This is a genomic window from Imperialibacter sp. EC-SDR9 (assembly GCF_902498805.1).
Taxonomy (GTDB): domain Bacteria; phylum Bacteroidota; class Bacteroidia; order Cytophagales; family Cyclobacteriaceae; genus Imperialibacter.
In genome coordinates, this window is record NZ_LR701586.1 from 1 (window position 1) to 115,343 (window position 115,343).

Below are 115,343 nucleotides of genomic sequence, written 5' to 3' on the forward strand. Positions count from 1 at the left end.
CTAACTACCCCCATAGCACCCAGGAGCCCCGTTCAACGCTGTTTTAGAGCCAATTTGTCTTTACCGACCCAGCATTAAACCGATTGGTTTATCTTTGGACAAACTGGCTCTAAAACACTATATTGTTGTATGGCATTGCAGGAATGAAGAAAATCATAGTCATCGGACTACTAACAGCAGCTTTTGTTGTCCTTTATTATCTTGGCGGAGTCTTTTACGCTGGTTCAGAATTTCTTTTGCTACCAGTCATGTTGCTGGTTCTTCTTGCAGCGGTTGCTGGACCAATCACACTTTTACTTTCGAGTTACAAGTTCTTCAAGGGTCAACGACTCGGAAATCTGCTAATTTGGACAAACGGTCTAGCTATTGGGGCTTATGTAGGCTATTTCGCTACCAAGCCGATTCTGAAATGGGACACAGACCAGCGGGATACCAGTGGACAGATAATATCGAAACGACTTGAGGACTACAAAGTAGCGAACGGACATTATCCAGCCGACTTGGCTGACCTGGACGAAGCATCCTTGAATGAAGTTTTGCCAGCTGCATACCAAGTGAACCGGTTCAGCTACTTTCTGAACGATAAGGACTATCATCTAGATATCCCGATTCCCATTACAGATCGATGGCACTGGGACAAGAGTGAGAAAATTTGGAAGTACCAATAAAGCCATACAACACAAACCTAAGACATCATGGGGCCTCACCTGCAAGGAAATCGCAGAGGGGATTGCAGTCCCCGCCACTTTGTGTATTTTTATCATCGGCGTGGCTATTTGCGGACGGCAGCGGTATCTCTTACCAATCCCCACGCTGCTTAGCTAGTCGTTATACACAATTACTGCATGGCAAGATTTTCTGAGCGTATAAATAAAAGGGAACCAAAAACCACGATCCAACACGACTATGTTGATCAAGATTTAAGAAATGGTCTCTGGAATGTGCTGAACATTTGGTTTATTGATGAACTAGAGAACGCTCAATATATCTCATCTTCCCGCCACCAAACTCTTATAAGGTCTATATGGTTTTCTTTTTTTAAAGAACCTCTTGATACAATCCCATATGGCACTCAACGAATTGTGAAAATATTTCGAGAACGCTTTTATAACTGGGATTACTTGGACTTATATGATTTTATAGATTTCATAGCAAATGAGAACTGTGAATTCCCTATTGATGGATTCATTGATTCATGTAATTTAATTTTAAAGCGAGAACTTTCAGGCTACAGGTTTGTCAATAAACTTTTAACTCCTATTACTAATGAACATGAGATAAAAGCCATTGAATCAGCAATTGAAAATGCCACAAATCGAAAATTTAATGGTGTTACAATTCACTTGAACTCTGCTCTTGAAAAGCTAGGAGACAAAAAGAACCCTGATTATCGTAACTCAATAAAAGAGTCAATTTCCGCAGTAGAATCATTATGTCAAGTAATTTCTGGTGAACCTTCTACAGAACTTGGGAAGACATTGAAACTACTGAAGTCAAAAATGCCACTACATGGTGCATTAGAACAAGGATTTACAAAACTATATGGCTACACAAGTGATGGAGATGGAATCAGACATGCTATGATGGATGCTGACTCTCTTGACCAAGAAGATGCTCTTTACATGCTAGTGACTTGTAGCAGTTTCATTAATTATCTAACGGCAAAGGCGGAAAAAGCTGGATTGATTCAAAGTGTATAACAAATGCTATGAATGAATGGGGTTTCATCGGTCAGGATAGTTTCGTGGGGATTGGAAAGTCCGCCACAAGTTTTAAATTTAAACCAAGGCGTGGCTATGTACGAGACGAGAGGTTAGTGCTTTCTAATCCCCACTCATCATAGCTGGACGTTGGCGGTAATTTCCTGCGAATGAAAGTCTTTCTCAATATAACACTGTTGGCAATTACTTTGTCCGGCTTCTCACAGCCTGCATCAATCTATGGAATATATCAACTGGATACTGGTCCAACCTTAATTTACCTGGAACTTCGATGTGACTCGACATTTCATTTTATAACACACTTTGACTTCAATGCAGCCAAAGACTATTCTCCTGAACTAACGAACAGCGTACCTTGGAAGTTAGCAAATGACTCGACTCTCATACTGGACGATCGATTCACTCACAAAAAGGCGACATTTAAACTCGTATCCAGTAATCAAATAATTGAAACTCGTAAAAAGGACACGTATACTTGGGCTAAAGTCATCAACTACAACTCAGCCTGTCTAGGAACAGATTACTCAATCTCAGGCACCAACGGAAATAGAACGGTACACCATCTAGTGCCAGGAAAACAGCTCATTAGTACAGAGTACTTTCAAGGCAATTCATTGGTAAGGCGTGTTACTTATTTCGAACTATCTGAGGAAGAACTCAACACAATACTTGGTAAACGACCTATCATAACCGACGATCCCGTTAATCAGGTTCTATTTAGAATTTACACACTAGATTTTCGACTGCCTATTCTTATGGAAGAAGAGTGGAAAAATACCAAATACAAGGTTACACATTTCAACAAACAAGGCGAAAAGGTCAAAAGGAATTAACTGCTGCCCACGATCTGCAATGGCTCTAACTTCATTGGATGACAAATCAGAACTTAGAAACTGGAGAATCAACGCTCAGAATCTTAGTACCAGGCACATTGATAAAACTGGCTGGCAAACAACCCAACTTATGATACACACCTGGGCGGGCTTCGATGACAAAAAATACCGCCAACACAAAGTTATAGCGAATGGGGCCCTCACCGGTAACCTGACCGCTATTGGCTTGGTTTCTCCGCCACAAAAGTTAAATTTATCATTGGCGTGGCTAAGTGCAAGTGGGAAGCGAAGTGCATAAAACCATCCCACTCGCCATAGCCAGTCGTTGGCGGTAATTGAGCAATGCGGAAATTCATCAGAACTTTTATACTTTCCATTACACTAGGACTCGGTTTAACCGAAGTGAACGCCAGTCCACAAATGCCTGATTATTTAATTTTTGAAGGAGATACTATCGCATTTTATCGGTTGATTCTTGAAGAGTATTTTAACGCTCAAAATAGAGAGAATGAAGGCGATTTGTTTGGCCTTAAGTTTCGAGCAGGTTCATCAACGAGCTGTTGGAGAGGTTATCAGGCAATATATGAATTATCAAATGACAGCCTGTTTTTAAGACATATCACTTCTTGTGGTGAACTTCATAGTAAATCTGGAATAGATATAAATCAGTCCAACCTAAGAATTAAAAAAACCTTTGGTGATCAACTGATCAACGGCAAAGTTCATTTGAATTGGTTTACAGGTGATATAAGCTTACCCAGTGGAGACCTGCTAAGATGGGATGGGGTATTTTACCACAGCTTTGAAGAAGAAAAGATAGTTTCAATTGATAACGGACGTGTTACCAACACAACACGAGTAATGAACTATATAGATGAACCAAACCGGTTAAACAGAAGGTATGACGACACTCTGTCAACGTTACTATTCAACGAACTTCAAAAAGCAAATTGGAGTAATGTTAACGAATTTGATTGTTCGGAGAAATACTTGATAACTATTGATAAGAAAGGTGAAATTGCTGATGTCGTCATGGCAGAATATCAAACCAAGAAAGAAATAAAAGAATTTTGGGATATGCCTGAATATAACTATTGTATTCGAACCATAAAGTCCAGATTGGAACACCTCAAATTTGACATTCTAAAAAGAGCTGGCAAACCCATTGAGGAACAAGTTTATTTGGAGATTTGGGTAGAAGATAATGGCACTCTTGAGAACTGGACGAACTAAAGACATACCGCCAACAAATGCTAAAAATGAATATGCGAACTGAGCATTTTGAAAGATTTTTATTAAATAGAAACTTAACCGTATCTAGCAACTGGGGTGCATACTCATTTTAGCTAGGCGTTGTGAAGCATTCCCCCCTATTCCATCTTTCTATTACCCGTCAATTGCAAAAATGTATCCAAGTGAATACATTTACGTATGTATTCTGTAGAAAAGACAGATGAATTCGATAAGTGGCTTAAAAAGCTAAAAGATAGCCGTGCAAAAGCCAAAATACTTTTCAGAATTCAGCGCATAGAAGAACACGGTAACTTTGGGGACTGTGAACCAGTCGGACAGGGTTTAAGTGAATTACGAATTCACTACGGGAAAGGTTATCGTGTGTATTTAAAGGACGTCAACGGTCGGATTGTCCTCTTAATTAATGGTGGAGATAAGTCTTCTCAGCAAAAGGACATTGGTAAAGCCAAGCAATTATGGGAAGACTACAAAAATGCATTTGACTAACATGAACAACATGAAGACGACAAAATTTGATATAGCCGAATATTTAGATGACGACGTTATGATTGCAGAATATCTGAACAACGTGCTAGAAGAAGGCGAGACATCGGACATAATAGCCGCCCTTGGACATGTCGCAAAAGCTCAGGGAATGTCCAAAATTGCAGCTGAGACAGGGCTAAGTCGTCCAAGTTTATACAAAGCGCTTGCACATGGATCAAAACCACAATTTGAAACCATCCTAAAAGTTCTTAGAGCCGTGGGTGGACATCTAAATGTGAAAACTGCTCAGCCGTAGTGAAAAAGCCTCACAACACGCACCTAAGACAGCATGGGGCCTAAGCAGCAAGGAAATGGTCGTAGGGATTGCTGTCCCCGCCACTTTGTGTATTTTTATTCATCGGCGTGGCTATTTGCGGACGGCAGCGGTAACTCTTACCAATCCCCACGCTGCATAGCTAGTCGTTAGGCACAAAAGCATACATGACGAAAATATTCGTGCACATATCGATTCTTCTGCTAGTTGCAACTCAGGTGCTTGCTCAATCTGATCAAGAATTAGCAGTTAGCCAAGCATTAGCTGCCAAGACGATCAACGAAGTTGAGCAGATAGGTGGCAAGCAAAAATTTTATGTAGAGCACACTGATCAGCTAAATTCAGACATAACACAGACAAATTGGCGGCCGGCTAAAGGAAAAAAAATCGGACGAATTGCCCTCCTGACTCTTTCCATTAACGGGAAAATATTTTATTCCGAGATATACTCATGGGATATCAATGACGAATTTGACGGGTTTGATCATCAGATTCTTCAGAGCAAGCTAGATAGTACTTTTTCCTTTCCTTCATTTGATCCAGACCATTTAGAACGTCTGCCAAACAGGACGACATTCGGTTATGGCTGCGGGGCTGCCGGACAAATGCCCGAGGAGGGAAAGAAGATGCTTACACTTGTTCAGGCACCCAATACCGACGAACTTAAAAACTGGCTATTTAGTATCAACCCCGTCAGACAGGCCTACTCGTATTTGGGATTCTCCTTACTACAAGCCAACGGGACGGAATTGGACACTGACATCAAGACCAAAATGAGCCAAGTAAAGGAGTCTGGACTTCTTGTCTATTTCTGTGATGGATGCATCATAAGGGAACCAATGTCACTAAGTGAAGTATTGGACGACACTAGCATAAAACGCTTTACTGCCAGACAACAATAATAAATGTGCCTAACACAACAGTAAAGTGAATGTGGGCTTCACCCGATGTCATAGGGCAGTTGGCTTGGATTGCCCCGCCACAATTTATAATTTTAATATCGCCCTACCTTCGCTAAAGCTACGGTGGGCAAGGCGTGGCTAAGATGGATTGGAAGCGGAGCTGCATTAAACTCCCACACTCATTTTAGGCAGGCGATATCTATGTAATAGTCGAACCTTGAAAGCCCTCTTCAAACTCTCTCTGCATTTCATCGCAATCTTCACTTTAACGGCGATTACTCAGATCGGAGGTCTGATTTACATTCTGACCTTAACCCTCACTAAGGCCTATCGACTCAGCAAACTCTCTAGCCTAGGACTTTTCTTGGTCGGCTATCTAGTCTTCTCTCTTTTGATTCTACCAATTGTGGCGCCTGCCTTCGGACGGACTCCACTACCTCTGACTGGCAACTTGAGACCGCTGAACTACTTAACCTGCTTACTTAACAGGCACTATGTTAGACCCCAACTGAAAGAACAAATGGAGCAGATAGCAAATCGGATGGAAGCGAAATTTGACGGCACAAAAACTAACTATCTCGACGCTAACTTTCCTTTTTTTGACCGATTCCCACTACTTCCCCATTTGAGTCACAATGACGGAAAGAAGTTGGATCTGGCATTTTACTACCTTCAAAACAATACTCGAACTGACTCAGCTCCAAGCTTCATCGGATACGGAGTTTATGATGAGCCTGCAGATGGAGAGTTGGACTACCCAACGATGTGCCGGGAAAAAGGCTACTTTCAATATGGACTACTTTCCGCCTTTGTTCCGCAGTGGAATAAAGATGACTACAAATTGGATGTCGAAAGGACTGTTGAACTTATTAGTTTGCTTGTTGAACATCAAGCAACAGGCAAAGTTTTCATAGAGCCGCATCTTAAAGAGCGATGGCATCTAAATCAGTTAGATAAAATTAGATTTCACGGTTGTCAGGCTGTCCGACACGATGATCACATCCATACGCAGCTTCAGTGAAAACATATAACACAAAAAAATGAATGTGGGCTTCACTTGTTGTCAGCGTGAAGTTGGCTTGGATTGTCCGCCACAAAAGCTAATTTTATCATCGGTGTGCCTGCGTGTCGGGAGACAGGGCTAAGTGGTGATCGAGGCGTTACCGCTTAAAATTTCCACACCCATTTAGTTGATTGTTACGATTCTTCAATGAGCAGGGTATTTCTATTAATTTTCCTATTTTCTTCTTTATCCAAGGCTTATTGTCAAGGTTTACAGCTAACTGACATATTGGAAAACACAAGTGTCAAGCGAAGTGGAGAATTCTACTTTGGAACTCTTGACAATTTAAAATCCGAAGCCAAAATTCGAACGTTAAAGAGAGCCTACCCAAAGCGCAAAGTCAAGGGCCTTGATTCCGCTTATTTCCATATGTTCTCAATTCTTATTGATGAGTGGGAATGTGATGCTCCATTGGCAAAGCGTTTGGCGGACGAAGTACATGCTGAACTTCTAATTTTCATCGACGAAATTGGAAACATAGATGGTATATTTTATTCTATCAGAGAAAAGGAATTTAGCGAGCAATCCAAAGCATTTGTGGAAATGATTTTTAGCTGCATTAGCCAAGGTACTTATAGTCGTATAGACAGGTATGGAAAACACCATTACGATTTATCAATTGGAATATAATTTAACAGTTTGCGATAAACCCTCGTGTTAAATCTAGATGGTAAAACAAACCCACCTCCATCACGTCTTTACATTTCTCTTTGTTATCGAGTATGAACCATCTTTTGCTCTTGACACCCATCGTCATTGGAAGCTGCGGGACATATAAGGATGACGTTGTTACCAAAAATTGTACGCCAAGTTATTTGCCGGATTTCATTTCAATTGAAGTCGCCAAATTGCAAAAGCAATAAAATGAATATGGTGGCGAAAAGACGAGCAAAAAACTACACGCAACAAAACAGCATTAAAACCAGTTTAGCTAAACCGGTGACAGGAGTACCAAAAAAGCAACAGCCTAAAAAACAATGCAAGACATACTATTTGACTTTATAGCAAAATACATTACCCTGACCGAAGAGGAGAAGAACGCTATCAATTCTGTAGATATTTTTCGTTCGGTAAAAAAAGGCTCTGTTTTACTCAGCAAAGGACAACGATCGAAAAACAGCTACTTTGTCCTAAAAGGCTGTATCCGGACTTACTACATCATAGACGGAGAAGAAAGAACTACTGCTTTCTACACAGAAATGGACGCCCTAACACCTCATTGTGTGATCAACAAAGCGCCCTCTGACTATTACATCAGTTGTGTTGAAGACACTATTCTTACAGTTTCAAATTTAGATATGGAAGCAGAGATCAACGCTAAATTTCCAAAGTTTGAAATCATGTGCAGAAAAATGTCGGAAGAGTTGTTGGCCAAACACCAAATAGACTTCGACGGGTTTAAGACTTCTTCCCCTGAGCAGCGATACCTGAATTTGATGCGATCACGCCCAGACCTTCTTCAACGGGTTCCGCAGCACCAGCTGGCAAGCTATCTCGGCATAAAACCACAATCATTGAGTAGGCTACGGGCAAGGATTTTAGAGAAAGACAAAGGGTAGGAGTCGTTTCTTAACTTAAGTGAACGTTTTGAGCCTGCCTGCCCATCTACTTTTGCAGCATCATTTTCACCAAAAAAAGATATGCAAAAGAAAATTCTGGTCATTGGCCTCGCCTTATTGCTGACAAGCTTCTTACCACTCAAAGCTCAATCGGCCAAACAAGACAGTACTTATAAAAAATGGTTTGTTGGCAGTACGCTATTACTCTTAGGCAATTTGGATGGCACTAACAATCCTGGGTATATACAAGTAAACGCAGGATATAGGATTACACCCAAAGATGTTATTCAATTTAGGTTTAAAAAGTCTAAGTATGCGTGGCCACTAGGTATCCCTTTCGGGCCGGATTTTGATGGGCCAGGGCTCAACTATCCAGGCCATGCACGCATACTTGCTCCTCAAATTGGGTACCAGCGGTTTTGGTGGAAAGGAGCCTATACATCTCTTTATGTATTGAATGCTTTTGAGAAATACATGGATGAGGATAAAAAGAAGATTGGAAACGGATTTACGCTATATACCGACTTCTACCTAGGGTATCAATTTAAGTTTTTCAAAGATCGTTTCTTTTTTGAACCAGCTATCGGATGTAGTTATTGGCCTCTGAGAACCGGTGTTCCGGATTCTTTTATAGCTGTTGAACAAAAGTGGCCTAACTACTTTATTCAACCCGGGCTTGATTTAGGATTCAAGTTTTAGCATCCATGTCGAGCCATTACCCCAATACTTTTTCACCGGACCCGCCCTGACGGCATCGAACTCAAAGAGGCAGTTTCGCTGCTGAATGCAGGTGATCTAAAACAAAGGGAACGATTTGTCGTGTCCCGCCAATCCACTTTTTCCATATCGTTTAACACAAGCAAAGACTCAAATGAAAAAGAAAATTCTATTCGTTGTTCTTGTCATATTGATGATAAGCACGCCCCATCTAAAAGCACAGTACGCCAAACAAGACAGCACTTACAAGCGGTACTTCGTTGGTAGCACGATATTTCTGTTAGGTAATTTGGCCGGTGTGAACCCACCCAACTTTGCTCAACTCAACCTGGGCTATCGGATTACAGGAAAAGATGTTATCACAATAGAACCAAAAACCTGGAAATATGCATGGCCAAATGGTATTCACCCATTTCTAAACAAGGCATACGGAAAGGATGAAGAAAAATTCCCGGGATATGTGCGTGAATTTGGCTTATCGGTGGCCTACCAGCGATTTTTCTGGAAAGGCTTGTATGCCGAGCTTAATGTGATGCCTACGCTGCAAAATTTTGCGAATGAGGACGGCGATAAAATTGACAATGGCTTTCAGGTTTTCAATACGTACCGTGCTGGTTATCACATCAAACTTTTTAAGGATAAATTTTTTATTCAGCCATCTATTGCCATCACCCATCGTGCTTATCACACAACACTACCCGACGGGTTTAAACAGTTGGATGACAAATGGCCCAAGTTCATCTTCGGAGAACCGGGATTTCACTTTGGGTTTAATTTTTAGTTGATGACTTATGAGCACACAGGAAACACTGCATGACATCAAAGTCAGTTTGAAATTGAAGCTCGCTACGCTGTGGGCGAGCTTTATGTTTCTCTATATTTATGTTGATTATTTCGCTCTGTACATGCCTGGCAAGATAGAAGGTATGCTGGCGGGGAAGGTGTTTGTATTCGATATTACGCAAGGATTTCTTTTGCTTGCACTCGCCTCAGTGACAATTCCGGCACTGATGATTTTCCTTTCCGTTGCCTTGCCGCATAAAGCAAATCGTTGGGCAAACATCGTTATTGCCACGGTGTATATTCCTTATACGTTGTTTAACCTGGCTGGCGAGGCATGGATGCACATGGTGTTTGGCGCCGTTGTAGAAGTAGCTCTTCTTAGTCTGATTATCCGTTATGCTTGGACATGGCCTCGTATCGAAGCATGAGTGGTGAATAATTTTCATAATTATTGGAATGTTCAGGTTAGTTGAGTGTGGCTGGCTTGGATTCTCCGCCGCAACGCCTATTTTTAACAACCGATATCGGTTGAGTGGCTATTTGCCGATGAGCAATTAACTGCATTGTAAAATCCGGCGCACGGGTTGGGCATTGTCGCCAACCTTAAAATAACCGCTCATTTCTATTTGGGTACGGTCCATTTCGAAATGAAAGAGGCCACGAAGAGGATTATTTGACTACTGCTCCTAACATATCTGATAAAATCAGCATTGCGGTTCTTCCGTTCGTGAATATGAGTGCGAGCGAGGAAAACGAGTATTTCAGCGATGGTATTACTGAGGAGATTATCAATGCATTGGCACAGATCGACAGACTGAAAGTCAGTTCCAGAACATCTGCATTCTACTTCAAAGGGAAAAACATTCCGATTTCTGAGATTGGAAAAGCGCTTGGAGTTTCTACTATCCTTGAAGGGAGTGTTCGGCTTTCAGGTAATAACATCCGAATTACAGCGCAGCTGATTGATGCTGTCGAAGACTTTCATTTTTGGTCTAAAAGCTGGGATAGGCAATTGGACAACATATTTGAGGTTCAGGATGAGATCAGCTTGTTGGTGGCTGAACGGTTGCGAGAGCACTTAGGCCATTTTGAAATTCAGGAACACCTTGTCCTGCCCAATACCCGAAGCGTGGATGCTTACAAACTTTTCCTCAAAGGGCGACAAACTTTCAATAAATGGAACCCTGAAGATGTCAGGCAATCCATGGAGTTTTACAGGAAGGCTGTGGAAATAGATGCTAATCATGCTGAGTCAATGGTGGGGTTGGCTGGTGCCTATAGTTTTCTAGCTACGATCGGGATTATCCCTTATGCCGAAGGTTGGGACAAGTGTTCGGAGCTCATCCAGCACGCTTTAACTATTGATGATAAACTCCCCAGCGCCTACTATCAACTGGCCAATCTGGCTTTTTATACCAGGGGCAGTTACAGTGAAGCATTTGAGAACGCTTCCAAAGCGGTGAGAATAAATCCAAATTATGTGGAGTCCCGTCATTTAATGTCATTTCTCCACATTCTGGCAGGAAGGAAATCAGAAGCAAAAAAACACTTGTCGCATGCGCTGAGTATTGACCCACTTTCTCAGGAAACGCAGTTTTACAATGCCTATGTCGAGTACATGTCTGAAAATTATGCCTCCTCCATAAGCCAGTTAGATGCATGCCTGGAAGCGAACCCGATGAATGTCCCCGTACATTCTGTGAAAGCTTACTGTCTGCTCAAAACTGAAAGGTATGATGAGGTGATTGACTATTTTGACGCCTTGCCCACTCAGATCGTTGTAACTGCTGAAAAGATAGGTTTAAGCGCCCTTGCCTATGCGTTAAAAGGTGATTCAGTCAATGCCGGAAAATTCACCAAATTATTGGAACAGAGAGCGAACGGTATCGATGATTTTGTAGCGGACTCCTATCTGTTTTTACTGGCTGCCTCAACTGGTAATAGCAATAAAGCATTTGCCTTTGTAGAAAACACCTTGAAATCACCCTCCCCGCTTTTATTGATGAGGTATTCAGATCCACTGGTCAACCCAATAAAAGCGGATCCACGCTATTCGAACTTTCATCAGAAACTTTTTCCTGCGGAGTTATTCGAAGTAACGGGTGCCCCTGTGGACAAGAAACCCATACTTGATGCAACTGCTGCCGCTGCTCTCAAAACCAGGCTGGAGCTACTGATCGAAACAAGTAAACCTTACCTAAATCCGGAACTTACCTTGCGTTCGTTGGCGGATCAACTGGAAACGAAAGCAAACCAACTGTCGTGGCTGCTCAATGACACCATTGGCAAAAACTTCAACAGCTTTGTCAATCAATACCGCATCGAAGAGTTCAAAAAAATCGCCAAAGATCCCAGGAACGACAACTTTACCATTGAAGGATTAGCCTACAATTGTGGCTTCAATTCCAAAACAGTTTTCAATACCTATTTCAAACAGCAAACCGGCCTTACCCCAAGCGAGTTTCTGAAGGCCTAGTCTTTTTCACCTCCTTCTTCTCAAAAGTTGTTCGGAATCATGATTCCGAACACGGTCACCCCAATCCCGAACGTCCGCTACGGTCAGGCATCCGTTCTTTGAATCAAAACTCAAAGGGCTATGAAAATCACACGATTAACATTTTTGATTTTGCTGGTGTGCTCTTCTTCAGCTTTTGCTCAACAGAGAGAGGGCACTAAGGCAAAACTGAAAACAAGGTTTGGGGACAGGCTGGCGCTCAAAGCCGACTACTTCGGAGAGCTGGTGCTCCATCCTGGTCTGAGCGTAGGGGTGGACTACACCGTAGCTGAAAACGAGTGGGCTACGCTGCATTGGGACACTGACCTTGGCGGCTTCTGGCATCGCTGGAACAACTCATCGGTTTTTCTGAAAACAGCTTTTGGCTTCCGGTTGACCATCGGCTCCGTGTTCGCCGACATCAACCTGGGCGTTGGCTACATGCATACATGGGCTGCGGGTTCCTTGTACCAAAGAGCTGAAGAGGGTGGTGTGGAGACAGCTACCAATTGGGGGCGCTCACACTTTATGCCCAACACATCTTTCCTGATAGGCTGGGATGGAAGCAGAAGAAACAATCAGCGGTGGGCCGTTCACGCAGGGCCCGAAGTATACCTGCAATCTTCATTCAATCGCATTTTCCTGCCGCATGTAGCGGCCAAAATCGGTTTCACTTACAAACTCAATCAACAATGAAAAACCTAACCATACTCATTGCTATTCCGGTGCTCATGCTCCTTGCGGCTTGCCAAAAGGAATCATTTTATCAGGGCGACCACTTCTTTGTGAAAAACGCAGGCGCTGAGATGCCGGTGTTTGTAAAAGGCAATATTGCCTCGGGCACCTTCATTCTTTTCCTCCATGGAGGCCCTGGAGGCAGTGCTTCACTTCCCTCATTTATGCCTGTGTCGCATGAACTGGAAAAGGACTTCGCCTTTGCTTATTGGGACCAAAGAGGCTCTGGCCTATCCGGGGGCAATCCCGACCCTGCCACCTTCACGGTAGAGCAATTTGTGGACGACCTTGATCTTGTGGTTGATGTGATCAGGCAGCGTTTCGATAACCCCCGGATTGTTATTTACGGCATCAGTTGGGGAGGTGCATTGGGAAGTGCCTACCTGAGCACCGCCGACTACCAAAAGAAAATAGATGGATTTATCTGCATGAACAGCGGCCATAATTTAGTCGAAGGACTGCCCAAATCAGTAGTTTTTGTGAAAAACTATGCGCAGCAGCAAATTGAGCTAGGGGTTGATGTAGCCTACTGGACGGAGGCACGAGACTGGTGTGCTGCAGCACCGGACATGACCGTCGTCGACAATTATTTCAAATATGACTCATACCTGTCCAATACCAATGCCTACAGAAGAAATTCTGATCAGGAAGTGCAAGGGCCGGAAGTGGGTGCTTTGGGCACGATGAATTCTTACCTTTCCCTTGCCCTGTTTTTCAATGGCCGGTACCTGGCGAAGCGTTTCAATATTTTGGAGCTCAATCTCAGTAAAGACATGGAAAGAATTAAAATCCCCTCTCTGGTGATTTGGGGAAGGCATGACGGAGTCAATACCATTGAAATGGGGTACGACGCCTACAGCAGCATTGGAGGGCCAGATTTCACTGAAAAGGAACTGGTCATTCTCGAAAACAGTGCCCACGAGGGGTATATGGAAGAGCAGGAACTATTCATCAACACCTTCCAAAGATTTGTGAAAGGTCTCTGAAAAAATAAACCATGAAATAGCCATAAGGAAAGTCCATACCCAGCGGAATGAATAAAGTCGGAAAATAGTCGACTATCGCTTCCAAAAGGTTTTGGCTATTCCCGCTTCGGCGGACCGATCTGGCCGCTAAAAAGTAAATTTTATACAGATGAAATAGCCATAAGGAGAGCCATACCTAGCGGAAATGAATAAAGTCGGAGAACAGTCGACTATCACTTCCGAAATGCTATTGGCTATTCCATGTGGCCGCTGAAAAACAAATTTTATACACATGAAAGCAGTTAAATATACAAAATACGGCGCTCCCAGTGTTTTGAATCTGGTTGAAATAAAAAAGCCGCAGCCAAAGGACAACGAGGTCCTTGTTAAAATTTACGCCACTACTGTCACCTCAGGTGATACGAGGTTGCGAAGTTCAGATTTCCCACCGGTTGCCTGGCTCATTGCCAGGCTGCTGTTCGGCGTGTTGAAGCCGAAAAAGGAGATTCTGGGTCATGAATTTTCGGGAATTGTCGAAGCAGTTGGCAAGGATGTCACCAAATACAAGGTGGGTGATGAAGTGGTAGGGACGCCAACCATGCTGCCCACAGGCTCTTACACTGAGTATCTATGCATTCCCGAGGAGAGAAATAAAGGCATGCTGGCATTGAAGCCCAAAATCCTCAGTTTCAATGAAGCTGCAGCCCTTCCTGTTGGGGGAATGACGGCCTTGTTTCTACTGAAAAAGGCCCGGTTAAGCAAAGGACAACAAGTGCTGATTTACGGTGCTTCGGGCAGTGTAGGAAGCCATGCTATCCAAATTGCCAAAGCGCTGGGCGCTACCGTATCTGCTGTATGCAGCAGTGCCAATTTCGATATGGTAAAATCACTTGGAGCCGATAGCACTGTGGATTACAAGCTGCGGGACTATTCTTTGCTTGAGAAGAAGTTTGATATTGTTTTTGATGCCGTGGGAAAAACCTCGAAAGCAAAAGCCAGCAAAGTGCTGAAAAAGGGAGGCCGGTTTGCATCAGTAGCGGCTTTCACTTCACCGACTCAGCAGCATTTGGATGAATTGTGCCAGCTGGCTGAAGAAGGGAAAATCAAGCCATTTGTTGACAAAACGTTCTCCTTGTCTGATATAGTGGAAGCCCATGAATATGTAGACAGTGGGCGAAAAAGAGGTAATGTCGTTGTTGAGGTCGTTAAATCATCGAAAAAAGCACCGGTTCCTGTAAAGCACAAAAGTGGCCTGCGGCTCAGTCCTGCCCAGGCGCTGTAACCCCTTTGTTTTTACAGGCAAAAAAACGAATTTGTTCTCCCTCAGAGTCCCTTTGAGAAGACTCTGAGGGAGGGCGTTTGAAAATATGGCCTAAACACACAGTATCTGGCTCGAAAACTTACGAATAGGAAAACCAATAACAGGCACAAGTAATCCATAGGCTTATGCCCTAGTGGCAAAGGACATTTGAATCGGATAGTTTTAAAGAAACTAACAGCGGCCAGGCCGAGAGGTTTTGCCAGCCGTTAGCGGTAAACTGGTACGACAAGAGAGCACAAGAAAGGCGTTTTACATGCCAGAGATTAAGTTTTTCTCATGCAAAGCAAATTTGTAGACTATTTTTCAAGAATATCGCCGCTTTCAAAGGAAGAGTCAAAAGCTATTGCTGATAGCATGCAAACTAAGACGTATAAGAAGGGTGACTATTTATTGAAAGAAGGGCATCAATCAGCCAACACCTATTTCATACTTGAAGGCTGCATAAGAGAGTATTTTCTGGCTGATGGTGATGAAAAAACGACGAATTTTTTCACAGAAGAACAATGGGCCATTTCGTTAAACAGCTTTTCTCCACAAAATTCTGCAAAGCACAATTGGGTCTGCGTTGAGGACACCACTGTTGTTGTGGGCAACGAACAGCGGGCTCAGGCCCTTTTTAAATCCTTTCCCAGGTTTGAAACAATATCACGCACCATCATGGAAGCTGCTTTTGCAGAGCAAAGAGAAGCATTGGCCGCTTACTATACAGACTCACCTGAAAAACGCTATCTAAAGATTTTGAAATCAAGGCCCGATTTACTTCAGAGAGTACCTCAATATCATCTTGCCAGTTATATCGGGATAAAGCCAGAATCTTTAAGCCGAATTAGAAAACGGCTTTTGTCTGATAACGATTAGCTTGGAATATGTTCAATTTCCTTGAATCCTTTTGCGATCAGCCAAATACCTAGTGTAATCTCAAATAGGTCACCAAAAGTCCGTGCAATTGTATTTTGTGATCCCATAATTTCAAACCTTTTCAGTACGTCAAATTCCATTTATACCGTAATGACCACATTTCCTCTTTTATGCCCCATTTCCACATACTGATGCGCCTCGGCCATTTTGCTCAAAGGATAGATACGGTCTATCACCGGCTTAATTTTCTCTTGTTCCGTCAAAGTTTTCAGATTGGTAAAAGCGTCTTTGGGAGTCAAAGGAATTCCCTGATCGATGGAAATATATTTACCTTTAGGAGTAAGGGCTTTTTTGCTTTTCTCCTTTAGCTGTGAGGATTTGGAGTTTCCAACAGCGTCTATTACATATTTATATGTGCCCAATTGTGAATCAGCATTGTCTGCCGTATAGTCAATCACCTCGTCGCTACCCAAAGACTTAACTAATTCAAAGTTTCGGCTGCTGCATACACTGGTGACGTGAGCGCCTGCATGCTTCGCCAATTGTATGGCCATTGTGCCTATGCTTCCCGAAGCGCCATAAATTAAAACTTTGTCTCCCTTCTTTATCGAGGTCTTACCCAGCAGATGTGAAGCAAGCAATCCTCCATAAGGGATAGCGGCTGCTTCTTCGAAACTGCTGTTTTTTGGCTTGAGCGCAATATTCCAATCTTCAGGCAGGCAGATATATTCGGCATAGGAACCAAAATGACGCTTTGTTGCTGAAACTGAGCCGTAGGCAAAAACTTCATCGCCTATATTGAATGAACTTACATTTTTCCCTTTACCTTCTACAACTCCCGATGACACCATTCCTAAGATTGGGTTTCTTGGCTTCCCAAAGCCAAAAAAAAGTTGAACCATAAATCTGGCCACAGGCGACGCATTCAACCCACGTATAAGCACATCGCTGGTGGTGACTGAAGTCGCATGTATCTTAATCAGGACCTCATTGTCTTTTGGCGTGGGCTTGTCGACTTCTGTTAATACCAGGTTTTCTGAACCTCCGTACTTTAAACATTCAATTGCTTTCATAATTTATTCTTTTGATTACATAAGCAAAGTTGGCTAAGGTGCGCTTCGATTCCATTGACTTGGGTTAAGAAGTGAAATACATTGATGCTCACATATTCAGGAACAAAAAAGGTATTTCTGAAAAGCACCTAATCAAAACTGCAACGGCCAGTGAGCCAACAATCGTGAGTTACGATAGCTATTATGGGGAACTCATTTTCAGTCATTTGTTGGCTTGGAATGTCCGCCACAAAGTATAATTTTAGTGTCGCCCTACCTTCGCTAAAACCACGGTGGGCAAGGCGGGGCTAAGTGTCAGCGGAATCGGAACTGCATGAAACTCCCACATTTACTTTAGGAAGACCACCACTGCCAGCGACTTAGTATAGTCGACTCAACCGAAGACGCTATGGAGAACCTTATTAAATTCTTTAACAGTACAGTCCCGCTTTCTGAAAAAGTAATAAGCCTGATGGCAGGCATGTTTGTATACGATGAACTGAAGAAGGGGGCGTATTTTGTAAAGACGGGAGAATATGCAACGGAAATTGCCTTTCTGGAAACCGGCATTGTCAGGGCGTTTTACGTCAACAATGAGGGAAAAGAATATAACAAAACCTTTTTTTCAGCGCCTTCAATTATAGGTTCCTATGCGTCACTCATCAGCAAGCAAAAGAACAATGTTGCCCAGCAGGCGCTTACCGATTGCAAAATTTGGAAAGCTTCGTTTCATGAAATAGAAAAGGTATCGGAAGGGAATTTTGAGATCGAAAGATTGAGGCGAATGATAGCAGAAAATTACTTTTTGAGCAACGAGAAAAAAGAACTCGAGATGGCTATGCTGGACGCCGACAAGCGATATTTGATCATGCAGGAGGAGTATCCGGGAATTGAATTACGAATTCCACAATACCATATTGCCTCTTACCTTGGCATTAGCCCTACCCAATTGAGTAGAATCAGAAAAAACCGATCCCTCTGACCAGCATTTCTTTACATATGTAAATGCGCAGCTGTTTTTTGTGCTATTACTTTACAATTCAATTTTAACCAAAATCGATATTGTAATGGGAAGCAATGAACTCAGTTTTTTCAAAGGCTTATTTGTTGTTTCAGCACTATGGAACCTAATAGGAGCAATTTTTGGCTATTTCAATACCGCTTTCACGTTCAATGGTTTTTTTAACCGGGAGTTGGCCGACCCGCTTTACTATGCCATCTATCAAGGGGCATGGGGGACAACACTGGTCTATTTTATCGGCTATTCTATAGTAGCGTACAATCCATTGAAACATACAGGAATTGTCATCGTTGGCGGAATTGGTAAAGTTGGCTTTGCCATTTCGTTGTTTAAGTTTTACCTGTCGGGGCTTGCCGGGCCTGTTGTGTTCATAGTCATAGTCGGTGATTTCATTTTTTCGATCCTTTTCATGTATTACTTCTTCAGGCTGTATCAAACCAAAGAAAGTATCCTCTAATAGGCGGAAACCGTGAAAGTTAAAATATTGCTGATCAGCGCATTCGGTTTCTTGTCAATAGTATCTCACGCTCAACAGTCATGGGAAATTGACAGGAACAAGGACGGTATCATTGTTTATACGAAAGAAGAAGAAGGGTCTGCTTTCAAAGCTTTTAAGGCGGTTATGACCATTCATGCATCAACAGATGAGATAGTAGAAGTACTGAAAAATGCAGACGACTATACAAAATGGTACGGCTACACAAACACATCTGCACTTCTGAGGCGAGAAGGAGATACACAATACAATTATGTTGAGACCATATTTCCGTGGCCATACAGTAATAGAGACATGGTTTACCGGATGTCTGTTAAAGCGTCTGCCCAGGGGGTTGTAAAAATATTGCTGAAAGGGATCCCTGACTACGTGCCGGAAAAGCAAGGAATAGTGCGCATGAAAAAGGCAGAGGGATACATTTTGTTGCAGCTGATAGACGGCAAAACAGAAGTGACCTATGTATTTCACTCCGAACCAGGAGATAATATTCCGCCATGGCTGGCCAACAATTCAATAGGTGAGCTGCCTTTCCAAACACTGTCCGGATTAAGGAAACTCCTCAAAGAATAACACTCTCAGATAGCAGCCGCTGGCATCCATTTGAGTGCATTCAGTATTTCAAATACCAGCTGAAGTTATGGTCAAGTATGTGTTGTTTGTTCGATCTGATATAGTCAAGGAATGCCTGGCTAACAGGTGAAAGTCTTTTCCCCTTTAGCCAAATGAGGCGCCATTTTGTGATAATGGGGAGATCCACCATAGGTAAAATGTGGATTTCCTTGCTCATCAGTTCATGGCGCATGCCAATCAGCGGCATAACGGAGTGACCTATCCCTGCAATTACCGCCTGCTTTACTGCCTCGTTGGAGGTCAGCTCCGTCCGTTTTCTTTGCTTGCCTTCACGTGATTCAAAGTAGTGCTCCATCGCCATCCGGGTGGCTGACCCCTCCTCCCTGTAAATCAATGGTTTGCCTTCATTGCGTGCGGGCGTGTTGCCCATGAGGTAGAGCTTATTTTCTATCAGCAGCTCTTCCTCTACTTCTAGTCTTTCCGGCACCACAGACACGAGCGCAAAGTCGATTTCATTATTTTTCAAACTTTCGATTACCCGACTCTTATTGGTCACATCAAGGACGATGTCGATTCCTTTGTGCTCATCCAGAAAGCCGCTTAGGAAATATGGTATTACATATTTTCCGGTCGACGCCGAAGAAATGGACAGCTTGCCTGTAAGGATACCCTGAAAAGCCTGCGTTTTATAATTGATGTTTTCCAATTCCTGAATCACCCGCTCAGCAATTTTAGCGACTTCCTTTCCAAAATCGGTGACGTAGAGCTGCCGTCCAATAACCTCAGTAAGCGGTATTTCAAACTGGTCTTGAAGGTTTCTTAGCTGAATCGAAACGGCAGGTTGAGTCATAAAAAGCTCTTCCGATGCCTTTGTCACACTTCGTGTTTGCACCACTTTTAAAAATATCTGAAGCTGATGGATGGTATAGTTCATAAATATTTGTTATGCTTTACATAACAAATATAAATAAAAATATATGAAACGCTTTTTCAAACTTTGCCCATCAATCAAACAAAATTTACATGATAACACAACAGGAAGAGCCCATCAAAAAACAGAAACAAGAAAATTTTGAGCTGGTCAATGGTGAGTTTTCAGCTAGTGAGGCCATAGAAATCATTGAGGATTTGTACGCCAGGAATATCAATTTTCATGAGATCAAAAGTTTTAGTGAGCTCATACGCTACGACGCCAAAGACGAGGCGACTTTGGCTCGGTTAAATGCACTGAAGGAGACAAAGGAACAAGTAGGAAAACTACTTCAAACTGCCAGGGAAGATGGCCGGTCTTTGAGAGTTTCGTCGACCATTTCAATTGAAATTATCTAATCTAAGTCACTCAAACCAAATCGAGATATATTATGCCATATAACTTTCTTATTGCGTTTGCCTTGCTTCCCCCCGCTGCTTTTGTAGCGACGGCCCTGGCTTCATGGTTTCAACCTGGGATTCACCCCACGTTAACCCGACGACTTGGCACAGTCTCTACTATCATAAGCATCATGGCGGCTGCTTTGTGCGGCTACATCGTTTTCCAGGATGGCCTTTTTCAGACCGATTTAGTTGGTTGGTACGACTTAGGCTTTAGTCTTCGCCTTGATGCTGTGAGTGTGATCATGGTGGGTATGATTGCTTTGCTGGGGTTCGTTATCTTCAAATTCAGCATTAACTATCTGGATGGAGACCAGCGCCAGGGCGCCTTCCTTGGCAGGCTTGCAGCTACCATTGCATCGGTGCAGCTACTGGTAATGGCTGGCAACCTTGCTCTTTTATTTGTGGCTTGGGTTTTAACCAGCGTATCACTGCACAGGCTTTTGGTCTTTTACAACCACAGGGCTGGTGCCATTATCGCTGCAAGAAAGAAATTTATAGTAGCCAGACTGGCAGATGTTTGCCTTCTCATCGCATTTGTAATCTTGTACAATCAGTTCGGGTCGGGCAACCTTGAAACCATTTTTACTTCTATTAAAAGTGTCAGTGCCTCTGACCTGCCATGGGATGGGGTAGAAGTTGTTGCGATATTTTTAGCTATGGCGGCCATATTGAAATCTGCTCAGTTTCCAACTCACGGATGGTTGATTGAAGTGATGGAAACACCCACGCCGGTTTCAGCCTTGTTGCATGCCGGCCTCTTAAATGCCGGCCCTTTCTTGATCATCAGAATGGCCTACGTAATGGACGCCAGCACGGCGGCACCACTTCTTTTGATGGCTGTTGGGGGAATCACAGCGCTTTTTGCCTCTGTAGCCTACTTGACACAACCCTCTGTGAAAACAGCCTTAGGCTACTCAAGCGTTGCACACATGGGATTTAGTCTCATGGTATGTGGCATGGGAGTATACCCGGCAGCCTTGCTTCACCTTGTTGCTCATTCATTTTACAAAGCGCATTCTTTTCTTTCTTCCGGCAGTGCCGTTGACCTTCTGAAAATGTCAAAAATAGCTAAGCTAAGCGGCTCTGGAAACCCCTGGATCATTGCATTAGGACTTTGGTTGGCTTTAGCTCTTTATTCAGGCTTCGCCATTTTGTGGGGCATTAACCCTTCAAAAGACTTTTCGCTGCTGGCGATTGGGACTGTGATCACTATGGGGTTGTCGAAGATATTTGTATCAGCGATTGAAGCGAAAAGAAACCCTGCTCTGATGTTTCATGCCATATCGCTTGCCTTGCTCGTTACGCTTGCATTCTTCACACTTGAGTCAGCCATGCATTACCTTCTCCTGGGCCAGGTTCCGGAAGTTTCAACTCCTGGAATGGGTACAATGATCCTGACCGGCTTGTTACTTCTGGTCTTTGCATCCGCTGTAGTCATTCAAATGGTTTCTCCTAAAATCCCCCACAATACCTCTTATTATGCCTTTGCCATTCATTTCCGCAATGGATTCTATGCCAATGCCGTCTTCGATAGGTTGATCAGCTCATTGCGCATTTTGCCGCAGGACGATTCACAGCCTTTAACTCAGCGTCCACTCAATCGATTTGAAGCTTATGGGGCCAAAATTAACGAGCAGGAAGAAGAGTTGAACGTAGTATAAAAACTTCCTCATAGGTAAGAGAGATTTAACCATAAAACCTGATATAGATAGATATGACATACCAAAATCAAATGACTACAGTGAATATGAGTAGTAGTGAGCATCTCAAGGTGCTACGTGAGGCTTGCAAAAAGATTGCACCAGTTTGGCCTCTGGAAAACTTTGTAGCTGTAAATCCATACTTGGGTCACGCTGATCAAACATTTGAAAGCACCGCCCAAACCCTGGCGAAAATAGGCGGCATTCAAATGGCGCTGCCACTATCCTTCTACCTTCAGAAAATCAAAGAAGGAAGAATCACCCGAAGTGATCTGCAATCGGTTTTGTCCAAAAAATCAAAAGAGAAAACAAAAGTCGACGACTTTATTGCTCTCATTGAAAGTGCCACCGACGAGACAACGGGAGTTTCCACAGTAGCGACTCTGGCGGACGTGGCTACCCAGGTTACCGGAAAGGACTGGAATCGGTTTGCTACGTCAAGGATGTCCACCTGGGCGGCATCGTATTTTGACGACGGGCAGGCAAGCTGGGCCGCTGCTGACCAACAAGCAGCTCTTTTTTCGGCCTGGAAATTTGAAGCTGAAGTTGACAATACAACAGATATCATGGGACTGAAGGGCTTCAGAAAAGCAGCCAAATCATTGCCGGGCGACCCTGTTAAAGCCATGGATGCTGCACTTCAAATCCTGGAGATGCAGGCAAATATATTGCCCATTTATCTGCATCGCTTGCTCTTGAGCGTGGGTGGCTGGTCGGCCTTTGCCGCAAGATTGGATTGGGAAAGCGAACTAAATGGGGGTAAAGGCGGCAAGTTGATGGAGTTTCTCATCGTCCTGCTTTGTTGGGAAGCATGCCTTTTCCAAGCCCTCGACAGTCCAAAGCTTAGGGTAAAATGGTTGACAGCCAAAAAATCAATGCTGTTGACATCGACGCCATCAGAAATCAATCAGCAACTTACACAAAAACTAATTTTACAAGAAGCCTTTGATCAGGCAGCGCAGCGAGAGATCATTCAAAAATTCAAAGAACCAAAAGCAACAAAGAGCCTATCAGCTTCCCAGGTGAGGGCACAGGCCATATTCTGTATCGATGTCCGATCAGAAGTGTATCGCCGAAACCTGGAGCTGGTAGACCAGGGGATAGATACAATCGGCTTTGCCGGGTTCTTTGCTTTTCCTATCAATTATGTGCCCATAGCACACGGTCAGGGAGTAGCCCAATGCCCGGTTCTTATTACGACAGGTGCCACCATTTTGGAAGAAATTCCTGATAAGAAAACGCATGAGCAGGCACGAAAAAGCAGAACGCTGAAACACCAGGTGCAGCATATATGGAAGTCGTTCAGGTCAGGAGCCGTTACTTGTTTTAGTTTTGTCAGCCCACTGGGGTTGTACTATCTACCCAAGCTCTTCACTGACAGCTTTGGGCTTAGCCGTCCGGTTCCTCATCCTGATCATGTAGGATTAAAGGACAAATATATGAAGCTCAAAGGAGCTAGTCTGAATGTGGCGACACACGGCAATGTGGCAGCAGGTATACCATTGGAGCAGCGTGTTCAGACGGCAAAAAATGCCTTAAATGCGATGTCGCTCACGAGCGGTTTTGCCAGATTTGTGTTAATAGTTGGGCATGGATCCACAACTGTCAACAACCCGCATGCAAGTGGATTAGATTGTGGTGCCTGCGGCGGGCGGAGTGGAGAGCCCAATGCCAAAGTTGCTGCTGCGGTACTGAATGATAGACAGGTAAGGCAATTACTGAAGGCTGAAAACATTCACATACCGGACACTACTGTTTTTCTTTGCTGTCTGCACGACACCACTACCGATGAAGTAACGATTTTCAATGAGCAAGAAGTGTTAGCTAGTCGGGCGAATGAGTTGGAAGAACTGAAAACTTCGCTGGCAAAAGCTGGCCATGCTTCACGTACCGAACGAGCTCTTCGGATGACTACCAAAGGAAATGTGGATGATGCTATCATGAGAAGAGGCAAGGATTGGTCGCAGGTTCGCCCTGAATGGGGCCTGGCAGGATGTTCAGCTTTTGTCGTCGCCCCCAGGTTCAGAACAAAAGACCTTGACCTGCAAGGCAGGAGCTTCCTTCATTCTTATGACTGGAAGAAAGACGAGGGATTTAAGGTGCTCGAGCTGATCATGACTGCTCCCATGGTGGTCACCAGCTGGATCAACTTGCAGTATTTTGCTTCCACGGTGGACAATAAAAATTTTGGTTCCGGAAATAAGACACTCCATAACGTGACTGGCGGCGTGGGTGTGTTAGAAGGGTTCTCGGGAGACCTGAGGGTCGGTCTGCCGATCCAATCAGTGCACGATGGTAAAAACTTCCAGCATGAGCCAATCAGACTCAAAGTGATCATAGAGGCTCCCATAGACGCAATAAATGTAGTGCTGGAAAAACATACTTCAATAAGAAACCTATGTGATAACGAATGGATTCACCTGCTCTCTATGAACGATGAGGGTATGGTTGCTCGCCGCTACGCTGGAAATTTGCTCTGGGAAGAGATTGGGGCAGTTGGAGTGTAACGGTTGAAGGATTTTTTAAAAAAAGGCCCTGATTTTTTCAGGGCCTTTTTGGTGCTATCAACAGTATCAGTTTTTGTAAGCTTTGTCCAAAAACACATACCGGGCGTCTTCTTTTGCATCTACTGCTTTGGACTCTACATCGATGATCATAACCGGAGGCGTGGTGTCCTTCGCCTCAGCGGCTGGTCAGTTGGGCACGCCGTCACCATTGGGGTTCCCGGTTTTAATGAAGTTAGCAAAGAAGTTTTCCATGGTTTCTGACACTTTGAAGTCGTCAGGCGTCCAGGCGTAGTCGTCGACCAGGTAAAGGTTGCCCATGCAGTACTCAATTTCTGAGGCGTGGGATCTGATGAAGGTTTGGCTGTATTTCAGCTTTATGCTTCTGCTGGACCGATCTTTTGTTAATAGGTACCTATTTTTATATTTTTGGTACACGTATGAAAAACATGGGACACGCCGCACCATATTCGCCGCTTGCAAAGCTTCCTCCTCCATTGGCATTAGTTGAAACGATGGATGTGTTGAGGCAAACCAGCAAGGCCGCTGCGGCTTTGGCTGAGCTAAAGGGTATTGCTGATTCTATTCCTAATCAGTCTATGTTGGTGAATGCAATAGTTCTTCAGGAGGCAAAAGACAGCTCCGAGATAGAGAATATTATCACCTCTCAGGACGAGCTATACCGGGCACTCACAGCGAGTAGCTCTATTGTATCAGTGCAAACCAAGGAAGTTGTTAACTATAGAAAGGCCATACTCCACGGCTTTGATTTAGTGCAAAGGCAAGGGTTCTTGCGAGTCAATGATATTGTGTCCTTGCAACAGAAATTGGTGGAGAATATGGCTGGGATAAGAAGTACTCCCGGAACTGTGCTAAAAAACGACAAAACCGGCGAAGTTGTTTACACACCACCACAAGACAGGCAGGAGATTCTGGATCTTCTGGACAACTTTATCGAGCATTTCAATTTGTCCGGGCAAAAGCTTTCTCCATTAATTCAGCTTGCCATTCTTCATCACCAGTTTGAGAGTATTCACCCATTTTATGATGGAAACGGCAGGGCTGGGCGGATTCTAAACATCCTCTATCTCATTTTGAATGGGTTGATAGATACGCCTATTTTGTACCTAAGCTCTTATATTATTAAGCATAAAGTCGAGTATTATCGACTACTTAATCTGACTAATAAAACAGGGGAATGGGAGGAATGGATATTGTTTATGCTGAAGGCAGTTGAAGAAACCGCCAGACAAACAATTGCAAGAATAAAAGAAGTGAGGTTGCTTCTGGGCGAAACCATTGAAGAAGTGCAGAAAAAGGCACCTAAGATATATCGAAAAGAGCTCGTTGAACTGCTGTTTGAGCAGCCCTACTCCAAAATAGAATTTGTAGTGAAGGTGCTGAATGTTGAAAGGAAAGCGGCATCAAGATACCTCAGGGAGCTTGAGGCCGTTGGTATTCTTGAGTCACGTGTAATTGGACGTGAGACGATCTACGTGAACAAGGCGTTGCTGGAAGTTCTGAGTCAATAAAAAGGCTCCGATCTCCCGGAGCCCTTCAATTTATCTCTCCAAACCATTAAAGGGGTTACTATGTGTTGTATGGCAGAGTAACCCCCTTAATCACTTAGTTCTTATATGCCTTGTCTAAAAACACGTACCGGGCGTCGTCTTTTGCATCTACTGCTTTGGACTCTACATCGATGATCATGACTGGAGGCGTCGTGTCTTTGGCTTCGGCAGCTGGCCAGTTGGGCACGCCTTCACCATTCGGGTTGCCGGTTTTAATGAAATTGGCAAAGAAGTTTTCCATGGTTTCTGACACTTTGAAGTCGTCGGGCGTCCAGGCATAGTCGTCGACAAGGTAAAGGTTGCCCATGCAGTACTCAATTTCTGAGGCGTGGGAAGCGCCAACTGGTTCTGGCATTTTCGGTGCATTTTCATCTTTCTTCACAGTGCCGCCCGCCAAACCTGAAGCAAGCGTTTGGTCTCTTAGCGGGGGTCTCACTCTGCTGAACAGGTAGCGATACACCGGCTGGTTGCTATTTTTTCTGTGCAGGTCAAACCACTTCCAGGTACTGTAGGAAATGAATCTGTCAGATGCCAGGGCTGTGGCCGAAAGTTCGATCTCTTTTTCTGAGCCATGAGGATACAGCTTGAGTACTTCGCTGTGGGTGTCAGGATAGGCCTCTTTCACCTTTGCCACATAGCTTTCTTCGTTGTAGGGCTTACCTTGCATAAAGGCCATGCCAGGGATTTCTGCAGAATTCCAGCCCAGCAATAAAGGCACCATGGCCTGCTCCTTGGCATTGAAAATCTGAGGGATGGTTTTTGGATAGAAATATCCATCAATGACTGTCGGGAAGCCAAAACGTCGGGATGCCTGGTAAATCTCATATACTTCTTTGGTGCTAAGCGCCCTTAGCTCTTTCAGCGTTGGGTAACCAGCTTTTTGCGCAAACTCCAGTCCCGTTTTTTCAGCTTCAGCCAGGGGAACCGGAGAAAGAGTAGGGTTGATGCCCGCACCGCTTTCTCCGATAGCACCTGCTATCAGGTTTTTCGAAAGGGGAGAGGCCATTTGTGCACTTACCGAAATAGAACCTGCCGACTCGCCGGCGATGGTCACTTTCTTAGGGTCACCGCCAAATGCTGCTATGTTCTTTTGTACCCATTTGAGAGCAGCGTTTTGGTCGAGCAAGCCGTAGTTACCAGAGCCTTTGTAAGGTGACTCAGCACTCAGCTCCGGGTGAGCAAAGAAGCCGAAGATGGCCAGGCGGTAGTTAACGGTAACTACTACTATGCCCTTTTTAGCCATGCTGGCTCCATCGTAGCGTGGCTCAGAGCCATCGCCCGCCACAAAGCCGCCGCCGTAGAAATAAACAAGGACGGGGAGGCCGGTTTCTTTGGCTTTTGCAGGTGACCATACGTTCAGGTAAAGGCAGTCTTCACTGATGCCGTCGGAACGGAAGTTCATGTCGCCGAACACTGCTGCCTGCACGGCACGTGGGCCAAATTTCTTGGTTTGCCTTACACCACTCCAGTTGTCAACAGGCTGCGGAGCCTTCCACCTCAGGTCGCCAACAGGTGGTTTGGCGAAGGGAATGCCGAAGTACATTGATAAGCTGGTAGTCACATCGTAGTTGCCTTCGATGGTGCCATTTTCAGTTTTAGCTTGTACGGGAAAACTATTGTTTTTCTGTGCCATGGCTGTAGCGCTGATCAAACATAGCCACCCCATGAGTAAGGTGAGTTTTTTCATATGTTAGTAGGTGTTTTATTATTGTCTCAATTTGTAACAATAATAAAAGAAGTTTTGGATAACTCCTATTAATTGCCAATTATTGGGAGTGATGAATCAGTGTTGTGGCTATGTTGTGCCCACTGCGAGGTCAGCAGCCGGGCTGGTGGCACGACATTTTACACTCTCTATGCCCAAATGAACCCAAAGGAATTCCTTCCTCATATTGCGTACGATTCGGTGATCTTCGGTTTTTCCGGTGACAAGCTGAAAATCCTGATCATGGAGTATCACAATACGAAGCTGTTTGCTCTACCGGGTGGGTTTGTGCGAACTGATGAGGCACTTAACGATGCCGTGAGGAGGGGGCTGAAGGAGCGGACGGGACTCGACGACATTTTTCTGGAGCAGTTCTATACCTTTGGCGACATGGCCCGTTTCAAGCCAGAGGTGATGAAAACGATCATGCAAGGCCTCAACGACAAGGTGCCTGACGACCATTGGCTGCTCGACCGTTTCATTTCTGTGGCCTATTATGCACTCATCGACTACAAACAGGTGGTACCCCGGCCGGACGCCATTTCTGATTCGTGTACCTGGTACGACGTTGACAGTTTGCCAAAACTGATTTTAGATCATCAAAAAATTGTCGACAAAGCACTTCAAACCCTCAGGCAAAACCTCGACCACAAGCTGACCAACCTGCTACCTGAGAAGTTTACGATGAAAGAACTCCAGTCAGTGTATGAGGCCATTCTTGGTGAAAAGCTGCGTCGCACTACTTTCCAGCGGAAGTTACTGGCGTCGGATCTGCTGGTACGGCATGAGAAGCTGTACAATGGAGGAGCGCACAAAGCGCCGTTTCTTTATTCGTTTGCAAAATAAGCTGAGCTACGGCCACTTGGGCATCTGATGGGCTTTGCCCCATGACCATTCCCGATTTGCCGACGCCTTCTTCCTGCGATCTTCCGTCTTCCTGCGTTTCCGCTCTTAAAGCGTTTCCCCAACAAACTCCAAAAACCTTTCCACTTCCGCTTTCGAGTTGTAGATATGCGTCGATACCCGGATGGCATCGAGATGACTTTCCGGCACCACTCTCAATCGGAAACCGGCTTTGGCACCCAATGTGTTGAATTCCTTGTAGCCAATATTTTTCGGTTTAAATGTGATCATGCAAATACGGGAAGAGGCTTCGGCGGGGGTAAGCAGATCGAGCTTTTGCTTGAGTTGGCTAAGTCCTTCAAACAAAAGCGTTGAAAGCTCCCTTACTCTTGTTTCAATCTTTTCCTTTCCAACGGTAGTATGAAACTCTGCGGAGGCGGCCGCTCCCATGTACATGGGAGTGCTTTGTGAGCCATAGTCGTAGCGATGGGCAGTGGGCACATAGGCCGCCATACTGGGCGGGTTGGTGTACAGGTCCCAGCCTGTGTCGGAATAGGCACCTACCTGATATGCCTGCAAAGTGTCGAGTAGCTCCTCTCTCACATAAAGGAACCCCGTGCCATTCGGCCCAAGCATCCATTTGTGGCACGATGTAGCGTAGAAGTCGCAGCCGAGCTCCTTCAGGTTCAGGTTGAAGGTACCTGCACCATGGGCTCCGTCAATAGCCGTGAAAATGTTTTTGCTACGTGCCCAGGCAGCAATCTCTTTGATGGGCAGCACAAGGCCGGTGGTGCAAGTAATGTGGGGGACGGCAATCACCCTGGTTTTGGGTGTCACCAATGCTTTTATTTTACTCAAGTTTTCGTCTGCCGTGAGCCCCGGTTCGAATGGTTTCAGTACAATGCCGTGCAGTTTGGCCCGGTTGAGCCAGGGTAATGCATTGCCCACATGCTCGTGCAGGGTAACGATGACTTCATCTCCTGCTTTGAGCGGCAATCCCCAGGTAACGATATTGATGCCTTCGGTGGTGTTGTGCGTCAGGCTGAGCTCTTCCGTTTTTACGCCGACAAAGGCTGCCAGTACTTCTCTTGCTTCATCGGTATGGCCGTACTCGCCGGTACCATTGGTTTCATCGAGGTACTTTTTGATGGTGTCAAGCACAGGTGTCGGCGATGGGCCGAAAGTGCCATTGTTGAAGTAGACCCGCTTATCTTGAAGCGGAAAAGCTTTTCTTAATTCAGTCCAGTAGGCCTCGCCCTCGGCTGTTGGGAATTGGAAAGAAGCTGGTGCAGTTGATAGGTATGGTATGGCGGAGATACCGATGGCACTTTGGGAGGCTCGTCGTAGAAAGCTGCGTCTATTGCTCATAACCACTAATTTCTACTCCTTATTTATAACAGACAAGGCTTTATTTTTAAAAGGACTGATTGAAAAGGCGATACAATCGCCAGTTTCATTCCTGCCCGTTGCAAACGGGTAGGAATGAGTGCAAGTGGCCTACCCGGTTATTTATTCTCAAAAGACTTATCAGGATAAGCAGGCACCGGCGGCACTGGCCTCGGGTCTTCTTTGATTTTCTTTTGCAAAAACTCTATCGCTGCTTTCAGCTGAGCATCTTCGCCCTCGAAGGTCGCATGGGGCAGGTTGTCGACCACAATGTCGGGCTCAAAGCCATGGCCTTCCACCAGCCACTTGCCTTCCGGCCCATACACACCCATCATGGGCGCACGGGCAATGCCACCATCGCTCAAAGTGTTGACCCCACTCAGCCAAATTTCCCCACCCCAGGTGCGGGTACCAATGGCTGTGCCCAGCTCCAGTCTTTTGAAGCCATCGGCAAAGGATTCGCCATCCGACGCCGTGTTTTGGTCTACCAGAATCACGATATGCCCTCTGAAAGCGTACTGCATATTCCAGTACGGTTTGCCGGAGCGGCTTTTCCAGTACATCCACGCCTTTCTCAATAGCTTCTCCAGCACAAAGCTTTCGATATTGCCGCCCCGGTTGTGCCGAACATCTATGATCAGGCCCTGTCGGTCAAATACGGGATAAAACTCCCGGTACCATTGCTCAAGGTCGTTGCTGCCCATGGCTTGCAAATGCACATAGCCCACGCTTTTGGCTGTAGCTTTGTCTACTTCCAATCGCCTGGAATACTCCCAGTCCCGGTAGCGAAGGCTGTATGGATTGCTCATAGGTACCACGATCACATCCTTTTCGACCGTGCCACGCTTCACACTCATTCGCACCTGCTTACCGGCCTGGTTACGGATCAGCTCTCCAATGTCCACGGCACTCAAAGCAGCCTTACCATTTACGCTGGTAATGACGTCCCCCACTTTGATGTCGAGATAGGGGTCGTCCAGTGGCGACTTTTCATCAGGATAATCGGGGTCAGCTTTATAAATGTAGTCGATGCTGTAGCCGCCTTTACTATCGTCTCTCGAGAAGATAGCACCGAGGCTGGCCACGACTACATTGAGCTCGTCTTCTCTGGTATCTCCTCCTCTTACACTCGTGTGGAGAGCTGAAAGCTCACCAACAAAGCGGCCAATGAGATCCGAAAGCTCTTCTCTTGTCGTTACCCGATCCACCAAAGGCAGGTATTTGGCATGCATAGCATCCCAGTTGACACCGTGCATGTTTTTATCGTAGAAGTAGTCCCTTTCCATGCGCCAGGCATCAGTAAAGATCTGCTCCCAGTCTTCTTTAGGTGTAATGGCAAACTTCCAGCCGCTGAGGTCGATCTTCTTATCGTTCAAGTCAGCCACCTTACTGGTGCCCGCTTCAACCATGTAGTAATTCCTTTGTTTTACCACCAGCATTTTCTCGCCGTTTCCAGTCAGGTTGAAGCCGTTGATGTCTTCGATCATCGTGACTAGCTTGGGGTCATCGTTGGTGATCTTTACTACGCCAAGGTGCGTTTTGGCGCCAACCCCTGTTTCTCTACTCAGCATGTAAAGGCCTTTCTTTGTCACCTCAAGTCCCCTGTAATTTCCCGGGCTAACGGGCACTTCTTCAATTCTTTGCGTAATGCCGTCTTTGTCTATTTTTATGGCAACCGCAGGTTTGGCTTCTTCTTTCTTATCGCCCTCCTTACTATCAGGCTTGTCTGTTTTAACCGCTAATTCATCGTCAGGACGGAAGGGTGACCTTGTGCCTTTTTGAAGGGATATGTGGTAAATTTTTTCGCTGGCATCAAAATACGGCTCTGGCTGTCTTGCTCCCCAGGGTGAGCCCACCAACGTGGTAAAGCTGCGATCCGATAAGAAATAGATGAATTTACCATCGAGGCTCCAGGCAGGCCAAAGACTGTTGGCTCTGTCAGTAGTAATAGGAAAGGTATCGCCCGTATCAACATTGGATACAAAAATCTGATCCATCGTATTGTCGGCCGACTGTACAAAGGCTATCCATTTGCTGTCGGGAGACCACGAAAACATGCCGATGCCTTCTTCGCCGGTTGAGATTCTTTTGCTGACTCCCGTTGCCAGATTCAGGATAAACATATGCCTCTCCAGGTCGTCGTAAGCCAGCCATTTTCCGTCGGGCGATGGCGTCCCTTTGTATCTTAGCACGGTGCCGTCTTTCGTGATAGCTTTCTGGGCACCAATGCCATTGGCAGGCATACTGATAAATTCAAATTCACCACTTTCGTCGGAAAGGGTGTAAATATTCTTGCCGTCGGCGGAGAAAACGGCATCTCTGTACCGAACGTCTTTTTTGTCAGTGAACTCCACTGTTCTGCCCGATTTCACCGGAACAGCGAAGACCCGCCCTCTGGCCGTGATCACAATTTTGTCTCCTTCCTTGTCAGGTGAAACAGAACTGATGTACTGAGCTGGATTGTCTACCCATCTTTCCCTGAGCTGATCCAGGTCCGTGGGAATCCTGATGTCGATTTTGGTTTGCGTATCGTCAGGAATGCTATAGTGCCAGATGTCGGCGCCCCATTGGTAAACAATGTGCCCATTATGGAGGCCAGCATCCCGAACGTCAAAGTTTTCGTGTGTGGTGTGCTGAGTCAGGCCGCCACCGTTTTCGTCGATCGACCATATATTCATGGTGCCGTCTCTGTCCGTGATGAAATAAACACGTCCATCGTACCACATGGGGTGGTGGCTTTCGCCTGCATAGCCGAGCGTAAGCTGAACTGCCTCCGGGCTTCCTTCGGTATATTTCCAAATCTGGCGGGCGGTGCCCCCTTTGTACCTCTTGGTCACATTGCCGTGGTACGATGGTCTCACGAAGAATACCGTTTTGCCTGTGGTGTCGAAAGATGCTTCGCTAGCCTGCGCAAGTGGCACTCTCGACTTCTTTTTGGTGGCAGGGTCAATGGTTACCAGCTGACGATCAGGAAGGGTAGCGTAGGCCCGGGTGTCGTACACCACCTTTCCGTCGGGCGTCCAGCAGTTCATAGTGGAGGCATCGCCCTCATAAGTCCAGCGGGTGGGTAAGCCACCGGAGATGGGCATGGTGTAAATCTCCTGCGGTCCTTCGTAGCTGGCAGAAAAGGCGATGGTAGTGCCGTCGGGAGAAATGGCAGCGTCCGTTTCTTCTTCAGCATGAGTGGTGAGTCGTTGTGCCAGCCCTCCTGTCAGCGGCACCGTCCAGATGTCTCCCTCAGCAGTGAAAACGACTGTGTTGTTGTGGATATTGGGAAAGCGGTAGTAGCCTTCAACGCCCTGGGCAAAAAGAGCAGTTTGTAGGAGAAGTAGGGAAAGTGCTAAAAAAGAGAATAGCTGCTTATTCAATTGGGGCTTCATAGGAATGGTCTTTTTGGGTTGAATGTAACAAGAACTCTAATCTGGAAGATACAGGGCTTCCAGTATTTAAATGCCTTTTGGAGGCTGCGTTACGCATTATACAACGTGACAATTTAGTACTTTCAATCAGAAAGCATTCTCCATTTATGTATTTGAATGCCTCTTTGCAGTGCTTGCCCCGACTACTTCAAAACCTCCTTCAAAAACGCCACCATCTTTTCAGTAAACTCCGGCTTGTCATACTCCTGCGTGCCGTGGCCAGCGCCATACACCACTTCAAACTGCACCTTCACGTGATTTGCCTCGCAAGCACCCACCAGCTCCAGCGACTGGTTGATCGGTACCTGAATATCCTGTTCACCATGCGCAATGAATATCGCTGGGTCGGTAGGATCAACCTGATAAACAGGGCTGGCCAGCTTTGCCAGGTCTGGCACTTGTTCTACGGGCTTGCCCAGCAGGAGAGCCAGTGCTGGTGCCCGCACACTGATGCCGTGTGGGGTTGACTGGCTCAGGATAGTGGTAAAGTTGGTGGGGCCATATAGGTCAATGGTTGCCTGCACGTCGGAGCTTGTGGTCAGGAAGTCGCCAAGAGTACCTTCCAGCTCCTTGTTTCCATTAGTAGTGCCGATTAATGCAGCCAGGTGCCCACCTGCGGAGGAGCCCGCCACGATGATTTTGTCAGACCTGTACCCGTATTTTTTGGCGTTAGCCCTCAGGTAGCGAATGGCAGCCTTGACATCGTGCGCCATGGCCGGAAAGGGTGCCTCCACGCTCAGTCGGTAGTCGACACTTGCCAGGGCATAACCATTTTCGAGCAGCCCTTTGGGTGGGTTTTCTTTTGAACCCGAATGCCAGGCGCCTCCATGCACCCACACCACAAGGTAAGGGTTAGGTGAGTTTTCAGGCAGGTAAATATCGACCAGCAGGTTTCTGTCCCCCGCTGTTGCGTACACAAGGTCTTTGTACTGCCGTCCGACAACCAGCTGCGTGGATAGAAGTAGCAGCAGCGCTGTTACCAGGGTTGTTTGTGTGGTATACTTTCTCATCATGTTGCAGATTAGCAGTTCATTTCTATTTCTGGATGGGACTTATGGGAAAACAGCGGCTATAGCTTCTTCCGCTATTCTTTCATCTTCCGATTCGGTGAGTCCGCTGATGCCGATGCCACCAATTACTTTTTCATTTTGGACAATTGGGAGGCCACCACCAAAGCCGGTAATGCCAGTATCGGTCCAGTAGCCTTGTTCACGATTGACGGTGCGCATAAATTCTCCCATGGACCTGGTTGATTTCCAGTCCCTGGCGCTGGTGTAAGCCTTACTTTGGGCGATTTGGGCTGTGGCTGGATTGGCGCCGTCCATGCGAAGAAAGGAGATGAGCTCCCCTTCCGTACCGGTTATGGCCACAGCGATGTTTTTATCAATTTCTTTGGCCAGCTCTACGGCTTTTGCAACGAGCTTGAGGGCTTCTTCCGCACTTACTTTCTGAATCGTATGCATTTACACTTAGTGAGTTTAAGTTATTTGTGTCTTTTATGCGGTAAGCCCTGAAAATAGGCATAATATTAAACATTTGCCCGAGCCTTTGAGTCAAAGGTGTGTGGGACGTGCCACCGTCCTGCCATTGAGCCGACCGGATTTTCATTATCAGCCTGAAGTGGTTATTATTGTCTGAAACGATATTTTCCACAAGTCATCAATAACAATGACAAAGCAAAAAGTTAGATGGGGCATTATCAGCACCGCCAAAATTGGAATGACCAAGGTGGTCCCCGGCATCCAAAAAAGTGAGTTTTGCGACGTAGTGGCGATCAGCTCCAGAAACCAGTCTGCTGCTGATGAGGCGGCTAAGAAACTAGGCATACCGAGGGCCCATGGCTCCTACGAAGCGCTGCTGGCCGACCCTGAGGTAGATGCCGTTTACAACCCTTTGCCCAATCACTTGCATGTGGAATGGACGATCAAGGCCATAGAAGCTGGCAAACATGTGCTTTGCGAAAAGCCGGTGGGCATGAATGCCAAAGAAGCTGAGCGATTATTGGCGGTAAGCAAAAAGCATCCCCAGCTCAGGGTAATGGAGGCCTTTATGTATCGATTCCATCCTCAGTGGGTCAAAGCGAAGGAGCTGGTGAAGTCGGGCGCCATTGGGGAAGCCAAAGTGGTGCAATCTTTCTTTTCTTACTACAATGTTGATCCCAACAATGTCCGCAACCAGGCCGATATTGGTGGTGGAGGACTGATGGACATTGGCTGCTACTGCATTTCGTTTCCCAGGTTCCTTTTTAGTGAAGAACCAACAAGGGCTGTGGGGCTGTTGGATTTTGATCCGGTGATGAAAACGGACAGAATAGCTTCGGGGATACTCGATTTTTCAGGTGGAAAATCAGCCACCTTCACGTGCTCTACGCAACTCATGCCGTATCAGCGCTGTATAGTGTTTGGTACTGAGGGTTATGTGGAAATAGAAATACCAGCCAATGCACCGCCCGACACTCCCTGTCGCATCTGGCTGGTGACGAAGGAAAAAAAGGAAGAAATCATGCTCCCTGTTGCTGACCAGTATACCTGTCAGGCTGATGTTTTTGCGAAGGCCATACTCGACAACAAACCAGTACCGACACCCCTGGAAGATGCCGTTAACAACATGAAGGTGATTGATGCTATTTTCGAAAGTGGTAAAAGCAAAAGTTGGGTGACGATTTGATCACCCACTTTTCTGCTAAGCCTTCACTAACATTTTACCAGTATTGTGTCCTTTAAACAAGCCCAATAGCGCTGTTGGTAGCTGATCGAATCCATCAATAATCGTTTCAGTCGTTTTTAGCTTGCCTTCTTTTACCCACTGCGCCAGGTGTTTGAATCCTTCAGGGTATTTGTCTTGAAAATTGAAAACGATAAAGCCCTGCATAAGCACACTTCTTGTGAGTAACATGGGCTGGATACGGGGCCCCATGGCCATTTCGGTATTGTTGTACAGCGAAATCTGCCCGCACAGCGGAATGCGAGCGTGAAAGTTGATATTGCTGATGACTGCATCTGAGATAGGGCCTCCCACGTTGTCAAAATAGATATCGACCCCATTGGGACATGACTCTTTTATGGCCAATCGCATGTTGGGCGTGGTTTTGTAGTTGATCGCTTCGTCAAAGCCAAACTCTTTTTTGATCAGCGCCACCTTTTCGTCTGTGCCGGCGATGCCCACTACTCTACAGCCATGGATATTGGCCATTTGGCCAACGAGCACTCCCACTGCGCCTGCCGCACCCGACACCACCACCGTTTCTCCCGCCTTCGGCTTCCCAATATGCATAAGACCGAAATAGGCGGTGAGTCCGGGCATTCCCAAAATACCCAGGTAGTAGCTGGCTGGTGCAATCGTCGTGTCAACTTTCCTTAATTCCTTCTCAGTCGCAACGATCTGCTGTGCCCATGAAAGCATGCCCAGCACCACATCTCCTTCTTTGAAAAGGTCAGACTTGCTTGAAAGTACCTTGGCAACTACTCCACCGTAAAACGGCTTGCCTACCTCAAAGGGTGGGGCATACGACTTGGCATCACTCATACGGCCACGCATGTAGGGGTCGACCGAGTAGTACAATCCCTGCAGAAGTACCTGGCCTGCCTGAAGTGCGGGCACCTCTGTGGTTTCAAACCTGAAAGTGTCTTTGGTGGGGGTGCCAACGGGTCTGGCGGCCAGAACGATTTGTTGCGTAGTCATGCTTGAGTGTTTGAAGGTAAAGGTATAAGAAAAGCGGTGATTCGATGAACGCTCACCCACCTACTGAGACTTCAGTTCTTGAACAGTCTAGCGGGATTATGCTTTTTGGTGATCGTATTCACCAAAAAGCATAACTATTGGTGAATACGATCACCAAAAGTCATGTTTTGTACCCGAAACACACCCAACGATTAGCCTTCACTGAAAACGGCAGGATATTGTAGTCGCTTAAATCTTTTCAATCTTCTCCCTTGTAAGTTCACCGGGATTGTTTCCTGTGTTAACGGTTGCAGCAGGCTCAAACAGCATCACGGAAACTTCTTGTTCAGCCACTGGTCGGTGCTCCACTCCTCTGGGCACAATAAGGAATTCATTTTCGTGGATCATGATGGTTTTGTCCCTGAATTCCATTTTCAGCTCCCCTTTGATCACGTAAAACAATTCGTCTTCGTCGTCGTGCTTGTGCCACACAAACTCACCGAGGAGTTTAGCCAGTTTCACATGCTGGCCATTGAGCTCGCCCACAATGCGTGGATGCCAGTGGTCAGAGAATAGAGAGAGCTTTTGATTGATATTGACCAGGTTATTTTTCATCAGAAAAGTTGGAGACAGATTTCTTTGACAAATTTACCACTCTAGCTTCAACAGAGAAATGCCTTGCCTTGGCAGCTTCATGCTGATGGTAAGTTTTTTGTTTTTCACATCCACCCACTCAGGTGAGCCATATAGTTTAAGCTGTCCTGCTTCTTCAAGGGTTGCCATTTGTTCGCTTGTAGGGTTTTGCGGACTTCCCATCTCTTTCCACTCTGTGTAAGAGTTGCTATGCTCCTGATCAATTCGGTAGTGGGTAAACAAGATTCTTCCATCTGCTGGAAAACCCTCGATGTTTATTTTAACGGGAGAGTCTTCCACCTCCAGGTCATTGGTATCGTGATAGTTCCAAACCATTACTGTTGCTATGTCGTCCGATTTCGATGCCAACGCATTGACATCAGGAGCCAGACCTCTCACACTTTCGTCTCTTACCTTCAGGTAGTTGTAGCTCAGGTTGTCCTGACTTACTTCCACCCTGTTGCCTTCCATCATTCCGAACATGCGGAAGGTGTTTAGCACTGGCTTATCGACACCATTTGTAGCCATGTCTCTGAAACCGGCAAACCAGGGCTGCTCCTCAAATTCGAAACCCCACGTGATGGCACCAAGGAGGTTGACGCCGTGGTGTTTGGCAAGGTCGTATTTTCTGGCAAAAGCGGCCGCTGTATAGGCCGCATACATGGTGCCGTTGCGGTAAGCATTGTGAGGGTAGTCGGCTTCTGAGCAGGCTGCACACCCTTCGGGATCCGACTCGCCAATCAAAATCGGCAGGTGTTTGAGAGTCGGGTAGGAGGCCACAACTTCAAACCCTTTGTCGATATCACGCAGCTGGGTGCCAATGTTCATTTGCACCATGCCGTCCACTACTTTCGGGCTGCCTTTCGCATGGAACGAAATAAAGTCCAGAGGAGAGCCGGTTTTGCCAGTCACGTAGTTTTTACCGAACACTACATGATCGAGAAATGTCCGGAGAAACTCTTCGGCTTTGTCCCAGCCCGGGCCTGTGGTTTCCGGGCCACCTACTTTGGCTGTTGGCAGTGCTCGTTTTACGGCATCGGCACTGTAGTCATACAGCTTGATATACTCCTCGATGGTTCCCTGCCAGTAGCCGATATTGGGCTCATTCCAAAGCTCCCAGTACCAGCTTTCCACTTCTTCTTTTCCATACCGATCCACACAGTGAGTTACCCACTGGTAAACCAGCTCAGCCCACTTTTTATAGTCTTTAGGCGGATAAGCCCAGCCTGTGTAAATGTCGTTGTACTCTGCGCCGGGCTTCCAGTAATGCCGATAAGGCTCAGGTTTGCTCGAAAGTGCCTGTGGCATGAAACCAATTTGAGCAAAAGGCTTCATACCCCGTTCTATGTAGGTGTCAAATATCCTGTCGACGATGGTCCAGTCGTAGATAGGTCTCCCCTTTTTGTCTTCAGTATAGGCATTGGTAGAGCCCCATTTCAATCCGTAAGTGCCTTCGCCTGTTACCAGCAAACTATGTGCTCTTACATACACTGGTACCTTGCTCAGCTTCGCTATTTCCGAAAGCAGCTTTTGCCCATCTTTCATATACGTGTAATTGGGCTCGTCGTACCCCCACCACGCCCATATTGGATCCAGCACACCCATTTGTTTCGTTAAGTCGATCTGGATGGTTACAGGTTCAACGGTGTATTGGGCGAAGGAATGATAGGTGGAAATAGAGAAGAGGAGGAAGCATACTGGCTTCCACAAAACCAATGATTTTGATGTGGTCATTAGAAGAGGCGTTGGATGTAGCAGTCAGCCCAATGTAAACAAAAATACTGGCTTGCTGTAGCTACAACTGCACAAAGCTAAGATTGACTGAATTTTCAATCAGAAAAGAAGGAAGTAAAAAGCCAGGCTGATTGCGGTCACAGTTGCCACCAGCAGCATTCTTTTTTTACTAGTACGTTGCTTATCATCAACCGCCAGTTGTGCTCTCAGGGATGCGAGGTATTGAGCGCTTGCCTTTCTATAAACAGGAGCCTTTCTGGAAATGATGGTATCGGTGATATAAGCCGTGTCGAAGTTTTTGTAAGGCCCGGCACCTTTTCCTTTCAGGAGTGATCTATTGTTCCTGAGGGTTTTAATTGCATCGATGGCAAAACCTGCGCCGTGCATAGGGAGTGAGGTTGTTTCTTCTTTTAACGGCGCAAGATTGCTTCAGGTTGCCGGCTTGGCATGAAGGAAAATAGCCTCTGTTGCCATCTATTTTCCTCCCGGAAACCATTCCCCATCAAAAGCGCTTCTTAGCTCCTTTAATCTTTCATCATACTCCGGGTCAGTCGTAAAATGAGTCATTTCGTAGGGGTCTTTGTTAAGGTCGATCAGGTTTTCCTCGATCCCGACTACGTCGTAACGCAGGTATTTGAGACCGTCTTCAGACACCACCATCTTTCCTACCTGGCTCTCTACGCCAAGATGCTCCCGCCAGTCCACTTCTTTTCCTTCAAGCAAAGGCCGAAGGCTTCTTCCTCTGGGATCTGATTTCCCGACTATGCCTGCATAGTCGCACAGCGTTGGCAGCAGGTCGAGTCCATTGGATATCAGGTGGACTCTATCGACCTGTGCCGCCGGAATCTGGCCTTTCCACATAGCCAGAAAGGGGACGTTGGCCGACTCTTCATACAGCAGGCTTTTATGCTCCAGCCGGTGTGAAGCATCCATTTCGCCATGGTCGCTGGAGAGCATAACTAAGGTATTTTCTTCCTGTCCGCTTGCCTTCAGTGCATCCAAAATTGTTTGAATCTGCCTGTCAACCATCTCCGTTAGGCGGTGGTAGGCCCAGCGGTGCATACGCCATTGCTTTTCGGTATAGTGGTCACGGGCCTGCTTCTGAAAATTTCTTTGATCAACCCGCCAGCTAATGGCGGCCGGTTCGTCTTCCTGAGGTTCAAAATTAGGTGGGAGTGGAGGGCAATGCTTGCTAAAAAACTTTTCTTCACTTACACCCTCAGGCAGCTTTAGCGCCTCATCAAGTGTGGCTAATTCTGTTTCGCCAATTTCGAGGAGCCTCTTTTCCTGCTGTGTTTCGGCAAAATCCCGAATGGCCATGTAGCAAATGTCGTGCGGATTGATCAGCGACACCACCATAAAGTAAGGCTTTTCATGGGGCGTGGAAATGTACTTTGCTGCCTCCAGGGCCAGCTCGTCTCGCTCATCGTTTGTGATGTCGGTGAAGCCAAGGGCTTCAGGTGTAAGTGACTTTGGCAGGTGTTCCTTTCCGCCAAACACCAGGTCGTATCCGGCCGCTTTCAGATAAGCGGCTATGGTAGTGTTTTTCACGTCTACCGACACGTCAGGGATCCTCATGGCTCCAACATTCTCCCGAACCGGCTGACCATTGGCGTCATTGAAGTAGCCCGGAAATCTGCCAGTAATCATGCTTACTCGTGAAGGTGTGCAAACCGGGTTGGTCACATAGGCCCGGGTAAACCTAATGCCATTGTTGGCGATATAGTCCATGGCTGGCGTCTTCAGCCACTGGTTGCCGGCGCAGCTCATCATGCTGGCATTTTGCTGATCGGTGTAGATATAGATGATGTTCGGTTTTTGACTAACCTTTTCTGATTCGCTGCTGCACCCATAAAGGGCGATGGCAAGTATCCCTATGGCGAGCTTTCTTATTTTATCCATTTTGTCAAACTGTATGCGAGTGGTAAATTTTTTGTAAGAACCGCTTTGAGGAAGGTGCTGGCAACAAGAACAGTGACCTGGTTTTTCGATGTATTTTTCACTGTTTTTCGAGTCTTATTACTGACAAACCAATATAATCAATTGCATAAAGCAACCGGGTAGTTTTTCAAATTTTGTGCAAGCTTGCTGGTTAACTTTTTACAAATCCTCACTATTGGGTGCTGTTTTTTGCACGATTAACAACCTCCTGCAAGGCTTTTTTTAAATCTTCAGCAAAACTTCAGAATTACTCCCAAAATACTTCAGAATCAGTAGATGACTTTTGTCCAGTCAAAAGCGGCAACTGAAACAATTAATTTTTTGGAGAATCAAGAACGCAAAATTATTATGAATAAAACACTCATGTTCGTGGGTTTGTGTGTGCTGTTGTGTTACACAAGCTGTGAATCGCACAAAGAAAAAAAGGAGGAAGAAACTAAATTTTTAGTGACTAGTCCGTTGAGGATGGACACAACTGTTACAAAAGATTACGTGTGTCAAATTCGGTCAGTCCAGCACATTGAACTGAGGGCACTTGAAAAAGGCTATTTGCAAAAAATATACGTGGACGAAGGGCAGCGAGTAAAAAGGGGGCAGTTAATGTTCCAGATAATGCCCAAATTGTATGAAGCGGAGCTCCAAAAGGCACAAGCTGAGGCCAGTTTTGTCGAAATTGAGTATCAAAACACAAAGCGACTGGCAGAAAGTAATGTAGTAGCGCCAAATGAACTGGCGTTGGCCAAAGCCAAGTATGATAAGGCAATGGCTGAGGTATCGCTGGCTGAAGTTCACCTGGGGTTCACCCAAATCAGAGCACCATTTGATGGGCTTATGGATCGCTTTCATGTAAGGCAGGGCAGCCTTGTCGACGAGGGAGACCTATTGACAAACCTTTCGGACAATAGCAAAATGTGGGTCTACTTTAATGTTCCGGAAGCGGAGTACCTGGAATACGAATCCAGCGTTAAGTCTGACGAAAAAATGGAAGTGGGTCTTTTGATGGCTAATAACCGTCTGTTCAGCCACAGAGGCGTAGTGGAAACCATTGAGGCGGACTTTAACAACGAAACCGGCAATATTGCTTTCAGAGCAACCTTCCCGAACCCCAATGGATTACTCAGACATGGCGAGACAGGCAATATACAAGTGACGGTAGACCTTAAGGGTGCCCTCCTTATCCCTCAGAAGTCGACTTTCGAAATCCTTGACAAAAGATATGTTTATGTGATCGATGAGGAGCATAAGATCAGATCAAGGGCAATAACCATTTCAGCCGAAATGCCGCACATTTATGCCGTTCAGAGCGGGTTGGAAGTAAACGATAAAATCCTTCTGGAAGGACTGAGGTTGGTCAGAGAAAATCAGGAAATAAGTTTTGAGTTCAAGGATCCGGCAGAAGTACTGTCGCATTTAACGCTCTATGCGGAATAATCAGGCATCCTTAAAATCGAGAAGAAATGTTTAGTAATATAATTCATAGGCCCGTTTTTGCCATTGTAATTTCGGTCATTATCGTTTTTGTAGGTTCGCTGGCTATTAAGCAGCTACCTATCTCGCAATTTCCCCAAATTGCCCCAACAACCGTAAGTATTTTTATTGCTTACCCAGGTTCCAGTGCCGACGTGCTGGTTAAGTCGACGCTCATTACCCTGGAAAACTCCATCAACGGTGTTCAGGGCATGAGGTACATGACCACCGATGCCACCAGTGCTGGCGAAGCTACAGTCACCATCATCTTTGAACCAGGTACAGATCCCAACCAGGCGGTTATCCGGGTGAAGACAAGGGTGGATCAGGTGATGCCTCTTTTGCCCGCACTTGTGCAACGTGAAGGGGTTATCATCACACCCATCCAACCCAGTATGTTAATGTATGTGAACCTCTACAGTACTGAGGAAGGATTGGATGAAAAATTTCTGTACAACTACGCCAACGTTAAAATGATTCCTGAAATAAACAGGATCAATGGTGTGGCCAGAACGCAGATATTGGGTAGCCGCACCTATGCTATGCGGGTGTGGCTCAACCCTGACCGTATGAGGGCCTACAATATCTCCATTGAGGAAGTAATGGAGGCTCTTGCCGAGCAAAGCATTATTGGTCGTCCGGGAAGAATAGGACAGAGTTCAGGTATCGCTGCGCAGTCGTTAGAATACGTACTCACATACAAAGGCCGGTACAACAAGCCGGAAGAATATGAGCAAATCATTGTTCGGGCGAATGCTGAAGGTGAAAGCATACACCTGAAGGACATTGCCACAATTGAGCTGGGTAGCGAGTTTTTTGACATTTATTCTAACCTGGATGGGCACCCTTCTGCGGCTATTGTATTGAAGCAGAACTACGGCAGTAATGCCAGTGAAGTTATTGCTGAGGTGAAGGCGAAGCTTGAAGAGATGAGAGTCAGTTTCCCTCCCGGAGTGGACTACAAAATCAGTTATGACGTATCTAAATTTTTGGATGCCTCTATTGAGCAGGTAACACATACTTTGCGGGATGCCTTTATCCTGGTGGCCCTGGTAGTGTTTGTATTCCTTGGCGACTGGCGCTCCACGCTCATACCGATTCTGGCTGTTCCGGTATCCCTTATCGGCGCATTCTTTGTTATCCAGTTTTTTGGGCTGTCCATCAACCTGGTGACACTGTTTGCACTTGTGTTGGCCATTGGTATAGTGGTGGATGATGCCATTGTGGTGGTGGAGGCTGTGCACGCCAAAATGGAAGAGGAGCACCTTTCGCCTTACAATGCTGTGAAAAAAGTAATGGGGGAGATCAGTGGAGCGATTATCGCCATCACCATGGTAATGGTGTCGGTGTTTCTGCCTATTTCGTTTATGACGGGTCCGGTAGGTACGTTTTATCGGCAATTCTCCATTACGATGGCCAGCTCCATTGTGATTTCGGCGGTGATAGCACTTACACTTACACCGGTATTGTGCGCCATGCTGCTGAAGAATACGCACGGGCAACCCAGAAAGAGAACGCTGATGAACAGGGCACTCGATAGTTTCAACAGCGGCTTCGAAAAAGTGACAGGCAAATACACGGGCTTGCTAAGGCTGATAGTCAACAGAAGAGCCCTTACTTTCATCATTTTGGGAGTTTTCTGCGCAGGTATATTCTTTGAAAATGAAATTCTACCGGCTGGATTTATCCCCAGTGAGGACCAGGGTACTATTTACGCCATCATCCAAACACCTCCCGGTGCCACACTGGAAAGAACCAATCAGGTGTCTCAGCAGCTTCAGAAAATTTGCGAGGAAATTGATGGCGTGGAATCCGTTTCTTCGTTGGCTGGCTATGAGATCATGACAGAAGGCCGGGGTTCGAACGCCGGTACTTGTTTGATCAACCTAAAACCCTGGTCGGAGCGGGAACATTCGGTGAAAGAGATCATGGAAGAGCTGGAAGAGGAGTCGAAAGGCCTTGGAGCTATTGTCGAATTCTTCGAACCGCCTGCTATCCCCGGGTTTGGATCTTCAGGAGGCTTTTCCATGCGTTTGCTCGATAAAACTACAGACACCGACTACCAGGAGTTTGATAAAATAAACAAGGAGTTCATGGATAACCTGGACAAGCGTCCGGAGCTCACTGGTTTGTTTACCTTTTTCGCCGCTAACTATCCTCAGTACGAGCTGTTGATAGACAACGAACTGGCCATGCAAAAGGGCGTTTCTATCGGCAAAGCGATGGAAAACCTGAACATACTTATAGGAAGTACCTACGAGCAAGGGTTTATCAGGTTCGACAGGTTTTTCAAAGTGTATGTTCAATCTGCGCCTGAGTTTAGAAGACTTCCCTCCGATGTTTTGAACTTGTTTGTCAAGAATGACCGGGAGGAAATGGTGCCTTATTCATCGTTCATGACGCTTGAGAAGAAGCAGGGGCCTAACGAGATTACCCGCTACAACATGTACAACTCGGCTGCCATAAGAGGGCTGCCTGCTGAGGGGTATACAACCGCCGATGCTATCCAGGCCATTACTGAAGTGGCGGCCCAAACGTTGCCGAAAGGGTATGACATCGCCTGGGAAGGTCTTTCTTACGATGAATCAAAAAGAGGGAATGAAGCACTGTACGTCTTTATCATCGTAGTGTTGTTTGTCTACTTTGTGCTGGCAGCTCAGTACGAAAGCTTCCTTTTGCCTCTGGCAGTAATATTCTCCCTGCCTGTCGGGGTGTTTGGCTCCTTCCTGTTCCTTAAGGTAATGGGGTTGGACAACGATATTTATGCACAGATTGGTCTCATTATGCTGGTAGGCTTGCTGGGTAAAAATGCCGTGTTGATTGTGGAATTTGCTGTTCAGAAGCGCCGACATGGAGCAACTATTTTTGAAGCAGCCATTGAAGGTGCCAGGGTGCGTTTCCGGCCTATCCTGATGACATCATTTGCCTTCATTGCCGGTTTGATTCCTCTGGTGATTGCCACGGGTGCTGGTGCCATAGGTAACCGAACCATTGGCTCTTCGGCCCTCGGCGGTATGCTCTTTGGAACCATATTCGGTGTGATCATCATTCCGGGACTGTACTATATTTTCGGAAAACTGGCGGACGGCCGTCAGCTGATCAGGGATGAATACGACAGGCCTCTGAGTGAGGAGCCCCAACACAAACATTCGAAAGAAATAAATTGATTATCATGTTGAAACGAATCATATATAAATGGGTTGGAGTGGCCTGCCTTTCCTTGGCGGTTTGGGCCTGCAAAACGCCCGACTTGGTACAAAAAACAGAGAGCAAGGCAGTGCCTGCGAGCTACAACAGTTCGCAGGACACTACCAACACTGGCAAGATTCGGTGGCAGGACTATTTTACCGACCCGTACCTGATCTCCCTGATTGACACAGCTTTGCAGAACAATCAGGAGTTGAATATTGTGTTGCAGGAAATCCAAATTGCCAGAAACGAAGTGCAGGCCAGAAAAGGAGAGTATTTACCTTTCGTTGGCTATGGTGCAGGTGCCGGGGTCGATAAGCCAGGCCGGTACACGAGCAAGGGCTCCAGCGAGGCTACCACGGAAATTAAGCCAGGAATGGAAACGCCAGACCCGCTGCCCGATTTCATGGCGGGGCTGTATGCTTCATGGGAAGTGGACATTTGGCACAAGCTGCGCAAAGCAAAAAAGTCAGCCTTCAACAGGTATTTGGGAACAATGGAGGGCAAGAACTTTCTGGTGACTAACCTGATCGCCGAGATCGCCAACTCCTACTACGAATTGCTGGCGCTGGATAATCAGCTGAGAATAGTACAGCAGAACATTGAAATACAAAGCAATGCTCTGCAAATAGTAAGGCTACAGAAGCAATCCGCCCGGGTAACTGAGCTGGCGGTTCGCAGGTTTGAGGCACAGGTACTCAACACGAGAAGCCTTCAGTTCGGTATTCAGCAGCAGATCATCGAAACTGAGAACAAGCTCAATTTTCTGGTGGGCCGGTTTCCGCAACCTATTCAGCGCAACTCACAAAGCTTTATTGATTTGGTACCCAACGTGCTGAATGCTGGTATTCCCGCTCAGCTGCTCGAAAATCGTCCCGATGTAAGGCAGGCTGAGTTAGATCTGGTAGCAGCCAAACTGGACGTGCAGGTGGCCAAAGCCAGGTTCTATCCTTCGCTGGGGCTTTCTGCTGGGCTGGGCTTTCAGGCGTTTAACCCGATTGACCTGGTGAAAATGCCTGAGTCGCTGATATATGGGCTGGCGGCCGACTTAGCCGGGCCGCTGATCAACAAAAATGCCATCAAGGCGGCTTATTCAAGCGCCAATGCCATGCAGATACAGGCGGTGTATAATTACGAGCGAACCATTTTGACAGCTTACATTGAAGTGGCTAATCAGCTGTCCAATATCGGCAATCTGGCAAACACTTTCGAACTGAAATCGCTTCAGGTCGAAGCACTGACCGAGTCGGTCGATATTTCAAGCAATCTGTTTCGCTCAGCCCGGGCCGATTACATGGAAGTGCTGCTGACTCAACGAGATGCCCTGGAATCGAGGTTTGAGCTGATTGACACCAAAATGGCGCAAATGCACGCCGTGGTGAATGTGTATCTGGCGCTGGGTGGTGGATGGAGGTAAGCACCACCGCCTAATGTAAGAAATGGAGCTGTCTGGGTTAGGAAAAAAGGTTGATCGATTGTAGTAACAGTAGTAGAACAACTCCACAAAAGGCCTCCGAAGTCGAAAGATTTCAGGGGCTTTTTTTCTTTTGTATGGCTGGAGGTCTGGATTAAAAGCAGAGTGACACCCGGCCATGGAGTGTATTTCTTTACTCAGACTTCATTGCTTTCGTAAGATTTTAACAATCCTGCTATAGACCACCTCCGATAAATTCCAGTTGTAGCCATCAAAATTGGTTGTATTCGTGAACTGGATAACAACAGTGTCAATGTCCTTGTGGTATTTGGCGATGCTCTGATAGCCAACAAGTAGCCCTGTATGTTCATACTCGTAGACGGAGGAATAGATTTCCTGTTCCCCTTCATTGAACACCGACCCGTCGTTCAATGCTCTTATGAATGTGCCAACATCCTCGGCTGTAGCAATTATTAAGCCCGTATCTTCATATTTAAAGTCTTCATCAATACCTACATAATAGCCACTCATCACATCGTCCATGTCCACTTCACTGAGTGAGCCGAAAGTATTTTTGAGCCCAAGTGGGATCAAAACCTCCTCCTTTATATACTGCTGATGGCTATAACCCAGCACTTTGTCAATGAGGTCAGAAATCAACATATAATTGGTATTTGAATAGCCATAGTCTTCACCCGGTTCAAAGTCTGCTGGCAAATCCAAAGCATACCCAAGTGTTTCCTCTTTGTTTTTTGGAGGGTTTTTCCAATAGTCAGGGTGGTCAACAAAATTGGGAATACCACTCCGATGCTGTAGCATATGCCGCAGGGTTATTTTGTCTGAATTTTCAATTCTTCCTGCAAGCGCTGGAAAGTACTCGGCAAGTGTTTTATCCAGAGACAAACGTCCGTCTTTGACTAATTTTGTGGTAGCCACAGCCACATATAGCTTGGTAATGCTGGCAATCTTGAACAAGGCGTGTGGGTTGGCAGGTATTTTGGCTTTTCGATCATGCCAGCCTGCAGCGTAAAAGCCAGGTTCTTTACCAGCCTGATCTACATAAACAATGATTCCGTCAAATCCATGGTCAAGCGCTTCGTCTACTTGTGCCTGAACTGTATCAGGCAGGGGGAGTATCCAGGCCCATACTATAGGCCACGGCACAAAGTACAGGGAGCCGATGCTTGCAAGAATAAATATTATTCTGAGTACTCGTTTTATATTGTTCATATTTGACACTGTAAGGGTTTGTTTACTTTTCTACTATTAAATTCTCAGCATACCTGAGGGCTGAAGCTAGCAGATTGCTTCGATTCCTGGCTTTTTGCTTAAACTCATCAAGCATTTCTTGTTTGATCATCCGTCCCCGTACCATCACCATTTGGGGGTTCCTAAGCACTTCCAGGCGATCCAGAGGATTGTCTTTTGTCAGAATGAAATTGGCTAGCTTTCCAATTTCAATACTTCCCTGGTTACTTAAGAAATCATGGGTTTCTGAGGGATTAATTGTGGCCGTTTGAAGTGCCTGATAGTTGCTCATGCCCGCTTGTGTGTAGAAATTCAGCTCCTCGTGCAAGGAATAACCCGGCGGTGTTACGCCAATGCCAGCATCGGTGCCGGCAACGATCTTCACCTGCCGTTCGTGCAATTTCCTGATGGCAAGCAAATGGAAATCGTGTTGGTCTTTGATCCTGCTCACTATGGTTGAATCACTGCTTTTTGTGCCTGCCCAGCGATCAAACTGTGCCTGGCTGTCTACGGCACGTATGAGTGGATTCATGTTTTTCAGTGCTTCGGACTGCAGGATATTGTCCTCTGTCAGCAGTCTGTAAATATTATGATAGACCACCAGTGTGGGGCAGAGTTTGGTATTTGGATGTGAGGCATAAAGATCGACTACCTCATCTAGCCTGGCACTGTCAAGGCGATATTCCAGCGGTAGCTGCACAATGTCTTCTGCATGTTCAATCGTCACAATTTCTGGTTTGAAATGGTAGCTATAGGGTACCTTGGGCGTTGGATGAGCAACAATGTCGAATTTTAATTCCCCAGACTTTTCTATCACCGCATCGAACAGTTCACCTGTCAGGCCATAATAGGTCTTGATGAAATCATAGCCCCGCTCTTTGTACTCAGCCACCTTTGCATAGGCCTCTTCCGGAGTAAATAGTTGCAGATTATCGTCTCCAATAAATTCAGGGCCAGTCAGCTTAGGCCCTGAGGTGAAGAACACAGGCCCAATGATCTCTTCGTTATTGATAGCTTCCTTCATTCGGAGGTGCATAGGCTGTCCCCAAAGGTTTCTCACCGTAGTCACGCCATTGGCCAGGTACAAACCAAGCTCAAATTCGTCCCACACATGAACATGCATGTCGATCAAACCGGGGGAAAGAAAACTTCCGCCTGCGTCGATGATGGCTGCTTTTGACTCTGCGACTTGCTCGGCTATTTCGGTTATCACGCCCTCCTGAATGAGCACCATTTGGTTAAAAAGTACTGTATCATCAGTCATGGGGACAACATTGACATTTTTGATCAGGTAAGAATTTGTTGCAAATGCAGGGTTGTCCTCAATTTCCAGGTAGGCGGTATTTTTTTCATCCAGTAATATGGCGACCCCCGCTACTAAAATCAGTATCAAGATGATAACTCCAATGCCTGCGATAATTCCTTTGAAGATTTTCATTTTGTTCAATTTTTAGGATGTGTATCCTTATTAATTCTACTAGTGTTATTTGAAATTACAAATCTCAATGCGATCATCAATTTTGAATTTAGATTTTTGTCATTTTTACAAGTGTAGGCATTCATTTCATTCACCAAATGCTGCCATTCTTGTACTTTTTTTATTCTAACTTCCAATCCTGATTACTTTGCCATTGTCTTTCCGAAGATCGCTTCTCTCAATCAGTGCGATGATGTCTCCGCCGGGAAGTTGTTTGACTGTCCTGACTCTGCCCTTTATCGACAAGCCAAAAGTTTCGCCCGTTTTGTGGTTGTATTTCATCAGCCTTCTATAGGCCAGCGAACCAAAAATAAAATAATCGTTCCAGCCCGAAATATTGCTTTCCCTCACCTTTAATAAACAGGCAGGCGCAACAGCCTGGCCACCGTCTCGGGTTGGCACTGTCCAGTAGTGTTCTGGAAATACGGTAAACTTAGCCGCAGAATCTTCGGAAATAGTAGATACCCACGCACCGTCGTAGTTGATGCCATAAGTAAAAAGTGGCCAACCATAGTTCTTTCCCTTCTCTATTATGTTGAACTCATCCCCACCTTTGGGGCCGTGCTCAATCCCAAAAAGGGTATGGCTGGATGCTTCAAAAAACAAACCCTGCACGTCCCGGTGCCCGTAGCTCCAAATGGTGGTAGGGGAAGCATACCCATCGAAGACGGGATTATCCGCAGGGATGCTTCCATCATCCATCAGCCGGTGAATCTTTCCTGCGTCGTGGTTGAGGTCTTGTGCATGTAATACTGGATACTCACTCGTTGAGAAATCGGAATTGCCGATGTTGAGAAAAAAGTGTGTTTTGTCTTCCCACACTATCCGCATGCCGTTGCCGGTGTAGTTTTGGTGCCGGGTGGTGAAAATAGTTTCCAACTGAGAGACAGTATTGTCCTGTACTTTAAGCCGGGATACTTTAGCAAAGCCGTCCGATGCCAGATAGGAAATGTATATCCAGGAATTGGTTGAGTAGTCAGGATGAAGGCTTATATCCATTAACCCCCCATGCATAATGGCAGCTAAACCAGGGGTGCCAAATGTAACAACCTCCGGCACTCCGCTTATCTCTGTCAGCGTGCTGTCTTCAAAGTGGAACATTTTCCCGACCCTGTCTGTAATGAAGTATTCATTTTCACCAACTATAGCTATTCCGTAGGGTATGGTGAAACCGCTTGCAATGGTTTTAGTAGTAAAGGAATCATCGCTTACCCTATAGGGAGAATCCGGAACCAGCACAAGGTTTTGTTTGCAGCTAACCAGGCAACCAAATGAGAGCGCCAGCAGCCAGAGAATAGTAATTAATTTCATCTGTATATAATTTATTTCTCAGCGGCCACATGGAATAGCTTTTACCAATGAGAATGAATATTTAACTTTTTGATCCACTTATTCATTTCCGTTGGGTATGGTATTCCCTATGGCTATTTCATAGTCTTATCAGCTTTAATGTTTTTGACTGTACAAAGGTCTGTAAGAAGTGCAGAGGCCAGTTATGAGCTATGCGGCGAAATCCATCAACTTTAAGGAAATCCCATAAATTATGATGCGGGGCTATAAACTATGACGCAAACTGCATAGGATAGCCCTGGCCAGGCTGTCACCTTTTAGACTTTCCGCCTTTCCATACCAACCACACAGCCAGTGCGAGCTCAGCAACTGCCATAGGTGCGCTCAGGATCATTTCAGCCATGGCAATTGCATCAGAAGCTTGAGGGGCAATGGCTTTAGTTGCATTGATGGCCATATAGCTAAGCCCGGCGACGTATAATAACCAGCCTATCCACTTAGGAACAGCGTTGGATTTTAGGGAAAGGTAGCCCAGCCCCAAAAGGTGAAAGCCAAACAGGATGAGGCCAAGCCACCAGTATTTTTCAAAGCCAGCCACCAGGTTCACCAGGGCCACCGCATCCTGATTGGCTACGAAAAGCATTTGCCACACACCTACCAAATGGAAGATGGCAAAAGCCAGGATGGCTGAGTAGACAGCCCGCACCACCCCGGTAGCCAGGGAGATTCTAGCATCAACCTGGGCGAAAAACCGGTAAAGACTCCATGCCACCAGCAGATCGGTGATGAGGATGATGCACCATCCTATGACGCCACTACCGAACAGGCCAGTTGCGCTGTTGAGATTGGTGAGTGTAGCTGCTGGATTACCAACTACTACCAGACTGTTCTGCACATAGCCATAAGCATAACCGGCTGCAAGGGCCATGATGATGAGTGAAACACCGGCGACGATAGCGTCTTTTCTGTTTGAGTTTTTCATGATGAGAGGTATTTAAAATTGACAGGTTGATTCGTTCACTTATGCTGCCACTACTATGACCACATTTCCTTTTTTGTGACCGCAGGCGATATAGTGATGTGCTTCAGCGACCCTCTCGAGAGGGTATTGTCTGTCTATCACTGTTTTCAGATGGCCGTTTTTATGAAGCTCGACTACTTCCAGCAGCAGCACTTTCAGCGTGTCGTCCGCATTGGCACCCGTGGCCTCAAACTTTGCTTTCTTTTTCCCAAAGAGTGAGGAGGCGATCATTTGCATGAGCAGCGAAAACCGGAGCACTGGCGACAGGTACATGCCTGGTTCGGCGAGTACCTTTTTGGCTTTGGTAAATGAGATCTTACCGACTGTATCAAAAATGATATCATACTGGGTAGTCAATCGGGTGAAGTCCTGTTTTTGATAGTCGATGACCTCATCGGCACCCAGCGATTTTATCAATCCTGTATTTTTGCTGCTGCAAACGCCCGTCACATGGGCGCCGAGGTAATTGGCGATTTGTATGGCTGATGTGCCCAGGCTGCCCGCAGCTCCGTTGACCAACACCCGCTGCCCCGGCTGTACTTGTGCTATCCGCTTAAGGAAATTGTAGGAGGTTAAATGACCATCACAATAGCTGGCTGCCTCAGCGAAGTGCAGGGAGGCTGGCTTGGGCAGAATGACTCCATTGGCCGGCACCACTACATACTCTGCATTGGTGCTGAAGCCAAGGGTTGTTTCGCCGAACACCTCGTCGCACACAGCGAACTGGGTGACCTCACTGCCGATGGCTTCAATTACTCCTGCAAAACCGGTTCCTGGTATGGGATGCTTCGGTTTTGTCAGGCCAATGAATAGCCTGGCTATGTATGGTTTGCCAGTGAGCATCATGGTATCGGCAGTTGTGGCGGCAGATGCTATTACCTTGACTAGTACATCTTTCGGGCCGGGGGTTGGCTTTTCTACAGAAGTGAATTTTAACACTTCCGGTGTGCCGTATCCGCTGGCGACAATTGCTTTCATTTGATTTGCGTTCATGCTTTTGAGTTTTTTAATGATGAAGCAAAGAAAAAGCAAACCGCAGGGGCAAGTGTTCCGAATCAATAGTGATAGGTTCGGAATTATAAAACGGAACTTATTCGGCTATGAATGGTGCTTCAGGAAGGCGCTGGGAGTCATTCCTTCTGCTTTTTTGAAGTAGGTATTGAAGACCGTTTTGGAATTAAACCCACTTTCGAAAGCCAGCCCAACCAGCGAAATATGTGAGTTGGCCGGATCTACCGCCAGCTTTTTGAAATGCCCGATCCGAAAGTCGTTGATGAACTCGTTGAAGTTCCTTCCGATTTTCTCATTGAGCAACCACGATAGCTGGTTGGGGTGCATCTCGATTTGTTCGGCCAGTGACCTCAGGCTGAGTGAGGGATTCAGATAAGGCAACTCATCATTGACGACCGCCATCAGCTTTTCCTCATAAGCGGCGGCCGTGGCCTCATCCAATTGTGATGTATTGGTCTTTGGGGTTGACTCCTTATGTTTCAACTCCGGATAGATCAGATCGGCATACCGCCAGAATCGATCATCCCCTCTGAGGTTCTTTGCCAGCGGATCATAGTAATTGAGTAGCAATATGGACGACTGATGGGTGAACAACTTTTCGACGATGGCAAAGGCCTCATCTGCCTTGCACTGCTGCGCATAGATCCAGAAAGCATAGGCATCTGCCTGAAAAGAGGCATTTTCATTGGATCTGGCCATCACCTCATTGATATAAGGCGCTGCATTATTGCTATCCCCCTTCATTAGGTAGGCCAGTGCGTTGATGCCTGCTCTTTCGTCGGGTATCATGATTTCATCCGGCATGTTAGCAGTTTCTTCAATCACCTGATCAATCCGCCCCAGATGAAACAAGCAGTAGCAATGAACGATGTAGGCCGGCAGGTTTTTGGGGTTTACTTCCAGCAACTGTTGGCAGATGGCCGCTGCTTTCTCAAACTCCTCCGTTCGGTAAAAGTAGTAGGCCTGATAGAACAGCGTTTCCTGGTTAAGCGGGTCGACGGAGCGCACATATTGCAGGTGCTCATTCGCTTTTGTTGTGTCGTTTTTGAGCAGGTACAGGAAAGCCATGAACTGCTGCCCCTCAGGGTAGGTGGGCCTCGACTTGATGCTTTTCAGGGTGTATTTGAAAGCCTTATTGTAATCTGCTTCCGTAAAAAAGGCATGATTGGCAAGCTGATAGTTGAGTGGGGCATGATTCGGGTTAATTCGCTCCACAATCTTCATGTGCTCAAAAGCCTTCTTCCAGGAGGCCTCCCTCGGAGCAAAGCCAGCCGTAGCCAGAAATCCATAGGCATCCGACAATCCCATATGAGCGTCCACCAAATCAGGATCCTGCTCAATAGCTTGTTCAAAGAGACTAATGGCTTTGTTTACATCCTCCGGGTTCCAGCGATTAAACAGGTATTTTCCTTTGAGCAATAGTTCATAGGCATTGAGGTTTTGCGTGGGTGACTTTGCCAGGTGATCCCCGATCTCCATGTGCCCAAACTGTTCCCTGAGCTTGTCGGCAATATGGAGGCTGACCTCATCCTGTATTTCAAAGATATTTTCGAGCTTTCTATCCCAGGTTTGTGACCAGAAATGTGAATCCGTCGCTACTTCGATCAGTTGTGCGGTGATCCTTAGCATATTGCCACCCACCCGCACACTTCCTTCCAGTATTGCCGACACATTCAGCTTTTCGCCTATCTCCCGGATAGATGCTTTGTGATGCTTAAAATAGAAACTGGAAGTGCGGGAAGTAACCTTGAGCTCTGTGACCCTGGCCAGGGCATTAATGATCTCTTCAGTGATGCCATCACAGAAGTATTCGTTCTCGCCATCGGCACTCATGTTAACGAAGGGCAGAACCGCAATGGAGGTCTTTATGTGGGTGGGAGTACTAAGAATGACGGATGCTTATTAAAATAGTTCAGTTCGAAAATAGCTCGATTTTTTTAGTTTCCCATGGTGAAATATCTGGGCCTTAAATAAGGGGGCAAAAGTTAATGAGAGAGGGGTGGGTGGTTTTGGGGAGTCTTTGCGAGACCTAACATTTTGGCAACCGCACAAATTGAGATGACGTGATTCGAAATGTTAAAAGAATGTGTCAGATTGAGCCTGTCGAAATCCACACATTCTTTGGAAAGCTTAGTAACACGTCATCGGTAGCAACTATCATGAGTGAGACTTAGAAAGCACTGTCCTTTCTTTCCGCACATAACCACGCTTTTTTTTAAACTCATTAATTGTGGCGGACTTTCCCACCCCCACGAAAATATCCTGACCTACAAAACTCTCAATCCATTCATAGCAGATATTATGGGCTTCACTTTCGCCAATACTTTATCTGCTCTAATCGAGCCTTGGCCTCTTCTTCGGTATATTCAGTTTTTTCCAGTTGCTCAACAAGTTCGTATTCACCAAATGAGAAACTTTGAATGTCGGGACCTTTATTTATCATATTAAACTCCCCGCATGCTTTGCATTTCACAATATCATATGAGAAATCTGGAATGCCTTCCTGCTTTTTCGTTATGAAAGTTTCGAGTTTGGCGTTGCAGTTTGTACAATCTTGCGATAATGTTTCTATGATATTTGCCGACCCTTTAAAAATTGAAGCGACCTTCATCATGCCATTTAAGAGGGAGCCGTATAACCATTTGTTCAGTTCATCTTTGAAGTTTACGTCTAAAATCTGGCTTAACTCTAAGAAATAATCACAGATGAACTCCTTCTCTTCAGTATCATAATCAGCCTTGTTGAAAGTTGACAGACCATTCTTTAGTTCTTTTTTGAAAGCCTTATTTGTTGCACCAGTTTTTGATAATTCTATTAGTTTTTGGCAGCAGTTGTTAAGAAGTTCATTCATCTTCTGACAGAGTTCGACAGAAGATGGGTTTAACCCTCTATTTTCCCATTCAGATGTACTGAATTTATCTTTTTTAAGAAACTTTTGAAGTTTGTTCGTCATTCTATCAATTGCGGCCTTACCCATAATGTCTACCTAAAATGAGTGCGGGAGTTTTATGCTGCTCCGCTTCCATTAGCACTTAGCCCCGCCTTGCCAACCGTAACTTCAGCGAAGGTTGGGTGCCGCTAAATTTATGCTTTGTGGCGGACATTCCAAACCAACAAATGATTGAAAACCGATGAAGCGGCATTCATTGTTAACGGCGTGTTGTGATCCGTTTTTATTCGTTCCAGTTGGTAGTTGAAAGTTGCTCAATAGGTTGGTAATGTTTCTGGTTGTTCGTTACCAGCGTTAAGTTGTTAGCGAGTGCGATCCCTGAAATTAATAAATCAGCGGTTCCGATTGTAATTCCTTTTTCTCTAAGCTCAGAATAGATGTTTGCAGAAATTCGCAACGAAGATGTTGAGAGCTTTAGGACTTCACATGTTGAAATGAAGTTTTCGAATTCTTGTATTTGTTTAGTGGCCTTCTTAAAAGTTAAGCCGGACAGAACTTCGAAATATGTTATTTCTGAAATCGTGATTTTCGATTGTTCCTTAAGATATAATTTAACGTTTTCAGTCACCTGCTTATGACCTTTCAAAAAATATGAAAGTATGTCTGTATCAATAAGTGATCTGTTCAAAACTGCGGAATTCGATAGTTATGATCTTCTCTTGATTTATGGAGGTCAGAAGTTAGTTCGGTTAATTCGAGTTCCTTAAAAATTCCGCTGAAAGATAATGGCGATTTGTCAGTCGGTAAGTGTGACTCCAAATCAGAGATATAGGCATCCAGGTTCGGAAGTTTGTCGTCCGAAAGTTTCTTGATCTTGTTGAGGATCGATTTTCTTAGTTTTTCCTCAGTTGCCATGTGATAAAGTTAGAGAATTTCCGGTTTGCAGTCAATGGATCACAACGCCTGCCTAAAATGACTGTGGGAGTTTTATCTAGCTCCGCTTCCATCACCACTTAGCCACGCAGAAGATAAAATTAAACTATGTGGGGGACAATCCAAGCCAGCGAGTGATAGAAAACTGGTGAAGCCCACATTCATTTTTACCGGTGTGTTAGCGAGCTTTAATCCCCTTGATGTATCCAGATAAATTTCTTTCCATCAAAGTAGATGAGGCCTCCAGAACCCTCGTCTTCTCGAATGCTAATTGCCGGATGCTTAAGCTCTACTGTTTTAGTTCCGGCGATGTCTCCATTTGGAAGAAACGTGGTTTGATGAGTTTTCGACTTCAGAAAGATTTCCCACCTGTCCGCCCATTCGAAGCTGTCGCCACCGGTCCCAAAGGAATCACCAGCGCCAGCTAGAAAATACCGTTCTTCATCACCGTCGAAAAGAAATAGAACACCTGTTTTATTGACGGACTTTTCTCTCACAAAAATCGCTACATCTTTTGTTTGGTCTCCATCAAGGTCAAGCTCGATAAATGTCGGCTCAATCTGATCGTAGACTTCAAGCCTCTCAGAGAATTGAACGAAACGTTTGTTTGCCCAGTCTGGAAGTTCCGATGTTGGGGATATGAACGATATCAAGGAAATTATTAGAGTTAATTGATACAGCATTTTGTGCGTCTAGGTATGCTCGATAACTGAGAATTAGCGGGAGAATCGTTTTCGTTGCTCATTACTGAAAATTACAGGGAGTATGTAGCTTTCATATAAAGGCTCGCCTCTTGAATAGAACTTTCGAAGTTGAGGAAAATTGGTCAATACTCTCTGAACCTCCTGAACGTAAACTTCGGGAGCAATACTGCGAAAAATTGTGAGGCTATCAACCTTACCCATTTTTAGATCCACAAATACTTTATAGTCTTTCGAAAGCCCGGGTAGACCGTCCCAATTGATTCGACTATAAATTTCCACCATTATTGAATCGGGATTACTTGGAAGGCCAGTGTCGCCAGGTCGATAGCCATTCACAAAATGCTGGCGATCTATAAGATTACCCTGCTGAATTTCAAATACTGTTTCCTCTTCAAAATATTGTGCAAACCCGGAATGATGATATTTAATCATTTTGCCATGTTGGACAAATAACTTTCCAGAAAACCACTTGGCTTTAATTGGCGAGTCTACTTCAAATAGATTTCGAAGTATACTTTTCTCACGATCGGCGCAAAGGAATACATCAACAAGAAGTAATTCATCATTCTCAAGTTTCCATAGAGCTTGATAGTTTCTCCATAAGGCAGTAGAGCAGGTCAGTTTAAGAAATGGATATTTACCTTCTCGTTCATCATACTCTCCTAAATAATCTTCCAGCGGCACAGAAAGCAGTTCAAGAGTGTCACCTTCATAGATGATCAATTCAGCGTATTGCCCCGTCGCAAAGGAAACTTCCGCAGAAAGAAAAATAGCAAATAGTATGAAAGTCAGTCTCTTCATGCTACAGTGGTGCTCGCCCGGCTGTGGCGAGTGGGGTTGTTTTATGCACTTGGCTACCCACTTGAACTTAGCTACGCCTTCCTAACCATAGCTTCAGCCAAGGCTGGGCGATGATAAAATTAACTTTTGTGGCGGACAATCCAAGCCAACTGACCATTGACAACCGATGAAGCCGCCATTCATTTTACTGATGTGTTAGCAGTGTTTTTCTCAAAATATTGCCTCATTACGCACTTTGATGTTTAGCCTAAGAAATTCATTCATCAGCGAATGCCAGGTCGAATCTTTAAGGCTGCCAGCAGGGTAAAGAGATGACTTAAAGTCCTTAGTAGTTATTCTGAGTGAGGTTGACATTCTGTAGGGAGTTTCAAATACCACCTCTTTAATGTCAGAAATCCTATACTTGTGTATTCGCCACCACCACACATGATTCTTCACAACCATAAATTCGTCACTGAGGAAGAAGTGATGCAATTGGAAACCAAAAAACCCATAGAAGAAGGCAAAAAATAGCACAAACACTGTGGTGTTTGTCTGAACCGAGTTGGGCGATTCTGCGAACAACGTCAGGTAAAGAATGAACAGGACAGAGCCATAAATGAGTATCCCATTGAAAGACAGTAAATGATTCCCACGATATCGGTTCATGGTAAAAGTGTTAACGTCTCCAATCGGGCTTAAGCTGGTTGTCGTCCAGTCTCTACCCCTGATTTCGACCTTGAGTCCTTCGGCAAAGCACGCTTTTACTTGCTCCAAGGCTCTCCGCAATGAGTCCATATTTTCATAGTAAAAGGCGATTATGCTCCTGGACTCACCATTCTTGAGTGTCAGTTTAGTTGCTTCCATTGGGGACATCATCATATTCTGTTTCCCGGTTAATTCAATGTTGGCTATTTCTGACCAATCTAGTCGCTCGGTCTTAAGTAACGATTTGAAAAGTATCCCTTGATCAGTGATTTGAATTGATTTGCAAAGGTTTTGGTAACTGTAAAGTAGCCAGATCATCAATGCCAGAAACACAACACTACCGTATATTGGTGTCCTCAATATTGAATCTACTGTGCCATTGTTTACCAAATTGAATGAAACTACCAGCAACATCAGTCCAAGTCCTCCGATGAGAATAAATAGAAATGACGGCACAAGAAAGGCATTAATAGGGTGCAGTCTACTTTTTACAGTGATCATTACGTTTTGCAGTATTTACGCCTAGCTATGCGGCGTGGGGATTGGTAAGAGATACCGCTGCCGTCCGCAAATAGCCACGCCGATGAATAAAAATACACAAAGTGGCGGGGACTGCAATCCCGACTGTCATTTCCTTACAAGTGAAGCCCCATGACGTCATAGGTTTGTGTTGGAGTGCTTTTCACGCCGTAAGCTATCCTGCCTGGTCAGACTAAATGTGCCGTCTGTCCGAATATCTACCCGGGTCACTACCGAGTCAATTTCATACCTCGTACTGTCAGTTCGGTAGTTGATGAATTCCGTTGTGCTAATGGCTATGGTTTCATATGCCGAATCTGAGAGCATATTTGTGTATTTCCGTTTCTTGCCGACGATCTCCACGTCGTCGTCTTGTTCTAAAAGGTCGGCCCAAGAGTCTGCTGCCTCTACCTTGTCGATTAGCTCTAAATCTTGGTTAATCGTCACTAAATGTATCTTGGTCCAATCGTCGCCGTCCGTCCGAATAGCGAGAGTCGCAAAATGTCCAAATTGAGGCTGGAGAGAGTAAAGCTCAGCTGTGTAGTGTCTGCCAAATTCTGTTTTGAATGGAGTGTACTTGTCAGTCCAGTTGGCAAATTGAATGGAGTCCAGTTGGTATTGGTTATCCGGCTTATCAGTCAGTGAAATTGTGTTGCGATTTGAGTATCGTGAATTGAACTTTGGAAAGCTATTAGAATCTGGTGTCGACGGTTTAGTGCCTGAGCGTTCTTCAGTCTTACTATTGCAGGAGAATAGCATAACGACAAGAAGTATTGTAAGTTGGTAAGGTTTCATTTTATACGGTTTCGCCATGCACTCCAACACTTGTATAACCCCAAATCCCAACTCAGACTTAGGGTTATCCCCACTATAGAAAGATAGGGATTTTTGATCCAGGTTTTTATTCCAAACCTCAAGAATAAACATATATTTTTCAACTCATTCATCTAATCCGTTTGTTAGGGTTTTTATCTGACCAACGTCTTCGGTAGTAGTGTGCGGCTTGACTTGGGTGGTGGTAGGCTCTTCTGCCTCTCAATCCCCTGATTGTTCGGATTATACTGAACGACTATTCGGGTTATACTGAATGATTGCGACAAATGAGTGTTTTGACTCCAAATATTCAGGAAAACTTCAGGATTGCTCCCAAAATACTTCAGAAATCATAGGTGAAATTTGTGGTATCGAAAGAATGGGTTATCGCAAAAGAGTTGAAGGTTGAATGATGATTTTTTGCGTTTAACAGGTTTCCTGTAAAGGAGTGATACTCATCACTTGTTTTATTCTTTCAGTTGGTTGTTTGCAGGCCCGGGTGGCGGCCATTGGGGGATGCAGCCCAGGGCTGCCGGGCTTGCACAATATAAAGTTGACTTTTGGTTCAAGGTTCCTTTTAGTTGCAGCAGCGAGATGGCCAAGCAACTTAATCGCCCGGGCTGGCTTAGTAAATAACGATTTCTAGTAAATTGTATCGTTCAATGTCAAAAGTCGAAATGAAGGAAGTAAGGGTACTTCTTGTAGAAGACGAATACCAATTACTAAAGGCAATCAGGACTTTCCTGGAAGAGGAGAAGTATGTGGTGGTGGCTGTGGAAACCTATCGGTCGGCGCAGCAGGAAATAAAGAACGAGAACTACGATGTGTGCCTGATCGATATCAACCTACCCGATGGTAGTGGCAACTCACTCATCAATCTCATCAAGTCAAAACAGCAAAAAACAGGCATCATCATCATCTCGTCTCACAACATGACCGAGGACAAGGTGCAGTCGCTGGATCTCGGGGCCGACGACTACCTCACCAAGCCTTTCGACCTGCATGAGCTGAATGCCCGGATCAGGTCGGTGCTTAGAAGGAAGTTGGGCGATAGCCGCCATCAGGTGGTTTCGGAATCGATCTCCGTTTATCCCAATGAGTTCAAGGCATTTGTGCATGATGTGGAGCTTGAGTTGACCAAGAAGGAATTTGAGATGCTGCTTTACCTCATGTCGAACAAAAACCGCCTGATCACAAAAGAGAGCCTGGCCGCTCACCTATGGGGCATAAGCATAGAGTTTTCCGATAACTACGACTACATATACACACATGTGAAAAACCTGCGAAAGAAATTAATGAACGCAGGAGCCACTGACAACATCAAAAACGTTCACGGTATCGGATACCGGTTTGAAGTGGCATGAGGCTGGTCGTAAAGGAACTCATCTTTAACCTCCCCGCTATTATTGTAGTGGTTGCTCTCGGCGGAGGTATTTTTTACCAGTCCATCGAATCGGTACTGGAAACCAACGAGGACGAGGTGCTGAAAATAAGAAAGCAGTATATCATTGACCTGCTGGACAACTACAAAGGAGAAAGTCCTTTTATTGAGCATGCATTTGCCGATATCTACGAAATAGAAGAGGAGGAGGCCTTGCACCTGCCAGTGACGGATGTCTTCTCCGATACGGTGATTAATAACCCCAAGCTGAACGAATCCATACTGTATCGCCAATTGCGGTTTCAGTACAGCACAAATGGCAGGAATTATATGGTTTGGGCACGCACTGCCGAAGTTGATAACGATCAGGTACTACAGTCGGTCATCACCACCATCGTCATCACTTGTCTTTTAATGGCTGTGGTTATCTTGTTTCTCAACTTTTATTTCTTTCGAAAAATCTGGATGCCTTTCCATAGGATATTAGCTAATTTGACCCGCTTCAACCTGGATGGCTCTAGCGAATATGTGAGTGCCCCAAGCAGCGTGAAAGAGTTTCAGATGCTTGACGCCACCCTTCGTGAAATAACAAGCCGGCTTCAGAGTGAGTACGACGAGCTGAAGGATTTCACCTCCTACCTTACCCACGAACTGCAAACACCCCTTGCGGTGGTCAATGGAAGGATCGACCTGCTCATTCAGGACAAGAGCCTGAGCGAAGACCAGCTAAGGAGCCTGGTGGCCATTCGCAATACTATTCAAGGCATCAGCGAGTTTGAGAAAACTCTCATTTTCCTGAAGAGAATAGAGCTGGGGCAGTTTAACCAAATGGGTCACATTGACTTCTCAGCCACGCTGACATCCAAACTTGAGCAAACGGAGGAGCTGATCAAGCTGAAGAAGATTAGCCTGAAGGCCGACATTGTGCCGAACGTGATGCTTGATATACATCCGCAACTAATAGATACGCTGCTGAACAACATCATTTCGAACAGTATTCGTCACAACATCAAGAATGGCTTTATTGAGGTGAAGCTGACGCCAAGGGAGTTAAAAGTTACTAACAGCACCCGTGAGGTCGGAGAGTTGTCTCACGAGGGCGCCGATTTTATTTCTGTCAGGGGGCTGGGAGTAGGAGCGTCTATTATCAAAGCCATTTGCAACAGGCATCAGCTCAATTTTAAGGTCGTTCAGGAAGACAATGCCTACAGCCTGGTCATTGGTCTCCATCCGGGCTAGAGTGAGATTTTTCCGGTCGGCCATGAAATAGAGAAAGCCGTCCGTTTTGGACAGCTTTCTCTCGTCTGCTTTCAAACTATTAGTTTTATTCTGATCTCAACGACTTCACCGGGTTCACGCTGGCGGCTGTGAACGACTGATAGCCAACAGTCAGCCAGCCTATAACTACAGCAGTGAGGGCTGCGAGGAGGAATGTCCACACGCTGATGTCGATGCGGTACGCAAAGTTATCGAGCCACTTGTCCATGCCCCACCAGGCGGCAGGCACCGCCACAAGCACGGCAATCAGGATAAGTTTCGTAAAGTCCCTGCTCAGCAGCAGCACGATGTTGAAGATGGAAGCGCCCATCACTTTACGTACTCCAATTTCTTTGCGTTTTTGACCTGCGGTGTAAGCAGCCAGGCCAAACAGGCCAATACAAGCGATCATAATGGCCAGCGATGTGAAAATGGTGAACATGTCGCCACTGGTTTTCTCTGCGTCATAGAAGCGCTTCAGGTTTTCGTCCAGATAGTAGTAGCGCAGCGGCGTGTCTTTCGTGAACTGGTTCCATGTTGCTTCCACGCCAGCCAGAGAAGCTTTCAATTCGGCCGGGTCAACCTTTACTACCATTTTATTGATGAAAGTATTGGGTGAGTTGACGTGAATGATAGCCACAGGCTCCAGCCCCACATGCAACGACTGAAAATGAAAATCATTGACCACTCCGATAATGGTATAGGTAATGTCAGTGTCGCCGCCGTTATTCACATTGATAATTTTCTTGCCTATGGGGTCTTCCAACCCGAGCTTGGACACGGTGGAGGCCGCAAGTATCATAGATAGTGAATCGTTGAAGCTCTTCGAGAACAGTCGCCCTTCCAAAAGCTCGATCTGCATCGTTTCGAAGAAGCTCTCATCTACCGAAAGTCCTCTCGCTACCATGCTTTCTTTTTCGCCACTGCCCGGCACTCTCACTATGAACCCGGGCATTACGTCGCCTGGCATAGCCGAGGTGTAGGTGGCATTTTTCACTCCAGGCACCTTTTTGATCTCGTTCTCAAAGGTTTCGTACCGGCTTCTGATTTGAAATACGTCTGCATCCGGGTTTTGAAAATTGTCTCTGTTAACATTGAAGGCACTTTCAATCACCACCACATGATCTTTTTCGAAGCCCAGAGACTTATTGAGCATGAAGCTCATTTGGTTGAAAATGATCATGGTGCAAGAAATCAAGCCGATGGAGATAGCAAACTGAAAAACAACGAGGCCGTTGCGAAGAAAAACTCCATACTTTGATGTTTGCATCTTCCCTTTGAGCACCGCTGCGGGCTGAAAGGAAGATAGCACGAAGGCGGGGTACACGCCGGCCAGGAAGCCAATGCAAAAAATGACCAGAACGATCACTGCAATGGTAACGGGTGCCAGCAGGAAATTTAATGTGAGTGCTCTGTGCGATACATCGGCAAAGAAAGGAAGGATAAATACCAGCGCTACCATGGCAAGCACAAAGCTGATCAAAGTAAGCAGAACCGATTCGGTGATAAACTGACCTATCAGCTGATTTCTTACCGATCCAAGCACCTTTCTAATCCCCACTTCCTTCGCCCTCTCGGTGGAGCGGGCGGTGGATAGGTTCATGAAGTTGATGCAGGCAATAAGCAGGATGAATATGGCCGCTGAAATGAAAATATATACGTAAGTGATATTGCCGTTCGCCTTTATTTCTCCTTCAAGGTTAGAATGAAGGTAAATATCCTTCAATGGTTGAAGTGTGTAGATGTAGCCATTGCCCGCAGCGATATATTCGTCGTAAGAAATGCCATTGCGCTGCTGAATGGGGCCCGCTGCATATTTTTTCACAAACTCAGGAAACTGTTTTTCGAGGGTCGCCGGATTGGAGCCGGGTTGTAGTTTGAGGTAGGTAAGCACATCAAAGCCGATCCAGTTGGGCTGTGCAATGAACGGGAAGGTGCTCATCGACCCAATGAAGTCAAATGCCATGTGGGAGTTGCCTGGGTAGTCTTTAGCCACGGCCCTCACAATGAAATTACCCTGCCCGGTTTCCATGCTTTTGCCCATAGGCGACTCATCCCCGAAGTATTTTTTGGCCATGGATTCGGTTATGAGCAGACTGTTGGGCTCTTTCAGCGCAGTTTCAGCGTCGCCTTCTATCAACGGAATCTCCAACACCTCAAACAGCGTGCTGTCTGCGAAAAGTATATTTTCTTCATAAAAGTAGTTGTCGTTGTAACGCACCACAATGGGGGCAAACGCCTTTAGCAGGTTAGCAGATTGGATCACTTCAGGGAAATCCTCTTTTAGCTGAGGGCCAATGGAGTGCGGAATGAAGGCGTAGTTCACCTCTCTTTCAGGGTACACCCTTTTGAGGGCGATCCTGTACACATCGTCTTTTTGAAAATTATCGAAGGAGAGTTCGTATTGCACAAAAATGACAATGAGCAGGCAGACAGTGATGCCTACCGCCAGGCCGAAGATGTTCACCAGCGAGTAGCCAACCTTCTTGAGGAGGCTCCTGTAAGCGATAATGATGTAATTCTTAAGCATAGTCCAATTATTAAATTGAGTTTGATTGTATTTGTTGTTCTTTTTCTTCCAGGCAAAGGGCTGACAAAACTTGAGCACATGCCACACATATTGAAGCGAGGCCAGCCTGCTGTTTTTTGCGCTGGCTGTCTCTTCAAATATTTCCCTGATGTCTCCTTCTATTTCTTCGGCCAGCTCTTCCCGGCAATACCAATGCAAGAAGCCAGTGGCCCAGGCTGGCGGCTCAGGTCTTTTATTCCCTCTGTTGTCCTTTTTTATCAAGGTAGGCATTGGTCAGATTTTACATCCCCTCAATAGAGAGCTGAGGAATTTCCGTCCAGTAGCTTTCTCTTAGCTCCTTGGCCTGCTCCAGCGACTTGATGCCGAAGGCTGTTACTTTAAAAATTCGCTTTCGTTTGCCGCCTCGTTCGGGAGTGGCCTCGCCAAAAGCGGACTCCACAAAGCCTTTCGAATCAAGACGGTTCAGCGCACTGTGTATGGCACTGATGGCCACACTTCTGCCAGCTTTTTTCCTGATCTCTTTTTGTATGGCAACTCCGTAGGCTTCTTCATTGAGCAAAGCAACCGTGAGCAATATCAATTCTTCAAATTCTCCAAGATGTGTTCCCTTCATGATCGGTAGTGTAATGACTTAAAAACGTTGTAACTCCGTTTATGTCCTCTTTTTACGGCGCTGGCACCCTGAGGTTCTATTATTTTTCATATATGTAGAAAATATAGGAAAAATTCACCAAACAGGCACCTTTCGTGCTGGTATTTAGCCACAAATTAATTTACTGATTGCCACAGTATCTGTAAGACAGGTATGAGGAAAATCATAGCAGCCTGCTGTTCTAAATCATTTTAGGGGCAAGGTTTTGGTGCCACTTTTGGGTATAACATTAACACAAGGAGGTAGCTATGACACTCGTCAAAAGAAACGGCAGCCTGCCAATGATAGACTCGCTGCTGACTGATTTATGGGACACCGAGAAATTCTTTGGGGATGATTTCCTCCAAAGACCGTTGTTGCCCGCTGTGAACATTAAGGAAACCGACAAAGGCTATGAAATAGAAATGGCTGCGCCCGGTTTCAAAAAAGATGATTTCAGGGTTTCCATTGAAAAGGGAATGCTGACAGTGACATCTGAACGTAAGGAGGAGAACGAAGAGAAAAAACCCAACTACACCAGAAGAGAGTTTTTTCAAACCAACTTCAAGCGCTCCTTTTCCTTGCCTGAGGATGTCAATGAAGAAAAAGTACACGCTGAGTACAAAAATGGAGTCCTGCAACTCCAGCTCAACAAAATGGCTGAGCCAGCGAAACCGGTGAGGAAAGTGCTGGTTGAGTAATAATTTTTTTGGGATGATGGTTGTGAGCAGTCCCGTCTTTGTGACGGGATTGCTTTTTTTTATTCCATTGGCTAAGCACCGTTAGCCAGGCGCAGAGTATGGATCAAGCGGAAAATCTGGGGAGTAAGACGCTGAAATAACCTTGTAACATTTGGCGAATGATAGACAATAAAGAAGCAAAAGGTCCAGGCGGGACGCACTGAACCAGTTTTGCTTCTTTATGTAATGACATAATTCTCTTGTCAAAAGAGTTAATCCCCAGAAATATTGCTTGATCCCAAAGTATATTTTTTGTGCTATCTTGTAATGTGCAAGTGCTAATTTTCATCATAGGATTTTTTGGAGCCGACCACGGTCTCTACGTGTCGGTGACCAACGTGAAGTATGCAGGCAACGATACCTGGGAGGTAAGCTGCCGGCTTTTTAATACTGACCTGGAGGATGCTATTCGGGATTTCTCGGGAGAAAGTGTTTCGCTTCGAACCGATGGCGATATCAAAAAATCGGAAGCGCTTGTTGCCAGTTATATCAAAGCTAAGGTGCATTTCATCACTCAGCAGGGAAACGAGCTTGCACTGAAATGGGTAAGCGGCAGTGCAGAAAACGATACTGTTTGGTCATACTTCATTGTAGAGGGGATGTCGATTGACGTGGTGGAGAATAGCCTGCTGGTCGAGCTTTTCAGCGACCAGGAAAATGTGGTTGCCATCGAAAAGAATGGAGAGAAACGATACCTGCGATTCAATACCGGCGTCAAACGGCTTCAACTTGAATAGCTTTTGCTATTTCCCGCCTTTGAACAAATCAAGCAGGCCAGTGCTGGTTACCTTCACGCCCGTTGCTATCGATGTTTCAATAGCTGGGTAGTAAAATGGTGAATGAAGGCCGGGCAATGACATTTCGCCTTTTGCCACTTTCGCTGTTCTTTCTGCTGGCACTGTGCCCAGCCAGAAGAGTGTAGTGGGTACCTTATGCTCCGTTTTTCCATACCTCGAAAAGTCCTCAGCCACCATTTGTGGTTCTGCTGCCACCACATTGTCTGCTCCAATCGCCTTGACAGCGGCCGCTGATAACCGGTCGACCAATGCTTCATTGTTAAAGTTGGCCGGGGTGAAAGTCTCGGGGATGATTACCTCTGGGTATTTGTCTTCAGGAAGTCCGGCTGAGATCGCCACACCCCTGGCTATTTCTTTGATTCTCTGGTGAATTTTTAACCTTACTTCTTCTGTGAAAGTTCTTACGGTGAGCTCCAGGGTCACTTCATCAGGTATAATATTGTATTTGGTGCCGCCCTTAATAACCCCAACCGTCACCACTGCATTGTCGAGCGGGTTCAGGTTTCTGCTCACAATAGTTTGGAGCTCCATTACCAGCATAGAGGCCATTACCACCGGGTCAATCGACATGTGAGGCGAGGCCCCGTGAGCACCCTGGCCAAATACTTTGATGCTGATGGCCTCTGCGTTGGCCATGGTATAACCTTTGCCAAAGCCAACTTTGCCTGTTGGTATAGTGGGGCTACAGTGAAGACCTACTCCGTAATCCGGCACCGGAAACTTCTCGTACAGGCCAGCCTCCAGCATGAGCTTGGCGCCCGCACCAATTTCTTCAGCAGGCTGTCCAATCATCACCAGCGTTCCTTTCCATTGACTTTTCATATCCACCATCGCCTTGGCCGTGCCCAGCCACACGGTCATGTGCATGTCGTGTCCGCAGGAATGCATAGTGCTCACTTGTCCTCCCGTGCCATCAGCTACAACCACCTGACTGGCGTAGTCAAGGCCGGTTTTTTCGACCATAGGCAAAGCATCCATATCGGTGCGATACAACACTGTAGGCCCTTTGCCGTTTTTCAACACACCCACCACGCCGTAGCCACCCATGTTTTCTGTCACTTCAAAGCCAAGCTTACGCAGCTCAGCAGCCAGCGTTTTTGAGGTTTGCTTTTCAGCCAGCGAGAGCTCGGGGCTTTGGTGCCTGTCAAGGTAAAATGCTTTAAGCTCAGCCATGTGATCAGCGACAAAGGCATCGAGCGCCTGACTGCCGGGGCCTGAAGCAAGCAGGGAAGACGTTATGAACAGAGATGTGAGGAAAAGAGAAGCTTTGCGCATTGGTGGGTCATTAATGAAACAGTAAAGTACTTCATGAATGGCGGATTCTCAAATCCAATTTGATAATCGGGGGGGTGAAAAAAAGAAGGCCGCCAATTGGCAGCCTTCTAATAAATATAGCTGACTAAAACATTCCCTAACTCAATTGCTTGCTTTAACTGCCGTTACTTCCACCCAGTAGTCCGACTCCTTTACTTCTTCAATGCTGGTTCCCGGATAAGGGAATACATTCACTAATGTTATTTCATAGCCCAACACAACGGCCGATGTCTTTGGGTCTTGTGGGTTAGTAGTCAGGGTGAAAGTTTCCGTTTTTGACTCAACCCGTGCTTGCATTTCAACAGTTACCATGCCTTGCCATATGCACATGGCATTGGCCGGACACCGTGAATCTTCTACAAGCTTCTTAAAAGTGAGTTGCTCTCCAGCGGTGGAAGTAATGGTTTCTCCCAGCTTAATCGCCAAGGTGTCGGAAGCTGTTTCCGTTCCTTCCAGAGCTGAATTGATCTCTTCCTTTCCGCAGCTCATGCCTACGCAGACGATGGCTACAAAGACGCCAATAATTCCTAATGCCTTCTTCATATCAAAAAATGTTTCCTAAAGGACAGCCGAATCAAAGAATAGGTTGGAGGCAGCAAAAGAAAACTACACTACTTTTTCAGGGTAAGTATGGAGAACTCATTCTCGTAGTTTTTGTAAATTTTATACAAACCCTGTGATTCATAAAAAATGATCGCCACCTCGTTCATGGTTTCTGCAGGCCTGAAATTTACGAGATTTCCCTTTTCGTCATACAAGTAGCTGAAGGCCTGCACAGGATCGTTGACAATGAAAAGCTTGCGTCCCCCGCCAAAATCGTAGAACTGAGAACTGGCAATGCCGCTGGACAGATAGTCTTTTTCAAAGAGCACTTTGCCAGCCTGATCTACAATAGCAATTCTGTTGGCATCCTGCCTTGTAAAAATGTAGCCGTTGCCTGAAGCTTCAGGCACGAGCTTAAATTTTGACTGAGCCGATGGCCGGTAGAGCTGCTCCCTTTGCAGCACTTTGCCAGCGAGATTGATTTGAATAATTGACCCATCATCGGTAATCGTCGTTAGTTTACTATTCGCATTCGTTGAGCCCGCTTCAGCAAATACCGGATTGTTTACCGGGGCTTTGAAGTCTACCGGGAAGCCCGCCACGGGTTGTGCCCGCCGGTTGAATACCCGCATGATGCCATTGCTTTGCAACGCCACGAGAAAATCCTGTCCTCTCACCCTGATATGCAGAGGGGAGGAGGCAAGCGGGTGCTTGATTTCCTTTGGGTTCCACCCTTCCAGCACTTTCCCATCTTTGTCCGATATATACAAATCGCCCCGGGTGTCGGCGAAGAAATAGCGATAATTTTTGCTCTTGTCGTAGTCGACCAGATTGAAGTAAGCGATTTCTGTTTTGCCCTTAAACTCTACAGGAAAACCAGGAAGATACTCGCCTGTTCGGTCGATGGCATAAATGTATTTGGGGGTGGAAAACAGGTATTGCAGTTTGCCGTTTTTATAGTAGTCGATCTGAAAGACCGGACTGATGATTTTCCCTTTGATAGAGTCGAGCCATAAAACTTCCTGATTGGCAGATAGCAGGTAAATCATCTGGGTGGAATCCTGAACCAGCGTTTCCAGCGTTTTGTCGTTGTGGTTGCGAACCACAAACGGTTTTGAGATGAGTGGCTGGGCAAAAGTCACGGAGTTATCGGCCAGCAGAGGTTTTTGCGCCCCTTTTTGTGCCGCCTTTTCCGTTTGCTGCAGCATGATGCTGGTGTAGAACTTGTCTTCGATAAAAGACCATTGTATGGCCATCAGGTCAATCGACTGAAGGGTGGACGAAGCATCCGTAAACTGCTGCTTCCAGGCATCGTCCAGGTTTTGTTGCCACAGATTCCAGGCCCTGGGTGTGTGAACGAACACACTGAAATTGGCTTCTCTCAACGTGTTGTCTAGAAACGAATTGATTTGCACTGACTTTCCCCACGTATTTTCGTTGGTTATATCGTCGATCACGGTTTTCAGTATTTGCACTGAACCCGCCCCAATCAAATAGTTACGGTAGCCGGTGTAGTACAGTGACGAAAAACCGCTAAAGGGCTCGCCAAATAATTGATAGGGGAATTCGTCAATCTCAAGCTGCCCAATCGTGAAATCGGCGTATTCTTCGTAGTAAAGTGTGTCTCCCTGCGACTTGTTGATTCTCTCTGAAAGCTCCCTGAACTGTTGAAGACTTTCCGGCAGATCCTCCATCTCCATGTAAACTACCTTGTCAGGATCATGACCTAAAGAAGATTCCTGCAACGAAACGCCTATATGTCCACCAATACCCTCAAAAAAGGAGGCAATATCAATGTCCTGATCTTTCAACGTTGTGCTTCTTAAATCGACCAATTCAGGCTCGTTTGTTTGCCAATAGGATATCATCTGAGTGTTCCAACGCTCGGCAGACTCAAAAGTGAGGTTAAAATAAACAGCGGTTCGGTTGCTCACTACCTCTTCCATTTTTAGGGAAAGTGCAGGGTTGTTGATAAAGCCACTTAAGTAGCCTGAATAGTCTTGCGGTATCAACGTAAAGCCATTCATTAGTAGCTGTGGCTCGGTTACTTTGATGTCGAGAAAAGATGATGAACCCAGGCTGGCTGTTGTTCTCAGGTCCAATAATTTTTCATTAATGAACGTATCTCCCAGCCTATCAAGCTTGTCGGTGTTGACGTACAAATTACCCTGATCATTTTGTAATCTGGAGAGGGTGAGAAGTCCAACGTTCTTGTCGAAAAATCCCAAACCAGCAGTTTCAATATTTCTGACTGCATCTTCCACAAGGAAGGGGGTGAAGCTCCCTATGAAGAAGTTTTTGTAGTAAATGAAGGTGAACAGATCTTTCGTTTTTTGTGACCTTAGTTCGCTAATGGTGTAGCCCTGGTAAGTTCTGTTGGAAATGGTATATCCGTTTTTCTCTGAAAAGTAGGCCAGGATGTCATCCATTTTTCCCCGGCTATTCAGCGTAGGCAAGTCTACGAGAAGAAGGAAGTCTAGCGATTGGCTGCCTACGCTGTGCAGGCTGGCCAGGAAAGTCTTGTCGTTGAAAAGCGTGGCTGTTTGCTCATTTCCTCCCAAAATCGTATCAAGCTTTGAAAGCATTTGACCGGGACGCTTGAATGCAGCAATAGACTGGAGCCCTTTCCCAATATTCGACGACGTAAACGCTGCCCAGGCATTAATGGGTGAGGTAGATTCGTAAACGGCCAGCGCATTGTCAGGAACCAACGTCCAGAGGGAAATATTACCCCTTTCGAAATAGGTTTTATAGGCAACAAAGGCCCCGCCACCAATTACCAGAATAATTATAAAAATAATGAACCTCTTCAATGGAAAGTTGGGTCTACAGCATCAAATTCAATAACGAAAGTTAAGCAACAAATTGCTTCGAATACACTTTGCTTCTACAAACGGAAACCTAATTCTTTTTGGAGCCTTCATACATATCGTAGGCCACCAGCCTGGAATCGATCTTAGCATTGAAGAACGGCCATTTGGCTGACGAGCGAAGCCCCACCTTTTTGATCAGATTGAGGTTGCCTGTGAATATAAAACCTCGTTTTCCCTGGCAGCGCTGCTTGAAAAAGTCGCCAATACCTTTGTAAACAGCTTCAAGCTCCGATTCTTCTCCCATGCGTTCCCCATATTCAGGATTGAGGATAATGATGCCTTCACCATCTGGAAGGGTAGTATTTTCGTAGGGGCAAAGCTCCCATTTGATCATTGAGGCCACACCTGCTTCTGAAGCATTGGTGCGGGCCGCTTGCAGGGCTTTCATGTCTCGGTCGCTACCAATGATGGTCACGTTTATTTTCGCATTCACCTTTGATTTGGCGCTGGCCAGCATTGTTTTCCAGGCGTTGTTGTCAAACCCAATGAGGTGTTTAAAACCGAAATTGTGTCTGTTCAGTCCGGGCGCAATATTGGCAGCCTTTAGGGCCGCTTCGATGGCGATGGTGCCGCTACCACACATGGGATTGATGAGTGGAATCGACGGGCTCCACTCAGTTGCCTGCACAATAGCTGCCGCCAACGGTTCGGCTACTGGTGCCTTGAAAGGCATTTTCCGATAGGTATGCTTAGATATCGTTTCACCGGAAGTATCGATGTATACAGTGCAGTTTTCCCTGTTCCAAAAGAAGTAGACCACAGCTTCGTTGAAGTCGTTACCGGAATCTGGTCGACGGCCCGTTTTCGATTTGATTCTGTCAACAATTGCGTCCTTGGCTTTTAGGTTTGGATACCTGGTGTCGTTAATCGACTCATGCTTGGCGAATGAGTGGATACTGAAATAACCGTCGTTGGGAATGATGGTTTCCCATGGCATTTCAAAAATATTCTTGTACAGCCCTTCCGAATCTTTCAGTTCAAAGCTGCCCATCTCCCAAAGGATGCGGTTACCGGTGCGGAGGTGCAAATTCAGGTACATGCAGTCGTGCAGGGTGCCCTCAGTTACCACATGCATATTGGCTTCTTCAGTTACAGGAAACCCCAGGCTTCTGAGTTCGTTGGCGGCAAAAGGAGGGAGGCCGGGATGGCACTGAACAGTGATTTTTCTTTTAATATTCCACATAAGTGTGCAAAGATAGTTATTAAAGTCGGAGAGTGGGAAGGGGAGACAGAAGATCGAAGACGGGAGCCGGAAGACCGAAGATGGAGGCTGGTGTCGGCACGGCTAGTCGGCACCTTGGGTCGGGGCCGTCAGACACTGGAGGGTTGCACGCCACCTAAATATTGTGACTCGTGAAATGCTCAGCTTGCGGTCGATGTGGTCTTCTGAAAAAAGCCAGACAGTTTTGGTGGAGTGCCTAGCCATTTTCCGGAAGGATGCCCTATCTTTGGAGCCCAATAAAAAACAGAGGTATTATGCGTATTTGGTTTGTTTGCAAGGCGAAGTATCAGAAAGAAGACGACGAAGGTCATTTGAAAAACACCACAGAAACTTATCTGCTCGATGCGGTAAGTTATACTGAGGCGGAGGCCATCATGTACGAAAAGCTGAGCGAGCGGGTAAGAGGTGAGTTTGTGATCACCAGCCTGACCAAAAGCCGCATCACCGATGTGTTCCTGTATGAAGACGCCGACTTCTGGCACAAGTGCAAAATCACCTATTTCGTCACCGATGCTGACAGCGGCAAAGAGAAGAAGGTAACGAACCTGATGATTGTAACCGCTCACGATGTAAAAGATGCTTATGACCGCATCCATCAAAGCCTGAACAATATGCTGGTAACATTCCGAGTGCCGGAAGTGGTGGAAACTTCTATTGTCGAAGTTTTTGCCTACGGACAGGATAACGAGGAGGAAGAAGAAGTTCCCGCTGGTTTTAAGCCGGTGAGTGAGGTGGAGGAGGATTGATTACTTTATCATCAAATTGTGTTAACTTTTGGATATGAAACTTACCGCAATAATTGAAAAAGCAGAGGATGGATGGTATGTAGGCCAGATAGAAGAAGTTCCAGCCGCTATTAGTCAAGGAAAGACAATTGAAGAGTTGAAAAGCAGCTTGGTGGATGCGCTTAAGCTTTTGTGGGATACAGACACAATAAAAAAATGATAATTCTGTAAATAGAAAAGGGGCCGAAGCCCCTTTTCTATTTAAGTCAAATATTTCTAAACGTTCTCTGAAGTCAATCTCGCTCCAATAAAATCCCGGTTCATTTTGGCAATGTTAGCCAAAGGAATCTCCTTGGGACACTCAGCTGCACAAGCGCCAGTGTTGGTACAGGCTCCAAAGCCTTCGGCATCCATTTGAGCCACCATATTTTCTACCCTCGTCTTAGCCTCCACCTTGCCTTGCGGAAGTAAGCCGAGGTGGGTCACTTTTGCCGAAACGAAAAGCATAGCAGATGCATTTTTACAAGCTGCAACGCAAGCTCCACAGCCAATGCAGGTAGCCGAATCCATCGCTTCATCAGCTATCTTTCTTGGAATTGGAATTTCGTTAGCGTCAGGCACACCACCAGTGTTCACAGAAATATAGCCGCCTGCCTGAATGATCCTGTCAAATGCACTGCGATCAGTCACCAGGTCTTTGATGACGGGGAACGCCTTGGCTCTCCATGGCTCAATCCAAATAGTCTGGCCACTTTTGAAGCTGCGCATATGGAGCTGACAAGTAGTGGTTTGCTGAGGGCCATGAGGCTTGCCATTAATATACAAGCTGCACATGCCGCAGATGCCTTCCCGGCAGTCATGATCAAAATGCACCGGCTCCTCGCCCTTTTCTTCCAGCCCAATGTTCAGCACATCAAGCATTTCAAGAAACGAAGACTCATGCGATATATCTTTCACCTCGTAGGTGACAAACTTGCCTTCGGTATTGCTATTTTTCTGTCTCCAGATTTTTAATGTTAAATCCATGCTTAACCTGTTAAAAGTTAATCGTTAATAGTTATCTGTTACTTATAGCTGCGTTGCGTTAGCTTCACATTTTCGAAAACCAAGTCCTCCTTGTGCAAAGTGGCCTTTCCCGGGCCATTGTATTCCCAGGCAGCTACATAAGAGAAGTTTTCATCGTCTCTTTTGGCTTCTCCTTCTTCAGTTTGGTATTCTTCTCTGAAGTGTCCGCCACAAGATTCGTTGCGATTCAGTGCGTCGTCTATCATCAACTCACCAAGCTCCAGGAAGTCAGCCACTCTGTTGGCCTTTTCCAGCGACATGTTCAACTCGTCGCTTGTGCCCACAACTTTCACATCCTTCCAAAACTCATCTCTCAGCTCCTGCACCATTTTCTTAGCCTTCTTCAAGCCTTCCGCAGTTCTCGACATGCCACAGTAGTCCCACATAATGTGCCCAAGCTCCTTGTGGAACTGATCCACAGGCTTTTTGCCATTGATGGAAAGAAGTTTTTCTATCTGGCTTTTGACGCCAGTTTCAGCTTCTTTGAATGCTGGGTGATCCGTTGATATTTTGTCAGCAGGGTTTTGTGCGAGGTAGTCGCCCAGGGTATAGGGAATCACAAAATAACCGTCGGCAAGGCCCTGCATGAGAGCAGAAGCACCCAATCGGTTAGCTCCATGGTCAGAGAAGTTAGCCTCCCCAAGTGCATAGAGCCCGGGCACGTTGGTCTGAAGATTGTAGTCTACCCAAAGGCCACCCATTGTATAGTGCACCGCCGGGTAAATCATCATTGGCGTTTTGTAAGGGTTTTCCCCAACAATCTGCTCATACATATCGAAGAGGTTGCCATACTTTGCCCGGATGGCGTCTTCTCCGTCTCTTTTTATAGCATCTTTAAAATCGAGGTATACGGCGAGGCCGGTAGATCCTACGCCTTTGCCATCATCACACACATCTTTTGCATTTCTTGAGGCTACGTCACGGGGAACGAGGTTGCCAAATGAAGGATATTTTCTTTCTAAGTAGTAGTCACGATCCGCTTCAGCAATGTCGGCCGGTTTTACTTCTCCTTTCCTCACCTTCTCAGCCGTTGCTTTGTCTTTTGGCACCCACACACGACCGTCGTTGCGGAGCGACTCAGACATCAGCGTGAGCTTCGACTGGAAGTCGCCGTGAACGGGGATACAGGTGGGGTGAATCTGCGTGAAGCAAGGGTTGGCAAACAAAGCCCCTTTTCTGTGTGCTCTCCAGGCTGCCGTTACGTTGGAGCCCATGGCGTTGGTAGAAAGGAAGAAGACGTTGCCGTAGCCACCTGTGCAAAGCAATACTGCATGGGCACTGTGTGACTCTATTTCGCCGGTAATTAGGTTGCGTGCCACAATACCACGTGCCTTGCCATCTACCATTACCAGGTCAAGCATTTCTGTGCGTGGGTACATCTTCACTTTGCCGTTGGCTACCTGGCGGCTCAAAGCGCTGTAGGCACCAAGTAAAAGCTGCTGGCCTGTCTGGCCTTTGGCGTAGAAGGTACGTGACACCTGAGCGCCACCAAATGAACGGTTGGCGAGCAGTCCGCCATAGTCACGGGCAAATGGAACGCCCTGGGCTACACATTGATCTATGATGTTGACACTCACCTCAGCAAGCCTATGAACATTGCCTTCACGGCTTCTGTAGTCACCACCTTTAATGGTGTCGTAGAAAAGCCGGAATACGCTGTCACCATCATTTTGATAGTTTTTGGCGGCATTGATACCACCCTGGGCAGCGATACTATGAGCCCTCCTTGGGCTATCCTGAAAGCAAAAGGACTTCACATTGTAGCCGAGCTCGGCCAATGAGGCTGCAGCTGAGGCACCAGCCAGGCCGGTACCTACCACAATCACGTCATATTTACGCTTGTTGGCCGGGTTAACCAGCTTCACATTGAATTTATGTTTGGTCCATTTCTCAGCCAGTGGGCCTGCAGGTATTTTGGAATCTAGCTTCATATATCGATGATGATTAACCTAAACTCTTGATGTAAATAAGGATTGGAATAAGGGCAAATACGGCCGGAACGATAATGGCGTAGCCTTTACCGATAGCCTTGATGGCCGGTGTATATTTCACATGATTGAGACCCAGCGTTTGAAACGCACTGGCAAATCCGTGAGACAGGTGAAAGCCCACAAAGAACATGCTCACCACATACACTGCTGCATACCATATATTGCTGTAAGCCGCTTTCACAACCAGAAACACATTGGGCATTGTTTCACCGTCATACGTGATCATGGGAATGCTGTCGTTTTTGAATTCCCACCAAAAACCTTTTAAATGGATCACCAGGAAAACCAATATCAGTGTGCCCAGAATACCCATGTTGCGGGATGTCCATGGACTGTTGGTGCTGGCGGCAGAATAACCATATTTTACTGGCCTGGCTGTCTTGTTTATCCTCGAAAGCCAAATGGAGTAAATGACGTGAATGACAATAAAAGCAAAGTTGAATTTGGACACCAGTTGGATAAAGGGATTGTGTGCCATCGTGTGCGCATATATATTAAACGCCTGCCCTTCGTCGTTAAAAATTAACTGGATATTTCCTGCAAGATGAACAGTGAGGAACAGAATGAGGAAAAGCCCGGTGAGCGCCATAAGGAGCTTTCGGAAGATGCTGCTTTTTAGTGAATCAGTTAACCAACTCATATGTTTTTTGTATTACACAAACGTTTTAAATAGAACCAGCCAAAGGTAATTCCCGAGCGGCACTTTACCAATCCGCCTGTCCTATTTTGAACGCTTCTAAATTTATCCATTGGGGGAAGCACCTGGTTCGTTGTTTATTGATTGATTACCCGGGCTACAACCAGCCGTAAAATGGAATTGTTTTATCTAAAATAGACATTATGAAAGTCATCGCTTGCTTTGCAGCTTTCTTGTTGGGTTCTCTCAGTTGCCTGTTTGCCAGCCATATCAGAGGAGGGTATATCAGGGTAGTGTCGGGTAGCGGTTCATTGACGTATAAGTTTGAGGTGATTGGATTTACCGACACAGGCTCTTCTGTAGGTTTTGGCGGAGGTGAGCTGGATTTTGGGGATGGGACGACTATCAGCCTTGAAGGTGGTGATGCTACCCACGAAACTATTTTGCTGGGCAATGAAACTTCACTTACCAAATACGCTATTAGCCACACCTACCAGGCACCGGGCGCTTACACAGTCAGGGTCAAAGAATTTTTCCGCAATGCCAGCGTGATAAATATGGAAAATTCGGCCGAAACGCCCTTTTTCGTTTCTACGCAAGTGATCGTTGATCCTTTCTTTGGCGCCAATTCCACTCCGGAGTTGGGCGTTTTTCCAGCTGTTTTTTCCAGGGCTGGAAGTCGTTTTTTCAGTTCCGTTGGTAGCAAAGACGAGCAGGGTGATAGCCTAGTCTATAGTTTGGCTGTGCCTTTGAGAGATTTTGCTGAGGAGGTAGATAGCTACCGATGGCCGAATGATATCTCATTTTATAAGGGGGAAAATCGTGATGACAAGCCTGTTTTTAAACTTGACAAGCTTAGTGGTCAGCTGACCTGGGATACCCCTGAACTTGCCGGAGAGTTTGGCATCGCTTACAAAGTCATTGAATACCGAAAAGTGGACGGTGAAGTCCACAAGTTGAGCGAAACTACGGTCGACTTACAAATTATCAATGTGGAAAGTGACATGCTACCCCCCAATATCGATTTTGACTATCAGGTTACATCAAATGGAAGGATTGATTTTACAGTTGGTTATGAAACAATGGTTGCTGACTCGCTCGAATGGAGCTTTTACTCTAGTGGTTTATTAAGCTGGGATGGAGCGGATATTGATGGACATCAGCTTGCAGATACCATTGTCGGGGGTACCGGTTTCAATGGGTTTGCAGCATTGCCTCAGTCGGCTACTAAACCCGTCTATTTTGTGCTGGCGGCTCGCAGCTTAAACAGACTCAATCCTTTTAAAACTGTTAAATCGTTTGCCGTTAATCCAACCGGAGAAGAATATGTGATTAATGCCGTCGGTAATCCGAAGGAGGCGGTCATTTTACATACTTATCCCAATCCTGTGGCTGGCACAATGATTATTCAATTTCCAGTAATGCATTCGAACAAAGTGCAGGAAATAGAGCTTATTAATACTGCCGGACAAAGTATTTTAAAAACCGGCATTCCCATTAATGGTAATTTGGCTACCTTGAACACTGAAGACCTACCTGGAGGAATTTATTTGCTTCGCACCTATCTGGGCCAGCAAATTTATTATTCGAGATTTATAAAAGAGTAATACAAAAAAATACTTGCAACCGTTTAGATGAAACAAGTGTTTACTTGGTTGATAGAAACCCGTCGACAACAACCTATGTTGAAAAAGTTAATACTGACGCTGAGTGCAGGGCTGATCTTTCTTCTGTCGTCCACTTCAAATGTATCTGCCACCCACATCAGGGCCGGTGAGATTATCGCCCGCAGAATCTCCAATTCCAGCCTTGAGTTCGAGTTTTCGATTATTGGATATACAGATACCGGTTCGACGGTGAAATTTGGCGGGGGTGATATTGATTTTGGTGATGGAACGGTGCTGAATGTTGAGTCGGAAGCCGACCCTGTTGTCACCATCAATTTGGGTGACGAAGTGGCGTCAAATGTGTTTACCATTCGCCATACCTATCAGGCGCCTGGTGTTTATACAGTTCGTTTCAGAGAGTTTTATCGCAACGCTGGTGTGGTGAATATGGCCAACAGTGTAGAAACTCCATTTTATACTGAGACGCAGCTTATCATCGACCCTTTTTATGGACTCAACAATACGCCTGTATTGCTGGTGCCACCAGTCGACAGGGGTGCAGTTGGTGCCACCTTCATCCACAACCCTGGTGCCTACGACCCCGATGGAGACAGCCTTTCCTACAGGATATCAGTACCCAAAAGAAATTATAACGATACAGTATTTGACTACAGAAGCCCTATCGATCCTAAGTTTTATACCAAGGTAGACTACGCTACCGCTAATCAAAACCAAGACGGCCCTCCTACCTTTTCGCTCGACCCTGTTTCGGGCAATCTTGTGTGGGATGCGCCTGGATTGAGAGGCGAATACAACGTAGCCTTTATTGTGGAAGAGTGGCGAAATGTGCTGGGCACCTGGGTAAAATTGGGGTATGTAACCAGGGATATGCAGATCATTATTGAAGATTCTGAGAATGAACGTCCGGAAGTCATTGTGCCTGAAGATATCTGCGTTGAGGCGGGTACACTAATAGAAGAAGATATTTTTGGCATCGATCCGGATGGGCTTCCTGTAATACTTGAGGCCTATGGCGGTCCTTTCGAGTTTCTTGGGTCTCCAGCCACCTTTTCTCCGTTTCCACCGGCCTATCAGCCGTCGCCAGGAACTCTGAATTTTACATGGCAAACGGTGTGTGGACATGTGCGTGACAGGCCTTATGAGGTGCAGTTCAAGGTGGTAGATACGCATCCGCCGCCAAACGCAGGTCCAAAGCTTGTGGATTTCAAAACCTGGAACATCACCGTGGTGGCACCGGCCCCTACCGGGTTAACGGCAACAATAAAACCTGACAAGGTCATAGCGCTTGAATGGGATGCCTATGAATGCGCCAATGCTGAGTATATACAGATATGGAGGCGGGTCGACAGTTACGATTTTACGCCCATAGACTGTGAAGTGGGCATGCCTGACTATGCCGGGTATGAGCTGATTGATGTGGTGGATGACGGCGCCCGCTCGTACACTGACGACAACAAAGGCCAAAAACTGGATGTGGCGGCCAACTACTGTTACCGGCTGGTGGCTGTGTTTCCTACCCCGGGCGGTGGGGTCTCTTATGCGTCAGCAGAGGCCTGCGGTATTCTCGAAATAAATGCTCCGGTTATTATGAATGTGGATGTGAAGGCCACGTCAGTAGAAGCAGGCGAAATAGAGGTAAGGTGGAGTCCTCCGATTGAGATTGACCAGGCCAGCTTTCCGCCGCCGTATAATTATGAATTGTTCAGAGCGGAAGAGCTACAGGGTGAAAAGAACATGATAAGCCTTGGGGTGATTGCTAACGATACGGTGTTTTTGGATAATGGGTTGAACACCAGGGATGTAACCTATAATTACAGGGTTCATCTGGTGGATACCCAGGGAGGGTTGATCGATACTTCTGGTGTAGCTTCTCAGGTGAGGCTGGAACTAAAGCCATTGTTGCAATCTATAGAATTGACCTGGGATGCAGATGTGCCCTGGTCGAACAACACTCAGGACTACCCGATTCATTACATTTACCGCAACAGGGTAGATGAGAATGACCCAGGCCAGCTTGTTCAAATTGCCTCTGTGGACGTCAACGAAGAGGGCTTCTATTTTTGGGACGATGGATCGTTCAACGGAGTGCCGTTAAACGAGAATCTGGAATATTGTTATTATGTAACCACTCAGGGCTCTTATGGAAACGTGGCCCTGGCCGAGCCCCTGATCAATAGTTCGCAAATTATATGCGGGCAACCCAATGACAAGACGCCGCCTTGCGACCCTGTAAATTTTGTGCTTGACGAAAGCTTTAGCTGTGATGCAGTGCTTCAAAGCCAGTCTTGCGATTTTAGCGCCTTTAGCAACAAACTGAGCTGGGAAAAGGATTCCTCCGATGGATGCGAGGACGACGTAAGAAGCTTCAATATTTATTTTAGCGAAACTGGTGCTGAGGGTTCCTTTAACCTGATTGATAACGTTATTACTACTACCTATCGTCACGTTGACCTGGCTTCGTTTAAGGGTTGTTATAAAATTTCGGCCGTAGACCGATCTGGCAATGAAAGTGAGCTGAGCGAGGCCGTTTGCAACGACAATTGCCCTTATTTTGAGCTACCAAATGTATTTACCCCCAATGGCGACGGCAGGAATGATGTATTCAGACCTTTCTACGACGACGGAACGATCACAGGTTTCGACAGGGCGAAATGTATTCGGTTTGTTGATGCCGTGGTATTTACTGTATTCGATAGGGCAGGTAACGCTATCTACAACTTCACTTCTGCGGGCGTGGAGAACAGCATCCTGATTGATTGGGATGGCCGTACCAACGAAGGCTCGGAGCTTCCGTCGGGTGTTTATTTCTACACTGCTGACGTAACGTTTGACGTGCTGGATCCTAAACAAATGAATAAACAGTATAAGGGATGGGTGCAGATCATGAAATAGCAGGCATTCCCGACAGCCTGATCCTTTTTGACGGTGTGTGCAATCTCTGCAACTCTTCAGTCAATTTCGTGATTGAAAGAGACAGAAAGGCCATTTTTTCCTTTGCTTCTCTTCAGTCGGAGGCAGGGCAGGTGCTGTTGCGCAGTCAGGGTATAACCGATGCAAAGCTTGAAAGTGTGATGCTTTGGCGGAATGGTGTGCTTTACAAGAAGAGCCGGGCGGCACTTGAAATTAGCAGACAATTAGGGGGGCTTTGGCCTGTTTTGTATGTTTTCAGAATTGTGCCTGTCTTTCTGAGAAACTTCGTTTACGATTTTGTAGCAGCCAACAGATACAAATGGTTTGGTAAGAGAGATCAATGCCGTATGCCGGAGCCAGGACTTAAGAAGCGGTTTGTAGAGAGCGTACCTGCTTGAAAATGCACGTTAAAAGGAAGAGATAATTAACGGTAAATCCTCGTTGAGTTGTTATTACATGAGTTAGTCACTTAAGTAATTCCAGCTAATGAGAAGACTATTACCGGTATTTCTTTTGTTGCTTTTTTCCTGCACAGCGACATTTGCTACCCACATCCGGGCAGGCGAGATCACCGCCAGGCGTATTTCCAACGGTGCTCATACCTACGAAATAACTGTCATCGCCTACACAGACACCGGCTCGCCGATTCAGTTTGGGGAGGGGAATATCAGTATGGGGGACGGATCAGTTTATGCATTGAAAAACCTGGCTCCCAAGGAAACCATTCCGTTGGGCGATGATGTGGCTTTTAACAGGTTTGTGTTTACTTACACATACCCGGCACCAGGTGGCTATACCATCAGCTACCAGGAAAGTAATCGAAATGCGGGTGTTCTCAACATGGTGCGCTCAGTGGAGACTCCCTTTTACATTGAAACCATGCTGGCAATAGACCCAGCTTACAAGCTGAATAGCAGCCCCGTGCTGTTGGTGCCTCCGGTAGACCATGCTGTCGTAGGTGCACGTTTTGTTCACAACCCAGGAGCCTTCGATCAGGACGGTGATAGCCTGGCCTACAGGATGTGGTACCCAAAGCAGAACCGATTTGATTCTGTTTTTAACTATAGGAATCCCAACAATAGAATTTTTTACGAAGGCAGGGATTATTTTGCGGCTAACCAAGACCAGGACAGCATTCCATCATTTACACTTGACCCCATAAGTGGCGACCTTGTTTGGGATGCGCCAGGGATGGCTGGCGAATACAACATTGCATTCATTGTGGAAGAATGGCGCATATTTTTTGGTGAGTGGAAGCTTCTGGGCCAGGTAACACGGGACATGCAAATTATAGTAGAGGAGTCGGACAACAGGCCTCCGGATTTGATACTGACGGAAGATATTTGCGTAGAGGCTGGTACGCTCATACAAGACCAGGTAACTGGCAATGACCCTGAAGGAAAGAGGGTTTTGATGGAAGCTTTTGGTGGCCCTTTTGAATTTTCGAGTGGCAATGCTTCGTTTTCTCCTGACCCACCAGTTTATCAACAAACACCCGGAGCATTGAATTTTATGTGGCAGACTACTTGCAGCCATGTCCGGCGGCGTCCATATGAAATTCGTTTCAAAGTGACAGACGAGCCCGCCGATGGTGGCGCAAAGCTTGTGGACTTTGACACCTGGAACATCACAGTAGTGGCACCAGCCCCAACAGGTCTTACAGCAGACGCTGAGTCCGATGGAACAGTCAGACTTTCGTGGGATGAGTACACCTGCTCCAATGCTGAATTGCTGCAAATTTGGCGGCGGGTCGAGAGTTACGACTTTACCCCAGCCAACTGTGAGGTAGGCATGCCGGCATATGCCGGTTATGAGCTAATCGACGTGGTTGACGCCGGTGCTCTTGGGTATGCAGACGACAACCTGGGAGCCGGGTTAGATCCGGGAGCTTCTTATTGCTATCGGTTAGTCGCTTCTTTTTACGAGCCGGAGGGCGGCCTTTCCTATGTGTCTGCGGAAGCTTGCGCTATCGCCAGAGCTGACACACCAGTGATTACGCATGTAGATGTAGATGCTACTTCAGTTGAAAACGGGATAGTAAATGTATCATGGAGATCTCCATTCGATATTGATAAGGCTGACTTCCCCCCGCCTTATACCTATGAAGTGTTAAGAGCAAAAGGCCTGAGTGGCGATGATGAAATAGTAAGCCTTGGCACAACGCAGGATACAACCTGGGCCGATCAGGAGTTGAACACAGTCGATCTTCCCTACAACTATTTTGTTCGTCATTTGGGTGACAGCGGTCGGGTTGTTGGCGCTTCATCGGCTGCCTCCACCGTCAGACTTGAGTTGAAGTCAGACAGTACAAGTATTGATGTCAACTGGACGTTTGATGTTCCCTGGTCAAACAACTCAGAGGAATTCCCGAAGCATTTTATCTACCGAAATAATGTAGACCTGGTCGACCCCGATGGCTTTTACCTTATTTCAACTATAGATGTCACCGGTCAGAATTTTCATTTTGCAGATACCGTGGGATTGGTGCCTAAGACCGAGTACTGCTATTATGTAACCACCCAGGGTAGCTACGGGAATCCCGCAATCGCTGCTCCGCTCCTCAACAGGTCACAGATTATCTGTGGCTACCTCGATGACAAAGTGCCGCCGTGCCCGCCGATTAGCCTGGCGCTGGACGAAGCATTTTCCTGCGAGGCCCAGACTCAGTTCAGTGATTGTGGAGATAGCGACTTTTCGAATAGAATACTGTGGCAAAAAGACGCTGTGTTAAATTGTGAGGATGAGGCTGTTAGCTACAATGTGTACTTTTCTGCTCTTGGGGAGGAGGGAACCTACAACCTGATTGCTCAGGTGAACACCACAAACTTTACCCATCAAAACCTAAAATCTTTCAAAGGTTGTTACCGGGTGGCGGCAGTGGACGGGTCGGGAAATGAAAGCGACTGGACTGATCCGGTGTGCAACGATAATTGCCCCTATTTTGAGCTGCCCAATGTTTTTACTCCTAACAATGACGGGAAGAATGACTTTTTCATTCCTTATTACAATGATGGAACCATCGCCGATTTTGACTTAACGAGGTGCATGCGTTTTGTGAAGTCGGTCGACTTCAAAGTATACGACAGGTCAGGAAAGATGGTGTTCTATACCAATTCCCGTGGTGTTGAAGGCTCCATTTTTATCAACTGGGCGGGACAAACGGAGGCTGGGATAGACCTCCCTTCGGGGGTTTACTATTATGTGGCCGAGGTAGAATTTGATGTGCTTGATCAGCAGCAGGGGAGGGAAGAGTTAAAAGGCTGGGTTCAACTGGTTAGGTGATCCGTACATCCTCTTTTCAGGAACTGACATTTGTATATTCTTTGTAGCTTTGTTCGTTGAAACCAACTCACATCCTTTATGAATGCATATGTTTTCCCCGGGCAAGGGGCTCAGTTTTCCGGAATGGGCAAGGAACTGTACGATACCAATGAAAAGGCAAAAGCGCTGTTCGAAAAGGCAAACGAAATACTGGGATTCAGGATTACAGATGTCATGTTCAGTGGCTCTGATGAAGAGCTGAAGCAAACTAAAGTCACCCAGCCGGCCATCTTTATACATTCAGTGGTAATGGCGATGGTTTCAGATAATTTCAAACCTGATATGGTAGCGGGCCATTCTCTTGGCGAATTCTCAGCACTTGTTGCCAATAAATCGCTCTCTTTTGAAGATGGCCTTCGTCTTGTTAGCAAGCGGGCACTCGCCATGCAAAAGGCTTGTGAGCTTACGCCATCTACAATGGCCGCAGTGCTTGGCCTCGCCGACGAAAAGGTAGAGGAGGTTTGTGCTTCAGTCACTGGTGAAGTGGTAGTGCCTGCCAACTACAACTGCCCGGGTCAGTTGGTTATATCCGGTTCTTTGAAAGGGATAGAAATTGCTTGTGAGAAAATGAAAGAGGCTGGCGCAAAAAGGGCGTTGGTGTTACCCGTTGGCGGGGCGTTTCATTCCCCGTTGATGGAGCCAGCCAGACAAGAGCTCGCAGCCGCTATTGAGGCGACTCATTTCTCTCAGCCAATATGCCCGGTTTATCAAAATGTAACAACCAAAGGGTCGGTTAGTATCGATGAAATTAAAAAGAACTTGATTTCGCAGCTTACGGCTCCCGTAAAGTGGACACAGTCGGTTCAGAATATGGTAGCAGACGGCGCTGCTAATTTCATAGAATGTGGGCCAGGAAAGGTATTGCAGGGTCTGGTGAAGAAAATTTCACCCGAAGTTTCTGCTGGCAGCTTGTGATATGTAAATATTGAAAGCTGATATTCAAATTGTTATGTGATAAGCCATCAGGACACGGTCTTTTCTTGAATCTTTCACAAAACATTACATCACCTTCAATTCATCTAGCTCGGCTATCTTGTCGTCAAGGCGATGGAATAGGTGTTGAAAAAGGTCACTCACCCTGAATGTCAATTCTTTTGCACTCACGCTTTTGTCGCCTTCATAGAAACTTGTTACTTGAGTAAGTGCGTCCATGAGCTCCACATACTCTAGCGTATTGAGTGTAGAGAAAATCTTATGCTTTAGGTGAGAAAAGGCTGTAGAATCACCTTTTTCAATGCTTGAAGTTATTTTGCTCTGAGCTTTTTCAAACTCCTGGTACATAAATTCGAGTAGCTGCTTGTAGGCGCCAGGGCTGCTGCGATATAAGCTGTCTAGGTTTTCGAAGTTCATCACAAAAATAAAGGGATAACATTTACTTGTTATCCCTAAATTAAGCCTTTTGGCTTTTGCGGTTTACGAAATATTCAGCAGAACCTTACTCCGACATTTTAGCGTCCATGCGCTTGCGCTCGTTTTCATCAAGATAGATTTTTCTCATCCTGATCGAAAGGGGAGTTACTTCCACGTATTCATCTTTCTTGATGTACTCCAGTGCTTCCTCCAAAGAGAACCTTCTTTTTGGGTATATTTTTGCACTGTCGTCGGTTCCGGATGCCCTTACGTTGGTCAGTTTCTTGCCCTCCTGTATGTTGACCACAAGGTCATTATTTCTCGAGTGCTCTCCAATCACCATGCCGCCATACACTTCATCCCCTGCTTCAACGAAGAAAGTGCCTCTGTCCTGCAGTTTATCAATTTTGTAGGCCGTAGCACTTCCGGTGTCTACTGAAATAATAGAACCATTGATTCTGCCTGGTATTGGCCCTTTGTAGGGTTGGTAACTCAAGAAACGATGCGTCATAATTGCCTCACCTTGCGTAGCAGTAAGTACGCTATTTCGCAGGCCAATGATGCCACGGGCAGGAATCTCAAATTCCAGGTGCTGCAGGTCGCCTTTTGGTTCCATAATCTTAAGCTCAGCCTTCTTTTGCGTAGCGAGTTCGATCACCTTACCAGCAGATTCCTGTGGCACGTCGACTACCAGAAGCTCGATAGGCTCATTGCGGATGCCGTCGACTTCCTTGAATAATACCTGTGGCTGACCTACCTGAAACTCATAGCCTTCACGACGCATGGTTTCAATAAGAATAGACAAGTGAAGCACACCACGACCATATACCAGGAATTTATCCTCAGAAGTAGTCTCTTCAATACGTAAAGCAAGGTTCTTCTCAATTTCCTTGAACAAGCGATCTCTAACGTGACGTGATGTCACGAATTTGCCCTCTTTGCCGTAGAAAGGTGAGTTGTTGATAGTAAAGAGCATACTCATGGTAGGCTCGTCAATAGAAATCCTTGGCAGCGGCTGTGGATTATCTGCGTCGGTGATGGTGTCACCAATTTCAAAATCTTCAATACCAACAAGTGCACAAATATCACCAGCAGAAACTTCAGGTACTCTTAGCCTTCCCAGGCCTTCAAATACACTGATTTCTTTTATTTTAACTTTCTTAACAACTCCGTTTTTCTTGCAAAGACCCATAACGGTGCCTTCAACAAGTTTGCCCTGAAATACCCTACCGATAGCAATACGACCTGTGTAGGCGTTGAAATCCAGAGAAGTGATTTGCATTTGGGGTAAGCCCTCTCTCAAAGGAGCCGGAGGGATCACTTCCAGAATGGTATCCAGCAATGCTGTGATGTCTTCTGTTTTTTCTTTCCAGTCGTGGCTCATCCAGCCGTGCTTCGAAGAACCGTAAACAGTTCTGAAGTCAAGCTGATCTTCCGTGGCGTCAAGGTTGTACATTAGCTCAAATACCTGCTCATGTACTTCGTCGGGGCGACAGTTCTCTTTGTCTACCTTGTTGATCACAACGATAGGCTTAAGTCCCAGAGCAAGTGCTTTGCTAAGCACAAAGCGTGTCTGTGGCATAGGGCCTTCAAAAGCATCTACGAGTAACAACACGCCATCAGCCATTTTCAATACTCTCTCCACTTCACCACCAAAATCGGAGTGACCAGGTGTATCAATAATATTGATCTTGACGTCTTTGTATCGAATGGATACATTTTTTGAAAGGATGGTAATTCCTCTTTCTCTCTCCAGATCATTATTGTCAAGGATGAGATCACCAGACTCCTGGTTATCCCTGAAAAGCTTGGACTGGTGGATGATTTTATCAACCAAGGTAGTTTTACCGTGGTCAACGTGCGCTATAATAGCGATATTACGGATATTATTAGACATGTCTTATGAAATTCGCCCGCAAAGGTACGAATAAAACATGGCTAAAAGAAGCTATGTTAAGAAATAGTAATTTAAAAGACAAGGTAAGTGAGCGGTGAGTCAGGTGTTTACCCTATTTCTTCTTGTTTAGCGTTTCCCTGTAGGCTGTTTCTAGTGCATCTTTGACTAACTCTTCCGGCACTTTGTCCAGCTCAAACGTAGTCCAGCCTTGTTGCCCCCATTTATTTGGAACAGGGAACACCCCTTTTTCAAATTCGCAAAAAACCGATTGATCCACTTCATTGAACTTGATGTTGGCAGTGTGGCTGCTTTCATGAAGCGTAGCAAAGATTACCCTGGCTTTGAAGGCAGCTCTGTCGAAATGAGGCCGCTCTTCTACCCCAGGTAGTGAGAGGGCCATTTCCTTGAACCTGTCATTAGACACCATACGCTTACTGTTTTTTTTCGACTTGCCAGGGGTCATAAGAGCCGAAGTTCCACAGGTGACCTTCCAGGTCGTAGCAAGAGAAGTTTTTGCCTCCATAGCTCTCCAGCTTTAGCTCGATGGCCATCCGGGCGCCGTGCTTCTTCGCCTTTTCGTACAGTGCATCCACTTCACTTTCATCCAGCACTATGTAGGGGCTTTGAGTTTCAAAACTTCCCACGGCAGAAGGGTGCTTGATGAGCCTGCTGTAGGGACTTCCGCTGTCCTGGGTACCCACCATGATCATGCAGTTGCCAAGCGCTAGCTCGGCATGGCTTACCACGCCATTCTCCTCGGCGAACACCTGGTGTTTTTCAAATCCAAATGCATCGCATAGCCAATCAATGGCGCTAAGGGCTTCGTTGTAGCCGAGGCAGGGAATAATAGATGTAGCTTTCATAGTTCAAATTTTATGACCGCAATATTGAGAGAAAGAAGGGGTAAAAATTGGAAAAAAGCGACTTTCAACCTGCCCAGTTCACGGTTTCTGTTGTGTTGCCACGCAAAAACGCTCCTGGACTAAATCCGGCAAACTTTTTAAAATCTTGTATAAAATGCGATTGGTCGTAGTAGCCACATTGAAGAGCGATTTCTGTCAGCGACGGCCTGACCTGATTTAGCTCGGGGAAAACAGACTGAAACCGTACTACCCGGGAATAAAGCTTTGGGCTCATGCCTGCCAGCGCTTTGAATTTCCTTTCAAAATGCCTTTTTGAGAGACAGTGTCTACTGGCAAGTTCGTCGACGGAAACCTGGCCCTTCATTCGTATAATGTCTTTGATGGCATGTTCCAACGAATAAGGTTCACTTTTCACTTGCTGAAGCTTCGAATGCAGATATGCCGACAGGATGGCCACTCGTTGCTCATTGTTCTTTGCCGTCATTATTCTGTTTTCAAGCTCATCGCCCTTTTTTCCCATCACAGACCTGCTGTCCGGCATTTGATTGCTGACCTCGCAGGCTGGGATTTGAAATAAGGCCGGCAGCGCATGCGGGTAAAGGTATACCCCAAAGATGCCAAAGGTTTGGTCAGTAACGAAACGTCTGTACCTGCTAGTTTGCCCCTGAAATCCGGAAGTAAACGACTTGTCGGTCTTGTTTTGGCCCAGCACCTCCCGAAAAGTCCCCTGGTAGTGAAAAAGCCATTCGCTGCATCCATCGGCCATGGCACGGTGGATATAGTGACCACCGATTGGCACTTCAGCTTCGAGAGTCCAGAAAAACCGGACGTAGTCAGCGAGGGAATGCGGTGGAGGAATGGTTTTGTATTCCATGCGACAATACTTTAATGCAACTTGCACAATAGCTCTGGTTACTACAAAGTATACTATAAAAATGAAAGGAGATGTGGTCACCACTTACATTAGAGTAGTATAGCCAATAACTCTTACGGGAGCTTACACACTTAAGTACTTTCCCCTATCTTTGCAGCCCAAACCAAGAATAATGGCTAAGAAGACTTACAAAAGACACACCGTTACTGCTGCATTGATCTATGCCAATGGGCCTATCCATATAGGTCATTTGGCTGGCTGCTATCTCCCATCCGACATCTATGTGAGGTATATGCGCTCAATGGGGGAGGATATTGTGTTTGTGAGTGGAACGGATGAGCACGGCGTGCCCATCACGCTGAAGGCCCGCAATGAAGGAACAACCCCTCAGGCAGTGGTGGATAAATACTACGATATCATTAAGAACTCTTTTGCTGAGTTTGGTATTTCGTTTGATACCTATTCACGCACAAGCCGGGAGATTCATCATAAAACCTCGCAGGATTTTTTCCTTAACCTCTATGAGAAGGGGATTTTTGAGGAGCAAACCACCGAGCAATATTTTGATGAAAAGGCGAACCAGTTTTTGGCAGATAGGTATATAGTGGGCACATGCCCCACCTGTGGCAACGAAAACGCCTACGGTGATCAATGTGAAAAATGTGGAAGCACCTTAAGCCCTCAGGAGCTCGGCAATCCCCGTTCGATGCTGAGCGGTGAAAAGCCAGTGATGAAGCCTACCAAAAACTGGTATATGCCGCTGGACAAGCTGCAGCCTAAAATTGAGAAGTACGTAGACAGCCACCCCGAGTGGAAAACCAACGTATTTGGTCAGTGCAAAAGCTGGTTAAACCAGGGTCTGCAGCCTCGCTCCATGACTCGTGACCTCGATTGGGGTGTGAAAGTGCCCTTGCCAGACACAGAGGGAAAGGTGCTTTATGTGTGGTTCGATGCGCCCATTGGTTACATCTCCGCCACGAAGGAACTGAAGCCCGACAACTGGGAGAAATATTGGAAGGACGAGGATACCCGATTGGTGCACTTTATAGGCAAGGACAATATCGTTTTCCATTGCATCATTTTCCCTTCCATGCTGATGGAGCACGGCGATTTTGTGGTACCCGACAATGTGCCTGCTAACGAATTTATGAACCTTGAGGGCCAGAAGATCAGCACCAGCCGCAACTGGGCAGTGTGGTTGCATGAGTACCTGGAGGAGTTTCCTGGTAAGCAGGATGTGCTGCGTTATGTGCTTTGTGCCAATGCGCCGGAAACCAAGGACAATGACTTTACCTGGAAGGATTTCCAGACAAGAAATAACAGTGAATTGGTGGCCATCTTTGGCAACTTTGTGAACAGGGCAGTGGTGCTTACTCATAAATATTATGAAGGCAAGGTGCCTCAGAGGGGAGAGCTCTTTCAGTTTGATGAAGAAACGCTGGCTAAGTTGGCGGAATTCCCCGCAGTAATTGCTGGTTCTATTGAGCAATTCAAATTCCGGGAAGCGTTGGTGTCATTGATGGATTTGGCGAGGTTAGGTAATAAGTACCTGGCCGACACTGAGCCATGGAAGCTGATCAAGACAGACTCAGAGCGTGTGAAAACCATCATGAACGTCGCTCTGCAAATAGCCGCCACGCTACAGGTGGTATGCGAACCCTTTTTACCGTTTACTGCCAGCAAGTTAGGTGGCATGTTCAACCAGAAAGGCGTCAAATGGAGCGACCTTGGAAAAGGTGATCTTTTAGCGGCCGGGCACCAACTGGAGGCAGCGACGCTGCTGTTCGAAAAAATAGAAGACGATGTGGTGGAGGCTCAGATAGCAAAGCTGGAAGCAACAAAGAAACTAAACAGTCCTGCCGAAAAAGCAGGCGAAATAAAAAAAGCAGAAAAGATGGAAGTACCCGGGCTTAAGGAAGAGATAGTGTATGATGATTTCACCAAGCTAGACATGCGAGTGGCTACTGTGCTGGAGTGCGAAAGAGTGCCCAAGTCGGACAAGCTGCTCAGGTTTTTGCTCGACACGGGCATCGACAAACGCACGATCTTGAGCGGTATTGCCAAGCATTATCAACCTGAAGACCTGATAGGAAAGCAGGTAGTGGTGCTGGCTAACCTGGCACCCCGCAAAATGATGGGTATTGAATCGCAGGGCATGATTTTGTCAGCTGAGGATGAAGAGGGTAACCTGAGACTGTTGCAGGCCAATGCGGTGACAAATCCGGGAGCGACCATCAGCTGATTTTTAGTTGCTCGCAGAGACGCAAAGTCGCAGAAAAAAGGAATGCTCGAAGGCTTTGCTTGGTCTGCTATAGGTTATTGACAATCCTTATAATGCCGTTTTTTATTAAAGACTCGTTGAAGTTGACAAGCAGACCTAATTTTAGTCCGGTGAGCTTTAGGTAGGTCAGAAGCTGTTTTTTGTGCACATCAGCCAGCGACTCAATGGATTTAATCTCCACAATGACTTTGTCCTCAACAATCAAGTCTGCCCGAAAACCTTGATCCATCTTTATACCTTTCCAGACCACGGGTATGGCTTTCTGCTTTTCAACTTTGAGTCCCTCGGCTGTCAGTTCATGATGTAGAATGGTCTCATATACTGTCTCGAATAATCCAGGACCGAGCTGACTGTGTATTTCATATAGTTTATTTACAATAATTCTGGAAATGTCGTTTTCGTGTAGTGTTGTCATATTTATTCATTTTTTTGAACGTAAAATAGTGCATTTAACTCATATGTAAGGTATTAGTGTGCTTGGAGTGACATTTATTCAGATCCAATTTCAATTCGCTATGGATTCCCCGGCGCTTTTGAGTAGGGATCTCCTCTTCTGATACTCCTACACTTCTGCTGGAAACATTCTCTTCCCTTAGCGCCTCTGCGTCTCTGCGAGCCATATTCCTCCCTTAGCGCCTCTGCGTCTCTGCGAGCAATATTCCTCCCTTAGCGCCTCTGCGCCTCTGCGAGCAATATTCCTCACTTATCAAAATCCATGTTGTTTCTTGTACCAACCCATATTAACTTAGCACGCCGTTAGAAAGACTATACGATGAGAGAAATACAATTCAGAGAAGCCCTTCGTGAGGCGATGAACGAAGAGATGAGAAAAGACCCCAAAATATTCCTGATGGGGGAAGAAGTGGCAGAATACAATGGTGCCTACAAGGTAAGCCAGGGTATGCTCGATGAGTTTGGGCCAGAAAGAGTGATCGATACTCCAATCGCTGAATTAGGCTTTGGCGGACTGGGCGTAGGTGCCGCTATGAACGGACTGCGACCAATCATAGAATTTATGACTTTCAACTTCTCATTGGTAGCCATCGACCAGATCATTAATGGCGCTGCCAAAATGATGTCGATGTCGGGTGGGCAGTTCAATGTGCCTATCGTTTTCCGTGGACCTACAGGAAATGCAGGCCAGCTGAGCTCGCAGCACTCACAAAACTTTGAAAATTGGTTTGCCAACACACCTGGGTTGAAGGTGGTGGTGCCATCCAACCCATACGATGCCAAAGGCTTACTCAAGTCTTCTATCCGTGACGACGATCCGGTTATTTTCATGGAGTCGGAGCTGATGTACGGCGACAAAGGTGAAGTGCCTGAAAGTGAATACCTGATTCCACTTGGTACTGCCAAGGTGGTAAAAGAAGGAAATGATGTTACTATCGTTTCTTTTGGTAAAATGATGAAAGTGGCTTTCGAAGCTGCCGACGCCCTTCAGCAGGAAGGAGTTTCAGCCGAAATTATCGACTTGATGAGCGTTCGCCCTATCGACTACGATACAGTGGTGAATTCGGTGAAGAAAACCAATAGGTTGGTGATTGTAGAAGAAGCCTGGCCTCTGGCGTCTATTGCCTCAGAAATCACTTACCACATCCAGCGCTACGCATTCGATTACCTCGATGCGCCAGTAAGGAGAGTAACCAACCTCGATGTCCCACTTCCTTACGCCCCTACGTTGATTGAATTCATTTTGCCGAACGCAAAGAAGACGATTGATGCGGTGAATGCGGTGATGTATCGCTAGCAGAAATAATATTTGTCGAAAAAAAAAGGGCCGATTATTGGCCTTTTTTTTGTTTTTTTTACATACATTAAAACGACTTACGCTGCGTAAACTTCAATACTCTCAAACAATTCGTATCACAATTAGTTGATACGTATTATCAGCTATTGTCTATCCATCTTCTGTTGTGTTTAAATAAATTGTTGCGTGGAGGCAGTATGAAGAAAATATTGTTGGTTGAAGACGATGAAGCAATCAGGAACTCAGTTGTCGATTTATTCGAGGTGTCAAATTTCAACGTTAAAGCGGTTGACAATGGTAGAAAGGCGCTGAAATTACTTTCTTCTTTTGCGCCGGACGTTATCGTGACGGACATCATGATGCCCGAAATGGACGGAGTTGAATTGCTGAGTGAGGTAAAGCAGAATCTCAAATGGAAAGACATTCCTGTTATCATGCTGACGGCCAAGGTGCTTGTGGCCGACCGGCTCAATGCACTGAGCCAGGGAGCCGATGGCTACATTTGTAAGCCATTCAAAATAGAAGAACTTTTATACACGATAATTAACGTAACCAAACTGCGTGAGTCGGTGGCGATCAAAACGGCTGCGGGTCAAATCAAAGTGATTAATGGAACCAATCATTTAAGTTTCCTGGAGACGTTGAATGAAAAAATCGCATCACACCCTGATAAACAGCCGAACCTTGATGAAATGGCCGCTACTTTCCAGATGAGTCCATCTGGTTTTCAAAAAAAATTGAAACGCCTCACAGGCAGCAGTTTTTCTGAGTACGTCAATACTCAGAAACTGGAGAGAGCCCGTGACCTGATTCAAAATGGTCAATATTCAATGAAGGAGATAGCAGCGATGACTGGCTATCGTTCGGCCAGCTATTTTTCAACAGCTTTTAAGAGTTATTTTGGCAAATCTCCAACCTATTTCATTAAAAAATAGGTAATTGTTTTAACGAATAAAGACTTGTAGCTGCCTGAGAAGGTAAATATGTTTTATTTATGAAGCGTATTTAACCAATCATTTTGCGTTTTAATGTTCTCAGGCAATCACATTGACCAAATTCTGGATGTTGTTGGTGGCGAGTTCTCAGTCGGCCTGCTGTATCTCGATGAGTCGGGCAAGCCGCCCATATTGAACCAACTTTTCAAAGAACAATTTGGCCTTCCTCATGATGCATGCTGGGAGAGTTTTCTCGACATCGTCGACCCTTCATTTGAAGCTGAAGTGGAGCAATTTGTTAAGTACTCGCCATCCACTGGGCCTGCAGAAGTACGTTTCAGACTTTCCAATTCAGCCACTTCCAATACTTATTCGGCCAAGCGTGCTCACGTGGCGGGGAGCCAGGTCCTGATCATCAAAAAGCTGGAAGAAATTGCTGGCGAATCGTTCCCCGACAACAACCCGTTTCCTGTCATGAGAATTTCTTCTCATGGTCAGCTGATGTACGCCAATGAGTCGGCCCGGGAGCTTATGGAGGCATATGACTGTCAATTGGGCGCTGTGCTGCCAGCTGGGCTGTATGAAAGCCTGATGCAAGAAGATCACAGTTATGAATTAAACCGGGTAAAATTCGGAGACCGATTTGCTAATTTCAAAAAGGTACTTGTGCCAGGCACCGATTACCACCAGTTCTATGGTATCGACGTTACCAGGTTTGTGCTGGAAGAGCAGCGGCGGGACGCTGTGAGCGAGCAGCTCAGCGAAGAACTTAAATCCAAAAAGAAAAGCCTGCAGGAATCTTACGATATTCTCCGGCAGGTATATCAGAACGAGGGAATTGGGGTGTTTTTTATGGACACTCAGGGTAGTTTTATTAGTGCCAATGAAGCTTACCAGAATATGGCCGGCTACGCAGCCGAAGAGCTTTCGACGCTCAACTGGATGGATATTACACCGCCGGATGACCTCGATGCTTGTGAAAAATTGCTATTAGCCCTTACGAGTGAGCCTGGTGGAAAAACCACCTTTGAAAAACGTATTCTGAGGAAGGATGGATCTTACTTTTATGTGAAAGTATTCTCCAGCCTGGTCGAATCGGGTGAATATGGGACAGTCATTTTGGGGCTGGTAGTCGACATCAACGACATGAAGGATTATGTTCGTGAACTGGAGGAGGCCAAAGCCTACCTTACCGAAGCGCAGCAACTCGGGGGGCTGGTGTTTTTTGAGACCAATTTGACTACGGGCGAGATGAAATATTCCGACAGCCTTTATGGCTTCATCGGAATAGAGAAAACCAACACTCCGCTAACTTTTGATACAATGATTGCTGCGTTTACGGAGGATACCAAACGAGCTACTAAAAAAATCATCAGTGAGCTTGAAATGGATATTACTTATAGAAGGATCAACAGGATTTACCGTTTCAAAAATGGACTCGTTAAGCATGCTCAGCTAACACTAAGAAAACACCTGCAAAATGGCGACGTGAAAGTCAAGGGAACCATCTACGAGGTAACAAATGAAATCATCACTCTCCAGAGTTTGAGAGAAAAGGAAGCCACCATGCTAAAGGTGCAGAAGATGGCGGACCTAGGCTCGTTTAGTATGGAAATGGCTACAGGTGAAATCCGGTGTTCCAGCTACGTTTACACCTTCCTTGGGCTTCCACCGCAAAGTGGTTTGCTTTCGATAAATAAAGTTCAAGATGTTTTTGCGCCTGTTACGCAGAGAATGATTGCCGAGTTGGTCAATATTACCCAAACGGAAAATGAGCCGAAAGAGCGGATATTAACCTTTGTGTTTAAAGACAACACCGTGCGGCATGCCAAGGTGAAAGCTGAGGTGGTAGTTGAAGGCAATCGCAAATATGTGGACGGCATTCTGGTGAATGTGAGTAAGGAGATTGAGCTTGAACTAATGCTTGCCAGTAAGGCCGAGCTGCTCAACACTGTTCAAAGTTTGGTGAAGTTTGGCTGGTGGGAGAATGACTTTACGAGGGGTAAGGTAGTTTGGTCCGGTTATATGTACACTTTCTTCGAAAGGCCAGTGGAAGCCGGGCCATTTTCAATGGAAGAATATTTGGAGTGTCTGGTAGAAGAGGACAGAAAGTTCGTTACTGACCTTCAGAAAGGGGGGTACAGCGAGGGAAAGGAGCTCAAAAGCACCGTGCTGAGGTATTTGGTAAATGGAAACCTCAAATACACAATTACGTCGATCATGTACCGGAAAGACCCTTCTGGTAAAGTGGTGAGGATTGGTAGTATGCTTGATATCACCGATAATAAGGCTGTCGAATCGAACCTGCAAAAGGCTCGAATCCAACAGCATTCCATTATCAACAACAGCGCCAGCGCCATAATAATACAGAGCAAAGAGAATATGGTTGTAGAGGCAAACAAAGCTTTTTGCCAGCTCTTTGAGCTTGATTGTATGCCCAAAGATTTAATAGGTCTGCCAATTTCCAGCGTGTGTCGCTCGGTCAAAACCAGGTTTGCGCAGCCCAGCGAGTTGGCTGATACGATGAACAGAATTAACTTGGAAGGCAAAGACTTAAGCAATATCCAGTTCACACTGCGCAATGGGAAGGTCGTGGAGGCCGACTGGCTGATGGTCAGAGACGAGGAGGAAACGCTGGGCTATATGTGGAGCTTCAGAGACGTGACTTCCAGGGTGGTTATGGAACAAAGTATCCGGGATAATCTGAACAACGTCAACTCTCTACTGCTTGCTTTGGAAGATTTGATTGTCATATTTGATCAGAGCGGCCGCCAAAGGAAATTCTACTGCAATGATTTAGCGGAGTTTACATTTACAGAACAGAAGAAAAGCTTGCCCGATAAAGAGACGCTTCAGTTATCCGGGGACGAGCTTACTGATAATTTGAAAAGATCCTTCAGGGATATAAAACGGGGGAGTCAAAAAACAACTTTCGAGTTTACTGAACTGGGCAAATGGTTCAGATGTACGGTGAGCCAGTTTGAAACGGTGCAGGGTGCCAATTGGATGCTGGCCCATTTCAAAGATGTTACCAAACTAAAAAAGATATCGTTGGAGTTACGGGCCGCTTTAAAGGATCAGATTGAATCCAATCAAATGAAAACTCAGTTTATTTCTATGGCTTCTCACCAATTCCGAACGCCACTTACTGTGATTCTTAATAACATTCAGCTTCTCGATCTTATTAAGAAAGACATGGATCCGAGACTGAAGAAAGTTTCTGACCGGGTACAGGTAGAGGTGAAAAGGCTAACATCGTTGATGAACGACGTGCTCACGCTTGGCAAAATTGATTCCGGGCATTACCGTCCGAAAATTGGGCCGGTCAATCTGATGGATGTACTGGAAGTCAGCCTTGAGGATGCTCGGTTGGTTTACCCGGGCAGAACAATCAAGGTGGTGGCGGGCGATGACCTCGATAGCTATTCGCTTAAAACCGATAAGTATTTACTTGAGCATGTGTTTAGTAACCTGGTGTCGAACGCCATGAAGTATTCGGAAGGCAGTAAAGACCCGGAGATATATGTGGCAGGCAATAAAGATACTTTCATAGTAACGGTAAAAGACCACGGAATTGGGATACAAACCGACGAAATCGATAAAGTATTTGATTCATTTTACCGAAGCAAACATGCCCAGGGCATAAAGGGCACTGGCCTTGGTCTGGCGATTGTGAAGGAGTTTTGCAAGCTGATTCATGCAGACATCGTGGTGGATAGTCAGCCTGGAAAGTTTACAAAATTCACTGTAACCCTACAAAAGATGATAAAAGGATAACTTATGGAGAAGATTCTGATTATTGACGACGAAGTGAACATCAGAGAAAGCATCAGGGACTTTCTAGAGTTTTATGACTATGACCTTGAAATAGCTGCCTCAGGAGAGGAGGGAATAAAAAAGGCCCGGGAGTTTGAACCGGATCTGATTTTGTGTGATGTGAACATGGGTAAAATGAATGGCTATGAGGTGATCAAAACCCTCCGAAAGGACAACGCCATAGGCGCAACCCCATTTGTGTTTCTCACAGCAAAAGCCACCATGGGCGATTTAAGAGAGGGTATGGACCTTGGTGCCGACGATTACCTGACCAAGCCATTCGAACTGTCTGAACTGCTTCGGTGTATAAAAGCCAACCTTGAGAAAAACTCCAAAAGGGTCGTTTCTGACGAAGCGCTGAAAGGGCAGCTAAAAGACATGCAGGATAAGGTAGAGAAGATCAACTTCATGAATTCCCACGAGTTGAGAGCTGGTATCACCCGGATCATGTCGTTAAAGGACTCGCTAAAAAACGGAATATCGCTCGACAACTCCGAAGTATTGCGGGTGCTGGAGGGAACCCTGGAGCAAATGGATGCCACAATACATGAAATTGGAAAGCTGGTGGGCGGAGATGGAAGCAGGGCCACAACGGAAGATGCGAGTGACAAACAGATTGGTTCTATTGCACTGGTCGATGATGACGAAATCGTCTGTTTTTTGAATCAGAAAATATTGCAGCAGGTAGCTCCGGGGGTGAGTGTTTTGAAATTTACTCTGCCAACGGCTTTCGTCGAGGCTGTAGAAAGTGAGGAAGTTGCCCCTGACCTTGTGTTACTTGATATCAATATGCCTTTTTTGAATGGGTTTGAGGTGCTCGAAAAGCTTACGCAGCTGGGCTACAAAGGGGCAGTGGTGATGCTTAGTTCATCCATTCAGTTGGACGAAATTGAACGGGCAAAACAACACCCTCTGGTGAGCTACTATGAGCTCAAGCCACTCACTATCGAAAAAACCCAGATGCTTGCAGCAACCGTCAAGTTAGTGTAAAGAAATAGACCCAAGTATGAGTAATTCAACCATTATCAGTAAGGACAAAGACATGTATGTAGTAGGGATTGGCGCCTCAGCCGGCGGCCTTGAGGCCCTGCAGGAGCTTTTCAATAATTTGTCCTCTACCACTGGCATGGCATTCGTTGTCGTTCAGCACCTTTCACCCAACTTTAAAAGCCTGATGGACGAACTATTGAGCAAGCATACCGATATGCCTATCCTTGGTGCCAGGGATAATGCCATTATCCAGCCCAACCATATTTACCTGAACCCAAGTCATAAAAACATCATTGTACAAGACGGCCTCATCCGTTTTCTTCCCAAGGAACCGATGGGTTCGCTAAACTTGCCGATCGATCGGTTTTTTAACTCGCTGGCCGAGGAATACCGGGAAAAAGCGATAGGTGTTATCCTGTCTGGCACCGGAAGCGATGGCAGCTCGGGCATTAAGGTAATCAAAGAAAACGGGGGCATTGTAATTGTGCAGGATCCCGGAGATGCCAAGTTTGATGGCATGCCGAAAGCCGCCATTGCCACAAAAACTCCTGATCTGGTACTGCCGGTAGCCGCCATTGGGCAGAAACTGTCCCGCCTTAACCTCGAGCCTGGTGGGTACGTGAACGATGAGGCGCACGAATTGACCTACAAAGAAATATTTGCAGCCATAAAGCAGGCCACACGACTCGATTTTTCTAACTATAAAATGGGAACGATTAAGCGCCGGATTGAAAAGCGCATGAATATAAATCACTTGAAGAACCTGGCCGATTACCGGGACTACCTTCATAGAAACAAGAACGAAGCGGAATTGCTCGCCAACGAGTTTCTGATAAGGGTAACCAACTTCTTTAGAGATGGCAGCGAGTTCGAATTACTAAAAAATTCTGTGATCCCCTCGATATTTACCAAGGCCAAAAAAGATGAAACCATTAGGGTTTGGGCGGCGGGGTGCTCTACGGGTGATGAGGCATATAGCATTGCCATGCTCATGGAAGAGCATTTGCTGGCATGTAAGCTGGCGATCGATTACAAGATATTTGCTTCTGATATCGACGTGGAGGCACTGGAAATAGCAGGTACAGGTATTTACAGTGAAGTAGCATTGCTCGATGTGCCGAGAGCATATAAAGAACGATACTTCAGAAAAAAGGGTGATGACTACACAATAAAGCAAAGGATCAGGGAAAAGATTGTTTTTGCCCGCCACGACTTGCTGAAGGATCCTCCTTTTATAAATGTAGACCTGATTACCTGTAGAAACCTGCTGATATATCTTAAGTATGAGGTGCAAAAGCAGGTGCTTAACAATTTTTATTTTGCACTGAATGTGAAATCCTTTCTCTTCCTGGGCAAAAGCGAGTCTATTTCAGGGTTTGAAACTGCCTTTGAGCCTGTATCGGAGCATGTAAAGATATTCACCAACGTGCCTGATATTACCCGAAAGAAAAGCAGGGAATACGAATTAAGCAGGCTCACGGGCCCCTCTCTCGATGTAAGTAGGGCGAGCTCCGTTAGTTTCGGTAAGTCAAAGCAGATGGAGTACAACAGGTTCTTCACCTCATCGCTCCTACGAAACTTTGTACCGAGTTGTATTTTCCTCAACAAAGAGTACGACATCCTGTTCATCAATGGCGACGTCAGTAGCTATTTCAATTTCCCCCAGGGTATGCCAAATTTCAATCTTTTGGAGCTACTCGATGACACACAGGCACTTACTTTCAAAGACGGAGTCAGGCAGGCGACGCAAACGGGGAAGTCGGTGTCATACGTGCAAACGAAATTTTATAAGGGCGACAAAAACATATTTGTTGATCTCAAATTTATGCCCTATTTCTGGCCTGAGCAGAACGAATACGTAATACTGGTAGAGTTCAAAAATCAAACTCAGGTAGAAAGTACAGAGCAGGAGGGTACTGAGTTTTCTCCCGATGATTTTCAAACGAGACGGATCATTACCCTGGAGGAAGAGCTCAAAGAAACCCGGGCCAAACTGCAGGCGGCGGTAGAAAAGATGGAAACCGCCAACGAAGAGTTGCAGGCGTCTAACGAAGAGCTGCTCACTTCCAATGAGGAGTTGCAGTCTACCAACGAGGAGTTGCAGTCAGTCAACGAAGAGATTTATACTGTTAACACAGAGCTGTCGCATAAGGTGAGGGAGTTGGCCGACCTCAACGACGACGTGAATAATATGATAGACAGCACTCAGATTGGGGTTGTTTTTCTGGACCACAGTTTGAAAATACGAAAGTTCACTCCGGAAATCACCAAGCTATTCAACCTTGATGAGGCCGATATAGGCAGAGACATTTCCAAATTCACTGCCAATTTTGCTTCGGACACTCTGGTTGCTAACTGCAAGAAGGTGCTCGGCGATGGAAAGGCTACTGAGCGGGAGGTGAGAAACAAGTCGGGTCAATATTACCTGAAGCGGATCACTCCATATTATACGAAAGACGGCCAAATTGACGGCGTGGTCATATCATTTCTAGATGTCGATAAGTTGAAGCGGGCGCAGCGGGCGCAGGAAATTGCCTTTGCCCGATACAAGCAGTTGTTTGATAATATTCAGGATATCGTTTTCATCACCGACGAAAAGGGAGTCGTCGAAGATGTCAACCACGTGGCGCAGGGCTTTACCCGGGAAGAGGTGATTGGCACATCGGTATACGAATACAATGATCAGAAAACAGTCAGGATAATAAGAAAGGGGCTGAAAGAGCTGTTCAAGTCAGCGCAAGCGTTTACCTACCAAACCAGAATTTACAATCAATCCCTGAAAAGGTACAACCATTTCAAAATCTCTGCTATTCCGTTTGTAGTTAACAACAGCGTGGAGCGGGCGGCCTTCATATCAAACAACCTCACGGATCTTATTGAAAAGAATGAGAGGATTGCGGAGCAAAATCACTTGATGGAAACTATACTAAATTCGATAAGGGACAGCGTGGTGGTGACAGACAAAGAGGGTAAGGTCCTTCTGTTTAACCAGGCGTCTTCCAAACTACTCAAAAACGGCATGAAGGATATTGCTTTGGCTGAGTGGTCAACTCACTATCATAGTTTTTATGCCGATCATTCTGAACTGATTCCTGTGTCCGATTTTCCGCTCGCTCGGGCGTTGAGAGGAGAAACTGTGACCGATTTTGTATTTCATCTGCAACACAAAGAGGGTAGCAACGACGGCCTCTACATGGAGGCATTTGCCACGCCACTACGCAACGATAATGGAGATGTCAACGGGGCGGTTGGCGTATTTTCGAATATTACGAAAGAATTCGAAGCAAAAAAGACAATGGAGGGTTTGCTTGAAAAGCAAAAGGAAATAACGGAGCTGAAATCAAAGTTTGTCTCACTTACTTCCCACCAGATGCGTACGCCACTGGCGGCTATTCAGGCAAATGTCGATTTGTTGAGTATGCACTCCGACAAGCTAACGAAGGAAAAATCTGTCAAAATATTTGAGCGGCTTAACACAGAAACAGCCCGATTGAAGTCGCTGATGGACGATGTACTGATCCTTTCCAAAGCTGAAAAGGGCAAAATTGGCGGTGACGTTGAGGATGTGAGAATAGATGAATTGTTAAGGGAAATTATAGGTTCTCACTTTGGGTTCGATGGCTCTTTGCCAGAGATCAAGCTGACCGTGACGGGAGAGCCAATCAGTATAAAGCTGGTAAAGTACCAGGTAGAACATTCCCTTATCAACCTGATTAGCAATGCGATCAAGTACTCGTCAGGTAAAAAGGCACCAGAGGTAAATGTGGTCTTCAAAGCCGATGCAATAAAGGTAACCATAGCAGATAAGGGTATTGGAGTGCCGAAAGACGATCTGCCGTATATATTTGACCCATTTTTCCGGTCGTCGAATGTAGACGGAATACCAGGAACAGGTCTTGGGCTCAGCATCACCAGGGAGTTTCTCAGCTACAATAATGCCATCATCGCCGCAGAGAGTAAGGAAGGCGCTGGAACCACCTTTACTATTGACTTTAAGGTTTTAAGTGGATCTTCAATAAAATAAAGCTGATGGGAAATCTTTTGGCGTAAGAGAAGAAATCTAAAAAGTAAACCGGATCTTATTATAAAACTTATTTGGTGATTTTGATGGTATGCGATGTTAAAACTGCTGATTTACGTAAAGTCAGGTGATATACTTTTATAAACAATAGTATTATTTGCAAATTTTTACTAACATGAGCAAGAGGGTATTAGTAATAGACGACGAGAAAAATATAAGGGATTCTATCAAAGATTATCTTGAATTCTACGATTACGATGTGAAGCTTGCTAACAACGGGAAGGCAGGAGTGGAACTGGCGCTGGAATGGATTCCTGATATAGTGATTAGTGACCTCAAAATGCCCGAACTAACGGGTTTCGGCGTGCTCGAAAAGTTACGAGCAACTGACCGCTTCAGGCTTACTCCTATCTTTATATTGTCGGCCATGACAGATACGGACACGCAAAATCAGTTGAGGAATCTTGGGGCTACGCAGTTTGTGCCTAAACCATTTCGGCTGCCGGAGTTGGTGCAGCTAATTGAGGACTGTTAAGTATGAAAAACTTGTTGGAGTACTTGGTTTTACTGTTGCTTGGCTGCGCACTTTTTGCGTGTAGCGAGGTAAATTTTTCTGAAAGTGACCTTCAGGGTAGCTGGCATATGAAGAGCTATACCTATTTCAAACCAGGGACTGACAAAGTCGACAAAGTGTATGTGCTGAAAGACTCAATAGAACAAATTAAGATATTCAATGGAAACGAGTTTATGTGGATTCGAAAACGACTGAAAATTGGTACTGACGAATTTGGCTTCGGCTCTTACAACGTTGAAGAAAACTCTCTGATTGAATCAGTGTCGCTAACTTCAAAAAGCAGAGATAAATGGGATGTAGAAGTAAAAAACGAGTATTTTTTTCAAATCGAGCTGATCGGTGATGATTACCGGCAGTGTACGGTTGACCTGGAGGGGAATTACATCTATTGCGAAGACTATCAAAGGATAAGCTACTGATGAAGTTAACAATCAAAATTAGGCAATGGCTTAAGGATCCGTTGGTAAAAGTAGCGTTGTCAATCGGCATGCTGTTTGTTTTTGTGGTCTGTACCCTGTATGTCAACCACAGCCAGGTCGATTCACTTAGTAATATCACCCGCCTTGTTGATTACACTGGTAAAATCAGGCACTTGCTTCGGGCTTATGAAAGCGAGATAGGGATTGTGCTGCTGGAAGATTCCCTTAGCATTCCTGCCAAGCAGGAGGCAAGCAGCTATGTGTGCAAAGACTATTACAAAAAATATGTCGGCTTGCTGGCAGTGATTCGGGAGGAGCTGAACAGCCTGCCTATTGGTGAAAAGCTCGAAAAAGAATACATAAAGATCGATGAAGAGGTTAGGAGAATTTTTACTAACAAGAACCCATTTAATGCAGCCGCAACAGAGTTTGAGCCGCTTTTTCTTATCTCTATCGACAAGGCAGTGGATCACGTTAACAGTAATATGGGGGCTATTACCAGCACATATAACGACAGAATGCTGCTTCACGACCGCATAGACAATTTTTTGCTTGTCAGCATTTTTGGACTGTTGTTGTGGTTGTACCAGGCTGTGTTGAGGCCATCATTTAATCAGCTCCGCAAGAGAAACCAGGATCTGACTGACGCCTTACAACTCAACTCAGCCCTTATTTCATTTGCCAGCCACGAGTTCAAAACGCCGCTTACTGTAATGAATTCTAATCTTGAGCTCTCAGAAATGGCCATATATAGAAAAAATTATGAAAAACTTCCGGTTTTACTGTCGAGGATGGAGATGGCCACTGCCAGCATGGGCAGGGTGATTGAGTCATTTCTTTTCCTCGACAGGCGCTTTGTGTTTGACAAAGCTGATCAGAAAAAGGTGAATATCCTGGAGTTTTTTGAGGAGATGAAGATGGAAAGCATCCAGGAATGGGAAGGTGTTCAGGTCAGGCAAAAGCTTAGTGCTGGTGATTTGGAGTGGAGGATAAACACTCAGGGGTATAAGTATGTAGTCGTTAACCTTATAAGTAACGCCTTGAAGTACAGCCAGGGAAAGCCTGCTCCTGTGGTATCACTTTCGGTGAGTAACGACTCGTATATTACCACAGTAAGAGACTACGGCATTGGAATTCCCGCTGACGAAAAAGAGCACATTTTCAAACCCTACAAGCGGATGAGCAATACCAACGGGATCAAGGGCACTGGCCTGGGCCTGTTCATCGTGAAAACGATTATCGAAAAAGTAGGTGGTGCCATTCAGGTGGAATCAACAGTTGGGATGGGAACCTCCATGACTGTCACCTTTCCCAGACTACCTTCGCAAAATGAAAAGGTTCATCATCAACCCGACTTTACTGCAAACCCATTGAAGGTGAGCCAGAAAAAATCTCCTACCGAAGTGAGGTAATTGTCGGAAAGCTCTAAAGCCTCAGGGGCGTAATTACTGACTGAGGCTCATTCCCCTTTTTAGATTTTAGTGGATTGTCCCTCAGCGAGCAGCTTTATGCAAATCGGGCGGTATAAATAAACGTTTTGATTAAACTAGTGTGCGTTTAATCTAAAGAATTCCCCGATGCTTGCATCGGGTGTTGCGATGAGATAGATAACTATCTTTGGTTATGGAAGATAACCATATTAGGAAGAGCCACAATAAAAGTTTGCTGTTGTATCACGTGGTTTGCCCCTCGAAATATAGGCGGGAAGTTTTCACCGCAGAAGTTGAATCTACGTTGAAATTGACTTGCCAGGGGATATCGGAGCGATATGAGATAAACTTTGTGGAGATAGGCTCAGACGAAGACCATGTTCATTTTCTTGTTCAAAGTGTACCAATATATTCACCGAAGAAGGTGGTTCAAACGATAAAGAGTATAACAGCGATACGGATATTTGAACTTCATCCAGAAGTAAAGCGGAAGTTATGGGGCGGCAAGTTTTGGAGAAGTGGCTACTACATCAACACCGTAGGCCAATATGCCAATTCTGATGTAATTAAAGCGTATGTGCAGAACCAAGGGAAGCAATACAAACAAATTCACAGAGGCCAGATGGAACTGTTTTAGATTCGTCTAGCAGTGATACCCCGTCAGCTTGCTGCGGGGTTGTTCATTTCCAGATTCTGGGTTTTAGAAAAACCCGGGGAGGGCCTTGTCCGTAAATTCCATATCAAATAAAGCTAGTATGGAATCACTTTTTGACCAAAAACCTGCACTAATTCTAATAGACATACAAAAGGCCTTTGAAGATATTGCGTACTGGGGTGGGCATCGCAACAATCCAAATGCTGAACAGAATGCGTCGGAGCTGCTTTTTATGTGGAGAATTCACCAGTTACCTGTCTTCCATGTTCGACATTGTTCTGCCAACCCCCGGTCGCCGCTACACTCTTCCAACCCGGGCAATGCTTTTAATGAACTGGTGGAGCCGCTACCTGGAGAGCCTGTGGTAGAAAAAAGTGTCAACAGTGCTTTTATTGGCACCGACCTGCAAAAGCGACTGAATGAAAAAGGTATTGACAGCCTGGTTATTGTGGGGTTGACTACAGACCATTGTGTTTCTACCACAACAAGAATGGCCGGCAACCTGGGCTACAAAACCTATTTGGTGCACGACGCTACAGCCACTTTTAACAAAATCGGACACGACGGAAACGAGTATTCTGCTGGAGTCATTCATGCCACTGCATTAGCAAGTTTGAAAGACGAGTTTGCACAGATTGTTTCAACCGATTCGCTAAAAGCGATGGCACCAATATTGAATTAAATAAAATCAATTCAAATGATCGTTGCTAACCACTGCCCGGATCAGGAAACGCTTACCCGGTTAAGAAATGAAGTGAATAGCGGGGACAATCGAGGGCTGGAATGGCCCAATGTGGTAGTAAACAGCCACTATCAAGCGTTCGAGAAAGAGATACCCGAGAGCTCATTCACTATTTTTTCTGTCAATACCGACGGGCTGGTGACGCTTACCACAAAAGACCGTGATGTCAGGTTTTGCAGAGAGACTATTTGTGTTGTTAACCCCTTTGAGCATTTCAGCTTCTCCATTCGTGATTCGTTGCCTGTGAACATTATGAACGTGCACCTGGGCTTTGATACTTACAATGAGATCCTTTCCAATATCCTCTCGGACGATGAAAAGCTGCTTGACAACCCGACTGGACGCAGAGCACCCTATTTGTTTGACAACCGACTTTTTTTCAACGAGCCTCTGTTTAGAAGTAAGCTACTTAGCTACCAGAGTGACAGCGGCGATGAATACCTTTTGGAACTGATGGATGTGATGGGCGGACTGATTGGCAAAAATAAAAAGTCTGCTATGAGGATTCCGTCGCAAAAAAGTGCCACCCGAGCTGAGCTTTTCAAGAGGGTAGCCATGGGCAGAGATATCATTTTCAGCCAGTATAGTGACCCATCGTTGACGGTAGATGTTCTGAGCAGAGAGGTGTTGATGTCGAAGTTTCATTTTATCCGGGTATTCAGACAGGCCTTTGGGTTTACACCTCACAAACTGCTTCAGCAAGTGAGGGTTAGAAAAGCACTCGAGTATATCGGGAGTGGCGAGATGACCATTGCCGACGTGGCCGACAAAGTTGGTTTTCAGGAGGCTAACTCGCTTTATCCATTGATCAGAGGAAGACGATTTCAGTTTAATTAGCAATTTCGAATAGCTGGCGAGGGTTGGCCTGGTGCTAGTTTTGTGTCAAAAAACAACAAAGACATGGAACTACAGCTTATTCGAAACGCTACCGTCAAGCTGCAATTCGGTGGTGTCACTTTTTTAATTGACCCTTATTTGGGAGGAAAATATAGTCAACCCTCACTGGCGGGTAGGTCCAAAAACCCAACCGTTGATCTTCCCTGTAGCATCAAAGAGATCTTAGAAGGTGTTGATTACATTATTGTCTCTCATCTGCATCCGGATCATTTTGATGACGAGGCACAGCATAATCTCTCCAGACAGGCACCCATTTTTTGCCAGCCTCAAGACCTGGATGCGCTTATGTCAAGTGGTTTTGGAAACGTCAGGGCCATTGATCGGGACTTGGACATTGAGGGGGTGAGCATCACCCGAACAGACTGTCAGCATGGCTCAGGTGAGATTCTGCCGCTGATGGGCGTTGCATCTGGTTTTGTATTCCGGCATTTGGAAGAGAAGACTCTTTACTGGTGTGGCGATACGGTTTGGTACGATGGAGTGCAAGACGTGATTGACAGGCATAAGCCAGAGGTAGTTGTCTGTCATGCGGGAGGAAACGCTTTTGCGCATTCCTACAACGTATTTGGGCCAGCTTTTTCTGGCGATAGTGAGTCTCTGGTTATGGATGCAGGGCAGGTGTTAATGCTTTGTGACTACGCCACGCAAGCGCAGGTGTTGGCTACGCATATAGGAGCTCTGGATCATGACTCCCTCACCAGGGAAGAGCTTCGGAACCGGACGATCACACAAGTGGAAAGAGGGCAGCTTCTTATACCCGGTGACGGACAGAAAATGATTTTTTAACCATAAGATTATATGACCAGCATTGAAAAACAGATCAAAAAATTGGGGCTTGTTCTGCCGAATCCGTCAACGCCGGGTGGCAACTATTCTTCATGCAATACCCGGGGAAACATCGTGTCGGTGGCGATACAGTTCCCGATAAAAAATGAAGAGTTCCTTTACCAGGGGAAGCTGGGCGCCGACCTGGACACCGAGGCTGGCTATCAGGCCATGCACCTGTGCGGGCTCAATGTGTTGTCTCAGATAAACAAGTATTTCGACCTTGAAAATATTGAAGGCCTCAACCATGTCGACATATATTATCGCAGTGCCGACAACTGGGATGATGCCCCAAAGGTAGCGAACGGCGCTTCTGACCTTTTTGTGGAGGTGCTTGGCGAAAAAGGGCAGCATTCCAGAGCCATCATCGGTGTGCATGCCTTGCCACGACAGTTTTCAGTGGGGCTTTCAGCCACCCTGACCTTGCGCAGACGGATTCCATGGATTTTCGCCTGAAAGCGGTTCGATAAATAGGTCGTATCCTTTTTAACTTATTTAAGATGAATACCAATAATAATGTTTTAGATCCCGTTCAACTGTCGCTCTCATTTTTGGAGCGTGTGTGGGGCCCTTCTCATGATCTCGACGCCATCGATGAGTTGATGACCGGGGATTACACCATTACCACTGGCGGCGCTAGTATCAGCGGGCGCAACGAGTTCAAAGAATGGGTGCGAAATTTTCAACAAAGACTGACCGACGCCATCACGGTGAGCCAGGAGACCATCCGAAATGAATCAGGCGACCGGGTGATATCCCGGTGGATCTGTACGGGAAAAAATAATGGGATTTTTGGACTACCGGCCGACGGCCGGGAGGTTGCCTTTACCGGAATTGCTATTTGGCGTGTTCGGGACGACAGGCTCGCTGAGTGCTGGGTGGAGCGCAGTGCGCTCGAACTCTACCAGAAAATCAAACATGATCACTCATGATTTTTAATCCGGTTCCTTTTTTATCACTCTTAATTTATTCATTACAATGAAACACATTTTTAAATTGTCGGAAGAGCTGCTCGAAAAGCTCTCCAGTGTTATGGCTGCCGCACTTTTGATAGTAGGAATGAACGCCTGCCAGCCATCCACTGAAGTGAAGGAACAGCCTCCGTTGACTGGCGAGGCGTTGATCAAAAGAGGTGAATACCTGATCAACGCAGGAGCTTGCGGTGACTGTCATTCGCCCAAGATCATGACAGAAACAGGCCCGATCCCTGACCCCGACAGGCTGCTGTCGGGGCATCCTAAGGACGAAATATTGCCACCCATTGTCAATACCAGCGACTGGATATTGTTTTCTACTGGTGTTACCTCCTTCGTGGGGCCATGGGGGCAGTCATTTGCCGCCAATCTTACGCCCCACGCCACAGGCATTGGCAACTGGACATTTGAGCATTTCAAAACCGCCATCCGAAAAGGTAAATACAAGGGGCTGGAAGGTTCCAGAAACCTCGTTCCTCCTATGCCGTGGCAGTTTTACAGCCACATTTCCGACGACGATTTGTATGCGTTGTTCGCCTACTTGAAGTCGATCAAGCCAGTGGATAACCAGGTACCTGCTTACATCTCTCCGGAAAATTTATCGCTTAACACGGTTCAAAATGCTGAGTAAATGGCTATGGGAGCGCATCCTGGCCGGGGAGACCCGAGGTGGGAGCGCTGCCTTAGTATTGTTAAAGTAAAAAACTTCACTTATGAAAAATTTAGACAGCCTTTGGATGGCCCACGAGCAGCTGCTTGTGACACGACTAAGCGGGGATGCGACAATCGCCGACATTGAAAAATGGAAAACCTCTCTCTATACCGCACTTGATGCGATAAGCCAGGGAACAAAGTTCAAAATTTTGGTCGACTTGTTTGGGTTTACGGCTATCAATGTAGAAGCGCATAAGCGCTTTCGGGAAATTGTGCCCCGCACACTGGCTCAATACGGATGGCGGGTAGGTTACCTGGAGATGTTTGAGGAGGCCAGCGAATTGCGGTTAGGGTTGAAAGGAGGTATTAGATGTACTGCAGCTGCCCATGTTCATCAGGATGCTACCAAAATTGAAAAATACCAAAGTTTGTATGGCACAGGGAGGGAGCAGTTTTTCACCGATCCTTTACAGGCCCGGGAGTGGATCGCCCAACTTGCAGTTTAGGGTTTTTCGAAGGCCCAATGCAACCATTTTTATCACTTTCATGTCTGGTTTTTATTTTCAAAACTGATGAGACTCACAATTTTTTTACTGCTGCTTCCGCTTCTGGTGAAAGCACAGCTCATTGGCGATTTTTGGAAAACCCTTGAGCCCCGCCTCGGAAACAACACCTTCTTTTATTCGCTACAGGTAAATAGTCAGGGAGGTATTTACCTGGGAACAAACAAGGGTATTGTTAGGAGCACCGACGAAGGGCGTTCATGGGCAAGCTTAAATGTGGATCCCATGCCCTTCTTTCACCTCGTTGTATCTGGGGACTCCATTTATGGCGTTTCCGACAGCGGCATCATTTATGTGTCGTTAAACGGCGGAGAGAGTTGGCACAGCAGCCAGCTACAGCAGGTGGATGGTGTAACCGATATCCTGGTGTTGGCTAACGGCGACGTACTGGTGGCCACCGGCTACCTGGAGGTTGCAAATGATGTAGGCTATTTCCGTGGGAACGGACTTTTTAAGTCTGTTGACGACGGGCACACCTGGCGCAAAGTTGAGCTCGGGAGGGCTCAGGATCAGTATATTTCGCACCTCGCACAAGGCTCACTGGGCCGCATTTACGCATCGTTGAATGAGTATACGTCGGCGGACGGTGCTTTGCTGTATTCTGCCGACCACGGAGAAAACTGGCAGCCATTGCCCGATCCTTTGTTCGACTGGGGAGGTGAGGATGGTTTGGGCACGACAAGCATTGTGCAGGTAACCAGTTTGGAGGTTGACCGCCAGGACAATATTCGGATAAGCCTGCTGGGGGCCTCCGGTAGAGTGGCCACTTCTTTGAATCTGAGTAGCAGCTTTCAGGGAGCTGTCAATGGAGAGGAATGGAACCACCACCATTTGGTGTCATTTGGCTATCCTTGGCTTTACCTGGAGTCGCACAATAGCTTCTTCGCCTCCAATGGCGACAGTTATGCCTTCAGGTTTGGTACCTCGCTGAACCTTTCGGGTGTGTCCTATTCAAAGCAAGGGCTAGGTTTCGAGAAGAAACATATTAACCCTTTGGTAATAGATGGCGTAGCCCAGTTCAATTACTGTGTTTTTGCTGAGAGTCCAACCGGACGAGTCTATTTGATTCAGCAACTGGATCGTACACTGTATTACACTGATGAGTCTGTCAAACAGCCCGTGCTGGGTGTTGACAAAGGCACTGCCATAGCCATCTACCCAAACCCTGCCAGCCAATATGTAAGTGTGAGGTTGGCGCCCTCCGTGACTCAGGTGCAAATCGATATCTTTTCGTCCGATGGCTGCCAGGTTTACAACGGCACTTTTACCACCGGGGGCCAGACTGAGGTGCCGCTAAATGGTGTATTGCCCGGCATTTATTTCGTGACAGTGGCTACCGACCGCTGGAAGGAGACGCACAGGTTGGTGGTTGAGTAACCCGAAAAAGCAAATAGCCCAATAAGTAGCGGGAGGGCTTATCTAGCCGAAAATGGGAGTTCAATTTTTCATAATTTTTGATTGTTCGGACAGGTTTGAAAGTTGAAGGTATATACATAGGCATCGTTGAATACTGCGAAAACTGGAAAAGAGGATTCGAAGATGAAAGAGAACTGATGGTCACCACTTTTCGGAGTCAGATTAAAGCCATTGAACATATTGGCAGCACTGCTATTCCCGGCCAGTGTGCAAAGCCGGTAATTGATATTTTTGTGGCCGTTTCGCCATTTCGCAAAATTTCCTTTTACGATCGGAAGCTTTTTGCACTTAGTTATCGCAAAACCCCAACGGATATTGCCGGCCGACATCTGTTTGCCAGGTATACCAGTGAGAACACCTGGACGCATAATTTGCACATATTGCCATGGGACGTTGAATTCTATTCACGGAACGAAATACTATTCAGAGACTATTTGAGAAGGAGACCGGACATGGTAGTCAGGTACAATGATTTGAAAAAACTGTTAGTGCTCAGGAATTTCTCTTCACTGGAGGAGTATACAAAGGCGAAAACTCAATTTATTCAGGAGATTGTGGATTTAGCCAGAATTGAAAAAGGACTCCCGAGGCAGAATGTATGGACAATGGAGTACTTCGAAGACGAAAAATAATCCCGTAGCAATTTAGGCTTTCGGTGACTTTTGCTTTCCCTGTTGGTAATGCCCCAGCTCTTTCCTCACATACCAGGCTATCCGTTGCTATCTCTCAAGCAAAGAGCCCGACGGGGCCAACCAGAAAGACTGCCGATACACCA

At 46.0% G+C, this 115,343-nt stretch carries 101 protein-coding genes; 60 read left to right on the forward strand and 41 right to left on the reverse strand.

Going from position 1 to position 115,343, the window contains the following annotated elements; translation table 11 throughout:
• Positions 1-143 precede the first annotated feature (143 nt).
• From GC130_RS14475 to GC130_RS14565, 18 genes are all read left to right on the forward strand, one after another.
• Positions 144-668, forward strand: coding sequence for a hypothetical protein (locus tag GC130_RS14475; RefSeq protein WP_151999047.1), 525 nt, complete (start codon positions 144-146; stop codon positions 666-668).
• Positions 669-845: 177 nt separating this feature from the next.
• A complete protein-coding gene (locus tag GC130_RS14480; protein ID WP_151999048.1) occupies positions 846-1,700 on the forward strand; it encodes an AbiJ-NTD4 domain-containing protein in 855 nt (284 codons plus the stop codon).
• 170 nt (positions 1,701-1,870) lie between these two features.
• Positions 1,871-2,554, forward strand: coding sequence for a hypothetical protein (locus tag GC130_RS14485; protein ID WP_151999049.1), 684 nt, complete (start codon positions 1,871-1,873; stop codon positions 2,552-2,554).
• A gap of 342 nt (positions 2,555-2,896) precedes the next feature.
• Positions 2,897-3,787, forward strand: coding sequence for a hypothetical protein (locus GC130_RS14490; RefSeq protein ID WP_151999050.1), 891 nt, complete (start codon positions 2,897-2,899; stop codon positions 3,785-3,787).
• A 198-nt stretch (positions 3,788-3,985) separates the two neighbouring features.
• Entirely contained in the window at positions 3,986-4,294 is a 309-nt protein-coding gene (locus GC130_RS14495; RefSeq protein WP_151999051.1) for a type II toxin-antitoxin system RelE/ParE family toxin, read from the forward strand.
• A gap of 10 nt (positions 4,295-4,304) precedes the next feature.
• On the forward strand, positions 4,305-4,589 hold the full coding sequence (locus tag GC130_RS14500) for an addiction module antidote protein (RefSeq protein ID WP_151999052.1): 285 nt from the start codon (positions 4,305-4,307) through the stop codon (positions 4,587-4,589).
• A 185-nt stretch (positions 4,590-4,774) separates the two neighbouring features.
• Positions 4,775-5,509 carry a hypothetical protein gene (locus GC130_RS14505; protein ID WP_151999053.1) on the forward strand — a complete coding sequence of 245 codons (735 nt, stop codon included), beginning with the start codon at positions 4,775-4,777 and terminating at the stop codon, positions 5,507-5,509.
• A 520-nt stretch (positions 5,510-6,029) separates the two neighbouring features.
• Entirely contained in the window at positions 6,030-6,530 is a 501-nt protein-coding gene (locus tag GC130_RS28880) for a hypothetical protein (protein ID WP_201568638.1), read from the forward strand.
• 189 nt (positions 6,531-6,719) lie between these two features.
• Positions 6,720-7,202 (forward strand): hypothetical protein, encoded by a 483-nt coding sequence (locus tag GC130_RS14515; protein ID WP_151999055.1) that lies wholly within the window; start codon positions 6,720-6,722, stop codon positions 7,200-7,202.
• Positions 7,203-7,549: 347 nt separating this feature from the next.
• Positions 7,550-8,131, forward strand: coding sequence for a Crp/Fnr family transcriptional regulator (locus GC130_RS14525; RefSeq protein WP_151999056.1), 582 nt, complete (start codon positions 7,550-7,552; stop codon positions 8,129-8,131).
• Positions 8,132-8,212: 81 nt separating this feature from the next.
• Positions 8,213-8,830 (forward strand): hypothetical protein, encoded by a 618-nt coding sequence (locus GC130_RS14530; protein WP_151999057.1) that lies wholly within the window; start codon positions 8,213-8,215, stop codon positions 8,828-8,830.
• Between the two features lie 172 nt (positions 8,831-9,002).
• On the forward strand, positions 9,003-9,629 hold the full coding sequence (locus GC130_RS14535) for a hypothetical protein (RefSeq protein WP_151999058.1): 627 nt from the start codon (positions 9,003-9,005) through the stop codon (positions 9,627-9,629).
• Positions 9,630-9,639: 10 nt separating this feature from the next.
• On the forward strand, positions 9,640-10,059 hold the full coding sequence (locus GC130_RS14540; protein ID WP_151999059.1) for a DUF6326 family protein: 420 nt from the start codon (positions 9,640-9,642) through the stop codon (positions 10,057-10,059).
• 305 nt (positions 10,060-10,364) lie between these two features.
• Positions 10,365-12,107 carry a helix-turn-helix domain-containing protein gene (locus GC130_RS14545; protein ID WP_201568636.1) on the forward strand — a complete coding sequence of 581 codons (1,743 nt, stop codon included), beginning with the start codon at positions 10,365-10,367 and terminating at the stop codon, positions 12,105-12,107.
• Positions 12,108-12,227: 120 nt separating this feature from the next.
• Entirely contained in the window at positions 12,228-12,821 is a 594-nt protein-coding gene (locus tag GC130_RS14550; protein ID WP_151999060.1) for a hypothetical protein, read from the forward strand.
• On the forward strand, positions 12,818-13,846 hold the full coding sequence (locus GC130_RS14555) for an alpha/beta fold hydrolase (RefSeq protein WP_151999061.1): 1,029 nt from the start codon (positions 12,818-12,820) through the stop codon (positions 13,844-13,846). The genes GC130_RS14550 and GC130_RS14555 overlap by 4 nt, the downstream gene beginning before the upstream one ends.
• 271 nt (positions 13,847-14,117) lie before the next feature.
• Positions 14,118-15,107, forward strand: a complete 990-nt coding sequence (locus GC130_RS14560; RefSeq protein WP_151999062.1) for an NAD(P)-dependent alcohol dehydrogenase — start codon at positions 14,118-14,120, stop codon at positions 15,105-15,107.
• Between the two features lie 315 nt (positions 15,108-15,422).
• Positions 15,423-16,004 carry a Crp/Fnr family transcriptional regulator gene (locus GC130_RS14565; protein WP_151999063.1) on the forward strand — a complete coding sequence of 194 codons (582 nt, stop codon included), beginning with the start codon at positions 15,423-15,425 and terminating at the stop codon, positions 16,002-16,004.
• 140 nt (positions 16,005-16,144) lie between these two features.
• Here GC130_RS14565 and GC130_RS14570 read toward each other — a convergent pair whose 3' ends face one another.
• Positions 16,145-17,077 carry an NAD(P)-dependent alcohol dehydrogenase gene (locus tag GC130_RS14570; protein WP_151999064.1) on the reverse strand — a complete coding sequence of 311 codons (933 nt, stop codon included), beginning with the start codon at positions 17,075-17,077 and terminating at the stop codon, positions 16,145-16,147.
• Positions 17,078-17,465: 388 nt separating this feature from the next.
• Between GC130_RS14570 and GC130_RS14575 the strand changes: the two genes are divergently transcribed.
• From GC130_RS14575 to GC130_RS14585, 3 genes are all read left to right on the forward strand, one after another.
• On the forward strand, positions 17,466-18,038 hold the full coding sequence (locus GC130_RS14575; protein ID WP_151999065.1) for a Crp/Fnr family transcriptional regulator: 573 nt from the start codon (positions 17,466-17,468) through the stop codon (positions 18,036-18,038).
• A gap of 85 nt (positions 18,039-18,123) precedes the next feature.
• Complete coding sequence (locus GC130_RS14580; protein WP_151999066.1) at positions 18,124-18,534, forward strand: hypothetical protein; 411 nt, start codon at positions 18,124-18,126, stop codon at positions 18,532-18,534.
• Positions 18,535-18,546: 12 nt separating this feature from the next.
• Positions 18,547-19,143: an START domain-containing protein gene (locus tag GC130_RS14585; protein WP_151999067.1), complete on the forward strand. Its 597-nt coding sequence runs from the start codon at positions 18,547-18,549 to the stop codon at positions 19,141-19,143.
• 40 nt (positions 19,144-19,183) lie between these two features.
• Here the strand turns inward: GC130_RS14585 and GC130_RS14590 are convergent, their stop codons facing one another.
• Positions 19,184-20,077, reverse strand: coding sequence for a LysR substrate-binding domain-containing protein (locus GC130_RS14590; RefSeq protein WP_151999068.1), 894 nt, complete (start codon positions 20,075-20,077; stop codon positions 19,184-19,186).
• Between the two features lie 89 nt (positions 20,078-20,166).
• Between GC130_RS14590 and GC130_RS14595 the strand changes: the two genes are divergently transcribed.
• From GC130_RS14595 to GC130_RS14605, 3 genes are read left to right on the forward strand one after another with little or no spacing between them, the layout of a single operon-like run.
• A complete protein-coding gene (locus tag GC130_RS14595; protein WP_151999069.1) occupies positions 20,167-20,472 on the forward strand; it encodes a hypothetical protein in 306 nt (101 codons plus the stop codon).
• A 32-nt stretch (positions 20,473-20,504) separates the two neighbouring features.
• Positions 20,505-22,178, forward strand: coding sequence for a proton-conducting transporter membrane subunit (locus GC130_RS14600; protein ID WP_151999070.1), 1,674 nt, complete (start codon positions 20,505-20,507; stop codon positions 22,176-22,178).
• 53 nt (positions 22,179-22,231) lie between these two features.
• Positions 22,232-24,724, forward strand: coding sequence for a YbcC family protein (locus GC130_RS14605; protein ID WP_151999071.1), 2,493 nt, complete (start codon positions 22,232-22,234; stop codon positions 24,722-24,724).
• Between the two features lie 186 nt (positions 24,725-24,910).
• On the opposite strand, the gene GC130_RS14610 is transcribed toward GC130_RS14605, so the two are convergent.
• Positions 24,911-25,225: a carboxylesterase family protein gene (locus tag GC130_RS14610; RefSeq protein WP_151999072.1), complete on the reverse strand. Its 315-nt coding sequence runs from the start codon at positions 25,223-25,225 to the stop codon at positions 24,911-24,913.
• Here GC130_RS14610 and GC130_RS14615 point away from each other — a divergent pair.
• Positions 25,171-26,253 (forward strand): Fic family protein, encoded by a 1,083-nt coding sequence (locus GC130_RS14615; protein WP_226940496.1) that lies wholly within the window; start codon positions 25,171-25,173, stop codon positions 26,251-26,253. The two genes, GC130_RS14610 and GC130_RS14615, sit on opposite strands and share 55 nt — an antisense overlap.
• Positions 26,254-26,347: 94 nt before the next feature.
• Here GC130_RS14615 and GC130_RS14620 read toward each other — a convergent pair whose 3' ends face one another.
• Positions 26,348-27,979, reverse strand: a complete 1,632-nt coding sequence (locus tag GC130_RS14620; protein ID WP_151999074.1) for a carboxylesterase/lipase family protein — start codon at positions 27,977-27,979, stop codon at positions 26,348-26,350.
• Between the two features lie 177 nt (positions 27,980-28,156).
• Here GC130_RS14620 and GC130_RS14625 point away from each other — a divergent pair, with 177 nt between their 5' ends.
• Positions 28,157-28,843 (forward strand): NUDIX domain-containing protein, encoded by a 687-nt coding sequence (locus GC130_RS14625; protein ID WP_151999075.1) that lies wholly within the window; start codon positions 28,157-28,159, stop codon positions 28,841-28,843.
• A gap of 105 nt (positions 28,844-28,948) precedes the next feature.
• Here the strand turns inward: GC130_RS14625 and GC130_RS14630 are convergent, their stop codons facing one another.
• From GC130_RS14630 to GC130_RS14645, 4 genes are all read right to left on the reverse strand, one after another.
• Positions 28,949-30,208, reverse strand: a complete 1,260-nt coding sequence (locus GC130_RS14630) for an aminotransferase class V-fold PLP-dependent enzyme (RefSeq protein ID WP_151999076.1) — start codon at positions 30,206-30,208, stop codon at positions 28,949-28,951.
• Between the two features lie 137 nt (positions 30,209-30,345).
• A complete protein-coding gene (locus GC130_RS14635) occupies positions 30,346-33,606 on the reverse strand; it encodes a S41 family peptidase (RefSeq protein WP_151999077.1) in 3,261 nt (1,086 codons plus the stop codon).
• Between the two features lie 182 nt (positions 33,607-33,788).
• Positions 33,789-34,655, reverse strand: coding sequence for an alpha/beta hydrolase (locus GC130_RS14640; RefSeq protein ID WP_151999185.1), 867 nt, complete (start codon positions 34,653-34,655; stop codon positions 33,789-33,791).
• A 42-nt stretch (positions 34,656-34,697) separates the two neighbouring features.
• The gene (locus GC130_RS14645; RefSeq protein WP_151999078.1) at positions 34,698-35,108 is read right to left on the reverse strand and encodes a heme-binding protein; all 411 of its coding nucleotides are present in this window, start codon (positions 35,106-35,108) and stop codon (positions 34,698-34,700) included.
• Between the two features lie 205 nt (positions 35,109-35,313).
• Between GC130_RS14645 and GC130_RS14650 the strand changes: the two genes are divergently transcribed.
• Positions 35,314-36,312, forward strand: coding sequence for a Gfo/Idh/MocA family protein (locus GC130_RS14650; RefSeq protein ID WP_151999079.1), 999 nt, complete (start codon positions 35,314-35,316; stop codon positions 36,310-36,312).
• 15 nt (positions 36,313-36,327) lie between these two features.
• On the opposite strand, the gene GC130_RS14655 is transcribed toward GC130_RS14650, so the two are convergent.
• The 5 genes from GC130_RS14655 to GC130_RS14675 form a co-directional block, all read right to left on the reverse strand.
• The gene (locus tag GC130_RS14655) at positions 36,328-37,326 is read right to left on the reverse strand and encodes an NADP-dependent oxidoreductase (RefSeq protein ID WP_151999080.1); all 999 of its coding nucleotides are present in this window, start codon (positions 37,324-37,326) and stop codon (positions 36,328-36,330) included.
• A 228-nt stretch (positions 37,327-37,554) separates the two neighbouring features.
• A complete protein-coding gene (locus tag GC130_RS14660; RefSeq protein ID WP_151999081.1) occupies positions 37,555-37,920 on the reverse strand; it encodes a cupin domain-containing protein in 366 nt (121 codons plus the stop codon).
• Between the two features lie 33 nt (positions 37,921-37,953).
• Positions 37,954-39,672, reverse strand: coding sequence for a beta-xylosidase (locus GC130_RS14665; RefSeq protein ID WP_151999082.1), 1,719 nt, complete (start codon positions 39,670-39,672; stop codon positions 37,954-37,956).
• Positions 39,673-39,771: 99 nt separating this feature from the next.
• Complete coding sequence (locus tag GC130_RS14670) at positions 39,772-40,059, reverse strand: hypothetical protein (protein ID WP_151999083.1); 288 nt, start codon at positions 40,057-40,059, stop codon at positions 39,772-39,774.
• A gap of 87 nt (positions 40,060-40,146) precedes the next feature.
• Entirely contained in the window at positions 40,147-41,574 is a 1,428-nt protein-coding gene (locus tag GC130_RS14675; RefSeq protein WP_151999084.1) for a sulfatase, read from the reverse strand.
• A gap of 387 nt (positions 41,575-41,961) precedes the next feature.
• Here GC130_RS14675 and GC130_RS14680 point away from each other — a divergent pair, with 387 nt between their 5' ends.
• From GC130_RS14680 to GC130_RS14690, 3 genes are read left to right on the forward strand one after another with little or no spacing between them, the layout of a single operon-like run.
• Positions 41,962-43,044, forward strand: coding sequence for an efflux RND transporter periplasmic adaptor subunit (locus GC130_RS14680; protein WP_151999085.1), 1,083 nt, complete (start codon positions 41,962-41,964; stop codon positions 43,042-43,044).
• Between the two features lie 26 nt (positions 43,045-43,070).
• Positions 43,071-46,247 (forward strand): efflux RND transporter permease subunit, encoded by a 3,177-nt coding sequence (locus GC130_RS14685; protein WP_151999086.1) that lies wholly within the window; start codon positions 43,071-43,073, stop codon positions 46,245-46,247.
• Positions 46,248-46,252: 5 nt separating this feature from the next.
• The gene (locus tag GC130_RS14690) at positions 46,253-47,686 is read left to right on the forward strand and encodes a TolC family protein (RefSeq protein ID WP_151999087.1); all 1,434 of its coding nucleotides are present in this window, start codon (positions 46,253-46,255) and stop codon (positions 47,684-47,686) included.
• 201 nt (positions 47,687-47,887) lie between these two features.
• On the opposite strand, the gene GC130_RS14695 is transcribed toward GC130_RS14690, so the two are convergent.
• The 13 genes from GC130_RS14695 to GC130_RS14755 all read right to left on the reverse strand — a co-directional run bounded on the left by GC130_RS14695 (position 47,888) and on the right by GC130_RS14755 (position 61,059).
• Entirely contained in the window at positions 47,888-48,913 is a 1,026-nt protein-coding gene (locus tag GC130_RS14695) for a serine hydrolase (RefSeq protein WP_151999088.1), read from the reverse strand.
• 22 nt (positions 48,914-48,935) lie between these two features.
• Positions 48,936-50,369 carry an amidohydrolase family protein gene (locus tag GC130_RS14700; protein ID WP_151999089.1) on the reverse strand — a complete coding sequence of 478 codons (1,434 nt, stop codon included), beginning with the start codon at positions 50,367-50,369 and terminating at the stop codon, positions 48,936-48,938.
• Between the two features lie 165 nt (positions 50,370-50,534).
• A complete protein-coding gene (locus tag GC130_RS14705) occupies positions 50,535-51,719 on the reverse strand; it encodes a PQQ-dependent sugar dehydrogenase (RefSeq protein ID WP_151999090.1) in 1,185 nt (394 codons plus the stop codon).
• Positions 51,720-52,008: 289 nt separating this feature from the next.
• On the reverse strand, positions 52,009-52,680 hold the full coding sequence (locus tag GC130_RS14710) for a DUF4386 domain-containing protein (RefSeq protein ID WP_151999091.1): 672 nt from the start codon (positions 52,678-52,680) through the stop codon (positions 52,009-52,011).
• Between the two features lie 39 nt (positions 52,681-52,719).
• On the reverse strand, positions 52,720-53,712 hold the full coding sequence (locus GC130_RS14715; RefSeq protein WP_151999092.1) for an NAD(P)-dependent alcohol dehydrogenase: 993 nt from the start codon (positions 53,710-53,712) through the stop codon (positions 52,720-52,722).
• Between the two features lie 105 nt (positions 53,713-53,817).
• Positions 53,818-55,563 carry a helix-turn-helix domain-containing protein gene (locus tag GC130_RS14720; protein WP_151999093.1) on the reverse strand — a complete coding sequence of 582 codons (1,746 nt, stop codon included), beginning with the start codon at positions 55,561-55,563 and terminating at the stop codon, positions 53,818-53,820.
• Between the two features lie 475 nt (positions 55,564-56,038).
• Positions 56,039-56,707 carry a DUF4844 domain-containing protein gene (locus GC130_RS14725; RefSeq protein WP_151999094.1) on the reverse strand — a complete coding sequence of 223 codons (669 nt, stop codon included), beginning with the start codon at positions 56,705-56,707 and terminating at the stop codon, positions 56,039-56,041.
• A gap of 196 nt (positions 56,708-56,903) precedes the next feature.
• Entirely contained in the window at positions 56,904-57,308 is a 405-nt protein-coding gene (locus tag GC130_RS14730) for a type II toxin-antitoxin system VapC family toxin (protein ID WP_151999095.1), read from the reverse strand.
• Positions 57,305-57,535, reverse strand: a complete 231-nt coding sequence (locus tag GC130_RS14735; RefSeq protein ID WP_151999096.1) for a hypothetical protein — start codon at positions 57,533-57,535, stop codon at positions 57,305-57,307. Before GC130_RS14735 ends, GC130_RS14730 begins: the two co-directional genes overlap by 4 nt.
• A 206-nt stretch (positions 57,536-57,741) precedes the next feature.
• Positions 57,742-58,206 carry a hypothetical protein gene (locus GC130_RS14740; RefSeq protein WP_151999097.1) on the reverse strand — a complete coding sequence of 155 codons (465 nt, stop codon included), beginning with the start codon at positions 58,204-58,206 and terminating at the stop codon, positions 57,742-57,744.
• Between the two features lie 63 nt (positions 58,207-58,269).
• Positions 58,270-59,058, reverse strand: a complete 789-nt coding sequence (locus tag GC130_RS14745) for a hypothetical protein (protein ID WP_151999098.1) — start codon at positions 59,056-59,058, stop codon at positions 58,270-58,272.
• A gap of 210 nt (positions 59,059-59,268) precedes the next feature.
• Positions 59,269-60,246 carry a hypothetical protein gene (locus GC130_RS14750; RefSeq protein WP_151999099.1) on the reverse strand — a complete coding sequence of 326 codons (978 nt, stop codon included), beginning with the start codon at positions 60,244-60,246 and terminating at the stop codon, positions 59,269-59,271.
• Between the two features lie 156 nt (positions 60,247-60,402).
• Positions 60,403-61,059 carry a hypothetical protein gene (locus GC130_RS14755; protein ID WP_151999100.1) on the reverse strand — a complete coding sequence of 219 codons (657 nt, stop codon included), beginning with the start codon at positions 61,057-61,059 and terminating at the stop codon, positions 60,403-60,405.
• Between the two features lie 680 nt (positions 61,060-61,739).
• On the opposite strand from GC130_RS14755, the gene GC130_RS14760 reads away from it, so the two are divergent.
• Both GC130_RS14760 and GC130_RS14765 read left to right on the forward strand, forming a co-directional pair.
• The gene (locus GC130_RS14760; protein ID WP_151999101.1) at positions 61,740-62,441 is read left to right on the forward strand and encodes a response regulator transcription factor; all 702 of its coding nucleotides are present in this window, start codon (positions 61,740-61,742) and stop codon (positions 62,439-62,441) included.
• Complete coding sequence (locus tag GC130_RS14765) at positions 62,438-63,697, forward strand: HAMP domain-containing sensor histidine kinase (protein WP_151999102.1); 1,260 nt, start codon at positions 62,438-62,440, stop codon at positions 63,695-63,697. The genes GC130_RS14760 and GC130_RS14765 overlap by 4 nt, the downstream gene beginning before the upstream one ends.
• 85 nt (positions 63,698-63,782) lie before the next feature.
• Here GC130_RS14765 and GC130_RS14770 read toward each other — a convergent pair whose 3' ends face one another.
• Positions 63,783-66,515, reverse strand: coding sequence for an ABC transporter permease (locus GC130_RS14770; RefSeq protein WP_151999103.1), 2,733 nt, complete (start codon positions 66,513-66,515; stop codon positions 63,783-63,785).
• Positions 66,516-66,525: 10 nt separating this feature from the next.
• Positions 66,526-66,858: a PadR family transcriptional regulator gene (locus GC130_RS14775; protein WP_151999104.1), complete on the reverse strand. Its 333-nt coding sequence runs from the start codon at positions 66,856-66,858 to the stop codon at positions 66,526-66,528.
• Between the two features lie 287 nt (positions 66,859-67,145).
• Between GC130_RS14775 and GC130_RS14780 the strand changes: the two genes are divergently transcribed.
• Together GC130_RS14780 and GC130_RS14785 are read left to right on the forward strand one after the other, a co-directional pair.
• Entirely contained in the window at positions 67,146-67,577 is a 432-nt protein-coding gene (locus GC130_RS14780; protein WP_151999105.1) for an Hsp20/alpha crystallin family protein, read from the forward strand.
• A gap of 314 nt (positions 67,578-67,891) precedes the next feature.
• A complete protein-coding gene (locus tag GC130_RS14785) occupies positions 67,892-68,353 on the forward strand; it encodes a DUF6702 family protein (RefSeq protein ID WP_151999106.1) in 462 nt (153 codons plus the stop codon).
• A gap of 6 nt (positions 68,354-68,359) precedes the next feature.
• Here GC130_RS14785 and GC130_RS14790 read toward each other — a convergent pair whose 3' ends face one another.
• The 4 genes from GC130_RS14790 to GC130_RS14805 all read right to left on the reverse strand — a co-directional run bounded on the left by GC130_RS14790 (position 68,360) and on the right by GC130_RS14805 (position 74,326).
• Positions 68,360-69,688 (reverse strand): M20 family metallopeptidase, encoded by a 1,329-nt coding sequence (locus GC130_RS14790; protein WP_151999107.1) that lies wholly within the window; start codon positions 69,686-69,688, stop codon positions 68,360-68,362.
• Between the two features lie 141 nt (positions 69,689-69,829).
• Positions 69,830-70,270 carry a hypothetical protein gene (locus GC130_RS14795; protein ID WP_151999108.1) on the reverse strand — a complete coding sequence of 147 codons (441 nt, stop codon included), beginning with the start codon at positions 70,268-70,270 and terminating at the stop codon, positions 69,830-69,832.
• Between the two features lie 68 nt (positions 70,271-70,338).
• Entirely contained in the window at positions 70,339-73,083 is a 2,745-nt protein-coding gene (locus GC130_RS14800; RefSeq protein WP_151999109.1) for a hypothetical protein, read from the reverse strand.
• Positions 73,084-73,171: 88 nt separating this feature from the next.
• The gene (locus tag GC130_RS14805) at positions 73,172-74,326 is read right to left on the reverse strand and encodes a class I SAM-dependent RNA methyltransferase (RefSeq protein WP_151999110.1); all 1,155 of its coding nucleotides are present in this window, start codon (positions 74,324-74,326) and stop codon (positions 73,172-73,174) included.
• A 293-nt stretch (positions 74,327-74,619) separates the two neighbouring features.
• Here GC130_RS14805 and GC130_RS14810 point away from each other — a divergent pair, with 293 nt between their 5' ends.
• Both GC130_RS14810 and GC130_RS14815 read left to right on the forward strand, forming a co-directional pair.
• Positions 74,620-75,111, forward strand: a complete 492-nt coding sequence (locus GC130_RS14810; protein ID WP_151999111.1) for a DUF4494 domain-containing protein — start codon at positions 74,620-74,622, stop codon at positions 75,109-75,111.
• A gap of 34 nt (positions 75,112-75,145) precedes the next feature.
• Positions 75,146-75,310 carry a type II toxin-antitoxin system HicB family antitoxin gene (locus GC130_RS14815; protein WP_151999112.1) on the forward strand — a complete coding sequence of 55 codons (165 nt, stop codon included), beginning with the start codon at positions 75,146-75,148 and terminating at the stop codon, positions 75,308-75,310.
• A 56-nt stretch (positions 75,311-75,366) separates the two neighbouring features.
• On the opposite strand, the gene GC130_RS14820 is transcribed toward GC130_RS14815, so the two are convergent.
• The 3 genes from GC130_RS14820 to GC130_RS14830 are packed head-to-tail and all read right to left on the reverse strand — an operon-like array spanning position 75,367 to position 78,786.
• Complete coding sequence (locus GC130_RS14820) at positions 75,367-76,116, reverse strand: succinate dehydrogenase/fumarate reductase iron-sulfur subunit (protein ID WP_151999113.1); 750 nt, start codon at positions 76,114-76,116, stop codon at positions 75,367-75,369.
• 38 nt (positions 76,117-76,154) lie between these two features.
• Entirely contained in the window at positions 76,155-78,086 is a 1,932-nt protein-coding gene (locus tag GC130_RS14825; RefSeq protein ID WP_151999114.1) for a fumarate reductase/succinate dehydrogenase flavoprotein subunit, read from the reverse strand.
• Between the two features lie 13 nt (positions 78,087-78,099).
• Complete coding sequence (locus GC130_RS14830; RefSeq protein ID WP_151999115.1) at positions 78,100-78,786, reverse strand: succinate dehydrogenase cytochrome b subunit; 687 nt, start codon at positions 78,784-78,786, stop codon at positions 78,100-78,102.
• A 200-nt stretch (positions 78,787-78,986) separates the two neighbouring features.
• On the opposite strand from GC130_RS14830, the gene GC130_RS14835 reads away from it, so the two are divergent.
• From GC130_RS14835 to fabD, 5 genes are all read left to right on the forward strand, one after another.
• Positions 78,987-80,390, forward strand: a complete 1,404-nt coding sequence (locus GC130_RS14835; protein WP_151999116.1) for a T9SS type A sorting domain-containing protein — start codon at positions 78,987-78,989, stop codon at positions 80,388-80,390.
• A gap of 75 nt (positions 80,391-80,465) precedes the next feature.
• Positions 80,466-83,303, forward strand: coding sequence for a gliding motility-associated C-terminal domain-containing protein (locus GC130_RS14840; protein ID WP_151999117.1), 2,838 nt, complete (start codon positions 80,466-80,468; stop codon positions 83,301-83,303).
• Complete coding sequence (locus GC130_RS14845; protein WP_151999118.1) at positions 83,282-83,719, forward strand: thiol-disulfide oxidoreductase DCC family protein; 438 nt, start codon at positions 83,282-83,284, stop codon at positions 83,717-83,719. The genes GC130_RS14840 and GC130_RS14845 overlap by 22 nt, the downstream gene beginning before the upstream one ends.
• A gap of 88 nt (positions 83,720-83,807) precedes the next feature.
• Complete coding sequence (locus tag GC130_RS14850) at positions 83,808-86,603, forward strand: gliding motility-associated C-terminal domain-containing protein (protein WP_151999119.1); 2,796 nt, start codon at positions 83,808-83,810, stop codon at positions 86,601-86,603.
• A 78-nt stretch (positions 86,604-86,681) separates the two neighbouring features.
• On the forward strand, positions 86,682-87,557 hold the full coding sequence (gene fabD, locus GC130_RS14855) for an ACP S-malonyltransferase (RefSeq protein ID WP_151999120.1): 876 nt from the start codon (positions 86,682-86,684) through the stop codon (positions 87,555-87,557).
• 84 nt (positions 87,558-87,641) lie between these two features.
• Here fabD and GC130_RS14860 read toward each other — a convergent pair whose 3' ends face one another.
• The 5 genes from GC130_RS14860 to GC130_RS14880 all read right to left on the reverse strand — a co-directional run bounded on the left by GC130_RS14860 (position 87,642) and on the right by GC130_RS14880 (position 91,626).
• On the reverse strand, positions 87,642-87,992 hold the full coding sequence (locus tag GC130_RS14860) for a hypothetical protein (protein WP_151999121.1): 351 nt from the start codon (positions 87,990-87,992) through the stop codon (positions 87,642-87,644).
• Between the two features lie 85 nt (positions 87,993-88,077).
• A complete protein-coding gene (typA, locus tag GC130_RS14865; protein WP_151999122.1) occupies positions 88,078-89,889 on the reverse strand; it encodes a translational GTPase TypA in 1,812 nt (603 codons plus the stop codon).
• Between the two features lie 112 nt (positions 89,890-90,001).
• Entirely contained in the window at positions 90,002-90,316 is a 315-nt protein-coding gene (locus GC130_RS14870; protein WP_151999123.1) for an MmcQ/YjbR family DNA-binding protein, read from the reverse strand.
• A gap of 4 nt (positions 90,317-90,320) precedes the next feature.
• The gene (locus GC130_RS14875) at positions 90,321-90,752 is read right to left on the reverse strand and encodes a VOC family protein (protein ID WP_151999124.1); all 432 of its coding nucleotides are present in this window, start codon (positions 90,750-90,752) and stop codon (positions 90,321-90,323) included.
• 64 nt (positions 90,753-90,816) lie between these two features.
• Positions 90,817-91,626, reverse strand: coding sequence for an AraC family transcriptional regulator (locus GC130_RS14880; protein WP_151999125.1), 810 nt, complete (start codon positions 91,624-91,626; stop codon positions 90,817-90,819).
• Positions 91,627-91,798: 172 nt separating this feature from the next.
• Between GC130_RS14880 and metG the strand changes: the two genes are divergently transcribed.
• The gene (metG, locus tag GC130_RS14885; protein WP_151999126.1) at positions 91,799-93,868 is read left to right on the forward strand and encodes a methionine--tRNA ligase; all 2,070 of its coding nucleotides are present in this window, start codon (positions 91,799-91,801) and stop codon (positions 93,866-93,868) included.
• A 67-nt stretch (positions 93,869-93,935) separates the two neighbouring features.
• Here the strand turns inward: metG and GC130_RS14890 are convergent, their stop codons facing one another.
• Entirely contained in the window at positions 93,936-94,322 is a 387-nt protein-coding gene (locus GC130_RS14890) for a GxxExxY protein (RefSeq protein WP_151999127.1), read from the reverse strand.
• A gap of 357 nt (positions 94,323-94,679) precedes the next feature.
• Here GC130_RS14890 and GC130_RS14895 point away from each other — a divergent pair, with 357 nt between their 5' ends.
• The 18 genes from GC130_RS14895 to GC130_RS14980 all read left to right on the forward strand — a co-directional run bounded on the left by GC130_RS14895 (position 94,680) and on the right by GC130_RS14980 (position 115,200).
• A complete protein-coding gene (locus tag GC130_RS14895) occupies positions 94,680-95,657 on the forward strand; it encodes a pyruvate dehydrogenase complex E1 component subunit beta (protein WP_151999128.1) in 978 nt (325 codons plus the stop codon).
• A 197-nt stretch (positions 95,658-95,854) separates the two neighbouring features.
• Positions 95,855-96,592 carry a response regulator gene (locus GC130_RS14900; protein ID WP_151999129.1) on the forward strand — a complete coding sequence of 246 codons (738 nt, stop codon included), beginning with the start codon at positions 95,855-95,857 and terminating at the stop codon, positions 96,590-96,592.
• Between the two features lie 93 nt (positions 96,593-96,685).
• Complete coding sequence (locus GC130_RS14905) at positions 96,686-100,369, forward strand: PAS domain S-box protein (RefSeq protein WP_151999130.1); 3,684 nt, start codon at positions 96,686-96,688, stop codon at positions 100,367-100,369.
• 3 nt (positions 100,370-100,372) lie between these two features.
• The gene (locus GC130_RS14910; protein WP_151999131.1) at positions 100,373-101,398 is read left to right on the forward strand and encodes a response regulator; all 1,026 of its coding nucleotides are present in this window, start codon (positions 100,373-100,375) and stop codon (positions 101,396-101,398) included.
• Between the two features lie 16 nt (positions 101,399-101,414).
• Entirely contained in the window at positions 101,415-105,422 is a 4,008-nt protein-coding gene (locus tag GC130_RS14915) for a CheR family methyltransferase (protein WP_151999132.1), read from the forward strand.
• A gap of 172 nt (positions 105,423-105,594) precedes the next feature.
• A complete protein-coding gene (locus GC130_RS14920; protein WP_151999133.1) occupies positions 105,595-105,954 on the forward strand; it encodes a response regulator in 360 nt (119 codons plus the stop codon).
• A gap of 2 nt (positions 105,955-105,956) precedes the next feature.
• Positions 105,957-106,412 carry a hypothetical protein gene (locus tag GC130_RS14925; RefSeq protein ID WP_151999134.1) on the forward strand — a complete coding sequence of 152 codons (456 nt, stop codon included), beginning with the start codon at positions 105,957-105,959 and terminating at the stop codon, positions 106,410-106,412.
• Positions 106,412-107,824 (forward strand): sensor histidine kinase KdpD, encoded by a 1,413-nt coding sequence (locus GC130_RS14930; RefSeq protein ID WP_151999135.1) that lies wholly within the window; start codon positions 106,412-106,414, stop codon positions 107,822-107,824. Before GC130_RS14925 ends, GC130_RS14930 begins: the two co-directional genes overlap by 1 nt.
• Positions 107,825-108,035: 211 nt before the next feature.
• A complete protein-coding gene (gene tnpA, locus GC130_RS14935) occupies positions 108,036-108,479 on the forward strand; it encodes an IS200/IS605 family transposase (RefSeq protein ID WP_151999136.1) in 444 nt (147 codons plus the stop codon).
• A gap of 118 nt (positions 108,480-108,597) precedes the next feature.
• Positions 108,598-109,179 carry a cysteine hydrolase family protein gene (locus GC130_RS14940; protein WP_151999137.1) on the forward strand — a complete coding sequence of 194 codons (582 nt, stop codon included), beginning with the start codon at positions 108,598-108,600 and terminating at the stop codon, positions 109,177-109,179.
• A gap of 15 nt (positions 109,180-109,194) precedes the next feature.
• Entirely contained in the window at positions 109,195-110,076 is an 882-nt protein-coding gene (locus GC130_RS14945) for an AraC family transcriptional regulator (protein ID WP_151999138.1), read from the forward strand.
• A gap of 63 nt (positions 110,077-110,139) precedes the next feature.
• On the forward strand, positions 110,140-110,922 hold the full coding sequence (locus GC130_RS14950) for an MBL fold metallo-hydrolase (protein ID WP_151999139.1): 783 nt from the start codon (positions 110,140-110,142) through the stop codon (positions 110,920-110,922).
• A gap of 12 nt (positions 110,923-110,934) precedes the next feature.
• Complete coding sequence (locus GC130_RS14955; RefSeq protein WP_151999140.1) at positions 110,935-111,417, forward strand: RidA family protein; 483 nt, start codon at positions 110,935-110,937, stop codon at positions 111,415-111,417.
• A 44-nt stretch (positions 111,418-111,461) separates the two neighbouring features.
• Entirely contained in the window at positions 111,462-111,893 is a 432-nt protein-coding gene (locus GC130_RS14960) for an ester cyclase (protein WP_151999141.1), read from the forward strand.
• Between the two features lie 46 nt (positions 111,894-111,939).
• Entirely contained in the window at positions 111,940-112,566 is a 627-nt protein-coding gene (locus GC130_RS14965; protein WP_151999142.1) for a diheme cytochrome c-553, read from the forward strand.
• Positions 112,567-112,648: 82 nt separating this feature from the next.
• The gene (locus tag GC130_RS14970) at positions 112,649-113,095 is read left to right on the forward strand and encodes a hypothetical protein (protein ID WP_151999143.1); all 447 of its coding nucleotides are present in this window, start codon (positions 112,649-112,651) and stop codon (positions 113,093-113,095) included.
• A gap of 66 nt (positions 113,096-113,161) precedes the next feature.
• Positions 113,162-114,529, forward strand: coding sequence for a T9SS type A sorting domain-containing protein (locus tag GC130_RS14975; RefSeq protein WP_151999144.1), 1,368 nt, complete (start codon positions 113,162-113,164; stop codon positions 114,527-114,529).
• A gap of 95 nt (positions 114,530-114,624) precedes the next feature.
• A complete protein-coding gene (locus GC130_RS14980) occupies positions 114,625-115,200 on the forward strand; it encodes a GrpB family protein (protein ID WP_201568634.1) in 576 nt (191 codons plus the stop codon).
• The last annotated feature ends 143 nt before the right edge of the window (positions 115,201-115,343 follow it).

Bases quoted from the DNA above. Each gene is read 5' to 3' on its own strand.
- typA (WP_151999122.1), bottom strand. From the start codon at position 89,889: ATGTCTAATAATATCCGTAATATCGCTATTATAGCGCACGTTGACCAC.
- GC130_RS14765 (WP_151999102.1), top strand. From the start codon at position 62,438: ATGAGGCTGGTCGTAAAGGAACTCATCTTTAACCTCCCCGCTATTATT.
- GC130_RS14550 (WP_151999060.1), top strand. From the start codon at position 12,228: ATGAAAATCACACGATTAACATTTTTGATTTTGCTGGTGTGCTCTTCT.
- GC130_RS14675 (WP_151999084.1), bottom strand. From the start codon at position 41,574: ATGGATAAAATAAGAAAGCTCGCCATAGGGATACTTGCCATCGCCCTT.
- GC130_RS14925 (WP_151999134.1), top strand. From the start codon at position 105,957: ATGAAAAACTTGTTGGAGTACTTGGTTTTACTGTTGCTTGGCTGCGCA.
- GC130_RS14480 (WP_151999048.1), top strand. From the start codon at position 846: ATGGCAAGATTTTCTGAGCGTATAAATAAAAGGGAACCAAAAACCACG.
- GC130_RS14970 (WP_151999143.1), top strand. From the start codon at position 112,649: ATGAAAAATTTAGACAGCCTTTGGATGGCCCACGAGCAGCTGCTTGTG.
- GC130_RS14780 (WP_151999105.1), top strand. From the start codon at position 67,146: ATGACACTCGTCAAAAGAAACGGCAGCCTGCCAATGATAGACTCGCTG.
- GC130_RS14705 (WP_151999090.1), bottom strand. From the start codon at position 51,719: ATGAAATTAATTACTATTCTCTGGCTGCTGGCGCTCTCATTTGGTTGC.
- GC130_RS14495 (WP_151999051.1), top strand. From the start codon at position 3,986: ATGTATTCTGTAGAAAAGACAGATGAATTCGATAAGTGGCTTAAAAAG.
- GC130_RS14515 (WP_151999055.1), top strand. From the start codon at position 6,720: ATGAGCAGGGTATTTCTATTAATTTTCCTATTTTCTTCTTTATCCAAG.
- GC130_RS14930 (WP_151999135.1), top strand. From the start codon at position 106,412: ATGAAGTTAACAATCAAAATTAGGCAATGGCTTAAGGATCCGTTGGTA.
- GC130_RS14845 (WP_151999118.1), top strand. From the start codon at position 83,282: ATGGGTGCAGATCATGAAATAGCAGGCATTCCCGACAGCCTGATCCTT.
- GC130_RS14820 (WP_151999113.1), bottom strand. From the start codon at position 76,116: ATGGATTTAACATTAAAAATCTGGAGACAGAAAAATAGCAATACCGAA.
- GC130_RS14680 (WP_151999085.1), top strand. From the start codon at position 41,962: ATGAATAAAACACTCATGTTCGTGGGTTTGTGTGTGCTGTTGTGTTAC.
- GC130_RS14940 (WP_151999137.1), top strand. From the start codon at position 108,598: ATGGAATCACTTTTTGACCAAAAACCTGCACTAATTCTAATAGACATA.
- GC130_RS14915 (WP_151999132.1), top strand. From the start codon at position 101,415: ATGAGTAATTCAACCATTATCAGTAAGGACAAAGACATGTATGTAGTA.
- GC130_RS14545 (WP_201568636.1), top strand. From the start codon at position 10,365: ATGAGTGCGAGCGAGGAAAACGAGTATTTCAGCGATGGTATTACTGAG.
- GC130_RS14620 (WP_151999074.1), bottom strand. From the start codon at position 27,979: ATGAAAAAACTCACCTTACTCATGGGGTGGCTATGTTTGATCAGCGCT.
- GC130_RS14955 (WP_151999140.1), top strand. From the start codon at position 110,935: ATGACCAGCATTGAAAAACAGATCAAAAAATTGGGGCTTGTTCTGCCG.
- GC130_RS14900 (WP_151999129.1), top strand. From the start codon at position 95,855: ATGAAGAAAATATTGTTGGTTGAAGACGATGAAGCAATCAGGAACTCA.
- GC130_RS14625 (WP_151999075.1), top strand. From the start codon at position 28,157: ATGAACCCAAAGGAATTCCTTCCTCATATTGCGTACGATTCGGTGATC.
- GC130_RS14720 (WP_151999093.1), bottom strand. From the start codon at position 55,563: ATGAGTGCCGATGGCGAGAACGAATACTTCTGTGATGGCATCACTGAA.
- GC130_RS14895 (WP_151999128.1), top strand. From the start codon at position 94,680: ATGAGAGAAATACAATTCAGAGAAGCCCTTCGTGAGGCGATGAACGAA.
- GC130_RS14860 (WP_151999121.1), bottom strand. From the start codon at position 87,992: ATGAACTTCGAAAACCTAGACAGCTTATATCGCAGCAGCCCTGGCGCC.
- GC130_RS14640 (WP_151999185.1), bottom strand. From the start codon at position 34,655: ATGAGAAAGTATACCACACAAACAACCCTGGTAACAGCGCTGCTGCTA.
- GC130_RS14960 (WP_151999141.1), top strand. From the start codon at position 111,462: ATGAATACCAATAATAATGTTTTAGATCCCGTTCAACTGTCGCTCTCA.
- GC130_RS14830 (WP_151999115.1), bottom strand. From the start codon at position 78,786: ATGAGTTGGTTAACTGATTCACTAAAAAGCAGCATCTTCCGAAAGCTC.
- GC130_RS14975 (WP_151999144.1), top strand. From the start codon at position 113,162: ATGAGACTCACAATTTTTTTACTGCTGCTTCCGCTTCTGGTGAAAGCA.
- GC130_RS14530 (WP_151999057.1), top strand. From the start codon at position 8,213: ATGCAAAAGAAAATTCTGGTCATTGGCCTCGCCTTATTGCTGACAAGC.
- GC130_RS14485 (WP_151999049.1), top strand. From the start codon at position 1,871: ATGAAAGTCTTTCTCAATATAACACTGTTGGCAATTACTTTGTCCGGC.
- GC130_RS14650 (WP_151999079.1), top strand. From the start codon at position 35,314: ATGACAAAGCAAAAAGTTAGATGGGGCATTATCAGCACCGCCAAAATT.
- GC130_RS14750 (WP_151999099.1), bottom strand. From the start codon at position 60,246: ATGATCACTGTAAAAAGTAGACTGCACCCTATTAATGCCTTTCTTGTG.
- GC130_RS14685 (WP_151999086.1), top strand. From the start codon at position 43,071: ATGTTTAGTAATATAATTCATAGGCCCGTTTTTGCCATTGTAATTTCG.
- GC130_RS14665 (WP_151999082.1), bottom strand. From the start codon at position 39,672: ATGACCACATCAAAATCATTGGTTTTGTGGAAGCCAGTATGCTTCCTC.
- GC130_RS14815 (WP_151999112.1), top strand. From the start codon at position 75,146: ATGAAACTTACCGCAATAATTGAAAAAGCAGAGGATGGATGGTATGTA.
- GC130_RS14810 (WP_151999111.1), top strand. From the start codon at position 74,620: ATGCGTATTTGGTTTGTTTGCAAGGCGAAGTATCAGAAAGAAGACGAC.
- GC130_RS14790 (WP_151999107.1), bottom strand. From the start codon at position 69,688: ATGCGCAAAGCTTCTCTTTTCCTCACATCTCTGTTCATAACGTCTTCC.
- GC130_RS14540 (WP_151999059.1), top strand. From the start codon at position 9,640: ATGAGCACACAGGAAACACTGCATGACATCAAAGTCAGTTTGAAATTG.
- GC130_RS14500 (WP_151999052.1), top strand. From the start codon at position 4,305: ATGAAGACGACAAAATTTGATATAGCCGAATATTTAGATGACGACGTT.
- GC130_RS14760 (WP_151999101.1), top strand. From the start codon at position 61,740: ATGTCAAAAGTCGAAATGAAGGAAGTAAGGGTACTTCTTGTAGAAGAC.
- GC130_RS14805 (WP_151999110.1), bottom strand. From the start codon at position 74,326: ATGTGGAATATTAAAAGAAAAATCACTGTTCAGTGCCATCCCGGCCTC.
- GC130_RS14475 (WP_151999047.1), top strand. From the start codon at position 144: ATGAAGAAAATCATAGTCATCGGACTACTAACAGCAGCTTTTGTTGTC.
- GC130_RS14600 (WP_151999070.1), top strand. From the start codon at position 20,505: ATGCCATATAACTTTCTTATTGCGTTTGCCTTGCTTCCCCCCGCTGCT.
- GC130_RS14840 (WP_151999117.1), top strand. From the start codon at position 80,466: ATGTTGAAAAAGTTAATACTGACGCTGAGTGCAGGGCTGATCTTTCTT.
- GC130_RS14670 (WP_151999083.1), bottom strand. From the start codon at position 40,059: ATGCACGGCGCAGGTTTTGCCATCGATGCAATTAAAACCCTCAGGAAC.
- GC130_RS14700 (WP_151999089.1), bottom strand. From the start codon at position 50,369: ATGAAAATCTTCAAAGGAATTATCGCAGGCATTGGAGTTATCATCTTG.
- GC130_RS14645 (WP_151999078.1), bottom strand. From the start codon at position 35,108: ATGCATACGATTCAGAAAGTAAGTGCGGAAGAAGCCCTCAAGCTCGTT.
- GC130_RS14690 (WP_151999087.1), top strand. From the start codon at position 46,253: ATGTTGAAACGAATCATATATAAATGGGTTGGAGTGGCCTGCCTTTCC.
- GC130_RS14610 (WP_151999072.1), bottom strand. From the start codon at position 25,225: ATGCCAATGGAGGAGGAAGCTTTGCAAGCGGCGAATATGGTGCGGCGT.
- GC130_RS14525 (WP_151999056.1), top strand. From the start codon at position 7,550: ATGCAAGACATACTATTTGACTTTATAGCAAAATACATTACCCTGACC.
- GC130_RS14875 (WP_151999124.1), bottom strand. From the start codon at position 90,752: ATGAAAGCTACATCTATTATTCCCTGCCTCGGCTACAACGAAGCCCTT.
- GC130_RS14825 (WP_151999114.1), bottom strand. From the start codon at position 78,086: ATGAAGCTAGATTCCAAAATACCTGCAGGCCCACTGGCTGAGAAATGG.
- GC130_RS14710 (WP_151999091.1), bottom strand. From the start codon at position 52,680: ATGAAAAACTCAAACAGAAAAGACGCTATCGTCGCCGGTGTTTCACTC.
- GC130_RS14715 (WP_151999092.1), bottom strand. From the start codon at position 53,712: ATGAACGCAAATCAAATGAAAGCAATTGTCGCCAGCGGATACGGCACA.
- fabD (WP_151999120.1), top strand. From the start codon at position 86,682: ATGAATGCATATGTTTTCCCCGGGCAAGGGGCTCAGTTTTCCGGAATG.
- GC130_RS14565 (WP_151999063.1), top strand. From the start codon at position 15,423: ATGCAAAGCAAATTTGTAGACTATTTTTCAAGAATATCGCCGCTTTCA.
- metG (WP_151999126.1), top strand. From the start codon at position 91,799: ATGGCTAAGAAGACTTACAAAAGACACACCGTTACTGCTGCATTGATC.
- GC130_RS14695 (WP_151999088.1), bottom strand. From the start codon at position 48,913: ATGAACAATATAAAACGAGTACTCAGAATAATATTTATTCTTGCAAGC.
- GC130_RS14905 (WP_151999130.1), top strand. From the start codon at position 96,686: ATGTTCTCAGGCAATCACATTGACCAAATTCTGGATGTTGTTGGTGGC.
- GC130_RS14555 (WP_151999061.1), top strand. From the start codon at position 12,818: ATGAAAAACCTAACCATACTCATTGCTATTCCGGTGCTCATGCTCCTT.
- GC130_RS14505 (WP_151999053.1), top strand. From the start codon at position 4,775: ATGACGAAAATATTCGTGCACATATCGATTCTTCTGCTAGTTGCAACT.
- GC130_RS14575 (WP_151999065.1), top strand. From the start codon at position 17,466: ATGGAGAACCTTATTAAATTCTTTAACAGTACAGTCCCGCTTTCTGAA.
- GC130_RS14570 (WP_151999064.1), bottom strand. From the start codon at position 17,077: ATGAAAGCAATTGAATGTTTAAAGTACGGAGGTTCAGAAAACCTGGTA.
- GC130_RS14660 (WP_151999081.1), bottom strand. From the start codon at position 37,920: ATGAAAAATAACCTGGTCAATATCAATCAAAAGCTCTCTCTATTCTCT.
- GC130_RS14595 (WP_151999069.1), top strand. From the start codon at position 20,167: ATGATAACACAACAGGAAGAGCCCATCAAAAAACAGAAACAAGAAAAT.
- GC130_RS14535 (WP_151999058.1), top strand. From the start codon at position 9,003: ATGAAAAAGAAAATTCTATTCGTTGTTCTTGTCATATTGATGATAAGC.
- GC130_RS14615 (WP_226940496.1), top strand. From the start codon at position 25,171: ATGGGACACGCCGCACCATATTCGCCGCTTGCAAAGCTTCCTCCTCCA.
- GC130_RS14950 (WP_151999139.1), top strand. From the start codon at position 110,140: ATGGAACTACAGCTTATTCGAAACGCTACCGTCAAGCTGCAATTCGGT.
- GC130_RS28880 (WP_201568638.1), top strand. From the start codon at position 6,030: ATGGAGCAGATAGCAAATCGGATGGAAGCGAAATTTGACGGCACAAAA.
- GC130_RS14605 (WP_151999071.1), top strand. From the start codon at position 22,232: ATGACATACCAAAATCAAATGACTACAGTGAATATGAGTAGTAGTGAG.
- GC130_RS14965 (WP_151999142.1), top strand. From the start codon at position 111,940: ATGAAACACATTTTTAAATTGTCGGAAGAGCTGCTCGAAAAGCTCTCC.
- GC130_RS14770 (WP_151999103.1), bottom strand. From the start codon at position 66,515: ATGCCTACCTTGATAAAAAAGGACAACAGAGGGAATAAAAGACCTGAG.
- GC130_RS14890 (WP_151999127.1), bottom strand. From the start codon at position 94,322: ATGACAACACTACACGAAAACGACATTTCCAGAATTATTGTAAATAAA.
- GC130_RS14745 (WP_151999098.1), bottom strand. From the start codon at position 59,058: ATGAAGAGACTGACTTTCATACTATTTGCTATTTTTCTTTCTGCGGAA.
- GC130_RS14835 (WP_151999116.1), top strand. From the start codon at position 78,987: ATGAAAGTCATCGCTTGCTTTGCAGCTTTCTTGTTGGGTTCTCTCAGT.
- GC130_RS14945 (WP_151999138.1), top strand. From the start codon at position 109,195: ATGATCGTTGCTAACCACTGCCCGGATCAGGAAACGCTTACCCGGTTA.
- GC130_RS14910 (WP_151999131.1), top strand. From the start codon at position 100,373: ATGGAGAAGATTCTGATTATTGACGACGAAGTGAACATCAGAGAAAGC.
- GC130_RS14725 (WP_151999094.1), bottom strand. From the start codon at position 56,707: ATGGGTAAGGCCGCAATTGATAGAATGACGAACAAACTTCAAAAGTTT.
- GC130_RS14735 (WP_151999096.1), bottom strand. From the start codon at position 57,535: ATGGCAACTGAGGAAAAACTAAGAAAATCGATCCTCAACAAGATCAAG.
- tnpA (WP_151999136.1), top strand. From the start codon at position 108,036: ATGGAAGATAACCATATTAGGAAGAGCCACAATAAAAGTTTGCTGTTG.
- GC130_RS14580 (WP_151999066.1), top strand. From the start codon at position 18,124: ATGGGAAGCAATGAACTCAGTTTTTTCAAAGGCTTATTTGTTGTTTCA.
- GC130_RS14655 (WP_151999080.1), bottom strand. From the start codon at position 37,326: ATGACTACGCAACAAATCGTTCTGGCCGCCAGACCCGTTGGCACCCCC.
- GC130_RS14630 (WP_151999076.1), bottom strand. From the start codon at position 30,208: ATGAGCAATAGACGCAGCTTTCTACGACGAGCCTCCCAAAGTGCCATC.
- GC130_RS14775 (WP_151999104.1), bottom strand. From the start codon at position 66,858: ATGAAGGGAACACATCTTGGAGAATTTGAAGAATTGATATTGCTCACG.
- GC130_RS14590 (WP_151999068.1), bottom strand. From the start codon at position 20,077: ATGAACTATACCATCCATCAGCTTCAGATATTTTTAAAAGTGGTGCAA.
- GC130_RS14795 (WP_151999108.1), bottom strand. From the start codon at position 70,270: ATGAAGAAGGCATTAGGAATTATTGGCGTCTTTGTAGCCATCGTCTGC.
- GC130_RS14880 (WP_151999125.1), bottom strand. From the start codon at position 91,626: ATGGAATACAAAACCATTCCTCCACCGCATTCCCTCGCTGACTACGTC.
- GC130_RS14870 (WP_151999123.1), bottom strand. From the start codon at position 90,316: ATGGTGTCTAATGACAGGTTCAAGGAAATGGCCCTCTCACTACCTGGG.
- GC130_RS14635 (WP_151999077.1), bottom strand. From the start codon at position 33,606: ATGAAGCCCCAATTGAATAAGCAGCTATTCTCTTTTTTAGCACTTTCC.
- GC130_RS14850 (WP_151999119.1), top strand. From the start codon at position 83,808: ATGAGAAGACTATTACCGGTATTTCTTTTGTTGCTTTTTTCCTGCACA.
- GC130_RS14755 (WP_151999100.1), bottom strand. From the start codon at position 61,059: ATGAAACCTTACCAACTTACAATACTTCTTGTCGTTATGCTATTCTCC.
- GC130_RS14490 (WP_151999050.1), top strand. From the start codon at position 2,897: ATGCGGAAATTCATCAGAACTTTTATACTTTCCATTACACTAGGACTC.
- GC130_RS14560 (WP_151999062.1), top strand. From the start codon at position 14,118: ATGAAAGCAGTTAAATATACAAAATACGGCGCTCCCAGTGTTTTGAAT.
- GC130_RS14920 (WP_151999133.1), top strand. From the start codon at position 105,595: ATGAGCAAGAGGGTATTAGTAATAGACGACGAGAAAAATATAAGGGAT.